We start from the raw sequence: 114,251 nt of genomic DNA on the forward strand, positions 1-114,251 counted from the left end.
TCGAAGGCCTTGACCTCCGGGCCCTGGGCAAGCATGCCGCTGCGCAGGACGCGGTCGACCGCCTCACGCTCCTCGTCGCCGACCAGCGGCTTGGCAGGGGGAATGAACTCGGTCATGGTGCGACGGCCTCCGTCAGGGTGTTGTCGTGCTCGGTGTAGTGGTCCCCGGTCTGCGGGCAGACCCAGGTGCCGGACTCGTCCTGCTCGAGGGGGACGCCCGCCTTGCCGACCCAGCGGATGCGCTTGGCCGGGACGCCCGCCACGAGGGCGAAGTCGGGGACGTCCTTGGTGACGACGGACCCGGCGGCCACGAGGGCCCACCGTCCGATGGTCACCGGGGCCACGCAGACGCTGCGGGCCCCGATCGACGCGCCGGTGCGGCAGGTGACCCCGACCGCCTCCCAGTCGTCGCCGGTCTTGATCGTGCCGTCGGGGCTGACGGCGCGCGGGAAGTGGTCGTTGGTGAAGACGACGGCCGGCCCCACGAAGACGCCGTCCTCGAGGACGGCGGGCTCGTAGACCAGGGCGTAGTTCTGCAGCTTGCAGTTGTCGCCCATCTGCACGCCGGTGCCGACGTAGGCGCCGCGCCCGACGACGCAGTTCTCGCCGAGGACGGCTCCCTCGCGCACCTGCGCGAGGTGCCAGATGGACGAGCCGTCACCGATGCTCGCGCCCTCGGCGACGTCGGCCGAGTCGACGATCCGGACCGCCATGCCTCAGCCGACCTTCTCGGCCTGGCCGACGACGAGGAAGCGCACGCCCTCGAAGCGGTCGGCGTCCAGGACGCGGCGACCGTCGACGACGACCTGCACGTCCGGGAAGTCCTTGGCGGACAGGTCGCGGTACTCCGCGTGGTCGGCCTGGACGACGACGACCTCGACCGGGTCACCGAGCGTGTAGGCGTCCCAGCCGAACTTCGCGAGCTCGTCCGCGGAGTACATCGGGTCGTGCACCACGACCTGCGCGCCGGCCTCGCGCAGCGCGTCGACCGTGGCGAAGACGCCGGAGAACGCGGTCTCCTTGACCCCGCCGCGGTAGGAGGCGCCGAGGACGGCGACCTTCTTGCCGGCGAGGCTGCCACCGGCCGCACCCACGGTCAGGCCCACGGTGTAGGCCGGCATCGCGGCGTTCGCTTCGCGGGCGGCGCGCACGACCGTCGCGTCCGGGTCGTTCCACAGGTACAGCCGCGGGTAGACCGGGATGCAGTGGCCGCCGACGGCGATGCCGGGGCGGTGGATGTGGCTGTAGGGCTGGGAGTTGCTGGCCTCGATGACCTGGAAGACGTCGATGCCGTTCTTCGCGGCGAACGCGCCGAACTGGTTGGCGAGGCCGATGTTGACGTCGCGGTAGGTGGTCTCGGCGAGCTTGGCCATCTCGGCGGCCTCCGCGCTGCCGAGGTCCCACACGCCGTTGCCGCGCTCGAGGTCGGGGCGGTCGTCGAACTGCAGCACCTGCTCGTAGAACTCGACGGCCTTGGCCGCACCGGCATCGGACAGGCCGCCGAGGAGCTTGGGGTACTTGCGAAGGTCCTCGAAGACACGACCCGTCAGCACGCGCTCGGGCGAGAACACGAGGTGGAAGTCGCTGCCCTCGGCCAGGCCGCTGCCCTGCTCCAGCTTCGGCTTCCACCGGAGGCGGGTGGTGCCGACCGGGAGGGTGGTCTCGTAGATGACGAGGGTGCCGGGCTTGAGGCCGCGGGCGATGTCGTCGGTGGCGGAGTCCATCCACCCGAAGTCGGGGCGGGCCTCCTCGTCGACGAACAGCGGCACCACGACCACGACGGCGTCGCTCTCGGCGACCGCGGCGGCGGTGTCGGTGGTGGCCTTCAGCTTGCCGGCGGGCACGACCTCGGCGAGGTACTCAGCCAGGTGCGCCTCCCCGGGGAACGGCTCGGTCCCGGCGTTGACCTGGTCCACGACGGGCTGGCTCACGTCAGCTCCGAGGACGTCGTGTCCAGACTTGGCGAACTGCACAGCCAGGGGCAGCCCGATCTTGCCGAGGCCGACGACGGTGATCTTCACGGTGTTCCTTCACGGTTGGGGTCCGCGGACGATCTTAGGGCCTGATCACCAGGCCCTGGCCCGGGCCTGCCGGCGGCCCGCTGCGGGCACGTCGCCGCCGACCGCGGCCACAGCGCCGCCCGCCGCGGCCTGCGCGCGGCTCCGGGCACGCACCGCCGACGAAGGTTGCGCCCTCGGGTGGACGTGTGATGCTGCCGGTATGACGCTGAAGCACCAGAACGACCCCGAGCTGGTCCGTGAGCTCCTGGCCGACCCCGGCACCTGGGTGGTGGTGGGCCTGTCGTCCAACCAGGACCGGCCGGCGTTCGACGTGTCGCGCTGGCTCAAGGTCGAGCTGGGCAAGGGCATCATCCCGGTCCACCCCGCTGCGGAGACCGTGCACGGGGAGAAGGGCTACGCCTCGCTCGCCGACATCCCCGACGGGACCGACATCAAGGTCGTCGACTGCTTCGTGAGCTCCGAGCACGTGGGTGCCGTGGTCGACGACGCCATCGCCAACAAGGACCGCCTCACCATCGACGCGGTCTGGATGCAGCTCGGCGTGGTGGACGAGGCCGCAGCGGAGCGGGCGCGCGCGGCGGGGCTCGGGGTCGTCATGGACACCTGCCCCAAGATCGAGTGGCGGGGAGTTCGGTCCGGCGGAATGGCCCGCTGAGGGCGCCGCGGCTGCCACACTGGGCCCGGCCCGGCACACGGGCGTTCGAGGGGAACGCCGGGGGGATCGCCGCGCCGTACCGTGAGGGGAACCCATGTCCGCCGTGCTCGCCACGTCCGTCCGCGCCCGCCTGGCCGCCGTCACCGCAGTGACCGCACTCGCTGCATCGGCGCTCGCCACCGCCGGCTCGAGTGCGGCGGCCCCCGCCCACGTGCCGGCCGCGGCTCCTGCGACGACGGCGGCGGTCTCGCCCAGCAGCCCGGGCTGCCGCCTCGAGGCCACCACGGTCGAACCGGATGCGAACCTCACGCAGCAGGTCTTCGACAGCACGGACTACAGCAAGGCGCCCTACGCCGAGCGGATCTACACCGCCCCGGCACACGTGACCGCCATGGCGGGGGCCAGCTCCCAGTGGGACAGCACCTACTCCCCGCCCCGCTACCTCTACACGAGGCAGTTCGCGATCCGCACCGACCGGCTCGTGTTCGGGACGACGCACTACAACACCGTCAAGCAGACCAAGGCCTACACCGAGAAGAAGTTCGGCACCGGCTGGGGCGCCGTCACGAAGATGGTCGACGCGTCGGACCGCAATCCCGAGTCGACCAAGAGCGGCTACCTCTACGCCGTCAGCGGGCGCACCGGCAACCTCGCCCGCTACAAGGTCTCCGAGAAGACCTGGGGATCACCGACCGTCGCCGCCGCGGGGGCCAAGGCCGGCTTCGGCGCTGTGACTGCGATGACGCTGGCCTACCAGTACCGGCCCTGGGACGACACCACGGCCGTCGACGCGCTGCTCATGACGACGAAGAAGGGCGCGCTCTACCTCGTCACCATGAAGCGCAGCGGCGCCTTCGCCCCCAGGCTGACGCTCCTGCGCGGTTCGACGTGGACCTTCGACGGCCTGGCGCTCGACAACTGCGGGCGCAACACCTGGGTCCTGCTGGCGACGAACAGCAGCACCGACGTCGCCCGGGTCTACGAGGTGTTCGGCTACCGCGGCACGTCGACGACGATCAAGCAGCTGAGCAAGGTCCCCGGCGCCTGGGACGCCAGGCTCACGGCGTCCTACTGGGAGTCGGACATCCCGACCCTCGAGCCCTGAGGTCAGCGGGTGCGGCGCTCCCGCAGCGCAGCGCCCTTGGCGTGGGCCTGGTCGCGCAGGTCGCCCTGGAACCGCGCCATGGCCTCGCGCAGCCCCGCTGCATACGGGCCCTCCCCCGCGGCCAGGACGCGCACGGCCAGCAGCCCGGCGTTGCGGGCCCCCCCGACCGAGACGGTGGCGACGGGCACGCCGGCCGGCATCTGCACGATCGACAGCAGTGAGTCCATGCCGTCGAGGTGCTTGAGCGGCACCGGCACGCCGACCACGGGCAGCGGCGTCACGGCGGCGAGCATGCCGGGCAGGTGCGCGGCGCCACCCGCGCCGGCGATGATGACGCGCAGGCCGCGGTCGGCAGCGCGCTGTCCGTAGGCGATCATCTCCTCGGGCATGCGGTGCGCCGAGACGACATCTGCCTCGTAGGGCACCCCGAACTCCTCGAGCGCCTGCGCCGCGAGCTCCATGACGGGCCAGTCGCTGTCGCTGCCCATGACGACCCCGACGAGGGGTGCCTGCTGGTCGCTCATTCGGTGATCACTCCTGCGAGGTAGTCGGCCGCGTGGCGGGCCCGCTCGCGCAGGTCCTCCAGGTCGGTGCCGCTGACGGTCACGTGCCCGATCTTGCGGCCCGGCCGGACGGACTTGCCGTACATGTGCACCTTGAGCCCGGGGTCCCTGGCCATGATGTGGCGGTAGGCGGGGTACAGGTCGGGGTAGTCGCCGCCGAGGACGTTGGCCATGACCGTGAACGGGGCGCGCGGCGTGGGCGCGCCCAGCGGGAGGTCGAGCACCGCCCGGAGGTGCTGCTCGAACTGGCCCGTCACCGCGCCGTCCATCGACCAGTGCCCGCTGTTGTGGGGGCGCATGGCGAGCTCGTTCACGACGTACGCTGCCGCGCCGGTCGCGGGGTCGCGCACCTCGAACATCTCCACCGCGAAGACACCGGTGACGCCGAGCTCCTCGGCGATCCGCAGGCCCGCCTCGGTGGCGACCGCGGCGAGGTCGGCGTCGAGGTCGGGGGCCGGGGCCAGGACCTCGGTGCAGATGCCGTCGGTCTGGACGGTCTCGACGACCGGCCAGGCGGCAGCCTGGTTGGACGGGCTGCGCGCGATGAGGACGGCCAGCTCGCGGACGAAGTCGACCTTCTCCTCCAGCAGCACGCCGTCGCGCAGCGCGCCCGGCGAGCCCACCTGCTCCAGCCAGTCGGCGACGTCGGCAGCGGAGTCGATGACACGCACGCCCTTGCCGTCGTAGCCACCGCGCGGCGTCTTGGCGACCACCGGCCAGCCCACCCGCTCGGCGAACGCTTCGACGTCCGAGGCCGTGCGGGCCCTGGCCCACTGGGGGCACGCGACCCCGATGGCGCCGAGGCGCTCGCGCATGGCCAGCTTGTCCTGGGCGAAGTGCAGCGCCTCGGGGGTCGGGTGCAGCGGCACCCTGGACGAGACCAGCGCCTCGAGGACGGCCGGCGGCACGTGCTCGTGGTCGAAGGTCACGACGTCGCAGTGCTTGGCGAAGTCGAGCACGTCGTCGACGTCGGTGTGGTCACCGACCGGCGAGTGCGGCACGACCTGCGCTGCTGCGGCGTCCGGCGCCTCCGCCAGGACGCTGAGGGTCACCGACAGCTCGGCCGCGGGGCCGGCGCACATCCGCGCCAGCTGCCCCCCGCCGATGACGCCGACGACCGGGAACCCTCCGGGAGCACGCTGCGGTGAGGTCACGCGGCGAGGATATCGGCCGCCGCCGGGACCCCTGCCGCCACCTCATCGGTCGGGACCGCGCGTGGCCGGCACGCAGCACACAGGGGCCGCCGATAGGCTCCACTGGTGTCAGCGAGCCCCTCCCTCGTCACGCGCCTGCGCGGGACCGTCGACGTCCTCTACCGCGAGATGATCAAGTTCGGGGTGGTGGGCGCGGTCGCGTTCGTCATCGACATCGGTGGGTTCAACCTCCTGCGCGCCACCGTGCTCCACGGCCAGGGCACCTGGGTCCTGTCGAGGGCCGTCATCGCGACCATCATCTCCGCCGCCGTCGCGACCGCCGCGGCGTGGATCGGCAACCGGATGTGGACGTTCCGCCACCGGCGCAACCGCCCGGTCCACCACGAGGCCATGCTGTTCGCGCTCACCAACGGCGTGGCACTGCTGATCCAGGCCGCCTGCGTCGGGCTCACCAACCAGATCGTGCCCGGCCACACGAGCCTCGCCGCGGAGAACGCCGCCAAGGTCGTCGGCATCGGGCTCGGCACGCTGTTCCGCTTCTGGGCCTACCGCCGCTTCGTCTTCAGCCACGAGCCCCTCGAGGACACCTCCCCGCTCGCCGACTGAGCCGAGCCCGGCGCTCTCCAATCCGCCGCGCCACCCTCACCCCGGCTAACTTTCGGCCCATGGGCCGAAAGTTCCCGGCGGGGTACCGCCCTTCCGTGCCCGCTCCCGGCCCATGGGCCGAAAGTTCCCGGCGGGGTACCGAGCCTCGTGCCCGCTCCCGGCCCATGGGCCGAAAGTTCCCGGACCGGGTACGCCGCCCCGCGCGCCCCGCGCGCCCCGTCCGCCCCGCCCGGCCGTGCCCTCCCCTGCCCTGCCTACGAAAATGCGCCTGGGCCACGGAGCTTCGTGGGCCAGGCGCACCTCGGCGGGCAGAGCGGGGTCAGCCGGCGTCGGACTCGCTGAGGAACAGGGCGAAGATCGCCGGCTGGGCCTGGATGAGCTCGAGCCGGCCACCGTTGGACTCGGCGAGGTCGCGGGCGAGCGCCAAGCCGAGGCCGGTGCCGCTGGTGGTGACCGAACGCTCGAAGATGTGCGGCGCGATGGTGGCCGGCACTCCCTCGCCCTGGTCGCTGACCTCGACGACGACCGAGGGGCCCGAGCGCCGCGCGTGCACGTCGACGGTGCCGCGGCCGTGCGCCAGGGAGTTCTCGAGCAGCGTGGAGAGGACCTGCGAGAGGGCCACGGGCGTGGCCTGCACGACCAGCCCGCGCTCGCCGTGGACGCGGACGCTGCGCCGGGCCTGCTCGAACGCCGGCTGCCACTCGCGCTGCAGTGCTGCGATGACCGAGTCGAGCGACACGGTCGCCTTGGGCTGGTCACCACCGCGGCGGGTGCGCGACATGAGGTCGTCGACGACGCGGGTGAGCCGCTCCACCTGGGCGATGGCGATGTTGGCCTCCTCCTGCACGACCTCGAGGTCGTCGGTGGCGGCGATCTCCTCGAGCCGCATGAGCAGCGCGGTGAGCGGCGTGCGCAGCTGGTGCGAGGCGTCGGCGGCGAAGTCGCGCTCGGACGCCAGCGACTTCGTGAGCGTCTGGGCGCTGCGCGAGAGGACCTGGCTCACCTGGTCGAGCTCGGCGATGCCGGTGTGCAGCGGCTGGATGCGTGACTCGCCCGCGCCGAGCCGCTCGGCCCTGTCGGCGAGCAGCGTCATGGGCCGCGAGAGCCGCTGCGCCTGCTGGATCGCGACATAGACGCCCGCGCCTAGGGCGAGCACGGCGAGGGCGATGACGACGCCGCCGAGGCGCATCGACGTCGAGGCCGGCGTGCCTGCGTCGAGCCACTGGGCCACGGCACCCCGTCCCCGCACCGTCGCCCGCCAGATCGCGAAACCCACGGGAGCCATCGTGATGAGGATGGCCAGGCTGACGGCGAGGACGGTCGAGCGGATCAGCTGTTGGCGCATGTCAGCGGGTCAGACCTCTTCGCCGCGCTCGAAGCGGAAACCGACACCGCGAACGGTGGCGATGTAGCGGGGCTGGGCGGCGTCGTCGCCGAGCTTCCGCCGAAGGACGGAGATGTGCATGTCGAGGGTCTTGGTGGACCCGAACCACGCGGTCTCCCAGATCTCGCGCATGAGCTGCTCGCGCGAGACGACCTTGCCCTGCTCGCGGACGAGCACGCGCAGCAGGTCGAACTCCTTGGCAGTGAGCTGCAGCTCCTCCTCGCGGAACCAGGCGCGCCGGCCCTCGGGGTCGATGCGGACCAGCTCGTTGGTCGAGGGCGCGTCGGTCGGGTTGCGGCGCAGCAGGGCCCGCACGCGGGCGAGCAGCTCGGCCAGCCGGAACGGCTTGGTGACGTAGTCGTCGGCGCCGGCGTCCAGGCCCACGACGGTGTCGACCTCGTCGGCGCGGGCCGTGAGGATCAGGACCGGGACCGTGCGTCCCTCGGCGCGGATGCGGCGGCAGACCTCGAGGCCGTCGACGTAGGGCAGGCCGAGGTCGAGCACCACGAGGTCGGGGTTCTCCGCGGAGGCCTCGAGGGCGGCGCGCCCGTCGGCACGGACGTCCACGTCGTACCCCTCACGGCGCAACGCCCGGGCCAGGGGCTCGGAGATCGCAGGGTCGTCCTCGGCCAGCAGCACTCGGGTCATGGGGGTGATCGTAGGCAACCGGGGGCCAGATCAGCGACCGGGCCACACCGGAGGACGCTTTTCGTTGAAAGCAGCCACACCCTCGGCGCGGTCGCCCGAGAAGGCCGTGGCCGCCCACCGCTCGTCCTCGATGTGCAGGCCGGCGTCGAGGTCGGTGTCGAACCCGAGCCGCATGGCCGCCTTGGCGTTGCGCACGCCCACCGGGGAGTTGCCCGCGATGGTGGTGGCCAGCTCCAGCGCCCGGTCGCGAGCGGTGCCGGCGGGCACCACCTCGTCGACCGCCCCGAGGGCGTGGGCGTCGGCGGCCGGGAAGCGCTCGGCGGTGAACACCATGCGAGCGGCCCTCGACCACCCGACGCGACGGGTCAGCAGCTGGGTGCCGCCGCCGCCGGGGATCACGCCCACGGACACCTCCGGCAGCCCGACGACGGCCGACTCGCCGCAGACGACCAGGTCGCAGGACAGCGCGATCTCGAACCCCCCGCCGAGCGCGTAGCCGTCGACGGCCGCCACCACCGGGACGGGCAGGTCGAGCACCCCTCGGTATGCCGCCCGCGCCAGCGGCCGCTGCGCGCGCAGCTCGTCGTCGGTGAAGGAGTTGCGCTCCTTGAGGTCGGCGCCCACGCAGAAGGCCTTCGGGTGGGTCGAGCTGACCACGACGGCGCGGACGGTGGGGTCCTCGGCGAGCTCCTTGGTCGCGCGGCCGAGGGCGTGGGCCATCTCGGTGGAGACGGCGTTCATCGCCTCGGGACGGTCGAGCACGATCTCGGCGACGTGGCCGCCCTCGCCGTGCCGCTCGACACGGACCAGTGCTGAGGTCATGGGATGTCCTTCCGGGGGTCGGTCAGGGTGGAGGCTGCGGAGGTGGCGGCGACGGTCTCGGGCGCCCGCCCGCCCAAGCGGCCGCCGGCCGCGCGACGGAGCTCGCTGGGGGTCACGGTCCCGATGCCACGCAGCGTCCGCCGCCGCAGGGCGGTGGTCTCGAACCCGGACACCGACGCGAGCGCCGAGGCGAGGGCGTCGTCGACGAGCACGCCGCCGCCGGGCGCGACGCTGGTGAGCCGGCTGGCGCGGTTGACGGTGGTGCCGAAGACGTCGCCGAGCCGCGACAGCACCGGCCCGACCGCCATGCCGACCCGCACGTCGGGGAGCAGGTCGTCCTCGGCCATGGTCTCCACGAGGTCGAGCGCGACGGCGGCGGCGGGCGCCGCGTCGAGGGTGACGAAGAGGATCTCGTCACCCACGGTCTTGATGACCCGGCCCCCGTGCGCGGTGACGATGTCGGTGGCCAGGGCCTCGAACCGCTGCACCATCACCGCGAGCTGCCGCTCGGTCATCCGCCGCACCAGCGAGGTGAAGCTGACGAGGTCCGCGAACCCGACCACGCGACGTACGCCTTGGGACGACTGCTGGGGGTCGGCGTCGGCGAGCATGCGCGAGATGGCGGCGGTGAGGTGGCGGCGCCAGGCGTAGATCAGGAGGGGCTCGAGGCTGTCGGCCATGTCGGCGAGCTTGCGGGCGGCCGCCTTGGCCGCGGCGAGGTCCGGTACGGCGCGCGCGTCGGCCTCGTCGAGCGCCGCCTCGAGGCCAGGTGCGGCGAGCGCCTCGGCCATGAGCTGGGTCTGCCAGACGGCGAGGCGGTCGGTGGTGCGGGCGAACGCGCGGGTCAGGGCCAGCGCGGTGGGCTCGTCGAGCTCCTCCTCGCGCACCAGCCGCGCGACGGCCATGAGGGCCATCTGGTCGGCCTCGGTGAACATGGCGTCGTCGTCGGCGACGATCGGGAACCCCAAGGCGTGCCAGAACTTGCGCGCCGACAGCAGCGACACCTCGGCCCCGCGGCTGACGTCGCGGCGGGCCATGGTCGCGGGCTTGCCGAGCAGGCGGGCCTCGAGGTTGTCCGGCCCGAGGGCGGCGAAGTCCTCGGGGCGCACGATCCGGTGTCGGCCGACCTCGGACACGGCTGACTCCTCCTCGGGCTCCTCGGGCAGGGTTCACGGCTGGGCTGCTCGGGGCGCACCGTCGCGCTCCCCTCACCCCGCATCATGCCGTGCGCGAGGGGGCCGCGCCGTCCGGGACCACCCGTGTCGGGCCCGGACCCCCTTCAGCCTGCGGGTCGCACGTGCACGACGTCGCCCGCGGCGACCGGGTACTCCGTGCCGCCCCCTGCGACCACGAGCCTGCCCTCCTCGTCGACACCGGTGGCGCGCACGCGGCGTACGTCGCCGGTCCCGACGTGGAGCTCGACGTCGCGGCCGATCGTGACGCAGGCGGCGCGGTACGCGGAGTGCACGCCGGCCCGCGCGTGCGCGTCGCCGCACAGCTCACCGTGCCAGCGCGCGAGGTGGGTGAGGATCGCAACGACGAGGTCCTCGCGGGAGACCCCGGGCGCGCCGGCGAGCCGCAGCGAGGTGGCGGTGTCCACCGGGAGCTCGTCACGCTCCTGGTCGACGTTGACCCCGATCCCGACGACGATGCCGCCGGGCTGGAGCTCGCAGAGGATGCCGCCGACCTTGCGCTCGCCGTCGGCCGGGAGCAGGACGTCGTTGGGCCACTTGAGGACAGCCTCGACCCCGGCCACGTCGCGCACCGCGTCGCGGACCGCGAGCCCGGCCACCAGCGGCATCCACTCCCGGCCGCTGTCCGGCGCGGGCAGGAGCACCGACAACGTCACCGAGGTGCCGCGAGGGGTCTCCCAGGTGCGGCCGAGGCGGCCCCGGCCCGCCTGCTGGTGGTCGGTCACGACGACGTGGAACGGCCGCGCGATGCGCGCCGCCTCCGCGTTGGTGGAGCCGAGCTCGCGGTGGACGTCGACGTCGGTCCACCGGGAACCCGACGTGACCAACGCCTCGTGCAATGCCTCACGCTGGAGCGGTTCGCGCATGGGGTCAAGGCTAGGCTCCCGGCCATGGCGCAGACCACCGATCCCGTCAGCGAGGACGCCGGCGCGCCGGTCTCCACCGGCGGCACCGACGTCCCTTCCGACATCGACATCCACTCCACCGCCGGCAAGCTCGCCGACCTCAAGCGCCGCGTGGCCGAGGTGGCCCACGCCGGGTCGGAGCGCGCAGTGGAGAAGCAGCACGCCCGCGGCAAGAAGACCGCCCGCGAACGCCTCGAGATGCTGCTCGACGAGGGCTCGTTCGTGGAGATGGACAAGTACGCGCGCCACCGCAGCACCGCGTTCGGCCAGGAGCAGAACCGCCCGTACGGCGACGGCGTCGTCACCGGGTACGGCACCGTCGACGGCCGCACCGTGGCCGTCTTCGCCCAGGACTTCACCGTGTTCGGCGGCTCCCTCGGCGAGGTCTTCGGCGAGAAGATCTGCAAGGTCATGGACTTCGCGATGAAGGTCGGCTGCCCCGTCGTCGGCCTCAACGACTCCGGCGGCGCCCGCATCCAGGAGGGCGTGGTCTCGCTCGGGCTCTACGGCGAGATCTTCCGCCGCAACGTGCACGCCAGCGGCGTGATCCCCCAGATCTCGCTCGTCATGGGCCCGTGCGCCGGCGGGGCCGTCTACTCCCCCGCAGTCACCGACTTCACCGTCATGGTCGACCAGACGTCGCACATGTTCATCACCGGTCCTGACGTCATCAAGACCGTGACCGGCGAGGTCGTCTCGTTCGAGGACCTCGGCGGCGCCCGCGCCCACAACACCAAGTCCGGTGTCGCGCACTACATGGGCGACGACGAGGCCGACGCGATCGAGTACGTCAAGGCACTGCTGTCCTACCTGCCCAGCAACAACCTCGAGGAGCCGCCGTCGTTCGCCGACGACGACGACCTGCCGTCACTCGAGGTCACCGACGACGACCTCGTCCTCGACACGCTGATCCCCGACAGCCCCCACCAGCCCTACGACATGCACACCGTCATCGGGGCCGTCGTCGACGACGGCGAGTTCCTCGAGGTGCACCCGCTGTTCGCGCCCAACATCATCTGCGGGTTCGGGCGTGTCGAGGGCCGTTCGGTCGGCGTCGTGGCCAACCAGCCGATGCAGTTCGCCGGGACCCTCGACATCGACGCCTCCGAGAAGGCCGCCCGCTTCGTGCGCACCTGCGACGCGTTCAACGTGCCGGTGCTGACCTTCGTCGACGTGCCCGGCTTCCTGCCCGGCACCGACCAGGAGTGGGACGGCATCATCCGCCGCGGCGCCAAGCTCATCTACGCCTACGCCGAGGCCACCGTCCCCCTCGTCACCGTCATCACCCGCAAGGCGTACGGCGGCGCGTACGACGTAATGGGCTCCAAGCACCTCGGCGCCGACATCAACCTCGCGTGGCCCACCGCGCAGATCGCGGTGATGGGCGCCCAGGGCGCGGTCAACATCCTCTACCGCCGCCAGCTCGCCGCCGCCGAGGCCGCCGGTGAGAACGTCGACGAGGCACGGGCCCGGTTCATCACCGAGTACGAGGACACCCTCGCCAACCCCTACATCGCCGCCGAGCGCGGCTACGTCGACACCGTCATCACGCCGTCCAACACCCGCATGAACGTCACCAAGGCCCTGCGGGCGCTGCGGAGCAAGCGCGAGACGCTGCCCCCCAAGAAGCACGGGAACATCCCACTCTGATGGGCGTCGACGACCGAACCGACCAGCCACCGCTTCGGCTGGTACGGGGCGCCGCCAGCCCCGAGGAGATCGCCGCGCTGCTCGCGGTGCTGTCCGCCGCGTCCGGCGGCGAGGAGCCGGCGGCCCCGCGCCGTACCTCGGTGTGGGCCTCGCGCGAGCGGCTGGTCCGCCGCCCCCTCACCCCGGGTCCCGGCGCCTGGCGCGCCTCCGCCTGGCGCTGAGGCCCACACAGCCCGGTCGCTCAGGAGCGCGCGGTACGGCGCTCCACCACCTCGCGCAGCTCGTCGGCGTCCGGACCGGTGAGGGCGTCGGCGTCGAGCACCCTGCGGGCCGCGTCGAGGTCGCCGGTGAAGGCCCGGAAGGCGACGACGACGTCGACGTCGTGGTCGGGTCGGGAGACGACCTCGATGGCGTCGCCGCTGCGTACGGTGCCACCGGTCACCACGGCCAGGTAGGCGCCGGAGCGGCCCACCTCGGTGAAGCGCCGCACCCACCCCTTCTCCCCCATCCGCGCCTGGAACGTCGCGCACGGGATCCGCGGACCGCAGACCTCGAGCACCACCTCGTGGCCCACGGCCCACCGCTCGCCGAGCAGGGCTCCGTCGACGTCGAGGCCGGCGGTGGTGAGGTTCTCGCCGAACAGCCCTGCGGCCAGGGGGCGCCCGAGGCGCTCCTCCCACCGGTCGAGCTCCTCGCGGGCGAACGCGTAGACCGCCTGCTGGTCACCGCCGTGGTGCCGGACGTCGCCGATGAAGTCGCCCTCGAGACCACTGCCGAGGCCGCCGTGCTTCGGGCCCGGGGCGCGCAGCACCGCGCTGTCGACCGGCGTCTTGCCGATGCCCGTGACCCCCACCTTCTTCGCGGCGTTGGGCTCGGCGCGGCCGATGTTGAGGGACAGGAGGCGAGCGCTCATGGCCCCACCCTAGGGACTGGAGCAACCGGGATCTCCCGCCAGGATTTCCGGTGACGTCGTCAGTGCGCTGGGGTACCTTCGCCCGGGTGAGCCCAGAGACCTCCAGCGCCCGCCCAGCCACCGCCATCGACCAGATCGCCGACGACTTCCTCGCGGCCCTCGTCGACCTCAGCCCGATCACGGCCACCAGCCTGGGGATCGCCGGTCACGAGGAGGACCTCGACGACTTCTCCCCCGCCGGGCTGGAGGCCTCCTCGCGGCTGCGTCGCGAGACCCTCGCCAAGCTGGAGTCCGCCGAGCCGGTCGACGACATCGACCGGGTGACGCTGGCCGCGATGCGTGAGCGGCTCGGGCTCGCCGAGGAGGTGCACGCCGCCGGGCTGGAGGAGATGTCCCTCAACGTCATCGCCTCCCCGCTGCAGGAGATCCGCGGCTGCTTCGACCTCATGGCGACCGCCACCGAGGAGGACTGGGGCGTCATCTCCCGACGCATGGCCAAGGTGCCCACGGCCCTGGACCAGTGGAAGCAGAGCCTGACCGCTGCTGCCGGGCGCGGGGACGTGGCACCTCGCCGCCAGGTCCAGGCGTGCATCCAGCAGTGCCGCGACCTCACCGCCGACGACGGCTACTTCGCGGGCCTGCTCTCGGGCGCGAAGGCCGACGACACCGAGCTCACCGACGGCACCCGCACCGAGCTCGCGTCCGCCGTCGGCACCGCCCGCGAGGCGTATGCCGACCTCGGCCGCTGGCTCGAGGCCGAGCTCCTCGACCGGGCCCCGGAGGCCGACGCCTGCGGCGGCGAGCGCTACGCGCTGTGGTCGCGGCTGTTCCTCGGCGCCGAGGTCGACCTCGAGGAGACCTACCGGTGGGGCCAGGACGAGGTCGCCCGCATCACCGCCGAGATGGCGGCCGTCGCCGACCAGGTCAAGCCCGGGGCGACCGTCAAGGAGGCCATCGCGGCCCTCGAGGACGACCCGCGATACCAGCTGCACGGCACCGACGAGCTGCGGGAGTGGATGCAGACCAAGGCCGACGAGGCCATCTCGGTCCTCGCCGACACCCACTTCGACATCCCCGACCCGGTGCGCCGGATCGAGTGCATGATCGCGCCCACCCAGACCGGCGGCATCTACTACACCGGCCCCAGCGAGGACTTCACCCGGCCGGGCCGCATGTGGTGGTCGGTGCCCAAGAGCGTCACCGAGTTCGGCACCTGGAAGGAGCTCACGACCGTCTACCACGAGGGCGTCCCGGGCCACCACCTCCAGGTCGCCCAGACGGTCTTCCGTTCCGAGCTGCTCAACCGCTGGCGCCGGATCCTGGCCTGGACGTCGGGCCACGGCGAGGGCTGGGCCCTCTACGCCGAGCTGCTCATGGCCGAGCTCGGCTACATGGACGACCCCGGCAACCGCATGGGCCTGCTCGACAGCCAGTCGCTGCGGGCGGCCCGCGTGGTCATCGACATCGGCGTGCACTGCGGGTTCGAGGCCCCCGAGGAGGTCGGCGGCGGCGAGTGGACCTACGACAAGGCCTGGGACTACCTCACCGCCCACGCCAACCAGGGCGAGGCGTGGCTGCGCTTCGAGCTCGACCGCTACCTCGGCTGGCCGGGCCAGGCACCGTCCTACAAGATCGGCGAGCGGCTCTGGCTGCAGCTGCGCGAGCAGGTCCGTCTGCGCGAGGGCGACGCCTTCAGCCTCAAGGACTTCCACCGCAAGGCCCTAGACATCGGCGGCGTCGGCCTCGACACCCTGCGACAGGCCGTGCTGGGAGAGCTCGCCGAGGGCTGATCCCGCGACCACCCAGGTCGTCCACCCGCTCGTCCCACCAGCTCGTCCCAGCCGGTCGTCCACCCCGGTCGTCCGCCCCCTGATGCGCCATCGGCGGGGTGGGCGCCGGGGTGCGAGGATGCCGACGTGGAACTCGCCCTGACCCTGGTGGTCCTCGTCGCCGCGGTCATCGCCATCGCCGGGCTCGCGAGCAAGCTGGCTGTTCCCCCGCCGCTGGCCCTCATCGTCTCGGGCATCGCCGCGTCCTTCGTGCCGTTCATCGCCGAACCGGTGCTCACGCCGCAGGTCGTCCTCTACGGCTTGCTGCCCCCGCTGCTGTACGCCGCGGCAGTCCGGACCTCGCTGGTCGACTTCCGCGCCAACACGTCCTCGATCATCGCGCTCTCGGTCGGCCTCGTGCTGTTCACCGCCGCGGGCGTGGGCCTCGTGACCTGGTGGCTGCTGCCCGTGCCGTTCGCCGTAGCCTTCGCCCTCGGCGCCGTCGTCGCGCCGCCCGACGCCGTGGCCGCCTCGGCGGTGGCCCGGCGCATAGGGCTCCCCCGGCGGGTGGTGACCATCCTCGAGGGCGAGTCCCTGGTCAACGACGCCACCGCGCTGGTCTCCCTGCGCACTGCGATCGCGGCGTTCACCACGGCTGGGACCGCCGAGGCCGTGACGTTGGGCTCGGTGGCGGGCGACTTCGCCTGGGCCGTCGTCGGCGGTGTCGGGTTCGGGGTCGTCGTGGCCCTCGTGGTGGGGTTGGTCCGCAGGTCGTTCACCGACCCCGCGATCGACACCTCGCTGTCGTTCATCGTACCGTTCCTCGCCTTCCTCCCCGCCGAGCACTACCACTCCTCCGGCGTGCTCAGCGTCGTGGTCGCGGGGCTGCTGCTGGGCCACAAGTCGCCGGTGGTCCAGAACGCCGCCTCCCGCCTGAGCGAGCGGATCAACTGGGCGTCGGTGCAGTTCCTGCTGGAGAACGCCGTCTTCCTCATGATCGGCCTGCAGATGCGCCGCATCGTCACCGACGTGTCGGGCTCAGGGCTCGGGTGGGGGCGCGTGGTCGTGCTGTCGGTGGTGGTCCTGCTCGCCGTGGTGGTGCTGCGGCCGCTCTACGTCTTCCCGACGCGTTGGTTCTTCGGCCGGTTCGACAAGGGCGTCAGCCCGACCGCGCGGCCCTACGCCCAGAGCGCGATCATCTCGTGGGCCGGTATGCGAGGGGTGGTCACGCTCGCCGCCGCGTTCACGCTGCCGCCGGACACCCACTACCGCGGCGTCTTCGTCTGGATCGCCATGGTCGTGACCGTGGGGACCCTGCTCCTGCAGGGCACCACGCTGCCGCTGCTCGCCCGCGCCCTGCGGGTGCGCGGGCCGGACCCGCGCGAGGACGCCCTCCAGGAGGCCACCATCCTTCAGGCCTCCGTGGCCGCCGGCCTGAAGGCGCTGGAGGACTGCGACGAGTCCGACCCCGAGGTCATCGAGACGCTGCGCACCCGCGCGGAGAACCGCACCAACATCGTCTGGGAACGCCTCGGCCAGGGCCGCGAGGGCGCCGAGACCCCCAGCGAGACCTACCGACGCATGCGCATGGTCATGCTCGTCGCCGAGCGCAGGGAGCTCCTGCGGATCCGTGACGAGGGGCTGGCCGACCAGGAGGTGCTCGCCCATGTCATGGACCAGCTCGACATCGAGGAGTCGATGCTCGACCGCATCGAGAGCCGCACGTCCGACCTGCGGGACGAGCCCATGCTCCCGGTGGAGCGCGCCGAGGACGAGTGCCAGCACCTCGCCGCCGCGCACGACCGGTTCGTGGCCCCCTCCAGCCCGCACGGGTGCGAGGAGTGCCTGCGCGACGGCACGACCTGGGTGCACCTGCGGCTGTGCCTGCAGTGCGGCCACGTGGGCTGCTGCGACTCCTCACCGCAGAAGCACGCCGACGCCCACTTCCACGAGTCACGCCACCCGGTCATGCGCAGCTTCGAGCCCGGCGAGTCGTGGCGCTGGTGCTTCGTCGACAACCAGCTCGGCTGAGGACGCTCCGGGTCGGGCTACAGTCCCGGTCGTGACCAACCCGACCGCCACCATCGTCCTGGCCTCCGCCTCCCCGGCCCGCAAGAAGCTGCTGCTGGCGGCCGGCATCGAGCCCAGCATCGTCGTGAGCGGGGTCGACGAGGACGCGGTCACGGCCGCGGCCCGGGAGACCTACGGCGAGCTGGCCCCGGAGGACGTCGCCCTCGTGCTGGCCCGCGCCAAGGCCGAGGACGTCGCCGGCCAGATCGAGCACGTGCTCGTCGTCGGCTGCGACTCCGTGCTCGAGCTCGACGGGGAGGTCCACGGCAAGCCTGCTGATGTGGCCGAGGCGGTCGAGCGGTGGACCCGCATGAGCGGCCGTTCCGGGGTCCTGCACACCGGGCACTGGGTCGTCGACACCCGCGAGTCGGGAGCCGGTGGCACCGGGGCGACGCTCGGGGCCACCGCCTCCACCACCGTGCACTTCGGGCGCCTGGACACCGCGGAGGTCGAGGCCTACGTGGCGACCGGCGAGCCGCTGCGCGTCGCCGGCGCCTTCACCCTTGACGGCCTCGGGTCGCCCTACGTGGCCGGGATCGAGGGCGACCCGAGCAACGTCGTCGGCCTCAGCCTGCCGCTGCTGCGTGAGCTGCTCGAGGAGATCGGCATCAGCTGGCGCTCGCTGCGCAGCGCCAGCTCGGCCCGCGGCAACTGACCCGCCGCCGCCTGCCCGCGTCAGACCGGGGGGACGTCGCGGCGCTTGGTCGCGAATTGGCGCTCGCGGTTCGACGAGTAGCGCAGCCGCAGCAGCAGCTCGGCCCGCAGCGCGTCGGCCTCGATGACCTGGTCGAGGACGAGGTCGGCGGCGAGCCGTTCGAGGTCGACGTCCTCCTCGTACTCGCGCCGCTTCTCCTGTACGAACGCCTCACGCTCGGCCTCGTCCTCGATGGCCGCGATCTTGTTCGCGTACACCGCGTTGACCGCTGCCTCGGGGCCCATCACGGCGATGCGTGCGGTCGGCAGGGCGATCGTCGCGTCGGGCGCGAAGCCGGGGCCGCCCATGGCGTAGAGCCCGGCGCCGTAGGCCTTGCGGACGACCACGCAGAACTGCGGCACGGTCGCCGAGGAGACGGCGTGCACCATCTTCGCCCCGTGGCGGATGATGCCGCCGCGCTCGACCTCGGAGCCGATCATGAAGCCCGGGACATCGGCGAGGTAGAGCAGCGGGATCGAGAACGCGTCGCACAGCCAGATGAACCGCGCGGCCTTGTCGGCGCTGTCGGTGAACAGCACGCCGCCCTTGACCATCGAGTTGTTGGCCACGATGCCTACCGTCTCGCCGGCCATGCGGCCGAAGCCGATGACGAGCTCGGGGGCGAACAGCGGCTTGACCTCGAAGAACGACTCGTCGTCGACGAGCCCGTCGATCACCTCGTGGATGTCGAACGGCTGGCTCTCGCGCTCGGGGACGGTGTGGCGGGTCAGCGGCTTCGAGGGCTCCTCCGGCGCATACGTCGGCAGGTCGGCCCGCCAGCTCGTCGGCATGTAGGAGAAGTAGAGCTTCGCGAGCTCGATCGCCTCGGTGTCGTCGGAGACCAGCAGGTCGCCGACGCCCGAGACGGTGCAGTGCATGCGCGCGCCGCCCATGTCCTCGAGCGACACCTTCTCCCCCACGACCATCTCGGCCATGCGCGGGCTGCCGAGGTACATCGACGCGTTGCCCTCGACCATGATGATGAGGTCGGTGAACGACGGGATGTAGGCGCCACCGGCGGCGCTCGGGCCGAACAGGCAGCAGATCTGCGGGACCTTGCCGGAGAGCGCGACCTGGTTGTGGAAGATCTTCCCCGCGCCGCGTCGGCCCGGGAACATCTCGACCTGGTCGGTGATGCGGGCGCCCGCGGAGTCGACGAACCAGAAGACCGGCAGCTCCTCGCGCAGCGCCATCTCCGTGGCGCGCACGATCTTCTCGACGGTGCGCGATCCCCACGAACCCGCCTTGACCGTCGGGTCGTTCGCGATGACGACCGCCGGGCGCCCGTCGACCGTGCCTCGACCGGTGACGACACCGTCGGCCGGCAGCCCGGTAGCCGTGGCGTTCGCGAACCGGCCGTCCTCGACGAAGCTCCCCTCGTCGAACAGCAGCGCGATGCGGTCGCGGACGTAGAGCTTGCCCTGTGCGTCGAGCTTGGCCTGCGCCTTCTCGGGCGCGGAGGCCGAGGCCTCGTACGCTGCCGCGAGCCGCCTGCGCACGTCCCCCACCTTGGGGTCGGCGCCGGCGTCCCCGGCCACGGCGAAGGCTGGACTGGCGTCGTCGGCTCGGCTCACCGGCATACCCTCTCGCACTGTCTCGGGACCGTCCGCACCCGGACGTTCGCTGGTGGTGGCGCTCACGCGGTCGGCAGGCCGAGGTGGCGGGCGATGACCATGCGCTGCACCTCGGAGGTGCCCTCGCCGATCTCGAGGATCTTGGCGTCGCGGTAGAAGCGGGCCACGGGGTACTCCTCCATGAACCCGTTGCCCCCGAACACCTGCGTGGCGATGCGGGTCGCGGTGACGGCGGCCTCGGTCGAGTAGAGCTTGCAGATCGCCGCGGCCTGCTTGACCTCCTTGACCGATCGGCGCCCGCGCTCGAGCTCGTCCTTGAGCCACGCGGCCTTGTAGGTGAGCTGCCGCGAGGCCTCGACCATGACGGCGAGGTCGGCGATCTGGAACGAGATGCCCTGGTTGACGCCGATGGGCTTGCCGAAGGCCTTGCGGGTCTTCGCGTACGCGGTCGTCTCCTCGAGCATCCGCTGGCTCATGCCGATGGCGAGCGCCGAGATGGCGATGCGGCCGTCGTCGAGGGTCTTGAGGAACTGCTTGAAGCCCTCCCCCTCGTTGCCGAGCAGGTTGCCGACCGGGACGCGGCAGTCCTCGAAGGTCAGGCCGTGCGTGTCGGAGGCGTGCCAGCCGAGCTTGTCGTAGGCCGGCTCGACGGTGAACCCCGGTGTGCCGGAAGGGATCATGATCGCGCTGAGGATGGCCGAGCCGTCCTCGTTGGTGCCGGTGCGGGCGGTCACGGTCACGACGGAGGTGATGTCGGTGCCCGAGTTGGTGATGAACGCCTTGGAGCCGTTGACGACCCACTCGTCACCGTCGCGGACGGCCTTGGTGCGGGTGGCACCGGCGTCGGAGCCGGCATCGGGCTCGGTCAAGCCGAAGCCGGCGAGGGCGCGACCGGCGACGAGGTCAGGCAGGAAGCGCTCCTTCTGCTCCTGCGAGCCGTACGTCAGGATCGGGTTGATGCCCAGGCCCACGCCGGCCGACAGGGTGATGCCGATGGACTGGTCGACCCGCCCCAGCTCCTCGATGGCCACGCACAGCGACGTGAAGTCGCCGTCGTCGCCCATGCCACCGAACTCCTCGGGCACGACGAGCCCGAACAGCCCCAGCTCGCCCATCTTGGGCACGAGGTCGGACGGGAAGTGGTGGTCCTTGTCCCACTGCGCGATGTGCGGCTCGACCTCGGCCTCGGCGAACTCCCGGACGACCTTGCGGAAGTCCTCGTGCTCCTTGGACAGCTCGAACATGCGTGCTCCTCGTGGGGTCAGGGGTGGTGCCGTGGGGGTGTTGCGCGCGTGCCGTGGGGTGTGCGGCGCGTCGCCGGTTCTTGACGTTGACGTCAACGTAAAGCAATACTCACCGGTATGCCAGCCCCCGACCTCGACCAGTCCGACCGGACGTCGTCGGCGTCGCCGCCCAGCTGGACGATCCGGGAGGTCGCGGACGAGTTCGGCGTCACCCACCGCACCGTGCGCCACTACGAGGACCTGGGCCTCATCTCCCCCGAGCGGCGCGGCACCACGCGGGTCTACCACCGCCGTGACCGCACGCGACTGGCCCTGATCCTGCGCGGCAAGCGCCTCGGGTTCCCGCTCGAGGAGATCCGCACGATCATCGACCTCTACGACCGGCCCCGCGGCAAGGCCAGCCAGCTCGAGTACGTCCTGGACCAGATCGACGAGCGCCGGACCGACCTCGAGCAGCGGCGGCGCGACCTCGAGGACGCCCTGGCCGAGCTCGGCGAGTTCGAGCGCCGCTGCCGCGCCGACCTCGCCCGCCTCACCTGACCCCGCCTGCCACCAGACCGATCGGCCGGGCGCGAGGGGTGGCAAACGGCTGCTGCGCAGCCAGGGGAACCAGCCGGTTCCCACCTCTCGCGACTGTCGGCGCGAGCTAGAGCAGCAACCGGACGACGCCGGAGGTGCCGCGAGGAGGCCCGGCCTAGGGTTGGGGGATGGCTCCCACCCGCGGCACCGGCTCCGCCCGCAGCGTCCTGTTCATCGGCGGGACGGGCGTCATCAGCACGGCGTGCGCCCGCGCGGCCGTGGCCGAGGGGTTCGCGGTCACCCTGCTCAACCGGGGCACGAGCAGCACCCACGAGCCGGCCGCCGGCGCCGAGGTCCTGACCGCCGACGTCCGCGACCTCGACGCTGTGCGTGGCGTCCTCGCAGGGCGCGCGTTCGACGTGGTCGTCGACTTCCTGACCTTCACCCCCGACCAGCTGACGACGAACCTCGACCTGCTCGAGGGACGGTTCGGCCAGTACGTCTTCATCAGCTCCGCCTCGGCATACCAGACCCCGCCCACCCACGGACCCGTCACCGAGTCGACGCCGCTGCGCAACCCGTTCTGGCAGTACTCCCGGGACAAGATCGCCTGCGAGGACCTGCTGGTCTCGCGCTACCGCGACCACGGCCTGCCGATGACGATCGTCCGCCCGTCGCACACCTACGACCACACCCTGCTGCCGTTCACCGGCGGCTGGACCGTGGTGCAGCGGATGCTCGAGGGTCGCGAGGTCGTCGTCCCCGGCGACGGCACCTCGTGGTGGACCCTGACGCACCACGAGGACTTCGCCCGGGCGTTCGTGCGCCTGCTCGACCGCCCCCAGGCGATCGGCGAGGCCTTCCACATCACCTCCGACGAGGCGCTGAACTGGGACCGGATCCACCAGGAGGTTGCCGCGGCAGCAGGCGTGGAGGCCCGGATCGTGCACGTGGCCTCGGACGCGATCGCCGCGCAGGACAAGGAGATCGGCGCCTCCCTGGTCGGCGACAAGTCCAACGCCATGGTGTTCGACAACACCAAGGTCCGGACGCTCGCGCCCGGCTGGCGCGCGCTGGTGCCGTTCCGTCGCGGGGCGGCCGAACTGGTCGCCTGGCACCTCGCCGACAAGAGCCGCCAGCGGGTCGACCGCGACCTCGACGCGATGTACGACCGGCTCCTCGAGGCCTACCGCCCCCGCGCGCTCTAGCCGTTCGCGAGAGCTGCCAGGAACGCGTCGATCTCTGCCGAGGTCGGCGCGGTGGCCGGTCCACGGCGTGTCACCTTGATGGCCCCGGCGGCGTTGGCACGCCGGGCTGCGGTGAGCCAGTCGGCGCCACTGGCCCGCTCGGCGAGGAGCACCCCGGTGTGGGTGTCGCCGGCGCCGTTGGTGTCCACCGCCTCCTGCGGGTGGCCGGGCAGGTACTGCGTGCGGCCGCCCTCGTGGACGTGGCACCCCTTCGCCCCGTCGCGGACGACCGCCACCGCCCCGGCGGGGAGCCGGGCAGCGACCGCCGCGGCCGAGTCGTCCTCCACGCGCACCCCGGTCAGCGTCAGCGCCTCGTCGGCGTTGCTCGTCCAGACCGTGGTCCGGGCCAGCACCCGGTCCTGCAGCGTGGCCTCGAGGCCACCGAACGCGTCACCCGGGTCGAGCACCACGACGACGCCCTCGGCGAGCCCGGACACCCACTCCAGCAACGGGTCCCGCGTGCGCCCGACGAGTGAGAACCCGCTCACGCAGACCAGGTCGCCCACCTGCGGCGAGGAGGTCTGCAGGCCCTCGACCGTGACGTGGCGCTCGGCACCCTGGGTCGTGACGAACGTGCGCTCGGCCGACGGCTCGACCATGACGACGCAGATGCCTGTGTCGATGCCCTCGACCGCGGGGCTGCTGATCGCGACCCTGTCCGCGGCGAGCGCCGCCCGCACGAGGTCGCCGTTGGAGCCGGTACCGACCGCCCCGGCGTGCACGCACTCCGCGCCCGAGCGCGCTGCGGCCACGAGGATGTTGACCGCTCCCCCGGCATACCGGCTGTAGGACGTCGCCACCGCGTTGCCGCCGCGCTCCGGCAGCGCCGCGACCTCGACGACCTCGTCGACGAGCGCCTGGGCGCTGTGGATGAGCCGCGGCCGTCGCGGCTGCCCGTCCTGGGTGGCCATGCCGAGGGAGTATGCCGCGTCGACCGTTCCGCTGCCGCCCGCGCCATACGACCGGCGCCCCACGACCGGCGCGCTCAGGCAGCCGGTGGCAAGGTGGGGAGCATGGCCACCGCACCCGGGACGACGTTGCTCATCCTCGGCGCAGGAGGTGACCTGACCCACCGGCTGCTGCTGCCCGGGCTCGCGAGCCTGCTCGCCGTCGAGCGCGAACGCCGGGTCCGCGTCGTCGGCGCCGACCGGGTCGACCTCTCCGCCGACCAGTGGCAGGCCCGGATCGAGGAATCTTTCTCCACCGTCGAGGCGCCCGCGGCGGTGACGCGCGAGGTCACCCGGCACGCGGAGTACCGCAAGACCGACCTGCTCGACCAGGACGCGCTGCAGGCCCTCGTGACCCACTGCGGTGACGGCCCCCTGGTGATCTTCTTCGCGCTGCCGCCCCAGGTGACGGTCAAGGTGTGCGAGCTGCTGCAGCACCTCGACCTGCCGGAGACCACCCGCCTGGCCCTGGAGAAGCCGTTCGGCACCGACCGCGCCAGCGCCGCCGACCTCAACGCGCTGCTGCACCGGATCGTCGGCGAGGAGGACATCTTCCGGATCGACCACTTCCTCGGCGTCGGGACGGTGTTCAACCTCGTGGGGCTGCGGTTCGCCAACCGCGTGCTGGCGCCGATCTGGAACGCCGAGCACATCGAGCGGGTCGAGATCGTCTACGACGAGGACCTGGCGCTGGAGGGCCGGGCCGGCTACTACGACGGCGCGGGTGCTCTCAAGGACATGCTGCAGAGCCACCTGCTGCAGATCATGTCGCTGTTCGCGATGGAGTCGATCGCCACCCTCGACGCCCAGGAGCTGCGCGACCAGAAGGTCCAGGTCCTGCGCGCCACCCGGGTCTGGGGCGGCTCCCCGAAGCGGTCCTCACGCCGCGCCCGGTACACCGCGGGCACGATCGGACAGCGCACGGTGCCGGACTACGTCGGAGAAGAGGGTGTCGACCCCGGCCGTGGCACCGAGACGCTCGCCCAGGTGACCCTCGAGGTGCGCAACAACCGGTGGGCCGGCGTGCCGTTCGTGCTGCGCAGCGGCAAGGCGCTGGGGGCGCCGCGCAAGCACGTCGTGGCCCATCTTCGGGACGTGCCCCACCTGCCCACCGGGTTCGCCGGCAGCTCCGGCAGCGACCGCCTCACCATCGACCTCAAGCCGGGTGCCGTGTCGCTCACGCTGACGATGAACGCCGAGGGCGACCCGCTCGACCTGGAGCAGAAGACCCTGACGGCCACGCTCGCGGCGCCCCGGATGCAGGCCTACGGCGAGGTGCTCGCCCAGGTCCTCGACGGCAGCCAGCTGCTCACGGTGCGGGGTGACGCGGCCGAGGAGTGCTGGCGGGTGATGGCGCCGGTCATCGAGGCCTGGGAGAAGGGCAACGTCCCGCTCGAGGAGTACGCCGCCGGGTCCACCGGCCCGGACGGCTGGCTCCCCGACCGGGACTGACCCGGCACCGGACCGCCCGACCCGGCCCAGAACTCAGCCGTCAGACGCGGGTGCGGACGGCGTACAGCTCGGGGAAGAAGGTCAGGTCCAGCGCCCGGCGTAGGAAGTCCACACCCGAGCTGCCCCCCGTGCCCTTCTTGTGCCCGATCGTGCGCGTCACCACCTGCAGGTGCCGGAACCGCCACTGCTGGAAGTTGTCCTCCACGTCGACGAGCTCCTCACAGGTCTCGTAGACGCCCCAGTGCTCCGACGGCGACGCGTACACGGCCGCGAACGTGTCGACCAGCCGCTCGTCGAGCCGGTAGGGCTGGCTGAAGTCGCGGTCGAGCAGCTCGGCGGGCACGGCGTACCCGTGGCGGGACAGGTAGCGCAGGAACTCGTCGTAGAGGCTGGGCTCGTCGAGCAGCTCGGCCAGCATCGCCCGGGCCGTCTCGTCGTGGTCGAACACCCGCACCATGTCGGCGTTCTTGTTGCCGAGCAGGAACTCCACCGCACGGTACTGCCAGGACTGGAAGCCCGAGCTCGTGGCGAGGAACGGGCGGATCTCGGCGTACTCGCTCGGGGTCAGCGTCGCGAGCACCGACCACTGCCCGGTGAGGGTCTGCTGGATGTGCTTGACGCGCGCGATCCGCTTGAGCGCAGGGGCGAGGTCATCGGTCGCGAGCAGCGCCCGCGCCGAGCGCAGCTCGTGCAGCATCAGCTTGAGCCAGAGCTCGGATGTCTGGTGCTGGATGATGAACAGCAGCTCGTCGTGCTGGGGCGGCTCGCTGCGTGGGTGCTGTGACGCCAGCAGCTGGTCGAGGCCGAGGTAGGAGCCATACGACATCGACTGGGAGAAGTCGCGCTGGACCCCCTCCTCGATCTGCCTGATCGACCTGCCGTCGTCCACGGCGCTGCCGGTCAGCTCGTCCCGGGTCCCGCTGGCGTGCTCGTCCGTGCTCATGCCGCTCACCCTAGGGCCCACCTCCCACGGGGTGTCGCCGAGGCCACACCAGGCAGGTGGGGGTGCCGCCGGGGAAACGGGCTAGGCTCCGCCGCATGGTGCCCTCTCCCGACTCGACGACGAAGCCGAGCCCCCGCCCCATCACGAAGGTCCTCATCGCCAACCGCGGCGAGATCGCCGTGCGCATCGCGCGGGCGTGCGCCGACAGCGGCCTCGGTTCGGTTGCCGTGTATGCCGATCCGGACCGCGACGCGTTGCACGTGCGGGTGGCGGACGAGGCCTGGGCGCTCGGCGGCACCACCCCGGGCGACTCCTACCTCGTGCAGGAGAAGCTCATCGAGGTGGCACGCAAGTCCGGCGCCGACGCCGTGCACCCCGGCTACGGGTTCCTCGCCGAGAACGCCTCCTTCGCCCAGGCCGTCATCGACGCCGGGCTGACGTGGATCGGCCCCTCCCCCGAGGCCATCGACTCCCTGGGCGACAAGGTCAAGGCGCGCCACATCGCGTCGCGGGCCAACGCCCCCCTCGTGGCCGGCACGCCCGACCCCGTCGAGGGTGCCGACGAGGTGGTCGAGTTCGCGAAGGAGCACGGCCTCCCCGTCGCGATCAAGGCGGCATACGGCGGCGGCGGACGCGGCCTCAAGGTGGCCCGCACGATCGAGGAGATCCCCGAGCTGTTCGAGTCGGCGACGCGCGAGGCGGTCGCCGCCTTCGGTCGCGGCGAGTGCTTCGTCGAGCAGTACCTCGACCGCCCGCGCCACGTCGAGACCCAGTGCCTGGCCGACCAGCACGGCAACGTCGTCGTCGTCTCGACCCGCGACTGCTCGCTGCAGCGCCGCCACCAGAAGCTCGTCGAGGAGGCGCCCGCGCCGTTCCTGTCGGACGAGCAGAACGCCGAGCTCGTCCGCGCGTCGAAGGCGATCCTCTCGGAGGCCGGCTACACCGGCGCCGGGACGTGCGAGTTCCTCGTCGCCCAGGACGGGCGGATCTCCTTCCTCGAGGTCAACACCCGCCTGCAGGTCGAGCACTGCGTCTCCGAGGAGGTCACCGGCATCGACCTCGTGCGCGAGCAGTTCCGCATCGCCAACGGTGAGGCCCTCGGCTACGACGACCCCGCCCCCGTCGGCCACTCGATCGAGTTCCGCATCAACGGTGAGGACGCCGGCCGCAACTTCCTACCCGCTCCCGGTGTCGTCGCCTCGTTCCAGCCGCCGTCGGGCCCCGGCGTCCGGCTCGACTCGGGTGTCGTCGAGGGCGACGTCATCGGCGGCGCGTTCGACTCGATGCTCGCCAAGCTCGTCATCACCGGCCGCGACCGCCACCAGGCGCTCGAGCGCTCGCGCCGCGCGCTGGCCGAGTTCGTCGTCGAGGGCATGCCGACGGTCCTGCCGTTCCACCGTGCCGTCGTGGCCGACCCCGCCTTCGCCCCCGAGGGCGACAAGCCGTTCACCGTGCACACCCGCTGGATCGAGACCGAGTTCGACAACCAGATCCCGGCGTGGTCGGGCACGGCTCCCGAGCTGCCCGAGGAGTCCGGGGAGCGGCAGAGCGTCGTCGTCGAGGTGGGTGGCAAGCGCCTCGAGGTCGTCCTGCCCGGCGGTCTCTCCTTCGGCGGTGGCGGTTCGACGGCGAAGAAGAAGGCTCCGCGCCGTTCGGGCGGCTCCAAGGCCGGCGCCGCGGCGTCCGGCGACTCCCTCACCGCGCCCATGCAGGGCACCATCGTCAAGATCGCCGTCGAGGAGGGCCAGCAGGTCGCCGAGGGCGAGCTGGTCGTCGTGCTCGAGGCGATGAAGATGGAGCAGCCCATCAATGCCCACAAGGCCGGCACCGTCACCGGGCTCGCCGCCGAGGTCGGCCAGACGGTCACCAACGGCGCCGTCATCGCCGAGATCAAGGACTGACGGACTGACGGGGCGCACAAGGCTCCGCCCACGCAGCACGAAGGCCCGGCCCCCGAGGGGACCGGGCCTTCGTCGTGCAGCCTTCGTCGTGCCTTCGTCGTGCGGGTACGGCGCGCACCGGTCGGTCAGCCCCGGCCGGGACCGCCGTCGTCAGGCTGCTTGCCACCGGGCACCGCGTCGCCGGTCTGCGGCTCGCCCTGCTGCGTCGTGCCACCCTGGGGCAGCCCGTCCCGGTGCTGCGACGGCTGGGTCGGCTCGACCCCCGCAGGGTCCATCGGGCCCCCGGGCTGGCCCACCCGGTCGGCGTCGCCCGGGACGAGCGCCCCCTCCTCGAGCGACCCCGGCTCCTGCGGGTCGTTGGTGTCCGGCTCCGGGACCGGCACCGAGCCCTCCACCGGCTGGGTGCTCCCGGCGTCCCGGTCGCCGCTGGAGGTCGGCCCGTCCGGTGACGGCGCCGGCTCCGGCGCGGGCTCGGGGATCGGGGACGGGCTCGGCTCGGGGACGGGCGCCGGACCGGGCTCAGTGATGGGCGACGGCCCCGGCTCGGGCACCGGTGAGGGCCCGGGCTCCGGCACGGTGCCGGGCACTGCGTCGGGAGTCGGCGGCGCGGGCATCACCTGTTCCTCGGAGACCTGGCCCGTCGGCGTCGAGGTGGGCTCGTGCTCGGCGGGCGACCCTGCCGGGCTGTCCACCGAGGGCGCCTGACCCGACTGCTCGACCGGTCCAGGACCGGCAGGCGTAGCGGGCGGCGTACCGGGCTGGGTAGCGGGCGGCGTACCGGGCTGGGCACCCGGCTGGTCCGCGGGCTGGTCGGCCTGCGGCGGGAGGCCCAGCTTGTCGCGCAGCACGTCGCCCCCCTTGTCGACCTTGTCGGCGTACTTCCCGCCCGTGCGCTGGTCGATGAGGTCCTCGACCTTCTCGATGGCAGACCCCGCCTGCTCGGGGTTGCCCTTGACGTAGTCCTTGAACTTGTCCATCCATCCGCCGGCCATGGCACTGCCTCTCGGGTCGGTGTCGTCGGGCGGCACGGGGGAACGTGCCGCTCCAGCACGCTACCGACCACGCGCGGCCCCGGCACCCCGGGCGGGGCCGCCTCAGTCGGTGGGGTGGAGCTGACGGGCCGCCTCGGCGACCGAGCCGCTGAGCGACGGGTACACGGTGAAGGTGCCGGCCAGCTGGTCGACGGTGAGGCCGTGCTGGACGGCGAGGGTGACAGGGTAGATCAGCTCGGAGGCCCGGGGAGCCACGATGACTCCACCGACGACGGTCCCGACCCCCTTGCGGGCGAACAGCTTCACGAAGCCGTCGGTGATGCCCTGCATCTTGGCGCGCGGGTTGGTGGCCAGCGGCAGCATCACGGACGTCGCGTCGATGGTGCCCTCGTCGACGTCCTTCTGCGAGAAGCCGACCGTGGCGATCTCGGGGTCGGTGAAGATGTTGGCGGAGACCGCGCGCAGGTTGAGCGGCGCGACCGCGTCGCCGAGCGCGTGGGCCATCGCGATCCGGCCCTGCATCGCGGCCACGGACGCCAGGGGCAGGACCCCCGTGCAGTCGCCGGCGGCGTACACCCCGCGCACGGACGTGCGCGAGACCCGGTCGACGGTGACGTGGCCGGACTCGCGCAGCGCGACGCCGACCTCCTCGAGTCCGACCCCACCGGTCTGCGGTATCGAGCCCACGGCGAGCAGCGCGTGCGTGCCGGTGACCTCGCGGCCGTCCTCGAGCCGGACGACGACACCGTCGCCCTGCCGCTCCACCGAGGCCATGCGCGAGCGCCCGAGGACCTCCATCCCGCGCTTGCGGAAGACGTCCTCGATGACGGTGGCGGCATCGGCGTCCTCGCCGGGCAGCACGCGGTCGCGCGAGGAGACCAGGGTGACCTTCGACCCGAGGCCGAGGTAGGCCTGGGCGAGCTCGGCACCGGTGACACCCGATCCCACGACGACGAGGTGCTCGGGCAGCTCGGGCAGGGCGTAGATCTGCTGCCAGGTGAGGATGCGCTCGCCGTCGGGCTGGGCGCTGGGCATGACGCGCGGCGTGGCACCGGTGGCGATGAGCACGACATCGGCCTCGAGCTCACGGGTCGAGCCGTCCGCGAGCGTCGCCTCGACCCGCGAGGGCGACAACAGGCGACCCGTGCCCTCGAGCACCACGACGCCGTCGGCGGCCAGCCGGCGGCCGATGTCGCGCGACTGCGCCGCGGCGAGGGCGAGCACGCGTCGGTTGACCGCGGTCAGCTCCGCCACGGAGTCGGCGACCTCGTCGCCCTCGTGGTCCTCGAGGTGGACGCCGAGGTCGGAGGCGGTCTCGAACTGCGACATGAAGTCGGCCGTGGAGATCAGCGTCTTGCTGGGCACGCAGTCGGTGAGGACCGCTGCGCCACCGAGGCCGTCGCGGTCGACGACGGTGACGGCCGCGCCGAGGTGGGCGGCGACCAGTGCCGCTTCGTAGCCACCCGGCCCGCCGCCGAGGATGACCACCGAGGACTGAGGCGCATTCACGCAGCCATCCAACCATCCCGGCCGCGTCGGCCGGTCTCCCCCTCGCCTCATGCCGTCGCGGTACGTCGCACCCCGTGGGCGTCGGTAGTCTGCCCCGGTGACTGAGCAGACCGGCCCCGCCACGGGCACCCCCTCCCGAGCGCCTGGCACCATCCCCGACCTGGCGGACCCCGCGACCGACCCCTTCGAGGTGGCCCGCGCGGCGGCCGCTGTCATCGCCGAGCGCAGCGGCGCCGAGCGCCACGACGTCGCCCTGGTGCTCGGGTCCGGCTGGGGCCAGACCGGCGACCGCATCGGCGAGACGCTCGCCACCATCGACAACGCCGACGTGCCCGGCTTCGGCAAGACAGCCGTGGCCGGTCACTCGGGCACCATGCGGTCGGTGGCGATCGCCGACACCGGTCGCCGCGCCCTCGTCTACGGCACCCGCACCCACTTCTACGAGGGCAAGGGCGTCCGCTCGGTCGTGCACGCCGTGCGCACGGCCGCGGCTGCAGGCTGCTCGACCATCGTGCTCACCAACGGCAGCGGCGGCCTCAACCCCGCCTGGGCGCCCGGCACCCCCGTGCTGATCAGCGACCACATCAACCTCACCGCGAGCTCCCCCATCGAGGGCGCGAACTTCGTCGACCTCACCGGCCTGTACTCCGCACGCCTGCGCGAGGTCGCCCGCAGCGTCGACCCCGAGCTCGACGAGGGCGTCTACGTCCAGTTCCGCGGCCCGCACTACGAGACCCCCGCCGAGGTCCGGATGGCCAAGGTGCTCGGTGGCGACCTGGTGGGCATGTCCACCACGTTGGAGGCCATCGCGGCCCGCCAGGCCGGGATGGAGGTGCTCGGCATCTCGCTGGTCACCAACCTCGCCGCCGGCATCAGCGACCAGCCGCTCTCCCACGACGAGGTCATCGAGGCCGGGCAGGCCGCCGCCGGGCGTTGCGGCCGCCTCCTCGCCGCCGTCGTCGCCTCCCTCTGAAAGGACCAGTGCCCATGACCCACGAGGCGAGCTACGAGGCCAGACACGGCAGCGAGGGCGGGTCCGCGGACAGCCGAGCGCAAGAGCTCATCGACGCGGCCCAGGAGTGGGTCGACGACGACCCGGACCACGAGACGCGGGTCGAGCTCGGGCAGGTGCTGGCCCGCGCCAAGGAGGGCGACGCAGCTGCCGTCGCGGACCTCGAGGACCGCTTCTCGGGGATGCTGGAGTTCGGCACGGCCGGCCTGCGCGGGGCCATCGGGGCGGGGCCCAACCGGATGAACCGCTCGGTGGTCATCCGTGCGGCAGCCGGCCTCGCTGCCTACCTGCGCCAGAGCAAGCCGGAGCCGTTCGTGGTCGTCGGCTACGACGCCCGCACCAACTCCGACGTCTTCGCCCGCGACACCGCGGCGGTCACGGTCGGCAGCGGCGGCCACGCGGCCGTGCTCCCCCACCCGCTGCCCACCCCCGTGCTGGCGTTCGCGATCCGGCACCTCGGCGCCGACGCCGGCGTCATGGTCACCGCGAGCCACAACCCGCCGCAGGACAACGGCTACAAGGTCTACCTCGGCGACGGCTCGCAGATCGTCCCGCCCTCCGACAGCGACATCGCCGGCCAGATCGCCCGCGTCCAGGCGGTCACCGACGTCCCCCTGGCCGACGACGGCTGGCAGACCCTCGGCAACGACGTCCTCGAGGACTATGTCGACGCCACCGCGTCGGTCGTCGCCCCGGACAGCCCGCGCGACATCGACGTCGTCCACACCGCGCTCCACGGGGTGGGCAGCGACACCCTGCTGCGCGTCTTCGAGCGGGCCGGCTTCCCCTCGCCGGTCCCCGTGGAGACCCAGCGCCAGCCCGACGCCGCCTTCCCCACCGTGTCGTTCCCGAACCCCGAGGAGCCCGGCGCGATCGACGCCGCCCTCGACCTCGCCCGCGAGATCGGGCCCGACATCGTGCTCGCCAACGACCCCGACGCCGACCGCTGCGCCGTCGCCGTGCCCTTCACGGTCCAGGGTGGGCCTGACGACGGCGGCACCGACTGGCGGATGCTCCGCGGCGACGAGGTGGGCGCCCTGCTCGGGCACCACATCCTCTCCCGCGGCGTCGAGCCGGACGCGGTGTTCGCCAACTCCATCGTCTCGTCGCGGCTGCTGGCCGCGATGGCCAGGAAGGCAGGGATCCGGCACGAGGAGACCCTCACCGGCTTCAAGTGGATCGCCCGGGTCGAGGGCCTGCGCTACGGCTACGAGGAGGCCCTCGGCTACTGCGTCGACCCCGGCCACGTCCGCGACAAGGACGGCGTCAGCGCCTGCCTGATGGTCGCCGAGCTGGCCGCCACGCTCAAGGCGCAGGGTCGGGTGCTCACCGACGTGCTGGACGACCTCGCCGTCGAGCACGGGGTGCACGCCACCGACTCGTTCTCGGTGCGCGTCGCCGACCTGTCCCTCATCGACGCCGTCATGGCCCGTCTGCGTGAGCAGCCGCCCGCCGAGGTGGCCGGTCTCGCGGTGGCCCGCACCGACGACCTGGCCCTCGGCAGCGACGCGCTTCCGCCCACCGACGGCCTGCGCTACCACCTCGAGGACGACTCTCGGGTCATCGTGCGGCCTTCGGGCACCGAGCCCAAGCTCAAGGTCTACCTCGAGGTCATCGAGCCCGTCGACGGTGCGGACGCCCTCGCCGCCGCGCGCGCCACCGCAGCCGAGCGCCTCGGCCGCATACGGGCCGCGATGAGCGACCTGACCACCGTCTGAGCACCGATAGACTCCCGTGGTGAGTACCACCAGCACGTCCGCACCCTCGGTCGACGCGACCGCCCGGGCCCGCGACCTCCTCGGCGTCTCCCGCCTCACCAACGCCGCCCTCACGAGCTGGCTGCACGGCCTCCCCGGGGTCGACCAGGTGGGCTGTGAAGGACGCGCGGCCGCCCTGGGCACGCGCTCGATCAAGACGACGTCGAAGGCCTGGGCCATCGACACCGCCATCTCGATGATCGACCTGACGACCCTCGAGGGCGCCGACACCCCCGGCAAGGTCCGCGGGCTCGCCGCCAAGGCGCTGCACCCCGACCCCACCGACCCGAGCACCCCGAGCCCGGCCGCGGTCTGCGTCTACGGCGACATGGTCGCCACCGCGCGAGAGGCCCTCGGCCAGGCACCGGTCAACGTCGCGGCCGTCGCCACGGCGTTCCCCTCCGGGCGCGCGTCGATGCCGGTCAAGCTCGCGGACACCCGCGACGCGATCGAGGCCGGCGCCGACGAGATCGACATGGTCATCGACCGCGGGGCGTTCCTCTCCGGCGACTACCTCGGCGTCTTCCAGGAGATCGCCCAGGTCGCCGAGGCCTGCACCCGCGCCGACGGCACCCGCGCCCGGCTCAAGGTCATCATGGAGACCGGCGAGCTCGTGACCTACGACAACGTGCGTCGCGCCTCCTGGCTGTCGATGCTCGCCGGTGGCGACTTCATCAAGACCTCGACCGGCAAGGTGTCGCCCGCGGCCACGCTCCCGGTGACGCTGGTCATGCTCGAGGCCGTCCGCGACTGGCGCGACCTCACCGGCGAGATGGTCGGCGTCAAGCCCGCCGGTGGCATCCGCACGAGCAAGGACGCGATCAAGTTCCTCGTCTCGGTGAGCGAGGTCGCCGGCGACGACTGGCTCGACCCGTTCTGGTTCCGGTTCGGGGCGTCCAGCCTGCTCAACGACCTGCTGCTGCAACGTCAGCGGATGCGGATCGGCGCCTACTCCGGTGCCGACTACGTCACCGACGACTCCCCCAGCCTCTACTGACACCGCCGAATCCGAGGACCTGAAGACATGGCCAAGTTCGAGTACGCACCGGCCCCGGAGTCGCGGGCGGTCGTCGACCTCGCCCCCTCCTACGGGCTGTTCATCAACGGTGAGTTCACCGAGAGCCAGGGCGGCTCCGCGTTCAAGACCGTCAACCCGGCGACCGAGGAGGTCCTCTCCGAGGTCACCGACGCGAGCGCGGCCGACGTCGATCGCGCCGTCGCCGCCGCCCGCCGCGCCTACAACGGTGCCTGGGGCCGGATGTCCGGCGCCGACCGCGGCAAGTACCTCTTCCGTATCGCGCGCATCCTGCAGGAGCGTGCGAGGGAGTTCGCGGTCCTGGAGACCCTCGACAACGGCAAGCCGATCAAGGAGAGCCGCGACGTCGACGTCCCCCTCGCCGCGGCGCACTTCTTCTACCACGCGGGCTGGGCCGACAAGCTCGAGTATGCCGGCCTCGGCACCAACCCCCGCGCGCACGGCGTCGTCGGCCAGGTCATCCCGTGGAACTTCCCGCTGCTCATGCTGGCGTGGAAGATCGCCCCGGCCCTGGCCACCGGCAACACCGTGGTCCTCAAGCCGGCCGAGACCACCCCGCTGACCGCGCTCCTGTTCGCGGACGTCGTCCAGCAGGCCGACCTCCCGCCGGGTGTCGTCAACATCGTCACCGGCGCCGGTGCCACCGGCCAGGCCATCGTCGACCACCCCGACATCGACAAGCTCGCGTTCACCGGGTCGACCGGCGTCGGCAAGATGATCGCCCGCTCGATCGCCGGCACCCGCAAGAAGGCCACCCTCGAGCTCGGTGGCAAGGCGGCCAACATCATCTTCGAGGACGCCGCCATCGACCAGGCCGTCGAGGGCATCGTCAACGGCATCTTCTTCAACCAGGGGCACGTCTGCTGCGCCGGGTCGCGCCTGCTCGTGCAGGAGAACATCGCCGCGGACGTCGAGCGCCGCCTCAAGCGCCGCCTCGAGACGCTCCGCGTGGGCGACCCGCTCGACAAGAACACCGACGTGGGCGCCATCAACTCCAAGGCCCAGCTGTCCCGCATCACCGAGCTCACCGACGCCGGCGAGGCCGAGGGCGCCGAGCGCTGGGACAACGGCTGCGAGCTGCCCGCCAAGGGCTTCTGGTTCCGCCCGACGGTGTTCACCGGCGTCAGCCAGACGCACCGCATCGCCCAGGAGGAGATCTTCGGGCCCGTCCTGTCGGTGCTGACCTTCCGCACGCCGCAGGAAGCCGTCGCCAAGGCCAACAACACGCCGTACGGCCTCTCCGCCGGCGTCTGGACCGAGAAGGGCTCGCGCATCCTCTGGATGGCCGACCAGCTCCGGGCCGGTGTGGTCTGGGCCAACACCTTCAACAAGTTCGACCCGACCAGCCCCTTCGGCGGCTACAAGGAGTCGGGCTACGGCCGCGAGGGTGGCCGCCACGGCCTGTCCGCCTACGTCACGACCGAAAGCAACGGGTGATCTCCGCGATGCCGACCAACCAGCGGACTGCCACCGACGCGCGCGTCGACGTGCGCAAGACCTACAAGCTCTACATCGGCGGGAAGTTCCCCCGCTCGGAGTCCGGGCGCTCCTACGAGGTCGTCGACGGCCGTGGGCGGTTCCTCGCCAACGCCTCGCAGGGCTCGCGCAAGGATGCCCGTGACGCCGTCGTCGCCGCCCGCGCGGCGTTCCCGAAGTGGGCCGGCGCGACCGCGTACAACCGCGGCCAGGTGCTCTACCGCGTCGCCGAGGTGATGGAGGGCCGCCGCGCCCAGTTCGTCGCCGAGGTGCGCGCGGGCGAGGGCCTGACCGAGCGCCGGGCCGAGGCGGTCGTCGACGCCGCGATCGACCGGTGGGTCTGGTACGCAGGGTGGACCGACAAGCTCGCACAGGTGCTCGGCGGGCTCAACCCCGTCGCCGGCCCCTACTTCGACATCTCGGCACCCGAGCCGACGGGGGTCGTGGGCGTCCTTGCGCCGCAACGCTCCTCGCTCCTGGGGCTCATCTCCGTCGTGGCGCCGGTCATCGCCTCCGGCAACACCGCCGTCGTCCTCGCGAGCGAGCTGCGGCCCCTGCCGGCCGTCACGCTCTCCGAGGCCCTGGCGACGTCCGACGTGCCCGGTGGTGTCGTCAACATCATCACCGGCCGCACCGCCGAGGTGGCCCCGTGGGTGGCCTCGCACCGCGACGTCAACGCCATCGACCTCGCGGGCGCGGCAGATGCGGACGGCGTGGTCTGGGGCGACCTCGAGCTCGCCGCGGCCGAGAACCTCAAGCGCGTGCTGCGGCCCGCCGGCGAGGGCGTCGAGGCGGTCGAGCCCGACTGGACCCGGACCCCCGACCTGTCGCGCATCACGGCGTTCCTCGAGACCAAGACCGTCTGGCACCCCAAGGGCCGCTGACCCTTGACGGCCGACCACCCCGGCGACCACACCTCCGCCCGGGTGGTCGTCCTCGCGGGGCCGAGCGGTGCGGGCAAGTCCCGCCTCGCCGAGCGCCTGCACGCCGCGCACGGCTGGCCGATCGTACGGCTCGACGACTTCTACCGCGACGAGGACGACCCGGCCATGCCGCGCAGCGAGGAGCTGGGCATCGTCGACTGGGACCACCCGGACTCGTGGAACCGCAGCCAGGCGGTGCAGGCGCTGGCCACCCTCGTCGGCACCGGGTCGGTCAGCACCCCCGTCTACGACATCTCGCTGAGCCGCGCGGTCTCCTCGACCACGGTCCAGGCCGGCCCCCACGACCTCGTGCTCGCCGAGGGCATCTTCGCCGCCGAGATCATCGGCGAGCTGCGCGAGTGCGGCCTGCTCGCGGCCGCGTACTGCGTGCACCACCGACCGTTCGTCACGTTCGTCCGGCGCCTGGCCCGTGACCTGAGGGAGCGGCGCAAGCCGCCGTGGACCCTCGTACGGCGCGGGCTCACCCTCATGCGCGCCGAGCCCACCGTCGTGGCCCGGCAGGAGGCGCTCGGCGCCACGCCGGCCCGCGCCAAGGACCTCGAGCCGCTGCTGTCGTCGCTCGCCCGCTGAGGCTCAGGCGGTGGGGGCCTTGAGGAGCGCGTCGTAGCCGGGCTTGACCACGCCGTCGATGATGGCGAGGCGCTCGTCGAACGGGATGAACGCCGACTTCATGGCGTTGATGGTGACCCAGCGAAGGTCGTCCATGGTCCAGCCCGCCTCGTCGACGAGCAGCCCCATCTCCCGCGACATCGACGTGCCGCTCATGAGGCGGTTGTCGGTGTTGACCGTGACCCGGAAGCGCAGCCGCTTCAGCAGCGTGATCGGGTGCAGCGCAACGGACTCCGCTGCACCGGTCTGGACGTTGCTGCTCGGGCACATCTCCAGCGGGATACGGGTGTCACGCACGTAGGCAGCGAGCAGGCCGAGGTAGATGTCCTCGCGGTCAGCGGCGAGGGCCTTGGCGGGGTCGGCCGCGAACGGCCGGTCGTTGACGAGGATGTCGTCGACGATGCGCACGCCGTGGCCGAGCCGGTCGGCGCCGCACCACTGGATCGCCTCCCAGATGCTCGGCAGCCCGAACGCCTCACCGGCGTGGATCGTGAAGTGGGCGTTCTCGCGGCGGAGGTACTCGAACGCGTCGAGGTGACGGGTGGGAGGGAAGCCAGCCTCCGCCCCGGCGATGTCGAACCCGGCGACGCCCTGGTCGCGGTAGCGGACGGCGAGCTCGGCGATCTCGGTGCTCTTGGCGGCGTGGCGCATGGCCGTCAGCAGGGCGGTGACCCGGATGGGCGTGCCGACGGCAGCCGCCTCCTTCTCGCCCTGGCGGAAACCCTCGTTGACGGCCTCGACGACGTCCTCGAGCGCCAGGCCGGCCTGCAGGTGCTGCTCGGGGGCGTAGCGGCTCTCGGCGTAGACGACGCCGTCGGCTGCCAGGTCGAGGACGCACTCCTTGGCGACGCGACGCAGCCCGTCGGCCGTCTGCATCACGGCGAGGGTGTGGTCGAACGTCTCGAGGTAGCGCTCCAGGGAGCCCGAGTCCGCGCTCTCGCGGAACCACGTGCCGAGGCTCTCCGCGTCGGTGGCCGGCAACCCGCCGTACCTGACCTCGTCGGCGATCTCGACGATCGTCTGCGGACGCAGCCCACCGTCGAGGTGGTCGTGCAGGAGCGCCTTGGGGGCGCGCAGGATCTGGTCCTCGACCGACCCCGGCTCGGGCGCGGTCGTCGAAGTGGTGTCGCTCTTGTCCTTGCGGCCGAAGATCATTCGTCCTCCTCCTCGCGCCCGACGGTCTCCGGGGAGAACGCCGGGAGGCACACCGCGACGTACTCGGCACCTTCGGACCCGGTCGAGTAGCGGATCCGCTCCCCCGCCCGGGTGACCACGCTCTGGCCGGCCTCGACGCGCAGCCGGCCGCCGTCGTGGTCGAGCAGGACCGCGCCGGCGAGGACGAGGGTGATCTCGTCGAACTGCGGCGTCTGGAACGGCTCGGTCCAGTCGGCCGGAGCCTTCATGTGGGCGACGGAGACCGCCTCGGAACCGGTGTTGACCCGGCCGACGTGCTCGTCGATGACCTTGCCCCCGGGGACGGGGATGGTCGTGGGCGTCGTGATCAGCTCTGGCACGGCCCCACCCTAGGAGATCTTCTCGATGACGAGGGGCAGCAGGTCCGGCCGGCTGCCCTCCGGGGCGATGGTGAACGCACCGTCGAGGGACTCCAGCGCCCGCTCGAACCGCTCGGGGGTGTCGGTGTGCAGGGTCAGCAGCTTCTCGCCGGCACGTACGGTGGCGCCGGGCTTGGCGTGCATCTCGACACCGGCGCCGGCCTGCACCGGGTCCTCCTTGCGTGCGCGACCCGCGCCGAGGCGCCAGGCGGCCACGCCGACCTTGAGGGCGTCGAGCTCGGTCAGCACCCCGTCGGCCGGGACCAGCACCTCGTGGGTCTCCTTGGCCACCGGCAGCTCGGCGTCCGGGTCACCGCCCTGCGCGCGGATCATCGACTTCCAAGCATCCATGGCCCGCCCGTCCTTGAGCGCGTCGGCAGGGTCGACGTCGTCGCGTCCGGCTGCGGCCAGCATCTCCCGGGCGAGGGCCAGGGTGAGCTCGACGACGTCCTCGGGCCCACCACCGGCGAGCACCTCGACCGACTCGCGCACCTCGAGGGCGTTGCCGGCAGTGAGGCCGAGCGGCACCTGCATGTTGGTCAGGAGGGCGACGGTGTTGACGCCGGCGTCGGTGCCCAGGTCGACCATGGTGCGGGCGAGCTCGCGGGCGTCCTCGACCGTCTTCATGAACGCGCCGCTGCCGACCTTCACGTCGAGCACCAGCGCGCCCGTGCCCTCGGCGATCTTCTTGCTCATGATCGAGGAGGCGATGAGTGGGATCGCCTCGACGGTGCCGGTGACGTCACGGAGGGCGTAGAGCTTCTTGTCGGCCGGGGCCAGCCCGTCGCCGGCGGCGCAGATGACCGCGCCGACGTCCTCGAGCTGGCGCATCATCTCGTCGTTGCTCAGGGCCGCGCGCCAGCCGGGCACCGACTCGAGCTTGTCGAGCGTGCCTCCGGTGTGGCCGAGGCCGCGGCCAGACAGCTGTGGCACCGCGACGCCGCAGGCGGCAACGAGCGGGGCCAGCGGCAGGGTGATCTTGTCGCCGACGCCCCCGGTCGAGTGCTTGTCGGCGGTCGGGCGCGACAGCGACGAGAAGTTCATGCGCTCACCGCTGGCGATCATGGCCGCGGTCCAGCGGGAGATCTCGCGACGGTCCATGCCGTTGAGCAGGATCGCCATGGCCAGGCTCGACATCTGCTCGTCGGCGACCGCACCACGGGTGTACGCGTCGATCACCCAGTCGATCTGGGCGTCGGACAGCTCCCCGCGCCCCCGCTTGGTGATGATGACGTCCACGGCATCGAAGCGCTCACTCATGCGCTCATCGTGTCAGATCCGGGCCTGTCCCCGGCACGGGGCGAGAACTGCTGCTTGCGGCTCAATTCGCCCCGATCCCAGCCCCCGCGGGGCGATTCCTGCACCTTCCGGCGCAACTCGCCCTCAGCCGCGGCCGAGGAAATGGAGCCGCCACTCGTCGCTGGTGACACGCGCCCGTACGCCGCGTGCCCGCAACGCGGCCACGACCCGGTCCAGGGTGCGCTCGGGCTCGCGGTAGACGCCCTTGGACAGGACGACGACGATGCGCCAGCCGTCGAGGTCGAGCTCCTCGCGCCGCTCCACGTCCCGCTCCCACTGCCGCTGCGACTCCGCGTGCTGGCGACCGTCGTACTCCACGGCGACTCGCAGCTCCGGCCACGACAGGTCGTACCGGCGCAACCACCGCCCCCACTCGTCGCACTCGATGTGGTTGACCGCCGGCTCCGGCAGCCCGGCGAGCACGAGCAGCATCCGCAGGCGCGACTCCATCGGCGAGTCCACCCCGGCCCGGACGAAACCCGCCGCCCGGCGAGCAAGGCGCGCGTGCCGGCCGCGCAGCCGCGCGGCAACGGCGACGAGGCGCTCCGGGGAGGTGCGGCCGCGCCGTACCAGGGAGTCGCCGAGGACCACGAGGTCGACCAGGTCGAGCTCCGCGGTGAGGTCCACGAAGGTGTCCTCCGCCGTCGTGACCGGTACGCCGCGCACCAGCGCGTGCGGCCGTCGCCCCCTTCGCACGCGCGCGTCCACGCCGGGCAGGCGCAGCTGGCCGGCCGGCATGCGCAGGTGCACGCGCGTGTCGTGGGGCACGACGGCACCGAGCAGGACCGCGGCCGTAGCGCGGGCGGCCACGGATCCCGTAGGGGCGAGGCGCAGGGCGGCCAGCGCTCGCACGCGGGCATCGAGCTCGACGCCAGCGCTGACGTAGGTGCCGCGCAGGACCCGCTGCACGCGAGGGCCGCGCAGGGCCTTGTCGGTCAACCCGGCCGCGAGCGCCTCGGACCGGGTGAAGACCAGTGGTAAGGACCCCCATACGCACAGCGTTCCCGACGCGACCGACCCGCCGGTGCCGCTGTAGGCGCGTTCGGCCCGCGGGCGGGGCGGGCGGCGCCAGGACCCGGGGGTCAGGTGGGTGGGGCGGCGATCGAGAGGTTGTCGGGGCCGAACGCCTGGGGCAGCACCTCGGTCATCGGCAGCACCCCTTCGGGCGTCAGCAGCAGGCAGGTGGGCCCACCGTGCTCCCACAGCAGCTGGCGGCAGCGACCGCACGGCATGAGGGGCTCGCCGTCGCGGCCGACGCAGGACACCGCGACGAGGCGCCCGCCGCCGGTGGCGACGAGCTCGGACACCATGCCGCACTCGGCGCACAGGGCCACGCCGTAGGCGGCGTTCTCCACGTTGCACCCCACGACGACGCGGCCGTCGTCGACGATGCCCGCGACGCCAACCGGGAAGCGGGAGTACGGCGCGTACGCCTTGCCCATCACCTCGACCGCCCGGGCGCGCAGGGCGTCCCAGTCGACCTCGGAGGTGTGGCGCGCGTCCTGCTCCGCGCTGTGCCCCTCCCCTGCTGCCACTAGTGGCCCTCGCCCTTGCGGTAGATCTGCCCGTCGGCGGCGGGCATGCGCAGGCGCTGGGAGGCGAAGGCGAGCACGAGCAGGGTGGTGACGTACGGCGTCGTGCCGGTGAGCTCTGCGGGCACGGCGTCGGCGGCGAGGTACCACCAGCCGACGAGCACCCCGACGACGACCGCGAGGACGCCTTGGACGGTGCGGTGGTTGCGCACGACCTGCCAGATCCCGATCGCCACGAGCAGCACCGCGAACAGCAGGAGGAAGGCGTGGACGTTGCCGCCACCGCGCAGCTGGACCGCGTCGGTGTAGCCGAAGAGGCCGGCGCCGGCGAGCAGGCCACCGGGTCGCCAGTTGCCGAAGATCATGGCGGCGAGGCCGATGTAGCCACGGCCGCCGGTCTGGCCGTCGCGGTAGATGTTGGCCGCGACGATGGCGAGGAAGCCACCGCCGAGACCCGCCAGGCCACCGGAGATGAGCACGGCGAGGAACTTGTAGCGCAGCACGTGGACGCCGAGCGACTCCGCGGCCACCGGGGACTCGCCGACCGAGCGCAGGCGCAGGCCGAACGACGTGCGCCACAGCACCCACCACGTGCCGACGAACAGCAGCACGGCGATGACCGTCAGCACCGACAGGTTGGTGCAGACGGCGCGCACGATCGCGGCGAGGTCGCTGACGAAGAACCAGTGCTTGCGCTCCAGGGTGCCGAGGCCGTCGGAGACGCCGGGCAGGGTGAAGTCGGGCAGCGGGTCGATGGTCGGCGACTGGGTGGGGCCGCCACCGGGCTTGCCGGTGAAGAACCGCACCGAGAGGTACTTGGCGATGCCGAGGCCGATGATGTTGATGGCGACACCCGAGACGATGTGGTCGACGCCGAACGTCACCGTGGCCACCGCGTGGATCAGGCCACCGAGCATGCCCATCACGATCGCGCCGACGACACCCGCCCACGGGCCCCACTGGTAGCCGCAGAAGCCCGCCCCCCAGGTGCCGAGGATCATCATGCCCTCGAGCCCGATGTTGACCACGCCCGCGCGCTCGGACCACAGGCCGCCGAGGCCGGCGAGGCCGATCGGCACCGCGAGCCCGATCGCGGCGGCGAGGGCGCCCGAGGAGGCGATGTCGCTGGCGCCGCTGACGACGCGCAGGATGGCGATGACGGCCACCGCACCGACGGCGACGACGGCCCACTCGCGCAGGCCCAGGCGTCGCCGCGTGCGCGGCCGGTCGGTCACGGTCGTGGTGCCGATCTCGAGTCCGGCGGCGCTCATGCCGGGGCTCCTTCCGTGGCGGCGGTCGAGTGTCGCTGGGCGGCCAGCTCCCGGGCCACCCGCTGCTGCTCGAGCCTGATGTCGGTGCGCCGGATCAGCTCGTAGGCGATGACGACCGCGAAGAGGATCACGCCCTGGATGATGAAGACGATCTCCTGGGCCACGCCGACGCCGATCTGCAGGGCGTTGGACTGGATGTCCAGGAAGGCCCAGAGCAGCGAGGCGACGGCGATGCCGATCGGGTTGTTGCGCCCGAGCAGGGCGATGCCGATGCCGGCGAAGCCGAGCCCCGACTGGATCGTGGTGCCGTAGTTGTGGTCCTGGCCGAACAGCTGCGGCATGCCCACGAGCCCCGCCAGCGCCCCGGACGCGACCATCGCGGTCATCACCATCCGGGGCACGTTGACGCCGCTGGCCACGGCTGCGGTCTCGGAGCGGCCGGTGGCGCGCAGGTCGAACCCGAACCGCGTCTTGCCCAGCACGAACCAGTAGAGCACCCCCACGATGACGGCGAGCACCACGAGCGTGAACACGCGGTTGGTGGCGCCGGGGATCAGCTTGAGGCCCTCGAGCTGCGAGGACTCGGGGATGGTCTTGGTCTCGGTGATGTTGCTGCCCTCGGAACGTTGGGCGACCTTCGCGAACAACCAGCTCACGACACCGGTGGCGATGGCGTTGAGCATGATCGTCGAGATCACCTCGGAGACGCCGCGCCTCACCTTGAGGTATGCCGCGATGCCGGCCCAGAGGCCGGCCGCCACCATCGCGACGACGATGGCGACGAGCACGTTGAACACGCCCGGCAGCCAGGCCTGGCCCGCGAACACGGCGGCGGCAAAGACGCCGACGCGGTACTGGCCGTCGACGCCGATGTTGAACAGGTTCATCCGGAAGCCGACCGCCACCGCGACCGCCGACAGGTAGAACACCGTCGCGGCGTTGACGATCTGCACCGTCTGGCGCGGCTTCGGGACGTGCAGGATCGTCTTCCACACCTCCAGGACCGGGTCACCGAACAGGGTGAGCACCAACGAGGTGATGACGAACGCCACCAGGAGGGCGAGCACCGGGGCCGCCAGGGCGAGGCCGATCCGGCGCGGGCTGAGGCGGTTCATCGGGTCTGCTCCTTCTCGCCGGCGCCCGTCATGGCGGCGCCGAGGTCCTCGGCGGTCACCTGGTCGGGGTCGAAGTCGCCGGACAGCTGGCCGCGCAGGATGACGCGGATGGTGTCGGACAGGCCGATGAGCTCCTCGAGGTCGGCCGAGATCAACAGCACCGCGAGTCCCTCCCGCCGGGCTGCACGGATGTGGTCCCAGATCGAGGCCTGGGCGCCGACGTCGACGCCACGCGTCGGGTGGGCCGCGACGAGCACCTTCGGCGAGTGGCTCATCTCGCGCCCGATGATGAGCTTCTGCTGGTTGCCACCGGACAGCGATCCGGCGGTGACGAAGATCGACGGGGTGCGGACGTCGTACTCCTTGACGATCCGCTCCGTGTCGGCCTTGGCCGAGGCGGCGTCGATGAGCTGGCCCTTGACGTTGGGCTTCTCGGTCTGGTGGCCGAGGATGCGGTTCTCCCACAGCGGCGCCTCGAGCAGCAGGCCGTGGCGGTGCCGGTCCTCGGGGATGTAGCCGACGCCGGCCTCGCGGATGTCGCGGGTGCCCCAGTCGGAGATGTCGCGGTCGCCGAGGAACACGCGCCCCGAGGTGGGCTCACGCATCCCCATGATGACCTCGACGAGCTCGGCCTGGCCGTTGCCCTCGACGCCGGCGATGCCGAGCACCTCCCCGGCGTGGATGGTCAGGGAGATGCCGTCGAGGACCGGCCGGCCGCCTCCTCCCCCGCCGAGGACGAGGTCCTCGACGCGCAGCAGGACACGGTCGGTGACCGTGGACTCCTCGGTGGTGGGCGAGGGCAGCTCGGACCCGACCATGAGCTCGGCGAGCTGCCGGGCGTTGACGGTGGACGGGTCGACCGTGTCGATCGTGGTGCCGCGCCGGATGACGGTGATCGAGTCGGCGACCTTGAGGACCTCGTCGAGCTTGTGGGAGATGAACAGGACGGTCACGCCCTCGTCCTTGAGGTCCGCGAGCTGGCCGAACAGCTCGTCGACCTCCTGCGGCACGAGGACTGCGGTGGGCTCGTCGAGGATGAGGGTCCTGGCGCCGCGGTAGAGGACCTTGAGGATCTCGATGCGCTGGCGCGCGCCCACGCCCAGGTCGCCCACGAGGGCGTCGGGGTCGATGCCGAGCTTGTAGGTGTCGGAGATCCGCTGGATCTCGTGGCGGGCGGCGTCACCGATGCCGTGGAGCTTCTCGGCGCCGAGGACGACGTTCTCGAGGACGGAGAAGTTGTCGGCGAGCATGAAGTGCTGGAACACCATGCCGATGCCGGCGGCGATGGCGTCCGACGGCGAGTGCAGGTTGACGACGTTGCCGTCGACCTTGATCGTCCCCTCGTCGGGGCGCTGCACGCCGTACAGGATCTTCATGAGGGTCGACTTGCCGGCGCCGTTCTCCCCGACGATCGCGTGGACGGTCCCCCGGCGCACCGAGAAGGTGACGTCCTTGTTGGCGACCACGCCGGGGAAGCGCTTGGTGATGCCCTCGAGCTCGACGGCCGGGGTTCCCGAGGCGGTGGTCTGCGTCAGCGGTGGGGAGGCAGTGATGGCGACACTCCTGGTCCGGGCCCGCGTCGGTGCGGGCGGTTCGGCGCATGGGCGGGCATACCGGGCGCGCGGGTCGGGGACGGCTGGGCCGTGGTGCGGCAGACGCACACGGCCCGGGTCAGACGCTACCGCGCCGCCCGGGCCGTGAACGACCACCATGTGGTTGATCGGGGTTGATCAGGGGGTGGTGGGCACCTTGATCTTGCCGTCGATGATCTGCTGCTTGTAGTCGTCGAGCTTGGTCTTGATGTCGTCGACCTGGCCACCGGTGGTGGCGTAGTCCACGCCGCCGGCCTTGAGGTCGTAGACGTTGTTGCCCGTCAGCTCCTTGCCGTCCGCAGCCGACTTGATGAAGTCGTAGACCGCGACGTCGACCTTCTTGATCATCGAGGTCATGATGACGGGGCGGACGTCCGCGGGCGCCGTGAGCGCCTGGTCGGAGTCGACACCGATGGCGAGCTTGCCGGCCGCCTTGGCCGCCGTGAAGACGCCGCCGCCGGAGCCACCAGCAGCGTGGTAGACGATGTCCGCCCCGCCCTGGTACATGCCCTCGGCCGCGGTCTTGCCCTTGGCCGGGTCACCGAAGCCACCGAAGTCCGGCGGCTGGGTGAGGTACTGGCTGTCGACCTTGATGTTGGGGTTGACGGCCTTGGCGCCCGCGATGTAGCCGGCCTCGAACTTCTTGATGAGCGGCACGTTGACGCCACCGACGAAGCCGATGTGGCCCGCCTTGGACTTCAGCGCGGCAGCTGCACCGACGAGGAAGGAGCCCTCGTTCTCGGCGAAGGTGATCTGGTCGACGTTGGCGCCCTTGGAGTCGGGGGACGCGTCGTCGACGATCGCGAAGTGGACGTCGGGGTTGTCCTTGGCGGCCTTGCCCACGGAGGCGGCGTAGGCGAAGCCCACCGCGACGACGTGGGTGTAGCCCGCGTCGATCAGCTGCTGGAGGCGCTCCTCGCGAGCGGCCTCGTTCTCGCCGTTGACGGCTGCGGCTTCCTTGATCTGCACGCCCAGCTCGGACTTCGCCTTGTCGAGGCCGGCGGCGGCGGAGTCGTTGAACGACTGGTCACCGCGTCCACCCACGTCGTAGGCCATGCCGACCTTGATGTCGCTCTTCTTGCTCGAGCTCGAGCTGGAGCTCGAGCCGCTGGAGCTGGGCTTGTCCGAGCCCGAGTCACCGCACGCGGCGAGCGTCAGTGCTGCCACCGACACGACCGCTGCAACCTTCATCGTGTGACGCAAGGCTGTCTCCTGTTCTTTGGTCTGCGAGGCGCAGTGCTGCGCCACTAGGGCGTGAGGATAGCCGCAAGAACTGCGCGGATTTAGGGCCTTCGGTCACACATCTTGCAAACCGTTACCGATCCGCGACTGTCCGTTCTGCCACGGCTTTGACCACTCCGGCCACCACCGCACCGGCCAGCAGCCGGGCGCCCTGGACGACCGAGCCCTCGTCGACGACGAGGTCACCCTGGTGCAGGTCGTAGGTGTGCCCGCCGGGGCTGCGGGTCCCGAGCCGGGCCATCGCACCGGGCACCTCGCGCAGGTACCAGGCGAAGTCCTCGCCCCCGAGCGACTGTGGCGTCCCCACGGGGCTGAGCCCCATACCCTCCGCCGCGTGGCGCAGGACCTCGATCGCCTCCGCGTCGTTGACCACCGGGGGCACGCCCTGGATGTGCTCGAGGACGGCCGTGACCGCGTACGGCGCCACAACGTGGTCGACCGCCTCGGCGAGCAGGGGGCCCACGGTGCTCCACGCGGTGGCGTCGAGCATGCGCAGCGTGCCGGAGGCGGTGCCGCTGGAGGGGATGACGTTGGCTGCCTGGCCCGCGTGCACCTCTCCCCAGACCAGCGCGAAGGCCGTCCGCGGGTCGAGGCGTCGGGACAGGACGGCGGGGAGCTCGGTGACGACCTTGGCGAGCGCGAAGGTGAGGTCCTCGGTCAGGTGGGGGCGGCTGGTGTGGCCGCCGCGCCCGCTCAGGTGGACCACGACCCGGTCGGCCGCCGCGGTGATGGCGCCGTCGCGGAGGCCGACGCTGCCCACGTCGAGGCTGGGGTCGCAGTGGACCGCGAAGACGGCGTCGACACCGTCGAGGGCGCCCGCGGCGACGAGCTCCACGGCCCCACCCGGGATGACCTCCTCCGCGGGCTGGAACAGCAGCCGCACCGCGACGCCGCGCTCGCGCAGCCGGTCCTCGTGGGCCTTGAGGGCCAGCGCCGCACCGACCGCGGCACTGACGTGCACGTCGTGGCCGCAGGCGTGGCAGATGCCCTCGGTCGTCGAGGCCCAGGCGAGCCCGGTGCGCTCGCCGACGGGCAGGGCGTCGAGGTCGGCGCGCAGGGCGACGCGGTAGGCGGGCTGCTCCGCACCGAGGTCGGCGACGAGCCCGGTCACCGGCAGGCGCTGGGTGCGGATCCCGGCCGCCTGCAGCCTCGCGTCGACGAGCGCGGTGGTCCGGACCTCGCCGCGGGACAGCTCGGGGTGGGCGTGCAGGTCCCGCTGCAGGTCCTGGAGCTCGGGGGCGAGGGCGTCGATGGTGAGGCCGAGGTCGGAAAGCAGCAGGTGGTCGCTCATGTCACGGCGCACTCTACTCGCGCGCCCCCGTCCGACCCCGCCGGTCGCCGCCCGGCGTCAGAAGGTCTCGCGCGGGACGTAGAGGCCCCAGACGTCGCGCAGCGCGTGGCTGATCTCGCCGCCCGTGGCGCGCAGGCGCAGGGCCTCCTTCATCGCGTAGAGCACGTTGTCGGTGCCGCGCGCCGCCTCACGGACCGCCTCGAGGGCGCGCTCCACGGCCTCGTTGTCGCGCTCGGCCCGGAGCGCGGCGAGGCGCTCGCGCTGGTCGTGCTCGATCTGGGGGTCGACGCGCAGGGGCTCGTAGGGCTCCTCCTCGTCGAGGGCGAACCGGTTGAGGCCCACGACGGTGCGCTCCTTGCTGTCGATCTCGAGGGCGATGCGGTAGGCGGAGCGCTCGATCTCGGACTTCTGGAACCCCTGCTCGATCGCGGCGACCGCTCCCCCGCGGTCCTCGACGGCCTGGATGAGCTCGAGCGCGGCTGCCTCGACGTCGTCGGTCATCGACTCGACGACGTAGGAGCCGGCGAACGGGTCGACGGTCTTGGTCACATCCGTCTCGTAGGCGATGACCTGCTGGGTGCGCAGGGCGAGGCGGGCGGCCTTCTGGGTCGGCAGCGCGATGGCCTCGTCGAAGGAGTTGGTGTGCAGCGACTGGGTGCCGCCGAGGACGGCGCCGAGCCCCTGGAGCGCGACTCGCACGAGGTTGACCTCGGGCTGCTGGGCGGTGAGCTGGACCCCGGCGGTCTGGGTGTGGAACCGCAGCATCTCGCTCTTGGGGTTCTTCGCGCCGAACTCCTCGCGCATGATCCGGGCCCAGATGCGCCGGGCCGCCCGGAACTTCGCGACCTCCTCGAGCAGGGTCGTCCGCGCGACGAAGAAGAAGGACAGCCGCGGCGCGAAGTCGTCGACGTCGAGCCCTGCAGCGAGGGCGGCGCGCACGTACTCCTTCGCGTTGGCGAGGGTGAAGGCGATCTCCTGCGCGGGCGTCGCTCCGGCCTCTGCCATGTGGTAGCCGCTGATGGAGATGGTATTCCAGCGCGGCATCTCCTTGGCGCAGTAGGCGAAGATGTCGCTGATGAGCCGCAGCGACTCCTTCGGCGGGTAGATGTAGGTGCCGCGGGCGATGTACTCCTTGAGCACGTCGTTCTGGATCGTGCCGGCGAGCGCGGCCGGGTCGGCGCCGTTCTCCTCGGCGACGAGCTGGTACATGAGCAGCAGCGTGGAGGCCGGGGCGTTGATCGTCATCGAGGTCGACAGCTCGCCGAGCGGCAGGCCGCCGAACAGCGTCCGCATGTCGTCGATGGAGTCAATCGCGACACCGACCTTGCCGACCTCGCCGCTGGCGATGGCCTCGTCGGAGTCGTAGCCCATCTGGGTCGGCAGGTCGAAGGCGACGGACAGTCCGCCGGTGCCGTTGGCGACGAGCTCGTGGTAGCGCTCGTTGCTCTCCTTGGCGGTGCCGAACCCGGCGTACTGGCGCATCGTCCACGGGCGCCCGGTGTACATGTTCGGGTAGACGCCGCGGGTGTACGGGTACTGTCCCGGGGCGCCGAGCTGCTCGGCCGGGTCGAAGCCCCGGAGGTCGTCCGCGCCGTAAACGGCCTTGATCGGGAGGTCGGACTCGGAGCGTGCTTCGGGGACGTCAGCGGGCATGGGGGCCACGATAGTGAGCCGGTACGCCGCGCGAGCACCGTGCGTGGCCGACCTCACCGTGGGGTGGGTCACGCGGTCAGTGGCCGAGCTCCGCGCGACGCCGGTCCCACCGCTCCGAGAGCTGCTGCATCTCCTCGGTGACGAACTCGAGGAACGCCACGCTCAACGCCAGCCGCGCACCGGCGCCCGACCCGGCTCCCCCGACCTGCTCGACCCCCTCGCGCAGGGTCTGCGTCAGCGGCGCGTAGGTGGACGAGGAGCTCATCATCACGTCGTGCCAGGCGTCGTCGGCCACGACGTAGACGTCGCGACGGCTGCCGGGCTCGCGCTCCCGGTGGATCATCCGCATCTGCTGCAGCGCGCGCACCGCTCCGGAGACCGAGGCCGGGCTCACCGCGAGCGCCTCCCCGATCTCGGCCGCGGTCATGCGTCCGTCCTCGTCGGCGAGCAGGCAGGCGAACACGCGCGAGGGGAGCCGCTGCATACCGGCTGCGGTGAGCTCGGAGCCGAACCGCTCCACGAACCGCTCCCGCCCGGTGCGGCTCTCGTCCTCCGGCTGCCGCGCGCTCACCATGACGATTACTTTAGACCATTCAGAATCTTCTGAAGACTGCGTACACTCGAGGCCATGGCAGCTGTCCTCGAGGCCACCGGCCTGCGCAAGACCTTCGGCTCCACCGTCGCGCTCGACGGACTCGACCTCACCGTCCACGAGGGTGAGGTGCACGGCTTCCTCGGGCCCAACGGGTCGGGCAAGTCGACCACCATCCGCATCCTGCTCGGGCTGCTGCGCGCGGACGCCGGCACGGTGACCCTGCTCGGCCGCGACCCGTGGCGCGACGCCACCGAGCTGCACCGGCAGCTGGCCTACGTGCCGGGCGACGTCGTGCTGTGGCCCAACCTCACCGGCGGCGAGGTCATCGACCTGCTCGGCCGGCTGCGCGGCGGCGTCGACACCGGACGCCGCGACGAGCTGCTCCGGCTCTTCGAGCTCGACCCGACGAAGAAGGGCCGGTCCTACTCCAAGGGCAACCGGCAGAAGGTCGCCCTCGTGGCCGCCCTCGCGAGCAACGTCCCGCTGCTCGTCCTCGACGAGCCGACCTCGGGGCTCGACCCCCTCATGGAGAAGGTGTTCGAGGGGCAGGTCGCTCAGGCCCGGGCCCAGGGGCGCACGGTGCTGCTCTCGAGCCACATCCTGTCGGAGGTCGAGGCCACCGCCGACCGGGTCAGCATCGTGCGCGCCGGGCGGATCGTCGACTCCGGGACCCTCGCCGACCTGCGCCACCTCACCCGCACGAGCGTCACCGCGACCTTGGGACACACCCCCGACCTCGCCGACGCCCGCGCCTGGCCGGGGGTCTCCAGCGCCCGGCTCGACCGCGACCGCCTCGTGCTGTCGGTCGAGTCGAGCTCCGTGGGCGACGTGGTCGGGCGGCTCGGCGGCCACGGCATCCTCGCCCTGACGTGCCAGCCCCCGACGCTGGAGGAGCTGTTCCTCTCGCAGTACCGCGACGACCTCGCCACCCCGTCCCCCGTGGGCGAGGAGGTCAGGGCGTGAGCACCTTCGCGGGCACCTGGCCGCTGCTGCGCCTGGCCTGGCGACGCGACCGGTGGGTGGTCATCGCCAGCGTGGCGGCCCTGGTGCTCACGGCCTACTCGTCGATGGCGGCCACCCTGGAGCTCTACCCCACCGACGCCGAGGCGGCCGCCGGGGCGCGGGTCATGGCCGACAACCCCTCGATCACGGCGCTCTACGGACCGCTCCCCTCACTCACCGCGGCCGCGGTCGGGGTGCTCAAGACGATCATGCTGGGCAGCCTCTTCACCGCCTTCCTGGCCTTCGCGCTGGTGCGCCGGCACACCCGCACGGAGGAGGAAGAGGGACGGTTCGAGCTCGTCGCCGGCGGCGTGGTCGGGCGACGCGCCCCGCTCGCGGCCGCCGTGCTGCTCGCCACGGCAGCAGTGCTGGCCACCGGCGGGCTGTCGGCCCTGAGCCTCGTCGGGACCGGCGTCGACGCCACCGGTTCGGTGGCCCTCGGGGTCGTGGAGGTCGTCGCCGGCCTGGTCATGGTGGGGATCACCGCGGTCGCCTGCCAGCTCACCTCGACCGCGCGAGGAGCCGGCGGCATCGCCCTCACGACCCTGCTGCTGGCCTTCGTCGTCCGGGCCGTCGCCGACACCTCCGGCGGCACCACGAACCCCTCCGGCGGAGCCGACCTGGCCTACGCGTCGTTCCTCGGCTGGGCCGAGCGGGTGAGCCCGTTCGGGGAGAACCGGCTGTGGCTGGTGCTCCCGGCCGTGGCGACGATGGCGGCCCTGCTCGTCGTCGCCGACCTCCTGCTGCAGCGCCGCGACCTCGGCTCGGGGTTGTGGGCCGCGCGCCCCGGGCCCTCCCGCGCGTCCTCCGCGCTCGGGTCGCCACTGGGACTGGCGTGGCGGCTGCACCGCGGCGCCCTCCTCGGCTGGACCACCGGCTACGCCGTGCTCGGCCTGGTCATCGGCAGCATCGCCCGGTCCGTGGACGAGATCGCCAGCAGCCCGGGCATCGAGGAGATGTTCCGCAAGATGAGCGGGGGGCACGGCAGCCTGCTCGAGGTCTTCTTCGGCACGGAGATCCGGTTCCTCGCCGTCGGCGCCGCCGCCTTCGGGATCGCGACCGCGCTGCGGCTGCGCTCGGAGGAGGCCGGCGGACGCGCAGAGGTCGCGCTCGCGACCAGGGTCAGCCGCTGGCGCTGGCTGACCAGCCACGTGCTCGTCGCCGTCCTGGGGTCCCTCTGGCTGCTCGTCGTCATGGGCCTCAGCGCAGGCCTGTCCGGCGGGGCGGTGAGCGAGGTGGGCGTCGCCGAGGTGCTCCCTGCAGCGGTGGCCACCGCCCCTGCCGTGCTGGTCTGCGTCGCCCTGACGGTGCTGTTGTTCGGCCTCGTCCCCCTGTGGACGCCGGCGGCCTGGGGCCTGCTCGCGGCGTTCGTCCTCATCGGCGAGCTGGGTCCGCTCGTCAGCCTGCCGGGCTGGGCGATGGGCCTGTCGCCGTTCGACCACCTGGGCAGCCTCCCCGGCGGGGACGCCGACGCCGCGGGACTCGCGGGGCTCCTCCTGGTGACCCTGCTCGCCGGCGCGGCCGGGTATGCCGCGTTCCGGCACCGCGACCTCGTGACCTGACCGAGCTCACCACCCCACCGAAGTCCGGGACCTCGGCGCATGACGTCGCCCTTCCCCCGAAGTCCGGGACCTCGGCGCATGACGGTGCCCTTCCCCCGAAGTCCGGGACCTCGGCGGGGCGGCTGGGCTCAGGTGAGGTCGGTGCGGCGCTGGACGTGGAGCTGCTCGACGACGCCCTTGACGTCCTGCGCGCGCTCCCTGGACATGACCAGCAGCGCGTCGGGGGTGTCGACGACGACGACGTCCTCCACCCCGACCAGGGCGACCAGCCTCCCGCTCGCGGGGACGACGACACCCGTGGAGTCGACGAGCCGCACCTGGGAGGCGTCCCCGAGGACCTGCACCCCCGGCATACCGACCGCGTCCTCGAGCAGCGACCCAAGGGAGGCGAAGTCGCCCACGTCGTCCCAGCCGAACCCGCCGGGCACGACCGCGACGCGGCCCTGCGCAGCCGCAGGCTCGGCGACCGCGTGGTCGATGGCGATCTTCTCGAGCCCGGGCCACACCTGCTCCAGCCGCGTGGGGTCGGCCGCGAGCGCGCGCAGACCGGCCGCGAGCTCGGGGTGCCACTCGGCGAGCAGGTCGAGCAGGACCCGTGCCCTGACGACGAACATGCCTGCGTTCCAACGGAACCGGCCGGTGGCGAGGTAGGTCCGCGCCCGCTCGCGGTCCGGCTTCTCCACGAACTGGCTGACTGCGTGGGCCGGACCGGCGCCCAGGGGTTCACCCAGCTCGATGTAGCCGAAACCCGTTGCGGGATGGGTGGGCTCGATCCCGATGGTGACCACGTGGCCGTCGGCCGCGGCAGCCACCGCGGCGGTGACGCACTCGCGGAACGCCTCCTCGTCGCCGATGACGTGGTCGGCCGCGAAGGACCCGAGGACAGCCTCGGGGTCGCGCGCCTCAAGGACGGCCGCGGCCCAGCCGATCGCGGCCATCGAGTCGCGCGGCGAGGGCTCTGCGAGGAGCTGGTCGGCGGGCAGGCCGGGGAGCTGCTCACGGACCGCGTCCACGTGAGCGGCCCCGGTGACCACGAGCACCTGCGAACCCGTCAGCGGCGTGAGCCGGTCCCAGGTGGCCTGCAGCAGCGAACGGCCCGAGCCGGTGAGGTCGTGCAGGAACTTCGGCGAGCGCTGCCGCGACAGCGGCCACAACCGGGTCCCCGCTCCACCGGCCGGGATGACTGCCCAGAAGTGCTCGTGCGCGCTGGTCCCGGACGTGGTCGGGGCCGCACCCTCGGGGCGCGTGGCAGGACTCGACATGGCGCGAACGCTAGCCGACGCACCTCGTGGTCACGTCCCGCTCACCTGACACACCCCGCGACGTCACGGCCTCCACACCGGGTCCGCACAGGCTGGTCCCGTGCGCGTCGCCATGGTCACCGAGTCCTTCCTCCCCAGCGTCAACGGCGTCACCACCAGCGTGTGCCGGGTGCTGGAGTGCCTGCGCGACCGCGGTCACGACGCGGTGGTCCTCGCCCCCCGACCGGCTCCGGAGCAGTGGGCCGGGTACCCGGTGCTTGGCCTCACGTCCGTCCCCGTGCGCCAGTTCGCGGTGGGGCTGCCCAGCGGCGAGGTGGAGGCGGCGCTCACCGCCTTCCACCCCGACGTCGTCCACGTCGCCTCGCCGTTCGTCCTCGGCGCCGCCGCGCTCACGGCGACGGCCAGGCGGGGGATCCCGTCGGTCGCGGTCTACCAGACCGACGTACCCAGCTACCTGGCCCAGCACGCGCCCGGACCGGTCGGGCGCGGGGCCGCCCGTGCGGCGTGGCGGTGGGTACGGCACGTGCACGGCCTCGCCGACCGCACGCTGGCCCCCTCCTCCGCAGCCCTGGCCGAGCTCGCGCTGCACGACGTGCCCCGTACGGCGCTGTGGACCCGCGGCGTGGACGCCGCCGCGTTCCACCCGTCGTGGCGGGCGGACGCAGGCACCCGCGCGCTGCGGCGCGCGCTCGCGCCCGACGGCCAGGTCCTGGTCGGCTACGTGGGACGGCTGGCACCCGAGAAGGAGCTGCACCGGCTCGCCGCCCTCCGCACGGTGCCGGGGACCCGGGTCGTGGTCGTGGGCGACGGACCCAGCCGCGCCGACGACCGGGCCCTGCTCACGGCGGCAGGGCTCGACGTCGTGTTCCTCGGCCGGCGTGACGGCGACGACCTCGCGCGGGCGTATGCGGCGCTCGACGTGTTCGTCCACACCGGGACCCGTGAGACGTTCGGCCAGACCCTGCAGGAGGCCGCCGCGTCGGGGCTCCCCGTCGTCGCACCGGCACGCGGCGGGCCGCTCGACCTGGTCGACCACAGCCGCACCGGACTGCTCTTCGATCCGGACTCGCCCGACGGCCTGCGCGACGCCGTGGCGCACCTCGCCGGCGACCGGGCCAAGCGCGAGGCTCTCGGTCGCGCGGGACGGGAGCAGGTGGAGCACCGCTCGTGGTCCGGCGTCACCGACGAGCTCCTCGACCACTACGACTCGGTCCGCACGACGCGCGCCGCCGCCCGCTGAGGTCGCCGGCGGCGCTGGGTACCCGCCGGTAACCCGGCTTGTCTGGTTTCTCACAGGAGGCCCGCGCGCGGCCGACCTGCGGCGACAGATAACCTGACGGACGAAGAACGGCCATCGACGCTCTGCGCGACTCGCCGTGACCGAACTCCTGCTTCGAAAGGGACGCGCAGTGGCGCAGGCAGCCAACGGGACCCTCTACCGCGGCCGCGAAGGCATGTGGACGTGGGTGGCCCACCGCATCAGCGGCGTACTGATCTTCCTCTTCCTCTTCGCGCACGTGCTCGACACGGCGCTGGTGCGGGTCTCCCCCGACGCCTACAACGAGGTCATGAGCGCCTACAAGAACCCAGTGGTCGGGCTCGCGGAGGCCGGCCTCGTCGCTGCCGTGATCTTCCACGCGCTCAACGGCCTTCGCATCATCGCGGTCGACTTCTGGGCCAAGGGCCCGAGGTACCAGCGCCAGATGTTCTGGGCCGTGGCCATCGGCTTCGTGGTGCTCTTCGCGCCGTTCGCGATCCGCCACCTGACCGTCGTCTTCACGCACTGAGAGGCTGATGATGAGCGCCACCACCAGCGAGACCAACTACCACGCCGGTCCGGACGCGGTCTCCGCGAAGACCTCGCGCTACCGCCGGGTCTCCAAGGGCCGCGGCAACTTCGAGCTCTGGTCCTGGGTCTTCATGCGCGGCAGCGGTGTCCTGCTGCTCGTGCTGGTCTTCGGCCACCTGTTCGTCAACCTCATGCTCGGCGAGGGCATCCACGGCGTCGACTTCGCCTTCGTCGCCGGCAAGTGGGCCAGCCCGTTCTGGCAGACCTGGGACCTGCTGATGCTGTGGCTCGCCGAGGTCCACGGCTTCAACGGCGTCCGCACGATCATCAACGACTACACCGAGAAGGACAGCACGCGCTGGGTGCTCAAGGGCCTGCTCGTCGCGAGCGCCGTCCTGGTGCTGGTGCTCGGCACGCTGGTCATCTTCACCTTCGACCCGTGCGTCGACCCCTCGTCCACGCTCTCCGTGTGCACCGGACGATGACCTCCCTGCAAAACCGAAGGAACCAACCCTGATGCAGACGCACAAGTACGACGTCGTCATCGTCGGAGCCGGCGGCGCCGGCATGCGCGCGGCGCTCGAGTCCTCGACCCGCACGCGTACCGCGGTGCTCACCAAGCTCTACCCCACCCGGTCCCACACCGGCGCGGCCCAGGGCGGCATGTGCGCAGCCCTCGCCAACGTCGAGGAGGACAACTGGGAGTGGCACACCTTCGACACCGTCAAGGGTGGCGACTACCTCGTCGACCAGGACGCTGCGGAGATCATGTGCCGTGAGGCGATCGACGCCGTGATCGACCTCGAGAAGATGGGCCTGCCGTTCAACCGCACGCCCGAGGGCAAGATCGACCAGCGCCGCTTCGGTGGGCACACGCGCAACCACGGTGAGGCCGCGGTCCGCCGCTCGTGCTTCGCCGCGGACCGCACCGGCCACATGATCCTGCAGACGCTCTACCAGAACTGCGTGAAGCAGGGCGTGGAGTTCTTCAACGAGTTCTACGTCCTCGACCTGCTCATGAACACCGGCGCCGACGGCGTCGAGCACGCGGCCGGCGTCGTCGCCTACGAGCTCGCGACCGGCGAGATCCACGTGTTCCAGGCCAAGTCCGTGGTCTTCGCGACCGGTGGCACCGGCAAGGTCTTCAAGACGACGTCCAACGCCCACACCCTCACCGGTGACGGCATGGGTGTCGCCTTCCGCCGCGGCATCCCGCTGGAGGACATGGAGTTCTTCCAGTTCCACCCGACAGGCCTCGCCGGGCTCGGCATCCTGCTGTCCGAGGCAGCCCGTGGTGAGGGCGGCATCCTGCGCAATGCCGACGGTGAGCGCTTCATGGAGCGCTACGCTCCCACCATCAAGGACCTCGCACCGCGCGACATCGTCGCCCGCTCGATGGCCAACGAGGTGCGCGAGGGCCGCGGCGCGGGTCCCAACAAGGACTACGTGCTGCTCGACCTGACCCACCTCGAGCCGGCGCACATCGACGCCAAGCTCCCCGACATCACCGAGTTCGCGCGCACCTACCTCGGCGTCGAGCCCTACACCGAGCCGGTGCCGGTCTACCCGACCGCCCACTACGCCATGGGTGGCGTGCCGACCAACGTCGAGACCGAGGTGCTGCGCAACAACACCGACGTCGTCCCCGGCCTCTACGCCGCCGGCGAGGTCGCCTGCGTGTCGGTGCACGGCTCCAACCGCCTGGGCACCAACAGCCTGCTCGACATCAACGTGTTCGGCCGCCGCGCCGGCATCGCCGCCGCGGAGTACGCCGCGAACGCCGCCTGGGTGGAGCTGCCCTCCAACCCCGCCTCGCTGGTCGACGGCATGGTCGAGGGCATCCGCGGCCGCGAGAGCGGCGAGCGCGTGGCGGACCTGCGCCGCGAGCTGCAGGAGACCATGGACCGCAACGTCCAGGTGTTCCGCACCGAGGGCTCCATGAAGGAGGCGCTCGGCGTCATCGACGAGCTCAAGGAGCGCTACGCCAACGTCGTGGTGCAGGACAAGGGCCGTCGCTACAACACCGACCTGCTCGAGGCGGTCGAGCTCGGGTTCCTCATCGAGCTCGCCGAGGTCATCACCCTCGGCGCCCTGGCGCGCAAGGAGTCGCGTGGCGGCCACTTCCGCGAGGACTACGAGGCCCGCGACGACGTGAACTTCATGCGGCACACCATGGCCTACCGCGCCCCGCTCGCCGGTGAGGGTTTCGGGGCCGAGTCGGCGCTGTTCGCCGACGAGGTGCGCCTCGACTACAAGCCCGTGACCGTGACCCGCTACCAGCCGATGGAGCGCAAGTACTGATGACCGCCACCGTGGAAGCCAAGACCGAGGGGACCGAGGGCAAGGTCGGCGCCGTCCCGACGTTCACCGTGACCCTCCGCATCGCGCGCTACGACCCCGAGGTCGACAGCGAGCAGCACTGGGAGAGCTACCAGGTCACCGCGCACGCCACCGACCGCGTGCTCGACGCCCTGCACCAGATCAAGTGGGAGCAGGACGGCTCGTTGTCGTTCCGTCGCTCCTGCGCCCACGGCGTCTGCGGCTCGGACGCCATGCGCATCAACGGCAAGAACCGGCTCGCCTGCAAGACGCTCATCAAGGACGTCAACCCGGACAAGCCCATCACCGTCGAGCCGATCAAGGGCCTTCCCGTCGAGAAGGACCTCATCGTCGACATGGAGCCGTTCTTCGACGCCTACCGCGAGGTGATGCCGTTCCTCATCACCACGGGCAACGAGCCCACCCGCGAGCGGATCCAGAGCCAGCAGGACCGCGACCGCTTCGACGACACGACCAAGTGCATCCTGTGCGCCGCGTGCACCACGAGCTGCCCGGTGTTCTGGAACGACGGCCAGTACTTCGGCCCGGCCGCGATCGTCAACGCGCACCGCTTCATCTTCGACAGCCGTGACGAGGGTGGCAGCCAGCGCCTCGAGGTGCTCAACGACAAGGAAGGCGTGTGGCGCTGCCGCACCACCTTCAACTGCACCGACGCCTGCCCGCGTGGCATCCAGGTGACGCAGGCGATCCAAGAGGTCAAGAGAGCCCTCCTGACCAGCCGCTTCTGAGGCACACTTCTCCGCGTGCCCCGACGACGTACCCCCGCCGCCGCTGCCAGCCTCGTGCTGGCGGTCGGCGGCGTCGTCGTCCTCGGACCCGGCGCGCAGGCGGCCGGTCCCCCCTCCGCCGTCGCCGCGCCCGCAGCTGTCGCACCAGCCGCTGTCGCCCCAGCAGCCGTCGCGCCCGTACGGGTGACGGCGGCCAAGCCGAAGCCGACGACGACGCCGTTGCCCGTCCCCCGTGACACAGTGCGGCCCGAGCTGTCCGTCGGCGGTCCCCGCCTCGCCTCCACCGGACTGGTCGCCGACCTGCCACCGGGGGTCCCGCGGCCGCCCGCGCTGCGCGACGTCTCCTGGCTGCTGGCCGACCTCGACACGGGCCAGGTCATCGCGGCCAAGGCGCCCCACGCGCGGCTGAGGCCGGCGAGCACGCTCAAGACCCTGACCGCCCTGACGCTCATCCCGAAGGTGTCCCCCGACCGCGTGGTCGTCGCGACCAACACCGACGCCGACGCCGACGGCACCAGGGTCGGCCTCGTGCCCGGCCTCGGCTACACCGGGCGCCAGCTGTTCCAGGCGCTGTTGATGTCGTCGGGCAACGACGCGGCCTACGCCCTGGCTGCCGCGGCCGGTGGCCGGATGGCCACCATCGCCGCCATGAACGCCATGGCCGACCAGCTCGGCGCCCACGACACCGTCGCTGTCGACCCCTCCGGCCTGGACGCCAAGGGCCAGACGTCGAGTGCCTACGACCTCGCCCTGATCGGCCGGGCAGCGTTGAAGCTGCAGGACTTCCGCACCTACGTCACCACGAAGCAGGCGCCGTTCCCGGGTCGACGCGACCCCAGGACCCACAAGCGCGCCTCCTACGTCATCAACAACCACAACAAGCTGCTGTACAACTACGAGGGCACGATCGGCGTCAAGAACGGCTACACCGAGGCGGCGCACCGCACCTACATCTCGGCGGTCACCCGCGGCGGCAGGACCTACCTGCTCACCGAGATGTACGGGCTGGACTCCTCGTGGCGACCCCAGGCGGCGATGTACGACTGGGCGTTCCGTTACGCCGCGAAGGCCCGGCCCGTGGGCACCTTGGTGGCTCCCGGCACCGTGACGACGCCGCCCGCCCCGGCGCCCTCCCCCGCCGCGGTAGCCGGAGCTGCTGGGTCCACGCCGGAGCCCGATGAGTCCCGGGCGACCGCAGCAGCCGCGGCGCTGCCGGGCATCGGCCTGGCCCCTCGCGAGCAGGCCCCGTGGCTCGGCGTCGGGGTGCTGGCAGCCATCACCGCCCTGCTGGGCGTCCTGGGCTCGCGCGCTGCCGCCAGGCGTCGGGCCGCCCGCCACTGACGGCACCGCTCCGCCGGGAATGGCGCCGGCTGCTCGAGCGCTCCGGCTCTGCGGCTAGGGTCGCTGCGTGCTGCACCTGCGCCTGGCCGTCCCGCCCGACCTGTCCGACGAGGTGCTCGCGCTGCTCGAGCCCAACCACGCCGTGGCCAACCTCGCACTCACCCGCGGCGGCAGTCTCAAGCCGGCCGGTGACCTCGTGGAGGCGGATGTGGCCCGGGAGGCCACCGACGACCTGCTGAGGGCTCTGGACCGGCTGGGGCTGCACGACCGCGGGGGCATCACCATCCTCGCCGTCGAGGCGTCGCCGTCACGCAACGCCGTCGCCGCAGAGAAGCACGCACCCGGCGCCCCCGACGACGCCGTGGTCTGGGACGCGGTGCGTGACACCGCCGAGGGCCAGTCGCACGGCTCGTGGTCCTACTACGCGTTCCTGTGCCTGGCCACGCTCATCGCGTCGGTCGCCGTGGTGACGGACTCGGCGATCCTCGTGGTCGGGGCGATGGTCGTGGGGCCGGAGTTCAGCGCCGTCGCCTCACTGTCCGTGGGACTGGCGCTCGGCCGTCGGCGCCTCGCCGCCCGAGCCCTCGGGCTGCTGGTGCGCGGGTTCGTCATCGCCATCGCCCTCACCACCCTCATCGCGCTGGCCGCCGTCGCCGCCGGGTGGATCGACGCGTCGACGGTCGCCTCCCCACGGCCGCTGACCGGGTTCATCTGGCGGCCGGACCGCTGGTCGCTGGTGGTCGCGGTCCTCGCCGGGGCCGCGGGCGTGCTGTCGACCACGGCGGGTCGCAGCAACGCCCTGGTCGGCGTCTTCATCTCGGTGACGACGGTGCCCGCAGCCGGGGACTTCTCCGTCGCGCTCGCCTCCGGGGCGTGGAGCCAGCTCGGGGGCGCCGCGGCCCAGCTCGGCGTCAACATCGTCGGCATGACGGTGGCCGGGGTCCTCACGCTGCTGCTGCAACGGGCGCTCTGGGACCGGCTCCGACGCCGTACGGCGGTGCCTGCCTGATCCCTCCCTCCGGAGGGACCCTCAGCGGCGGCGCAGGAGGCGGCGCACGCCACCGGCGAGCGAGCCCACGGCCACCGTGCCCACGGCGCCGAGCACCGCCCCGGCGGCCACGGAGGTGCGGTCGGCGGCGCGCTGCCCGAACGTCGGCAGCCCCGCGTCGGTGCGGTCGCGGATGCTGTCCAGGGGCTCGGGTGCCGGACCCTCTACGAGCTTGTCCTTCTGCGCCCCGGTGAGCCGCGCCGCGTCCTTGGCTGCCGCGTCCTGCGCCGCCACGTCGTTGGCCGCCCAGGCCGCAGCCACGAGCATCACCCGGGAGATCAGGTTGAGCCAGACGAGCAACCCCACGACCACGGCGATGGAGGCGAAGAGGGGGTTGCCGGTGGTGCCGGCCACGAGCCGCGAGCCACCGACCTTGAGGACGGTGAGCGCCACGCCGCCGAAGACGGCACCGTTGCGCAGTGCGGTCCACGGCATGTGCACGCCGCTGAGGACACGCAGCATCAGCGCCGTCAACCCGGTGTCGAGCACGACCCCGATCGCGAAGCCGACCACGCCGACGACCCAGGACTGTGAGCCCAGGCCGACCAATTCGGCGACCTTGGTGGCCACCCCGCCCGCGGCCACCGTCACGACGGCCGAGACGAGCACGCCGAAGCCGAGCACGACCATGACGCCGAGGTCGCGCAGCTTGAGCATGACCGCGTTGCCGGGCTGGCCGGGAGCCTCGAACACCGCGCGGATGCCGTCACGCAGGGCCCCGAGCCAGCCCAGGCCGGCGAGCACGAGGCCGACGAGGCCCACCAGACCGGTGATGGTCAGGGCGTTCTTCTGCGGGATGGCGATGGGGATGACCCCGGTCTTGTGCTGCTCGTCGCGCACGAACCCCGGCAGCGTCTGGTCGACGTACTGGCGGACCTCGGTCAGCAGCTCGGGGTGCCCGCGCAGGACGATGCCGCCGATGGTGAAGGCGAGCGCCACCGCGGGGAAGATGGAGAAGAAGGCGAAGTAGCCGACGCCGCCGGCGAGCACGTTGCCGCGGTGGTCGCCATAGCGCTTCCAGGCCTGCCACGCGTGGGTGGCCTGGAGGCGGGCCCACCACCTCTTGAGGGTCTGCACGTGTCAGCCGCCGAGGGCGAACGAGCGGACCGGTCGCCACACACCGTCGTCGCCGTGCTCGTAGAGGTGGAACTCCTCGACCTCGAACGCGCACTCGAAGCCCGAGAGCTCGGTGAACGCGCGGTCGAGGTTGGGGTCCGGCACGTGGTGGGCGACGGTGACGTGCGGGTGGTAGTTGAAGTCCAGCCGCCGGTCGAGCGGCCCCTGGCGCACAGCCTTCTCGAGCAGCTCGCAGTCGGCGATGCCGCCGGACACCTGGACGAAGACGACGGGCGAGGTGGGGCGGAACGTGCCGGTGCCCCTCAGCACCATCGGGAAGGGGTGGCCCTGGGCAGCGACCTCCTCGAGGTGCTTCACCGCGGCCTCGAGCTCCTCCTGCGGCACCTCGGTCGGCGGGAGCAGCGTGACGTGGGTCGGGATGCACTCCGCGAGGGGGTCACCGAAGGACGCGCGCTTCGCCTGGAGCATCTCCGCATGGGGCGACGGGATCGCGATCGAGACGCCGATGGTGGGCACGGTTCGACCCTATCGAAGACTGGGGAGCAGCCCGACGCGGTCACGCACGCGCGCCATGGTGGCCCGGGCGACCTCGCGGGCCCGGTCGGCCCCGTCGGCGAGGATGCGATCGAGCTCGGCCGGGTCGTCGAGCAGTTCGGACATGCGGGCCTGGAACGGCGTCAGCCGCTCGACCACCACCTCGGCGACCTCCTTCTTGAGGTCGCCGTAGCCCTTGCCCTCGAACGACAGCGCCACCTGCTCGACCGGGGTCCCGGACAGCACCGAGTGGATCACCAGGAGGTTGGAGACGCCCGGCTTCGCGACGGGGTCGTAGCGGACCTCGGCCTCGGTGTCGGTGACCGCCGAGCGGATGTTCTTGGCGATCTTGGCGGGGTCCTCCATGAGGTCGATGAGGCCCTTGGGGGACGAACCCGTCTTGCTCATCTTCGACGTCGGGTCCTGCAGGTCCATGATCTTCGCGGCGCCCTTGACGATGTAGGCGTCGGGCACGACGAGCCCGCCGCCGAACCGGGTGTTGAAGCGCTCGGCGAGGTCGCGGGTGATCTCGAGGTGCTGGCGCTGGTCCTCGCCCACGGGCACGTAGGCCGCGTCGTACATGAGGATGTCGGCCGCCATGAGCATGGGGTAGGTGAGCAGCCCGACGTTGGCGTTCTGGCCCTTGGCCACCTTGTCCTTGAACTGCGTCATGCGCCGGGCCTCACCGTCGGCGGTGAGGCAGTTCATGACCCAGCCGAGCTCGGCGTGCTCGGTGACGTGGCTCTGGCAGAACACCGCCGACCGCTTCGGGTCGACCCCGCCGGCGATGAACTGGGCAGCGGTGACCCGCGTGCGGTGGCGCAGCATCGCAGGGTTGGTCGGCACGGTCAGCGCGTGCAGGTCGGCGACGAAGTAGTAGGCGTCGAAGGTGTCCTGCAGCGCCACCCAGTTGACCAGCGCCCCGAGGTAGTTGCCGAGGTGCAGGGAGTCGCTGGTGGGCTGCATGCCGGACAGGATCCGGGGCAGCACCGCGGGGGCGGGCGTTTCAGGCATGCCCGTCATTGTGTCAGGTGGGCTGCAGCGTCAGGTGAGGTGGAGCAGCAGCCCCTGGGCGGGGGCGAGCACCGGCATGGGCAGGCCGACCCGCCCGAGCAGCGCCCCGCTCACGCGGACGCCGTCGGCGAGAGCCTCGTCCCACCACCGCGGGCCCCGCTTCTGCACCGTCGCCGGAAGCCCTGCCTGCGGGCGCACCCGCACCGTGTACGTGCGCTCGGGGTCAAGCCCCGGGAACACGACCAGACCGGCTACGGCGGCCGGCCCCGTGTGGACCTGGAGGACGGTGTACGCCGCCTCGGCGCGGTCCGCGGCCACCGTGCCCGTCACGAGCAGCCCCTGCTCCTCGGCGAGGTCGGCTCGTACGAGGTCGCCCGTGTGCAGCAGCGGGCGCAGCTCGCGGTAGAGGGCGGACCACTCCCGCAGGGCGTCGAGCTCCTCCGGCGTGCAGGTCTCGATGTCCCACTCGAGGCCGGCGTGGCCCTGCAGGGCGACGAGCATCCGGAAGGGCAGGTCGAGGGTCCGGTGCGTCGTGTGGGCCGTCGCCGGGCCGATGTGGGTGCCCATGAGCTCGACCGGCACGAGCAGGGAGGTCCAGCGCTGGATGGAGGCCCGCTCGAGGGCGTCGTTGCAGTCACTGGTCCAGATGCGGTCCGTGCGCGCGAGCACGCCGAGGTCGACCCGGCCGCCGCCGCTGGCGCACGACTCGATCTCGAGGTCCGGGTGGGCGGCGCGCAGCCGGTCGAGCAGCGCGTAGAAGGCGACGGTCTGCTCGTGCACCGCGGCGCGGTCGACTCCGCGGTCGTCGGACCGGACCGCCTCGTGGAGGTCGCGGTTGTGGTCCCACTTGACGAAGTCGATGCCGAGCTCGCCCACGAGGGCACTGATCTGGCCCTCGACGTGAGCCGCGGCCTTGGGGTTGGCGAGATCGAGGACGTGCTGCTGACGCGATGGCCGCGGCAGGCCGGAGCGCGGGCCCAGCACCCAGTCCGGGTGGGCGCGCACGAGGTCGGAGTCGGCGTTGACCATCTCGGGCTCGAACCAGAGCCCGAACTCCATCCCCAGGCGCTTGACGTGCTCGACGAGCGGCTGCAGGCCACGGGGCCAGGCGTCGGTGGACACCACCCAGTCGCCGAGCCCCTTGGTGTCGTCGCGCCGGCTGCCGAACCACCCGTCGTCGAGGACGAACCGCTCGACGCCGATCGAGGCCGCGGTGTTGGCCAGCGCGGTGAGCCGGTCGAGGTCGTGGTCGAAGTAGACGGCCTCCCACGTGTTGAGCACGAGGGGGCGCGGGTCGTTGCTGTGCGCGGCGGTCGCGCGCTGGCTGCGGTGCAGCCGTCGCGAGAGGCCGTCGAGCCCATCGGTCGAGTGGAGGAAGACGACGTCGGGAGCGGCGTAGGTCTCCCCCGGCGCCAGCCGCACCTCACCGGCCTCGAGGAGCTCACCGCCACCCAGGACCGCCGAGTGGGCACCAGCCCCCTCGGGCAGCCGCTCGACGAGGTGCTCGTGGTTGCCGCTCCACGCGACGTGGACCGACCACACCTCGCCCGAGCGGAAGCCGAAGCCCTCCGTGCCGACGGTGAGCAGCAGCGTCGCGTCGTGACCCGTCCGCCCCCGGCGCGAGGCCCGCAGGTGGGTGCCGTCACGCAGGCGGGAGCGCTGCGGTGCCCGCTCGCGGCACCAGCGCCCGGTGAGGTCGAGCACCTCCGTGGCGCGCGTGGGCAGCGGCAGCACCGCACGCAGCGCCGCGAGGTCGAGGGCCGTGGCGTCGCCCTCCGGACCCAGGTTGGTGACCGACTGGCTCACGCGGAGCACGCCGTGGTCGTCGAGGCGGTGGCGCACGACCAGCTGCGTCGCACCGGCCTCGGCGGTGGTCACGAGCTCGCGCTCGCCCGGCTGCTCCGTGGTGGCCACCCAGCGGGGCGCCGCGGCGCCGCCGTCGCGGTGGGCGGCGAATGCCGGGGTGCCGAGCCAGCCGTCGCCGCCGGTGGGCAGCACGGTGAGCGGCCACGGCTCGTCGAGGGCGTTGTGCGGCACCGGGCCGTCGAGCAGGCCCGGCAGCTCGGCGACGGCCGCGTCGGGCAGGTCGGCGCCCCAGTGGAGCACCCTCGGCAGCCCCTCGTCGGGGACCTCCACGACCAGGCAGGTGCCCGCGGACCGCACGGTCATGGTGGAGGTGGCGGTCGAGGTCATCCCTTGGTGGCTCCCAGCGTCAGGCCTGCGACGAACTGCTTCTGCAGGAGGAAGAAGATGACCAGGGTCGGCAGGGCGATGACGACCGAGCCGGCCGCGACCAGGTTGTTGTCGGTGAAGAACTGGCCACGGAGGTTGTTGATCGAGCTCGTGACCGGGAACTTGTCACCGGACTGCAGCAGCACGGTCGCCCAGAAGAACTCGTTGTAGATCCACGTGACCTCGAGGGTCGCCAGGGCCGCGAGCGGCGGCCGGCACAGCGGCAGGGTCAGCTGGAAGAACTGCCGCAGGACACCGGCACCGTCGACCACGGCCGACTCGTAGAGCTCGCGCGGCAGGGCCTTCATGTAGTTGGAGAGCACGAAGGCGCAGAACCCCGTCTGGAAGGCGACGTTGACCGCGATCAGGCCCCAGTAGCTGTTGAGCAGCGTGCCGGAGTCGCTGAACCAGAACGGCACCTCGATGGCCCGGAACATCCGGTAGACCGGGATGAGCAGCGCCTGCGGGGGCAGCAGGTTGGCCGCCGTGAAGAGACCGAGCAGGGCCAGGTTGAAGCGCCACGAGAACCGGGCCACCACGAACGCGACGCAGCAGGACAGGAACAGCGTGAGCAGCACGGCCGGGACGGTGATGATGGCCGAGTTGAGCATCGTGTGCGTGAAGTTCGCCTGCTGCCACGCGTCCTTGTAGTTGGCGAGCGTGAACCCGCCGAGGGAGAAGTACCCGTGCTTGCTCGTGTAGTCGTAGTCACGGAAGCTGCCCAGAACGGCATACGCCACCGGGAAGATCCAGATCAGCGCCACGACGGCGAGGAAGATCTGGGTCGCCAGCCGCCCTCGACCACCGCCCACGGGCTTGGGCCGACCACCCTGGCCCAGCAGCGCCTTGGTCGTGGCGTTGGGCTCGACGACGGCACTCATCGTTGCTCCTTGAAGGTGTAGCGGAGGTAGATGGCGACGAAGACGCTCGAGATCAGCAGCATCATCGTGGCCATGGCCGACCCGAACCCGATCCGGCTCGCCTCGCCGACGATGTTGCTGGTGACCAGCGTCGAGATGAGCTCCAGCCCGTTGCGGCCCTTGTTGATGACCCAGACGAGGTCGAACGCGCGCAGCGACTCGATCACCGTCACGACGAGCACGATCGCGTTGATGGGCGCCATGACGGGGAAGACGACGCGGAAGAACGTCGTGCGCTCGTTGGCGCCGTCCACCTTGGCCGCTTCGCGCAGCGTCGGGTCGACGCCCTTGAGGCCCGCCAGGTAGAGCAGCATGATGTAGCCCACGTGGCGCCAGCTGGCCGCCAGGAGCGCTGCCCAGAGGTTGTAGCGCTGGTCGCCGTACCAGTCGATCGTCCCGCCGGTCACCTGGTTGATCAGGCCCTGGTCACGGCTGTAGATGAGCTGCCAGATGAAGCCGACCAGGGCCAGGGACAACACGACCGGGAGGTAGATGGCGGTCTGGTAGACCCGCGAGCCCCGCAGCTCGCGGTCGAGCAGGACGGCGAGGAAGAGCCCGAAGGGCGTCGCGACGAGGAACAGCACCCCCAGCCAGATGAGGTTGTGCTGCACCGCCGGCCAGAACGGTGGGTAGATCGTCACCACGTCGTGGTAGTTCTTCAGCCCGATGACCTTGGCTGAGGAGATGGGCCCGATCCCGTCCCAGTTGGTGAAGGACAGCAGGACCGACCCGACTGCCGGCAACCAGACCAGCCAGAGGACCAGCAGGGTGGGCACCACGACCATCAGGGCGACCACGACCCGGTCGACGGAACTGAGGTGGTCGATGCCCTTGTACTTGCGTCTCGCCACGAGAACCTCCTCGGTGGGGGCGGCGACGGGTCTGGGCAGGATGCCGGGGCGTCCTGCCCAGACCCAGGTCTCAGGAACTGAAGATGCTCTTCTTCTGGTTCTCGATGCTGTTGCAGAGGCCGTCGATGTCCTTGGGGTTCTTCAGGAAGGACTGAATGGCCGGGATCATCACCGTGGAGGCGAAGTCGGGCCGGGTGTCGCGGTCCATGAACTGGGCGATGGACTTGGCCTGCGAGACGAACTCCACCGACTTCTTCTGGAGGGCGGTGTAGGAGGCCTGGTCGGCCTTGTCGTTCGTCGCGATGACGCTCGGGTCGGCCTTGACGACGATGTTCTGGGCGTCCGCCGAACCGACGTAGCCGAGGAGCTTCTTGGCGCCCGCCTCGTTCTTCGGGCGCTTGGCCATCATGTAGCCGTCGATGGGCGCCTCGATCGCGTCGGCGCCGATGGTCGAGTCGATCTCGGGGAAGTTGAAGAACGTCAGGTCGTCCTGCTCGGCACCCTTGCTGAACTGCTGGGCGACGAACGAGCCGAGCAGGTAGGTGCCGGCCTTCTTCTGCTGGAGCGTCTGGGCGGCCTCCTGCCAGGTGCGGCCGAGGGCGTCGGGCTGGTGCAGGTCGAGCAGGCCGGCCCAGGTGTCGAAGACCTTCTTGACCTTGTCGCCGTTCCAGGCCTCCTTGCCGGCCATGAGGTCGACGTGGAACTGGTAGCCGTTGACGCGCAGGTTGAGCTGGTCGAAGGTGCCCATCGCGGGCCAGCCGTCCTTGTCGCCGAAGGCGATCGGGACGAGGCCGTCCTTCTTCATCTGGGTGCCGAGGGTCTTGAACTCGTCGAGCGTCTTGGGCTCGGTGTAGCCGAACTTCTCGAAGACGCTCTTGCGGTAGAACATCGCCCACGGGTAGTAGGTCGAGGGCACGAAGTACTGCTTGCCGTCGTCGCCGGTCGACGCCTTCTTCAGCGCGTCGGACATGCCCGCGAGGTCCTTCCAGACGTCGGAGACATCACCGGCGAGTCCCTTGGAGGCGAAGAACCGCATGCGGTAGCCGGAGAACCACATCCACACGTCGTCGGGCGAGCCCTGCAGGTAGTTGTTGATGTTCTCCTGGAAGGAGTTGTGGTCGATCGTGTTGATCTTGGTGGTCAGGCCGGAGTTCGCCTTCTGGAAGGCGTCCATCACGGCCTGGATGGCGGCCTTCGGCACGGCGTCGGACTGGTTCGAGCCGATCGTGACGGTGCCGGTGGCCTTGCCGCCGGTCGAGGTGCTGCCGCCACCACCACAGGCTGCGAGCAGGGACGGGGCGGCGAGGAGGGTGCCGGCGCCCAGGGCGCCGCGCAGGAGGGTCCGACGGCTGACACCGCGGACGGAGGCGGGGACGAGGCTGGCGAGGTACTCGGCCTCAGAGGTCGGGCGGGTCATTTCGGGTCTCCTTTGACACGGTTGCACCGGTGCGATGGCTGACTCCGTCATCCGACAGATTCGATCAAAAACCATCAACAAGTTCCGAGGATGGCGCTGCCGACCAGCGCCTGTCAAGGGTTTGCCCATCACGATGTGGCGCCGCGCCCGACGAGGCCGCCGACGACGGTCGGCATGGGCTCGATACCGCCGAATATGGCTCAACCACGGGAGAACAAGCCTGCAGCAATGGTGCAGAACGGGCAGGGGTCGCTCGGGCGCCACCGCCCCGCCGACCGCCGCTGGTCAAGGCCTTCCGCGGCCGGGGACGCACATGTTGGTTTTTGTTGACATCGCCCTGTGGGCGGGACGAGACTGTGCCGCATGCGTTCATGGCCGAACCGTCAGGTCGCCCTCGGCGGCGACTACAACCCGGAGCAGTGGCCGCGCGAGGTCTGGTCCGAGGACATGGAGCTCATGCGCGAGGCAGGCGTCTCCTTCGTCACCCTGGGAGTCTTCTCGTGGTCGTGGCTCGAGCCCGCGAAGGGCGAGTACGACTTCGCCTGGCTCGACGACATCATGGAGATGCTGCACGCCAACGACATCGCGGTCGACCTCGCCACCGCCACGGCCACCCCTCCCCCGTGGCTGTCGGCGGCGCACCCGGAGATCCTCCCCGTCGACCACGAGGGGCACACGCTGTGGCCCGGCAGCCGGCAGGCCTGGTGCCCGAGCTCGCCCGTCTACCGCGACTTCGCCCTGGCCCTGACCACGCAGCTCGCCCAGCGCTACCACGACCACCCGGCGCTGGCGATGTGGCACGTCTCCAACGAGTACGCCTGCCACAACATCCCCTGCTACTGCGACACCTGCGCCGCCGGCTTCCGGGTCTGGCTGCAGCGGCGGCACGAGACGCTCGAGCGGCTCAACGACGCGTGGGGCACGGCCTTCTGGAGCCAGCGCTACACCGACTGGGGGCAGGTCCTCCCGCCGCGGCTGACGACGACCTTCGCCAACCCCACGCACGTGCTCGACTACAAGCGGTTCCAGTCGGACACCCTGCTCGACTTCTACCGCAGCGAGAAGGCGGTGCTGAACGAGCTGTCGCCCGGCGTCCCGGTGACGACGAACTTCATGACGCTGGCCCACTTCGACCACCTCGACTACCACCAGTGGGCGGGCGAGCAGGACGTCGTCAGCACCGACCACTACGTCGTCGCCGCGCTCGAGGACCCCAGGGCCGAGCTGGCCTTCAGCGGTGACCTCACCCGCGGGCTCGCCGGCGGCCGGCCGTGGATGCTCATGGAGCACTCGACCAGCGCGGTCAACTGGCAGCCGGTCAACCCGGCGAAGGTCCCCGGCGGCACGCTGCGCGACAGCCTGGCCCACGTGGCCCGCGGAGCCGACACCCTCGGCTTCTTCCAGTGGCGGCAGTCGCGCTCCGGGTCGGAGAAGTTCCACTCCGCCCTCGTGCCCCACGCGGGTCGGGACAGCGCGCGGTTCCGCGAGGTCGTCGAGCTCGGCCGGGTCGCCCAGCGGCTCGGTGAGGCCCTCGGCTCCCGCGTGGAGGCCGAGGTCGCGATCCTCTGGGACTACCAGGCGCAGTGGGCCGCCTCCGGTCCGGCGATGCCGTCGAGCGCCCTCGGCTACGCCACGACCCCGCACGCCGTCCACCGGCTGCTGCGTGAGCGGGGCATCACGGCCGACGTGGTCCACCCCAGCGCCGACCTCACGGCCTACAAGGTCGTCGTCGTGCCCACCCTCTACCTCGTCAGCGACGAGCACGCCGCCGCGGTCGGTGCCGCGGCCGAGGCGGGCGCCCAGGTGCTGGTGACCTTCTTCTCCGGGATCAGCGACGAGGACGACCACGTGCGCCTCGGCGGCTACCCCGGGGCCTTCCGCGACCTGCTCGGCGTCCGCGTCGAGGAGTTCTTCCCCCTCCTCGTCGGCGAGGAGGTCGCCCTCGACGCGGGCACGGGCAGGCTCTGGTCCGAGGACGTGACCGCCGTCGACGCCGAGGTGCTGCAGCGCTACACCTCCGGGCCCCTCGCCGGCCGCCCCGCGCTCACGCGCCGCGGCACCGGCACCGGAGCCGCGTGGTACCTGAGCACGCTGCTCGACGACGCCTCGCTCGGGGCGCTGCTCGAGCAGGTCACGGCGGCCGGTAGCGTCACGCCGGTGGTCGAGGTCCCCGCAGGCGTGGAGGCAGTGCGCCGCCGCAGCGAGAGCGGCTCCTGGGTCTTCCTCGTCAACGACACCGGCACCGAGCAGCACGTCCCGGTCAAGGGCCACGACCTCGTGGCCGACCGCGAGTTCACCTCGACCACCGGTCTCGCGCCCGGCGCCGTCGCGGTGGTCAGGGAGGCCTAGTGCTCGCCAGCCAGCGTCGCGCGACCATCCTCGGCCTCGTCGAGGACAGCGGTGCTGTGCGCGTGTCCGAGCTCGTGGAGCAGCTCGGCGTCTCCGACATGACCGTCCGTCGCGACATCGAGCAGCTCGCCACCGAGGGGCTCGTCGAGCGCGTCCACGGCGGGGCGCTCGCCGTCGGCGGCCGCTCGAGCGAGGAGCCCGGCTTCACGGCGAAGTCCGCCCTCATGCAGGCCCAGAAGAACGCCATCGCCATGGCAGCCGCACAGCTCGTCGAGCCCGGGGCCGCCATCGGCATCTCCGCTGGCACGACCACCTACGAGTTCGCCCGGGCCGTGCGCACGGTGCCGGACCTCACGGTGGTCACCAACTCGGTGCCCGTCGCGCAGCTGCTCCACGAGTCCGGCGCGCCGGGGCAGACCGTCGTCCTCACCGGCGGTGTCCGCACCCCGTCCGACGCCCTCGTGGGGCCGGTCGCCGTGGCCGCCCTCCGCATGCTGCACGTCGACCGGCTGTTCCTCGGCGTCCACGGCATGGACGCCCGCGCCGGCCTCACCACCCCCAACCTCGTCGAGGCGGAGACCAACCAGGCCCTCGTCCAGACGGCCCGCCAGGTGTGCGTCCTCGCCGACCACAGCAAGTGGGGCACGGTGGGGCTCAGCACCATCATCCCGCTGGGTTCGGTCGACCTGCTGGTCACCGACCCGGGCCTCGGCCCGCGGGCCCAGCAGGCGCTCACCGACGCCGGGGTCGAGATCGTCCTCGCCGCCCCCACGACCGCCCGAGCGGCCAGGACCACCAGGAGCCAGGCATGACGCTGCGACGCACCAGCCGGCGGCTCGCCGACGGCCGCGAGATCATCTACTTCGACGACACCCCGGGTGCGCCCGGACGGACCGCCGAGGACACCCGCCCCCTCGGCGAGCGCGCCGCCTCCGGCGAGATCCGCTACGACGCCCTGGTCGGCGACTGGGTGGCCGTCGCCGGTCACCGCAGCAACCGGACCTTCCTGCCGCCCAAGGACGAGTGCCCCCTGTGCCCCACCGGCACGGGAAGCGTGCCCTCGGAGGTGCCTGAGTCGACGTACGACGTCGTGGTCTTCGAGAACCGCTTCCCCTCCTACGCCCCGGTCTCCGCGCACTCGGCCGGCGAGGTGCGCGACGGCGACCTCATCCAGAGCCGCCCCGCGCTGGGCCGGTGCGAGGTCGTCTGCTTCACCAGCGACCACGAGTCGACGTTCGCCGACCTCACCCCCGAGCGGGCTCGCACTGTCATCGACGCCTGGGCCGACCGGACCGCCGAGCTCGGGGCGGTCGACGAGGTGCAGCAGGTCTTCTGCTTCGAGAACCGAGGACAGGAGATCGGCGTCACCCTGCACCACCCGCACGGCCAGATCTACGCCTACCCCTACCTGCCCGAGCGCAGCGGCACGATCCTGGCGCAGGCCACCGAGCACCACGCCCGCACCGGACGGCTCCTCGGGGCCGACATCCTCGCGGCGGAGCTGCACGCCAAGGAGCGGGTGGTCATCGACACCGAGCACTGGACCGCCTACGTCCCGTATGCAGCCCGCTGGCCGGTGGAGGTGCACCTCGCCCCCCGACGCGATGTGCCGGACCTCGTCGCCCTCACCGACGACGAGCGCGACGACCTCGCCCGGGTCTACCTCGACCTGCTCGGGCGCCTCGACCGCTACTACGTCGCCAAGGACGGGTCGCCGATCCGGCTGCCCTACATCGCCGGCTGGCACCAGGCACCGGCCAAGCAGGGCCGCGACGTCTCGCGCCTGCACCTGCAGGTGATGTCGGTGCTGCGCTCCCCCAAGAAGCTCAAGTACCTGGCGGGCTCGGAGTCCGGCGTCGGTGGCTGGGTCAACGACATCCCGCCGGAGCGCATCGCCGCCCGGCTGCGCGAGGTCGCCCCGTGACGGCCCAGCGCGCGGCCGAGCTGTTCCGCGAGACCTTCGGCGAGGAGCCGGAGGGTGTGTGGTCGGCGCCGGGGCGGGTCAACCTCATCGGCGAGCACACCGACTACAACGGCGGCCTCTGCCTGCCCATCGCCCTGCCCCACCGCACGTATGCCGCCCTGCGCCGCCGCGACGACGGCCGGCTTCGCATGGTGTCGGCGCAGGGGGACGGGCTGGTCGAGACCTCGCTCGACGAGGTCGGACCCGGCGCACCCCAGGGTTGGGCCGCGTACGTGGCCGGGGTGCCGTGGGCCCTCGCCCGTGCCGGCCACGAGGTGGGCGGGTTCGACGTCGCCGTGGACGGCGGGGTGCCCCTGGGCGCCGGTCTGTCGAGCTCGGCGGCGCTGGAGTGCGCGGTCGCCGCGGCGGTCAGCGACACCGGTGGGCTCGGGCTCCTCGACTCGACGCGGGGCCGCGCCGACCTGGCCGCTGCGTGCGTGGAGGCCGAGAACACCGTCGCCCAGGCGCCCACCGGGGGCATGGACCAGTCGGCCGCGCTCCTCGCGTCCGCCGGCCACGCGCTGCTGCTCGACTGCCGCGACCACTCCACCGAGCAGGTGCCCTTCGACCTCGACGCCCACGGCCTGGCCCTGCTCGTCGTCGACACCCGCGCCGAGCACGCGCTGGTCGACGGGCAGTACGCCGAGCGACGCGACTCCTGCGAGCGGGCGGCCCGCGAGCTGGGGGTCTCGACGCTGCGCGAGGTCCCGCTCGAGGGCCTGGACGAGGCGCTGTCCTCGCTGTCCGGCGACCTGCTCCGGCGTCGCGCCCGTCACGTCGTCACCGAGATCGCGCGCGTCGAGGCTGCCCGAGAGGCGTTGCGGGCCGACGACTTCGAGCGGCTCGGTGAGCTCTTCCTCGAGTCGCACGCCTCCATGCGCGACGACTTCGAGATCTCCGTCCCCGAGCTCGACACCGCCGTCACGGCGGCGACCGGTGCCGGCGCCCTGGGAGCCCGGATGACCGGCGGCGGATTCGGCGGTTCCGCCATCGCCCTGGTCCGCCGCGAGGACGCCGACGCGGCCCGGGCCGCCGTCGAGAAGGCCTTCGCCGACCGGGGGTTCACCGCCCCCGAGTGCTTCGTGGTGTCTGCCTCCGACCCGGCCGGTCGCGACCTCTGAACCATCCTGACCGCGGGTCGCGTCCGGATGCCCCTGGCTCGGACGCGACCCGCCCCCAGCGGGGGTCTCGGTGGACCGAACCGCTGTCGGGGGTCGGTGGCAGGGTGCGGGCATGACGACGACAGCCGAGGGCCTGCTCCCCCACTTCCGGTCGGCGTGGGGCCCTGACACCTGCTACCCCGACAGCCGGGACGAGTGGAGCCCGGACAACCCGTCCCGCGACCAGTGCGGCATGACGGCGCTGGTCGTGCAGGACGTGCTGGGCGGCGACCTGGTCCTCGCCGAGGTCCACGTGGACGGTGTCAAGGTGGGCCACCACTACTGGAACGTGCTGCCGGACGGGTCGAAGCTCGACCTCACCGGCGACCAGTTCCTCCCCGAGGAGGAGGTCGTCGGCGGCACGGTGGTCGTCCGGCCGCCCGAGGGCCCTCGCCGCCACCGCGAGCAGTACGAGCTCCTGCGCGAGCGCGTGCTGGCATCACTCGCCGCGCCCCCCCTCGAGGACGGGCCGGGTCAGGCGAGGTCGTAGTCGACCGTCACGGCCGCGTGGTCGGACCAGCGCTGGTCGTATGCCGCCGCGCGGCCGACCGAGGCGCGCACCGCCCGGTCCGCGAGGGGCCGGCTGGCGAGCTGGTAGTCGATCCGCCAGCCCGCGTCGTTGTCGAAGGCCTTCCCCCGCCACGACCACCACGTGTACGGACCGGGACCGGGTCCGTGCAGGGTCCGGTGCACGTCGGCCCACTCGCCGTCGGCGAACCACCGGTCGAGGTAGGCCCGCTCGTCGGGCAGGAACCCTGACTTCTTGAGGTTGCCCTTCCAGTTCTTGAGGTCGTGCTCCGCGTGGGCGACGTTGAGGTCACCGGTGACCACGGCGAGGGCCCCATCCGCGGCCCACCGCCGCAGCCGAGCGTCGACGGCATCGAGGAAGCGCAGCTTCTCCTCCTGCCGTGGGGTGCCTGCCTCGCCGGTGTGCACGTAGGTCGAGACCACCGTGACCGGGCCGGCCGGGGTGGCGAGGTCGACCTCCAGCCAGCGGCCCAGGCCGTCGAACTCCTGCGGCCCGACCGACGTCCCGACGCGCAGGTGCGGGTCACGGGAGACCACCGCGACGCCCGCGCGGCCCTTCGACGCTGCCTCGGTGTGCGCCACGTGCCACCCGGCGAACCCGTCCGCGTCGAGCGCGGCACCGAGCTGGTCGTCGTCGGCCCGCACCTCCTGCAGGCACAGCACGTCGGCGCCCTGCGCTGCCAGCCAGGCGACGCCTCCCCTGCGGGCCGCGGCGCGAATGCCGTTGACGTTGGCGGCGATCAGGCGCATCCGACCATTCTGGCGCGGGCCACCCGGTACCTCGTGACCGGCCCCCTGTGGCCGCTCCCGCGCACTAGGGTGACGCGCATGCCCGAGGACTCCTCCGCCCAGCCGTCCGCCACCACGCCCGGTACCGGCCCCGGCACGGCCGCCGAGCCCGGTGCCACGGTGACGACGACCACCGACACGACGACCCCCGCCCCGCCGGAGGACGACCTCGTCGAGACCCACCACACGCTCGCGGTGGGACGACGTCGCCTGCGCTACACCGCCACGACCGGTCGGGTGGTCCTGCGCGAGGAGGTCTTCGAGGACTCCGTGTTCAAGGGCCACCACGCCAAGGCGGAGCTGAGCATCACGTCCTACGTCGTCGACACCCCGGGGACCACGCAGCGACCGGTCACGTTCGCGTTCAACGGCGGTCCCGGCTCGAGCTCGGTGTGGCTGCACCTCGGGCTGCTCGGTCCCCGTCGGGTCGACTCCGGCGACGCCGGGTCCCCGACCCCGCCGCCGTACGGCCTGCTCGACAACCCCGACTCCCTGCTCGCCGTGTCGGACCTCGTCTTCATCGACCCGGTCTCGACCGGCTACTCCCGAGCCGTCGAGGGCGGCAAGGCCAAGGACTACCACGACTTCACGGCCGACATCGAGAGCGTCGGCGAGCTCATCCGGCTGTGGACCACGCGCCACAACCGTTGGCTGTCACCGAAGTTCATCGCCGGCGAGTCCTACGGCACCATCCGTGCTGCCGCGCTCGCCGAGCACCTGCAGGCGCGCCACGGCCTCTACCTCAACGGGCTCATGCTCATCAGCTCGGTGCTCGACCTGGCCACGGTGGAGTTCGAGTTCAGGAACGACCGCGCGCACGTCGACTACCTGCCGACGTACGCCGCCACCGCGCACCACCACGGCAAGCACGGCCGGAGGTCGCTGCGCACCGTGCTCGCCGAGGCCGAGGAGTATGCAGCGCGCGACTACCCGTGGGCCCTGTCCCGCGGGTCGCGGCTGACCGCGGCCGAGCGCGCGGAGCACGTCGCGAAGCTCGCTGCGCTGACCGGCTTGTCCCCGACCTACGTGGACCGCGCCGACCTGCGGATCGAGCACGTGCGGTTCTTCACCGAGCTGCTGCGCGCCCAGGGCCTGGCCACCGGTCGCCTCGACAGCCGCTTCACCGGCCCCCTGGCGTCGGGCAACGCCGAGACCTGGGACGCCGACCCGTCCATGGACGCGATCCTCGGGCCCTACTCCGCGGCATGGAACCACTACGTGCGCGACGAGCTCGGCTACCGCAACGAGCTGCCGTACGCCGTCTTCTCCCGGCAGGCGGCCACGGACTGGTCCTACAAGGAGTTCGAGGGCAAGCCGGTCGACGTCTCGGACAAGCTCGCCCGGGCGATGCGTGGCAACCCCCACCTCAAGGTGCACATCGCCTACGGGTACCACGACGGCGCCACCCCGTACTACGGGGCGCAGGACGTCGTCGCGCACCTGCAGGTGCCGGCAGCCCTGCAGGACAACATCGAGCACGCCTACTACGAGGCGGGGCACATGATGTACGTCCACGAGCCGTCGCGCCTGCAGCAGAGCCGCGACCTCGCCGACTTCGTCACCCGCGCCAGCGGGCGCTGAGCGGACCACCGCAGACGCCACGAGGGGCGGTGCCGTCGCCGCTGCGACGCCACCGCCCCTCGTGCCCTGCGAGACCGGGCCGGGCGGCACCACGTCGGGCGCCGCCCGGCCCGGACCCACGCACACCCCCATGTGCGGAGCCAGATCCCAAAGTCCATGGCTCCCGAGCTCTCCCCCAAGAAAGCCCGGGAGCCATGACAGAAAGGTAAAGCGCGCGCGTCGGCTTCACCAGCACTCGGTAAAGACGCCCGGAGCCCCTCGTCACGTTCGTGCTGTTTTCGCCCGACTGGTCCGGACCAACGGCCGACCCCGGCCTCGACCGTTCGGACGAGGCGCGCCCCCTGCAGGCGCCACAGCGCGCCGCTCTTGTGGGCGCCTGCCGTCCCCACCACCATGGACCCAAGCGGGGGCCGACGGGGGTCCCTCCACCGTCAGGAGACCGTGATGCGCACTCCCCCTCTGTCCTCGCGCCTGGGCGCCGAGGCGCTCGGCACCTTCTGGCTGGTGTTCGGCGGCTGCGGCAGCGCGGTCTTCGCCGCCAAGTTCCTGGCCCCCAACGTCGTCGCCGGCCAGAGCGTCCAGCTCGGGATCGGCTTCCTCGGCGTGGCCCTGGCGTTCGGCCTGACCGTGATGACGATGGCGTACGCCGTGGGCCACGTCTCGGGGGCGCACTTCAACCCGGCGGTGACGCTCGGCGTCGCGGTGGCCAAGCGCTTCCCGTGGCGTGACGTCCCCGCCTACGTCGTGTCCCAGGTGCTCGGCGGCCTGCTGGCCGGGCTCGCCCTGTGGGGGATCGCGCGCGGGGTGCGCGGGTTCGACGTCACCGGCAACCTCGCCGCCAACGGGTACGGCGACCACTCCCCGGGCGGCTACACCCTCGTCGCGGTGCTGGTCGCCGAGGCGATCCTGACGGCCTTCTTCCTCTACATCATCCTGGGCGCCACGGACGACCGTGCCCCGGTGGGCTTCGCACCCATCGCCATCGGCCTCGGCCTGACGCTGATCCACCTCGTCTCCATCCCCATCAGCAACACCTCCGTCAACCCCGCCCGCTCGACCGCCGTGGCGTTCTTCAACGGCAACGGCGCCCCCGGCCAGCTGTGGGCGTTCTGGGTGGCGCCGCTGGTCGGCGCCGCGATCGCCGGCGCGACGTACCACCTGGTCACCGGCGTCGACCGCCGCGACGAGGACATCGTCGGCATGGTCGACCCCGAGGACCTCACGCCCGCGACCTGACCCGTCGCGGCGCGGAGGCCGTTCGATAGCCTGAGCAGGCCTCGCCCGCACGGTGCGGGCGCCCACGAGCCCAGGGAGCGAGCCGCCGACATGGCCAAGATCATCTACACCCTCACCGACGAGGCGCCCATGCTGGCGACCTACTCCTTCCTGCCGGTGATCGAGGCCTTCGCGTCCACCGCCGGGGTGGAGGTGGAGACGCGTGACATCTCGCTCGGTGGCCGCATCATCGCCGCGTTCGACGACCTGCTCCCCGAGGACCAGCGCGTCGGCGACGCCCTCGGTGAGCTCGGGCAGCTGGCGACCACGCCCGAGGCCAACATCATCAAGCTCCCCAACATCTCGGCGTCCGTGCCGCAGCTCAAGGCCGCCATCGCCGAGCTGCAGGCGCAGGGCTACGCCCTCCCGGCCTACCCCGACGAGCCCCGCACCGACGAGGAGAAGGACGCCCGCGCACGGTACGACAGCGTCAAGGGCAGCGCCGTGAACCCCGTGCTGCGCGAAGGGAACTCGGACCGTCGGGCCCCTGCCGCCGTCAAGAACTACGCGCGCAAGCACCCGCACTCCATGGGCGCCTGGAGCCGCGACTCCAGGACGCAGGTCGCCACCATGGGCAAGGACGACTTCCGCTCCAACGAGCAGTCCGTGGTCCTCCCCGCCGCCGACACCCTGACGATCCAGCTCGTCACCGACGCCGGCACCACCGTCCTCAAGGACGGCCTGAAGGTGCTCGAGGGCGAGGTCGTCGACGCCACGGTCATGCGTGCCGCCGCCCTCGACGCGTTCCTCACCGAGCAGGTCGCCCGCGCCAAGGCCGACGGCGTGCTCTTCTCGGTGCACCTCAAGGCCACGATGATGAAGGTCTCCGACCCGATCATCTTCGGCCACGTCGTGCGCGCGTTCCTCCCCGACGTGTTCTCCCGGTACGGCGCCGAGCTCGCCGCCGCGGGCCTGTCCGCCAACAACGGCCTCGGCTCCATCCTCGACGGGCTCGACGCCCTCCCCGAGGGCACCCGCGACGAGGTCCGCGCCGCCATCGAGCAGGGCCTCGCCGACGGCCCCGAGCTCGCGATGGTCAACTCCGACAAGGGGATCACCAACCTGCACGTCCCGAGCGACGTCATCGTCGACGCCTCGATGCCGGCCATGATCCGCACCTCCGGCCACATGTGGGGCCCGGACGGCGAGGAGGCCGACACCCTGGCCGTCATCCCGGACAGCTCCTACGCCGGCGTCTACCAGGCCGTCATCGACGACTGCCGCGAGCACGGCGCCTACGACCCCACCACCATGGGCTCGGTGCCGAACGTCGGCCTCATGGCGCAGAAGGCCGAGGAGTACGGCAGCCACGACAAGACGTTCGAGATCGCCGAGGCGGGGCGCGTCCAGGTCGTCAACGCTGCCGGTGACGTGCTGATGGAGCACGAGGTCGCGCCGGGCGACATCTGGCGCGCCTGCCAGACCAAGGACGCCCCGATCCGCGACTGGGTCAAGCTGGCCGTCACCCGCGCCCGTGCGTCGAAGACGCCCGCGGTGTTCTGGCTCGACAGCGAGCGCGCCCACGACCGCAACCTCATCGCCAAGGTCGAGGCCTACCTGCCCGAGCACGACACCGAGGGCCTCGACCTGCAGGTCCTGTCCCCGGTCGAGGCGGCCAAGCTGTCGGTCGAGCGCATCCGCAAGGGCGAGGACACCATCTCGGTGACCGGCAACGTGCTGCGTGACTACAACACCGACCTCTTCCCGATCCTCGAGCTCGGCACCAGCGCCAAGATGCTGTCGGTCGTGCCGCTGATGAACGGCGGCGGGCTCTTCGAGACGGGGGCCGGTGGTTCGGCGCCCAAGCACGTGCAGCAGCTGGTGCAGGAGAACTACCTGCGCTGGGACAGCCTCGGCGAGTTCCTCGCCCTGGCCGAGAGCCTGCGCCACATGGCCACCACGACCGACAACGCCCGTGCGGCACTGCTCGGTGAGACCCTCGACAAGGCGACCGAGCGGCTGCTCAACGAGAACAAGGGCCCGGCCCGCAAGGTCGGCCAGATCGACAACCGCGGCAGCCACTTCTACCTTGCGCTGTTCTGGGCGCAGGAGCTGGCGCAGCAGACGCAGGACGCGGCCCTCGCCGAGGCGTTCGCGCAGGTGTCGCAGACGCTGACCGAGCAGGAGGACACCATCAACGGCGAGCTGCTCGGCGTGCAGGGGCACCCGGCCGACATCGGCGGCTACTACCGTCCCGACGAGGCCAAGGCCTCGGCCGTGATGCGTCCGTCGCAGACCTTCAACGAGGCGCTGGCCGCCCTGCGCTGAGCCACGCAGCACCGGAACGGGTCAGGGGGCAGCTGCTCCCCTGGCCCGTTCCTGCTCCACGGCCGCGTCGAGGTCGGCGAGGCGGTGGCGCTGCTGGAGCGGACGCGCCATGCGTGGGTTGCCCTCGAGGCGGTCGGCGGTGCGGTCGAGGTAGGCCCAGTAGCCGGCGGTGAAGGGGCAGGCGTCCTCGCCGACACGGACCGTCGGGCGGTAGCGGCAGCCGCCGCAGTAGTCCGACATCTTGTTGATGTAGGCGCCCCCCGACACGTAGGGCTTGGTCGTCATCGCGCCCCCGTCGGCGTACTGGCTCATGCCGACGACGTTGGCCGGCATGACCCAGTCGTACCCGTCGACGAACCTGGTCTGGAACCACTCGGTGAGCGCGTCGGGGTCGTAGCCGCGCTCGGCGGCCCAGTTGCCCAGCACCATGAGCCGCGGGATGTGGTGCACCCAGCCGCGGTCGCGGACGCCGGCGAGGACGTCCCTCAGGCAGGCGGCCTCGACCGCATCGGCGTCGAGGTCGGCGAACCACTGCGGAAGGCGCTCGCGGGCGCCGAGCCCGTTGCGGCTGCGGTAGGTCGGGCCGAAGTGCCAGTAGAGATGCCAGACGTACTCGCGCCACCCCACGACCTGGCGCACGAAGCCCTCGACGGACGCGAGCGGGGCGTCGCCGTCGTGGTAGGCCCGTACCGCGCGCTCCGCCACCTCGACCGGGTCGAGCAGCCCGAGGTTCAGCGACGGCGACAGCAGGCTGTGGGCCATCGCCCAGTCGCCGCGCAGCATCGCGTCCTCGTGGGGCCCGAACGCCCCGAGCCGCTGGGTGACGAACCGCTCGAGCGCCGCGAGCGCCTCACGCCGGGTGACCGCGAACAGCCGCGGCCCGTCGCGCCCGACGGTCTCCAGGCCCTCGTCGCGCTCCCAGCGGTCGAGGTCCTCCCTCACCTGCGCGTCGATGTCGTCCTCGCGGGGCCGGTACGGCGCGGGCACGTCGAGGCGCGACGCACCCTTGGGCGGGGGTTCGCGATTGTCCTCGTCGAAGGACCAACGTCCACCGACCGGGTGCCCGTCACCCTCGACGAGCAGGTCGAGGCGCTGGCGCTGGAACCGGTAGAAGTCCTCCATGCGCAGCCGTCGCCGGTCGCCTGCCCAGCGCTGGAAGTCGTTGCGGGACAATGAGAACCCAGGCGTCGCGTCGACCGCCTCGATGGCACCGACCTCGAGCTGGCGGGAGACGAAGTCGGCAGCCGAGCGCGACGTGGGCTCGTAGACGCGCACCGGCTCCCCGAGCTCCCGCAGCGCCTCACCGTAGGTGGCGGTCCTCAGCAGGACGGCGGAGTCGCCGAGCTCGGCTGCCCGGTGGCGCAGCGCCGAGAGGACGAGGTGGAGCTTCTGGCGGTGGTAACGGCGACGGCCGAGGGCCTCCCGGCTCTCGACGAGCAGCACCCCGTCGCGCCCCACATCGAAGTGCGGTCCGAGCTGGTCGGCGAACAGCCACCGCCGCGTCATGCGTGCACCTCCGGAAGCCCTGTCACCCGACCCAGTCTGGGCGACCCACCCGGCGGCGGCGAGCCGAGCGGTCCGCCGTCCGGCCGCCTACCGTGGACCGGGTGGACACGGTCATCGGTGGCACACGCAGCTCGCACGTCGACGCGCCCGTCGCAGTCCTGTGGGACGTCGTGACCTCGGTCGGCGGAGACACCGGATGGTTCACCCCTGAGCTCGTGTGGCAGGCGCGCTGCGGGGTGGACCGGCTCATCGGTGGCCCGGGGCGTCGCCGCGGGCGCCCCGACCGGTCCCTGCGGGTCGGCGACCGGGTGGACTTCTGGACCGTCACGGCCGTGGAGGCCGGCCACCGCATGGTGCTGAAGCCCGACACGCGCCTGCCAGGCCACATGGACCTCGAGCTGGAGGTCACTCCCGAGGACCACGGGTCCCGCCTGACGCTGAGCCACGCGTTCAGGCCGGAAGGGACGGCGGGCCGCCTCTACGGTGAGGCGACCCGGCTCGGCGACGTGGCCCTGTACGCGTGGATGCACCGCAGCATGGTCCTGAGAGCCGAGGAGCACGCGCGACGCTGACGCTCCGGCTCAGAGCGCGCGCATCCGGTTGTTGCGGGGCAGGTGCTCGACCTCGGCCAGGCCGAGCTCCTCGAGAAGTGGCGGCAGGTACATCCCGACGCGACCGCGGTACCCCTTGCGCAGCCCGTACCACCCGCCGATCGGGTTGTCGCCGGACCGTGCCCACGCCTCGACCGTCCCCTCCTTGGCGGGCTTCTGCTCGTCGGCAGATCCGAGGGACACCCAGTCGCCCTGCTCACGGAGCCAGACGTGCAGGTCCTCGACGACGCGCGCGTCGTACGTCAGTCGTGTCGACCCGACCTGGCAGACCAGCTGCGCGGGGTCGGCGTCGTCGTCTCGGTACATCGTGTAGTCAGCCGTGCCCGGCGGGGTCTTGAGCACCCACGGGTCGTCCTTGGTTCCGCTGCCCATCGCACCCACCTGTCCGTGCCAGCCGTCAGGACAGTTCTACTCCCCCAGCCGCCCGCTTGGGGGCGGTCGAGCCCCGGGCGTTAGCCGCGCGTCTCGACCCGGCAGCCGAGGGCCGTCAGGATCGGGGGCCAGCTGCGTCGAAGCGGTCCACCGGACCCCAGCGACGCTGCGGCGTCGGCCGCCTCACCGAGCGCCGAGAGGCCGGCGAGCGCGTCGAGCAACCCGTCACCGCCGCCGCCCGACATGCCTCCAGCGAGCCCCGGCACGGGCATCCCCGCCGCCTCGAGCTCCTCGACCTGCCGCGTCGTGAAGTTCGGCGACCAGTTGGCACCGTGGCGCTGCAGCGGGAGGCGGCGGCCCGCGTGGGACAGGTGCATCAGTCCGAACCGGCTGAACCGCGCCGACACCTCCTGCGCCGGCGCGTCGAGGTGCACCCGGTCCTTGTGGTCGACGAGGCGCAGCCGGCCCTCGGCGACCGTGAGGATGACCGGCCACAGCACCAGGTGGTTGCGATACCTCGGCCGGAGGTAGAAGCCCTGCTTGACGACCATGTCCCCCACATCGCTCATGGCGCCAACCTAGGGGGCAGCGACCTCCGCGGGCGCAGCGGGGCGGGCGTCCACCAGGCTGAGCTTGTAGCCCTCGTGCGAGCGCACGAAGCCGAGCCGCTCGTAGAACCGGTGCGCGTCGGTGCGGGACGTGTTCGTGGTGAGCTGCACCACCGCACAGCCGCGCCGACGGCTCTCCTGCGCGACCCACTCCATCAGCCGTCCACCCAGACCGCTGCCGCGACGGTCCGAGGCGACACGCACCCCTTCCACCTGGGCTCGCCAGGCGCCGCCGTGCGAGATGCCGGGGATGAAGGTCAGCTGCAGCGTGCCGACGACCTCGCCGCCGTCGTCGAGGACCACCAGGAGCTGGTGCGGGTCGGCGTCGACCGCCGCGAGCCCGTGCCGGTACGGGGTCAGGTCGCCCTCGTCCTCGCGGGTCGCCCCGAGCCGGTCGTCGGCGAGCAGCCGCACGACGGCGGGCAGGTCGGACTCACGGGCGCGGCGGACCACCACCTCGCGGTCGCCGTCGCGCAGGGTGGCGAGGGCGGCACCGCGGGCCGGCCCGGCGGCATACGCCTCCGGCCCGTCCGGGCCGGGAACGGACTCTCCGGCTGCATCCGCGGCGAACCAGGTCCGGCCGGTGTGGGCGAGCGCGCGGTCGATCCGGGTGCGCGACCGCTCCGGCATCGGCGGCAGGGCGTCGACGGCGAACCAGCCGACCTCGAGGGACTCGTCGTCGTTCACGCGCGCGTCGCCGGAGACGTGGGTCGCCTGGAAGCAGAGGTCGAGGTACTGCGCGACGTCACCGTTGGGGTACTCGATCGGCGGCAGGGTCCAGACCCCGGTCAGTGCGTCGATCGTCACGACGACGCCCGTCTCCTCCTCGACCTCGCGACGCAGGCCCTCGGCGGGTTGCTCCCCCGGTTCGAGGATGCCGCTGACCAGCGCCCACTGGCCGTTGTCGGCTCGCCGGACGAGCAGCACCTCGCCGCGCTCGTTGCGGACGACGGCGCTCACGCCGGTGAGCCACAGCAGGTCGGTGCCGACCTTGTCGCGCAGGGCCAGGATGAAGTCCGGAGTGGGCATGCCACGACCCTAGCCACGGGGTCCCGAGCCCTGCGCCCCGTGCGTGCTCCCGGCGGGCGCACCACCGCGAACGCACCACGCCGCCCCTGCTAGCGTCGGGACAGCTGTCCCACCCCACCGACGTGAAGGGCCCACCGTGAGCACTACCCCCGTCAAGGTCGCCGTCACCGGCGCCGCCGGCCAGATCGGCTACAGCCTCCTCTTCCGGATCGCGAGCGGTTCGCTCTTCGGCCCGGACGTCCCCGTGGAGCTGCGGCTCCTCGAGATCACCCCGGCGCTCAAGGCGCTCGAGGGCGTCGTCATGGAGCTCGACGACTGCGCGTTCCCGACGCTGGCCAAGGTCGAGATCGGCGACGACGCCGAGAAGGTCTTCGACGGCGTTAACCACGCCCTGCTCGTCGGCGCGCGCCCCCGCGGCCCTGGTATGGAGCGCGGTGACCTCCTCGAGGCCAACGGCGGCATCTTCGCCCCCCAGGGCAAGGCCCTCAACAAGGTCGCGGCCGACGACATCCAGGTCACCGTGACCGGCAACCCGGCCAACACCAACGCGCTCATCGCCATGAGCAACGCCCCCGACATCCCGCGCGAGCGCTTCGCGGCGCTGACCCGCCTGGACCACAACCGCGCGATCTCCCAGCTCGCCGCCAAGCTCGGCGTGCCGGTCACCGAGATCCGCAAGATGACGATCTGGGGCAACCACTCCGCCACGCAGTACCCCGACCTGTTCCACGCCGAGGTCTCGGGCAAGAACGCCGCCGAGACCGTGGGCGACCAGGACTGGCTGGCCGGCACCTTCATCCCCACCGTCGCCAAGCGCGGTGCGGCGATCATCGAGGCGCGTGGCGCCTCCTCGGCCGCCTCGGCCGCCAGCGCCACCGTCGACCACGCCCGCGACTGGGCGCTCGGCACCCCCGACGGCGACTGGGTGTCGATGTCGGTCTGCTCCGACGGCTCGTACGGCGTGCCGGAGGGCCTGATCTCCTCCTTCCCCGTCACGGTGAAGGACCGCCAGTGGTCGATCGTGCAGGGCCTGGACATCGACGACTTCTCGCGCGGCAAGATCGACGCCTCCGTCAAGGAGCTCGAGGAGGAGCGCGACGCGGTCAAGGGCCTGGGCCTCATCTGAGGCGCGTCCACCCCGTACGCAGCGACGGCCGGTCCCGGGTCACCCGGGCCGGCCGTCACGCGTCTGCCGTCAGGCCTCTGCCGTCAGCGGCGCGGGTGGAGGTCCAGGCTGTAGGTGATGACGGCCAGGACGAGGCCGAACACGGCCATGGTGAACACGTCCACGAGCCGGGACCGCACCACGAGGCCCCCGCTCAGGGCGTTGGGGAGCACGAGGCGCAGCACCGCTGCGAAGCCGAGGCCGGCGGCGAGGGTGAAGCCGGCGAAGCGGACGTGCCCGAGCTGGAAGGCGATGATCCCCACGAGCAGCACCGGGGCGGCGACCCACCACCAGCCCAGGCGCGGCGCGGTCACGGTGTCAGGCCGTGGCCGCGGCGAGCTGCCGTTCGGCGGCGACGACGATGTTGGTCAGCAGGAGCGCGCGCGTCATCGGCCCGACACCGCCGGGGTTGGGGCTGACCCAGCCGGCGACCTCGGCGACGTCCGGGGCCACGTCACCGGCGATCTTGCCGTCGACCCGGCTGACGCCCACGTCGAGCACCGCCGCCCCCGGCTTGACCATGTCCTTGGTGACGATGCCGGGCACCCCGGCCGCGGCGATGACGATGTCGGCCCGTCGCACCTCGGCGCCGAGGTCCTTGGTGCCGGTGTGGCACAGCGTGACCGTGGCGTTCTCGCTCTTGCGGGTCAGGATGAGACCAAGGGGACGGCCGACGGTGAGGCCGCGGCCGATGACGACGACGTTGGCGCCGGCGATCTGCACGTCGTGGCGGCGCAGCAGCTCGATGCAGCCCATCGGGGTGCATGGCAGCGGGGCCGGCTTCCCGAGCGCCAGCCACCCGAGGTTCGTGGGGTGCAGGCCGTCGACGTCCTTGTCCGGCGAGACCCGTGACAGCAGGGCCATCTCGTCGAGGCCGGTGGGCTGCTGCACCAGGAAGCCGGTGCAGGCCGGGTCGGCGTTCAGCTCGTCGATGACGGCTTCGACCTCAGCCTGGGTCGCCGTGGCCGGCAGGTCGCGGCGGATGCTCGTGACGCCGATCTCGGCGCAGTCCTTGTGCTTGGCGTTGACGTACCAGTGGCTGCCGGGGTCGTCACCGACCAGCACCGTGCCGAGCCCGGGGACGACGCCGTGCTCGCGCAGCGCGTCGACCCTGCCGCGCAGCTCCCCCTTGATGGTCGCGAGGACTGCCTTGCCGTCGAGGATGCGCGCTGTCACGGTCCCGTATCCTGCCACGCCCGCCCGAGCGCCATACCGCCGCCGCGGGCCCTCAGGCCTCGGGCTGCTCGGCGAGCGCCTCGAGGGCCGCGGTGAAGCACTCCGCGGGCGGGTTCACCAGCCCGGCCCCGACCTGGCCCGTCCCCGCGACCCGGCCGGCCATGCCGGTGTTGATCTGCGGCAGGATGCCGGTCCGGACCACCGCGGCGACGTCGATGCCGGTGGGCGTGCCCCGGAACTCGAGGATCGGCACCTGGTAGGCCGTGTGCTCGCCGACGGTGATCTCGTACATCGTCTGTGTGGCCTGCAGCGCGAACGGGACGTCGCCACCGACGAACTTCACGATGGCCGGGGCCGCAGCCATGGCGAACCCGCCGATGCCCGCGGTCTCGGTGATGGCGCTGTCGCCGATGTCGGGGTTGGCGTCGTCGGGGCCGTACGAGCCGAGGAACAGGCCCTCCGGGGTGTTGGCCGGGCCGGTGAACCAGCGGTCGCCCGTGCCGGCCGTCCGGATGCCGAAGTCGGTGCCGTTGCGGGCCATGGTCGTCACCACGGTCGAGCCGGGGATGGCCTCGGCGGCCATGGTCGACAGCTTGCACGCAGGCATCCCGAGGTTGAGGAAGAAGTGCTCGTTGGCCCCGGAGAACCGCACCGCCTCGGCGATGTCGGCCGAGGAGCCGTCGGCGGTGATCAGGGTCGGGAGCAGCTCGCGCAGGAGCATGAGGGAGCCGGCGCGGTTGCGGTTGTGGCCCTCGTCGCCCATCTGGAGCATCTGGGCGATGACCGCCTTGATGTCGACCGGTCCCCGCGCCCGCACGGCCTGCTGGAGCAGGGGTCCGAGCACGGTGTTCATCCAGTGCAGCCGCTCGATGACCTCCGGGCCGTAGGCGCCGTAGCGAAGCACCTTGCCGAGGCCCTCGTTGAGCGAGCACCAGGACGTGTGGTCGTGCACCTCGTCGCGCAGCTCGTAGACCCACATCGACGGCGAGACGACGCCGGCCATCGGGCCCACGGCGTCGCGGTGGTGGCAGGGCTCGAGCGCGTGCACGCCGGCCGCGAGCTGCTGCTCCGCCTCCTCCGGGGTGTCGGCCAGCCCCTCGAACAGGACCGCGCCGACGAGCGCCCCCCGCAGGGGCCCGGACGCGCGCTCCCACGCGATCGGCGGCCCGGCGTGCAGGAACGTCCCTCGCTCCAGGCCGAGCGCCTCTCGCGCGGGACGCACGTCGACCAGGTCGGCACCGGCCGCGGTCATGCGTTGCAGCGCAAGGGTGTTCGCCTCGGCCCTGCGCCGGTCTGCCAGGACCCGACCCAGTGCCTCGACGGACTCCTCCGGCGGCGGGCGCCAGTCGGCCTCGCTGACCACGACCGCCTGCTCCCTCAGGGCCTCTGCGAACATCCCCGCCCCGGCCGTGGCGACGACCGGGTCCTGCTCGAGGAGCCCGTGCAACGGCGTGGTCATGGCTGCTCCTCACGGCCGGCGGCCAGCAGGGCCAGTGCCTCCCGCGTCGCGGCGGCGTTGGAGAGGTGGACGACGGCGCCGGCGGCCGCCAGCGCATCAGCCGTCTTGTCCAGCCCCTGGGGGTCGCCGCGGGTGCCGGTCAGCGAGACCACGACGGGCAGGTCGCGCCCGCCGGCCCGCGCGGTCGCACGCGCCCTGCTCACCGCCGCAGCCAGCTGGGGGCCGGGGTCGGGGTGCGCGCCGTACCCGAGCACCAGGTCGAGCAGCAGCACCCCGCAGGACGGGTCGAGGGCCTCGGCGGCGATGCGTTCGAGGCGCAGCGAGGGGTCGATCATCGGGTGGGCACGGCCCCGCGTCAGCGTGTCGTCGCCGAAGTCGACCACGGTGTGGCCGTCCGCGGCCAGGTCGGGTCCCAGCGCCAGCTCGGGCGACAGCGGGATGTTGGACCGGATGCCGCCGAGCTCGCTCGAGGCGACCAGCATCGCCTCGTCGGCCAGCGTGCCGCCGCAGAAGAGCCCGCGCAGGTGGCGTCCTCGCGGCAGCGCGGCGCTTGGGCCAGGGCCGTGTCCGTCGACCGGCGGCGCCCAGCGCGGCCACCCCGGTACGGCGTTGCCCGTGGCCACGAGCAGCGCCTCCACGGCCTCGGTGAGGTCGGGGCGCCCGGCGCCGAGGGTGGCCCAGTGGACCGGAGTGGCCAACCCCGCGGCATACCCCTCGAGGGCGGTGAGGACCTCCGGAGCCGGCGGTTTGGAGACCACGAGGACGGCCTTCGTGCCCGGGTCGGCGTCGAGGGCGGCCAGGGCCTGGCGGGTCGACCGGCCCGCCACAGCCGCTGACAGGTCGCGGCCGCCGACGCCGAGGCAGTGGCTGGTGCCGACGCCGGCCGCGTCGAGCAGGGCCATGACCTGCTGGGCGCCCGTGCCCGAGGCGGCGACGATGCCCACAGGGCCGCGGGCGACCACGTTCGCGAACCCGAGGGCCACCCCGCCGACCACCGCCGTGCCGCAGTCGGGACCCATGACGAGCACGTCGCGGGCAGCGGCCGCGTCCTTGAGGCGCACCTCGTCCTCGACGGGGACGTTGTCGGAGAACACCATCACGCTCACGCCCCGGTCGACCGCGTCGAACGCCTCGACCGCGGCGTGGCGCCCGGGGACCGACACCAGCGCGAGGTTGGCGTCGACGGCGGCGACCGCCCGCCCCAGGGTGCGCGGTGAAGGCACCTGCCCGAACGTCGCTCCCGCGCCGCCTGCGCCGCCGGCCCTTCCGTCGGCCGGACGGAGGGCAGCGAACGCCGCCTCCACGGCGGCCAGGCCCGCAGCGAGGCCCTCCTCGCCGTCGGCGCGCAGCGCCACGAGGAGGTCGTTGGGGGTCGCGTGCCCGGGCACGGTGAAACTCATGCCGGTGAGCACCTCGACGTTGAGGTCGGTCGCCATCGCAACCTGCGCGGCCTGCACGCCGGGCGTCGTGGCGACCTGCCGCGAGACCTGCATGAGGCCGACGGAGTCGACGTAGACGCCCGAGCGCAGCTCGACGTGGTCGCTCATGCGGGCACCCCCACGGCGGCGGGGGGATACCGTCGCACGAGCTCGGCGAGGGCCCGGAGGGCCGCGGCGAGCCCGGCGAGCAGGTCGGCGCCGGACGAGTGCCCGATGGCCACGACCTCCCGGACGGCGCGACGCACCTGCGCGTCGTCGGTGTACCCGGCCGAGCCACCCACCAGCGCCGAGCCGAGCCGCAGGACGGCCGGCACGGCATACCCGGCCGCGGACTCGCCGAGGAGTGCGGCGGACAGGCTCGTCGTGGCGCCGAGCCGCAGCGCGACAGCCGCCCACACGCGGTCCCGGGCGGGGGTCACGGGCTGCAGGCCGAGCAGGAGGCCACACAGCACGTCGTCGCCGCTCGGGGTCAGGCCAGGGCCGTTCCCCACGAGGCCGGCAACAGCCTGCGTGACGTCGTCACCACGCAGGGCCATGCGGGCGAGCGACAGGGCCACGCCCTGCCACTGCCCGCTCGCGCCGTCGGCGACCAGGGACACCGCCTCGGGCGGGGCCAGGGCCGCGCCGAAGGGCACCGGCGCCCAGGTCCGCACGGCACGCACCGTCGCCCGGGGCAGCCGGACCTCGCCGTCCCCCACCCACACGGGGTCGCCGGGTTGGACGTCCCAGCCGTGCGGCGACTCCGGCGAGGCGAGCACGAGGGCGGTCGGCAGGCGAAGGCCCGAGCCCGTGACCACCGGGAGCACCGAGCCGTCGTGGCACCGCAGGTACAGCGCGTGTGGCAGCGCGACGAGCACCGTGGCGGCCATGCGTGGACCGGCGAGCGCGGAAGTGGCTCGCGACGAGGCAGCCGCCGGCCACGACCGCTCGCGCTGCGCCACAGGACCTCCGGTGCAAGAGTCTGGCTCGGGCTGGTGGGACCGACGGTGCGACGCTACCCAGTGCGGTTACAGTCCCCTCATGGTGAATGTTGCCAACGATGCGGGCGTCCGTGACGCGGAGTTGACAGCCGCCGCAAGCCCTCCGTCGAGCGCGCTCAAGGCCCGCGAGCTCGTGACCGGGCTGCCCCTCGAGCGGCTGCTCGAGCTGCCCTCGCTGCGCGACGGCGCCCTGCACCCCGTAGACACGGCGGACTCCATCACAGGGTCCTCGGCCAGTGCGGCTCGGGTCGTCACCCGTGCGCGCCTGCTCGACGCCTCGCCCACCAACGCGGCACCCGTGCAGGACCTCCGCCTCGACCACCAGCTCCTGTGCGTGGACCCCTCCGCGGTCACCCCACGGGACCTCGGCTCCTCCGCCGCGGTGGCTGCGCTGCGTACCGCGGCTGCGCTCGTCGTCACTCGCTCTGGCGGCGCCGACGCGCGGGGGTGGCAGGCGCTCGGGGAGCAGGTCGGCACCCCGGTCGTGCTGACCGCAGCCCCGAGCGCCGAGCGTGTCGTGACCGAGGTCCTCGGCGCGCTGCTCGACCAGCAGGCCGAGATCCTCGAGCGCGTCGACGAGGCGCACCAGATCCTCGTCGGGGTGGTGCTCGCGGGCGGCGGCCTCCAGGACCTCTGCCAGCGGCTCGCCGGCTTCCTCGGGGGCGCCACCATGGTGACGACCACCGACGGGCGGCTCGTCGCGAGCGCCGGCGCCGAGGACGACCTGGCGGCCGCGCTGGCCCTCGACTGCTTCGACCGCACCGGGCGCCTCATCACCGAGCACGAGCCCGTGGGCATCCGCGACCCCCGGACCGGCAACGCAGGACGCGCCCTCGTCCGGATCGTCGCGGGCCAGCTCGACCACGGGCTGCTCGTCGCGTTCGTCGACCGCGACCTCACGTCCGACGACGTGCACCTGCTCGAGCGCGCGGCGACGGTGGCCGCACTGGCCATCACCAAGGAGCAGGCCGTGTCGGCGGTGGAGGGCAAGTACCGCGCGGAGTTCCTCCGGGACGCCCTCTCCGGCCGCGCCGGGACGCCCACGGACGCCGTCGCCCACGCCAGCGCGCTCGGGTGGGACCTCGACCGGCGGCTCGTGGTCGTGGTCGCCGAGACCGACGAGGACGACAGCCGCACCACGCGGGCGCCCGAGGAGGTGGCGTCCCTCCAGCAGCGGTTCGCGCGCGCGTGGATCCAGGCCGTCGGCGTCCGGGACCCGCGGGCGGCGGTCGTGGGGTTCAGCCAGGAGGTCGTCGCCCTGCACGCCGTACCTGCCGACTGGGACACCGACGAGGTCATGCGGTCGGTCGGCGACGTCGTACGCGTCGTGCGCGGCGACGGAGGCGGCGGCCGGCGGACGTTCTCCACCGGCGTCTCGCGACCCATCGACTCCGTCGCGGACCTGCCCGCCGCCTACGGGGAGGCCCTCAGCGCCGTCAGCGTGGGGCGGCAGCTGCACGGCGCCTCGGCCCTGACCCACTTCGACGGGCTGGGCATCTTCCGGCTGCTCTCGCTCATCCCCGACAGCGCGGACCTGCGCCGCTTCGTCGAGGAGTCGCTGGGCCCGCTCGCCACCGACGACGTCCCCGATCACGCCGACCTGCGCCAGACGCTCAGCGTGCTCCTCGACACCAACCTCAACGTCGCCGAGACCGCGCGCATCCTGTTCTTCCACTACAACACGCTGCGCTACCGGATCGCCAAGCTCGAACGGATGCTCGGGCCGTTCACCTCCGACCCGCAGCTGCGACTCAAGCTGGCCCTCGCCCTCAAGGTCCACCAGATGCGTGGCATCTGACAGCAGCTCGGTGGGTGCGGTGACGGCTGGTCACTGTGAACACTCCCGTCCCTGGGACCGTGTCGCCAACAGCCCCGATTGATCACAGTGAGCAGTGCAGGAGCCGTCCGCGCCCCCGCACCAGCCCCAACTGATCACAGTGAGCAGCCCCAGGGCCTGTGGACAACGGCGACGGGCCTGTCCCACCTGGTCCACCCTCGGGTGGTGGCTCCCGCGACCCCAGAGGCGACACCGTTCGAGACGTCACGGTCTCCGGTGCCGCGGAGCACCCTCCGCGGACCACGGTTCCGGCGCGTGCTCCGCGGCGTCCACGTCCAGGACTGCGTGGACGACACCCTGCGTATGCGGTGCGCGGCCGCGCTCCTCGTCCTGCCGCAGGGCGCGGTGTTCAGCCACGAGACCGCCGCACGGCTGTGGGGTGGCGTCGTCCCGTCGCGGTCCCGGGTGCAGGTCACCGTGCCCTACGCCCGCCCGATACGCCGTCCCGAGCTCGAGGCGCGCAGGGCGCGACGCATGCCGCCGGCCCTGAGGCTGCGGGGGCTCCCGGTCACCGGGCCGGAGCGCACGTTCCTGGACCTGGCGACGAGGTTGGACCTGGTCGACCTCGTGGTCCTCGGTGACTCGCTCGTGCGCGCCCGACGCACCACTCCAGAACTGTTGGTCGAGCAGGCGCGGCAGCACCGTGGACCGCGGGCAGCCCTGGCCCGTCGCGCGGCGGCTCTCGTGCGCAGCGGTGTGGACTCGCCGATGGAGACCCGGTTGCGACTGCTCGTGGTCCTCGCCGGTCTCCCCGAACCCGTGGTCAACCACGTCCTCCGCGACGAGAACGGCGGCTGGACCTACCGCTTCGACCTGAGCTGGCCGCAGGTGAAGCTCGCGCTCGAGTACGACGGACGCCAGCACTCCGAGGACTCACGACAGTGGGTCAGGGACGTGCGGAGGCGGGAGGACCTGGACGGGCGCGGGTGGCGCCTGCTCGTCGCCCTGTCAGTGGATGTCTTCGGCACACCAGGCGCCACGGTCGACCGGGTCGCGGTCGCCCTGCGGCAGCGCGGCCTGGTCGTCCGGACCAGCGACGGCTGGCGCGGGCACTTCCCCAGCCGCGGCTGAGCCGGCCCACGGCGCGACGGCACCGGTCACTGTGATCACTGGGGGCTGGCGTGACGCGGCGCAGGGGTCCCTGCAGGTCACTGTGATCACTCGGCGCGGGTGCTGAGGCTGCGGAGGAGTCCCGAGCGCTCACTGTGATCACTGGGCGCGGGTGCGACGCCCCGACGCCGCCACGCCTCGACGCCCCGTGAGCCGCCACGCCATCGCCATCGAGGTCCACCAGATGCGTGGCATCTGATAGCAACAATTGCCCAACGCGGGACCTGCCGGTCCCAGTAGTTTGCGCCTATCCCCGGCGACGGGGGTCCGGAAGGATCTGAAGGGTTCGCAAGGGTCTCGCCGCCGCGCGGCTGTCGACAAGGAGTCCTCATGGCACTGGGCTGGAAGCTGCACGGCGACGGCAACCTCGCCGGACCGGACGACGTCGTCGCCCCGGACGAACGCCTGAGCTGGGGCAAGACGGTCGGGCTCGGCGCCCAGCACGTCGTGGCGATGTTCGGGGCCACCTTCGTCTTCCCGATCGTCATGGGCCTCAACCCGCAGCTCGCGATCATGATGAGCGGCATCGCGACGATCGTGTTCCTGCTCATCGTCTCCGGACGGGTGCCGAGCTACCTCGGCACGTCTGCGTCGTTCGTCGGCGGTGTCGCGGCGATCCGCGCCCAGGGCGGCGACTCCAAGGAGGTCACCGGGGCGATCCTCGTCGCCGGCCTGGTGCTCGCTGTGGTCGGCATCCTCATCCACTTCCTGGGCTCGGGCCTGCTCCACCGGGTGCTGCCGGCCTCGGTGACCGGCGCGGTCGTCATGCTCATCGGCTTCAACCTCGCGCCCGTCGTCGCCGGGATCTACTGGCCGCAGGACCAGTGGGTCGCGCTGCTCGTCATGGTCTTCACCATCGTCTGCGCGGTCGCCTTCCGCGGGTTCATCGGCCGCATCGCCGTCTTCCTCGCGCTCATCTTCGGCACGGTCCTGTCGTGGGTCCTCGACAAGACCGCGGGCCAGCTCACCAGCGCCCTGCCCGGGCAGAACCTCCTCGACGGTGCCGGCAAGGCGTGCCAGACGGCCGGCACGTACTGCGTCGCCACACCGTTCGAGCACTTCCGCACGAGCTTCGGGGCCGTCAAGGAGGCCGCGTGGTTCGGCTTCCCGTCGCAGACGACGATCGCCGCCGACGGCAAGGAGGTCGTCGGGTGGCACACGCCGTCGTTCTCGATGACGGCGATCCTGCTGGTGCTCCCCGCCGTCATCGCGCTGATCGCCGAGAACACCGGGCACGTCAAGGCCGTCGCCGAGATGACCGGCCACAACCTCGACCCCTACATGGGCCGCGCCATCGCCGCCGACGGCATCGGCACCGCCCTCGCCTCCTCGGTCGGCGGTTCCCCGACCACGACCTACGCCGAGAACATCGGAGTCATGGCGGCCACACGCGTCTACTCGACAGCCGCCTACTACGTCGCCGCACTCGTGGCCGTCCTGTTCGGCCTCTCCCCCAAGTTCGGTGCGCTGGTCGCCTCGGTGCCGGGCGGCGTCCTCGGCGGGATCACCGTGGTCCTCTACGGCATGATCGGCCTGCTCGGCGCCAAGATCTGGAAGGAGAACGGGGTCGACTTCGGCAACCCGATCAACCTCGTGCCCCTGGCCGCCGGCATCATCATGGGCATCGGCAACGTCGCCATCAAGTTCACCGACAACTTCTCCCTGAGCGGCATCGCCCTCGGCACCATCGTCGCGGTGGGCGGCTACCACCTGGCCAAGGCGGTGGCCCCGCGCGAGCTGCGCGACCGTGCGAACCGCCCCGGCGGCGCCGGCATCGTGCTCGGGCGCGACACCTACGGCGAGAGCGACGTCGACGACCTCTACCAGGCCGGAGACCGGGTCGGAGACCGGGACGCGTCGCGCACGGAGGGGACGCGGGACGGCCGCTCGTGAAGCCGGCACCGTTCGTGCACCACGCGCCTCGCACCGTCGAGGAGGCCGTGGAGGTGCTTGCGCGGGTCGGGCACGACGGCAAGGTGCTTGCGGGCGGTCAGAGCCTGATCCCCATCCTCAACATGCGGCTCGCGTCGCCGGCCCACCTCGTCGACGTCAACGCCGTCAGCGGGCTCGACGACCTGACGGTGACCGCGGACGCGGTACGGGTGGGTGCCCTGGTCCGGCACGCACGGCTCGAGCACGACCAGGTGGTGTACGGCGCGTCGCCGCTGCTGCGCCGCGTGGTGCGGCACGTGGCCCACCCCGTGATCCGCAACCGCGGCACGACGGTCGGCTCCATCGTCCACGCCGACCCGGCCGGGGAGATGCCGGCGGTCCTCGCCCTCACCGGTGGCGTGGTGGAGGTGGCAAGTGCCCGGGGAGCGCGCGAGATCCCTTGCCACGACTTCTTCCTCGGCCCCCTGGAGACCGCGTTGGAGCCGGACGAGCTGGTGGTCGGCGTCCGCTTCCCCCTGTTCGGCGCCACCACGGGGACGGCCTTTGCCGAGCGCGCTCGTCGCCACGGCGACTACGCGCTCGCCGGGGTGGCCGCCGCGGTCGCCGTCGAGGACGGTGTCGTGTCCTCGGCCCGGCTGTCGTTCGTCTCCGTCACCGACGTGCCCGGCATCCTCGACGTGACGGAGGCGTGCCGCGGGCAGGCGCCAGGAGAAATCGACTGGTCGGCCTGCGACGACCTCGTCCGCGAGCACCTCGCGCCGGAGGACGACATCCATGCGACGGCCGAGTACCGCGCGATGCTGGCCACGCAGCTCGCCCACCTCGTGCTCGCCGAGGCCGCCACGGATGCCGTTGCCGCACAGGGAGACTCAGCCGCATGAGCGAACCGGTGCCCGAGGTGCTGCTCGACGTGACGGTCACGGTCAACGACGTCCCCCGCCACGCCCGGGTGCCGGCGCGCCGGCTGCTGTCGGACTTCCTCCGCCACGACGTCGGGCTCACCGGAACCCATGTCGGGTGCGAGCACGGTGTCTGCGGAGCGTGCACGGTGCTCGTCGACGGCGCCCCCGTGCGGTCCTGCCTGATGTTCGCCGTGACGGCCCAGGCCCACCGGGTCACCACCGTCGAGGGGCTCGGGACGGTCGAGGCCATGGGACCGGTGCAGCAGGCGTTCACCGAGTGCCACGGGCTCCAGTGCGGCTTCTGCACCCCGGGCTTCGTCACCACGGTGACCGCCTACCTCGAGGACCACCCTGACCCGACGGCCGACGAGGCGCGCGAGGCGATCTCGGGCAACCTGTGCCGCTGCACCGGCTACCAGAACATCGTCAAGTCTGTCCTGCGCGCCGCCGAGATCAAGGCAGAAGCATCCGCATCCGAGGGCCCAGCGGCCGGGAGCACCGCGTGACCACCCAGATGTTCGGGGCGCCCATCCGTCGCCGCGAGGACCCGCGCCTGGTGACCGGCGGCGGCCGCTACCTCGACGACCTGGGTCGTGGCGCCCTGGCTGCAGCCTTTGTCCGCAGCCCCCACGCCCACGCCAAGGTCGTCGACATCGACGTCACGGACGCCCTCGACGTCGACGGGCTCGTCGCGATCTACACCCACGAGGACCTCCCTGGCCGCGTCGGTGAGCCCCTCCCCCTGCTGATCCCGCACCCCACCCTGACCCACGGCCGCACCCAGTACGCCCTGGCCAAGGACGAGGTCAACCACGTCGGCGAGCCCGTGGTCATGGTGGTGGCCCGAGACCGCTACCTCGCCGAGGACGCCTGTGCCCGCATCCGCGTCGACTACCAGCAGCTGCGGCCCGTCGTCGGCCTCGAGGCCGCCCGCACGGGCGACCTCCTCGTGCACGAGGACGTCCCCGGCAACGTCGCCGCCCACATGCTCCAGGAGGTCGGTGACGTCGAGGCCGCGCTGGCGGCGTCCCCGCACGTCCTCGACCTCGACCTCGCCATCGAGCGCAGCGCCTGCATGCCGTTGGAGGGCAAGGGCGTCTACGCGCGGTGGGACGCCGACCGCGACGAGCTGCGCATCTACTCCTCGACGCAGACCTCCACCGGCGTGCGCGCCGCGGTGGCTGCCAAGCTCGGTATGCCGCTGGCGAAGGTCGAGTGCATCGCCCCCGACGTCGGCGGCGGGTTCGGGGTGAAGATCAACCACCCGTGGCCCGAGGAGGTGCTCGTCCCCTGGGTCGCCAAGACGCTCGGCACGGAGGTCAAGTGGGTCGAGGACCGTCGCGAGCACTTCATCTCCTCGGCGCACGAGCGCGGGCAGCTCCAGCAGGTGCGGGTCGGCTTCGACGACGACGGGCGGCTCTTGGCCCTCGACGTGAGGTTCTGGCACGACAACGGCGCCTACACGCCGTACGGGATCATCGTCCCGATCATCACCTCCACACAGCTGCTCGGGCCCTACAAGCCGGGGGCCTACCGCTGCGAGTTCTGGTCGCTCTACACCAACACCGTCCTCGTCACGCCGTACCGCGGCGCCGGCCGGCCGCAGGGCTGCTTCGCGATGGAGCGGACGATGGACGCCATCGCCGACGAGCTCGGGCTCGACCGCACCGAGGTGCGTGCGCGCAACTTCATCCTCCCGGCGGACATGCCCTACGACCACGGGCTGCTGTTCCAGGACGGGCGACCGCTGAAGTACGACTCGGGGGACTTCCCCGCGACGCTCGAGAAGCTCAAGGCCCTCGTGGGCTGGGACGACTTCGCGCAGTACCGCGAGGAGGCCGAGGCTGCCGGGCGCAGGGTGGGGCTCGGGATCGGGTGCTACGTCGAGGGCACCGGGGTGGGCCCGTACGAGGGCGGCCACATCCAGGTCGAGACCAGCGGCCGCGTCAACGTCTCCACTGGGCTCACGTCGCAGGGCCAGGGCCACGAGACGGCCTTCGCCCAGGTGGTCGCGCAGGAGCTGGGCGTCCCCCTCGAGGACGTCTTCGTCACCACCGGTGACACCCGCCGGATGCCCTACGCCGTGGGCACTTTCGCGTCGCGAGCGGCGGTGATGAGTGGCAACGCGATCGCCCTCGCCGCACGACAGGTGAGAGCCAAGGCGCTGCGCATCGCCGCCGACGCTCTGGAGGTGGCTGCCGACGACCTCGAGATCGTCGACGGCGTCGTCCGCGTCAAGGGCGCCCCCGACACCCAGATGTCGCTCGGCACCGTGTCGGTCATGTCCAACCCGCTGCGCTACGCGTTCGACGAGGCGGCCCAGGCGGCCACGCAGTTCGCCCACGGCAACGACCCCGACCGCCCCCCGGTCGCCGAGGACGACGAGCCGGGGCTGGAGGGCCGCGACTTCTACTCCCCCACGCAGGCGACGTTCGCCAACGGGATGCACGCAGCGGTCGTCGAGACCGACCCGGTGACCGCGGAGATCCGCATCCTGCGCTACTGCGTGGTCCACGACTGCGGCCCCATGATCAACCCGATGATCGTCGAGGGCCAGGTGCACGGCGGGGTCGCGCAGGGAGTCGGCGGCGCGCTGTACGAGCGGATGGTCTACGACGAGTCGGGCCAGCTGCTCAACGCCTCGTTCATGGACTTCCTGATGCCCTACGCCTCCGAGGTCCCACACATCGAGACCGACCACCTCGAGACGCCGTCGCCGCTGAACCCCTTGGGGATCAAGGGCGCCGGCGAAGCGGGCTGCATACCGGTGAGCGCGGTCATCGCCTCGGCCATCTCCGACGCCGAGGGCTTCGCGATCACCTCGATGCCCATCTCCCCCGTGGAGCTGTGGGAGCTGCGCCGACGCCACGAGGCCGGCGAGATCCCTTCCCTGCGCAACCACGACGCGACGACGAGGAAGCCCCGATGAAGATCTCCGGCACGGCCACCCTGACCTCCACGCCCGAGCAGGTCTGGGACGCGTTCCACGACCCCGCCGTCCTCGCTCGGTGCCTGCCGGGGTGCGAGTCCCTCACGCAGGTGGGCCAGGACGAGTACGCCATGACCGTCACTGCCGGGGTCGCGGCGATCAAGGGCACGTACGACGGCAAGGTCGCGCTGCAGGACCCCCGACCGCCGGGCCAGTTCACCATGAAGGCCACCGGCTCCGGGGCGCCGGGCACGGTGGACGCGGACGTGGTCGTACGCCTCAGCCCGGCTGCGGCGGGGGGCACCGACCTCGCCTACGACGCCGACGCGGCCGTCGGTGGCGTGCTCGGCGGGGTCGGCCAGCGCATGTTGGCGGGAGCCACCCGCAAGATGGCAGCCCAGTTCTTCGCGTCCGTGGACGCGGACATCGCCGGCGTGCGCCCCGTACCCATCGAGTCGCCCGTGCTCACCCGAGCACCCGGCGCCCCCGCAGGGGCACCCGTCTATGCGGGAGTGGCCGCGACGCCCGCTGCCCAGCTGGGCAGGGCCGGGGCCGGGCGCGGTCCGGACCGCAGCTGGGCGTACGGCGTGCTCACCGGTGGGGCCGTGGCCCTCGCCGGGGTTATCGTCGGGTGGAACCTAGGGAGGCGACGCTGATGCGCGCATTCACCGCGGCGGCCGTGCAGCTGGCGCCGGTCCAGGGACCGCTGTCACCGGAGGTCGTCCGCAAGAACCTCGACAAGTGCGTCGACCTCACCCGACGGTGCGTCGACGCCACCGGGACCGAGCTCGTGGTCCTGCCGGAGACGGCGACGACCGGGTTCACGCCCGACTGCTCGACCGAGGAGCTCTGGGACCTGGTCTCGGAGATCCCGGGCCCCGTCACCGAGCCCGTGCAGCAGGTCGCCCGTGACCTCGGTGTCCATGTCTGCCTCGGCACGTACGAGCGCGGCCCCGAGCGCGGCGTCGTCCACAACGCCTCGGTGCTCATCGACCCCCGCGGCGAGGTGGTCGGCGTCTACCGCAAGACCCACCCGTTCTGCACCGAGCACGTCGACGGCGGCGGCTGGGTGACCCCCGGCGACACGGTGACCGTGGTCGACACCGACCTCGGGCGCATCGGCATGATCATCTGCTTCGACGGCGACTACCCCGAGCTCTCCAGGATCCAGGCGGTCCAGGGCGCCGAGGTGATCCTGCGGCCGTCGGCGCTGCTGCGCTCGGCCGACATCTGGGAGCTGACCTCTCGCGCGCGGGCCTACGACAACCACGTGTTCGTCGTCGGCGCCAACGCCACCGGGGTCGATGCGGCTGGGGTCCTCTACTTCGGCAACTCCCACATCGTCACACCCGTCGGCCACATCGTCGCCAAGGCCGCGTCGCACGAGGGATGGGTCTCGGCCCGGCTCGACCCCGCAACGGCGCTCGCGTCCCTGACGCCGGGATCCAACATCGGGCAGGGGTTCGACCACCTGCGCGACCGCAACCTCGACCTCATCCGCAACCACCGCGACGACCTCGAACGCCCCGCCCGGACGTCGTTCCCCCACTAGACGGGCCGGGCCGGACCGGTCGCGGCCTGGTGTCGTCAGACAGCGCGCGGCGCGTGGAGCTGCCAGTGGATGCGGACCGGCACGTCGCTCCCGGACGTGACCTCCTCCAGGCGGCGCACCAGCTCGAGGCCGGGTCTGCGTGCCTCGACCTCCACCACGCAGCGGTAGGGGTCGAAGCCCAGGCCGGAGATGCGGCTGCCCCACAGCCCGCTCCCCTGGATGAGGTCGCGGACCGCGTCGGCGTCCGCGCGGCTGACGGACCGCGCCTCCAGCCGGACAGCCGACGACACCCCCGCATCGGTCAGCGCACGCCGAGCGGTTGCCTGGTCGACGCCGACGTAGGTCGCCACGAGGCTGTGGCCGTCGGCGAACGACCCTGCCCAGTGAGAGGGGTCCGCCTCGACCAGCTGGTCGACGAGGAAACCGTCACGGAGCGGCCCGACCGGTGCGCCGCTCGGCCCGGGCAGCTCGAACAGCTCGATGCGCACGCGTGACCCCGGCGGGAACCCCGCGGACGACGCCAGCATGCCGAGGGCGGCGACCGCCATGAGGGCGGCCAGGGTTGCGACCACCCGCTTGCGCCTCATGCCGCCTCCCCCAGGGCCGGACTGCTCGACTCCTCTGTGACGGAGAGGAGACACGGTCAGGTTCCCATGCGACGCGCCTGCGGGTGGCGGGTTCGCTCGGGTCCGCTCACTCATGCCAGCGCAAGCGCGGGCCTTGGGGCTCAGAGGACGCGGATGAGTCCGCGGTCGGGGTTGGCGGGGTCGTCGAGCCAGGAGACGAACTCGGGTTCGGGTTCCGTAGGCGCCGCGGGCACCACTTGAAACTTGCGATGACGGCTGGGCAGCTCGTGGTCGGGTGGGAGCTCGACGTCGTTCCAATGAACTGGTCCGCCGGATGGTGGCTGGTAGGTGCCAGGCGGTGGTTGGGGGTCGCCGCCGGGTGGGGGTGCGGTGTCGGCCGGTCTCGGTGGTCGGATGGTCAGGCCGTGGCGGTTGGTGACGACGAGTCCGTCGGGTCCGGTGGGGTCGCCGGTGATGGTGTGGTCGCCGCGGTCGATGCCGTCGTGGTGGGCGGTGCACAAGGAGATCTGGTTGTGCAGGTCGGTGGTGCCGCCGTCGGCCCACGCGTGCAGGTGGTGGACCTCGGTGAAGCCGGTGCTGGTGCAGCCGGGGAACCGGCACCCACGGTCGCGGTCGATGATGAGGTGTCGGGTGCGTTCGGGCAGGATCCGCATCGCCCGCCCGACGGACACGGGGGTGCCGTCGGTCTCCCAGACGGGCTGGACCACCCCGTCGCTGATGAACCGGCCGAGCAGCCGCAGCGGGATCGCGTGCCCACCAGTCACCCAGGCGCCTTCGGTGTCCAGGTGCAGGTAGACCCGGTAGTGCGCGGCACGGGAGGTGGACTCGACCGTCGCGAGGGAGCGGTTGGCCATCTCCTCCAACGCATCGGCGTACGTCGGCAGGCCGGCGTGCCGCTCTTCCACACGCGTGACTGCGGCATCATCGCGGCGACGGGTGAACAGGGCGTCTTTGGCTTCCTTGACCGCCTGCTCGACCAGGGCGCCGATGGTGGCCGGGGCGGAGTACCGCAGCTGGAACCGGCCGTCCGCGTCGTAGCTCATCGACAGCTCCGGTTTCGCGCACGCCCGCTGCTCGACCACCGACCGCCGCGCAGCCTCTTCCGCCCGCTCCACCTCCACGCGCGGGTCGACACCCGAGTCCTCGGTCGAGTCGTCGGGCGAGGACTCGGCCGCCTCGGCAGCCGCGCCCCCACCTGCCTCCTCGGCGACGGCGGCGGCGGCGGCGGGGAACGCGTGCCGGGACACGGCCCGGCGCAGCTGCGGCACCGTGGCCTCGCGGGCGAGGGCGGTGACCGAGGCCTGGTAGCCGGCCGGGACGCCGTGGGCGATGACCGCGACCTGGTCCAGCGACAGCTCACCCGCACCCAACGCCGAAGACGCCTCGACCAGCTCGGCCCGGCGGCGCGCGACCGCCACCACGTCCTTGGCATGGGCCGGCGACAACCCCGCCCGCACCACCAGGTAGTGCTCGGGGGTCTTGAACCCACCGTCGCCCCAGTGCCGGTCGGTGATGAGCTCGGCGGCGATGTCGACCAGCTCGGCCTGCGCCCGGTTCAACCGCCCCGCGACGGCGGCAGTGCGTGCCCACAGCTCCTGCTGCCGGCGGTGCCGGGACTGCGCGAGCGGGGCGGTGGACATGCCTCAATCGTACAGGTGTTCGAACCGGATCGGAAGGGGTAGACAGTGCGAATCCAGTTGCAGCCGGACCGGATTCGCCGGCCTCTGGCGCGCCACGCACCATACCGGAAGACTCCAGACCATGGACTGGACCTTGGAAGTCGTCATCCTGCCCGTGAGCGACCTCGAGTCCGCGGTGGAGTTCTACCGCGACAAGGTCGGGTTCGAGCTCGACCACCGCACGACGAACGACCAGATGGACGTCGCCCAGCTCACCCCGCGGGGCTCAGGCTGCTCCATCGTCGTCGGCACCCTCCCCGCCCAGCAGGAGATGGCCCCGGGCTCGATGCGCGGCCTCCAGCTCGTCGTCGCAGACGCCGCAGCTGCCCGCGACGAGCTCGTCGGGCGGGGCGTCGAGTGCAGCGAGGTCACCGTGTTCGACGAGCGCGACGGGGGGACGTTCTTCGGGTTCGCCGACCCCGACGGCAACACCTGGGCGGTGCAGCAGCTCAAGGTGCGCGGCGACAAGCCCCTCATCCCGCTAGAGCACCGGGGCCGCTTCGGCGCATCCTGACGGCAGCCGCCTGGACGCGGCCGTCGGGCCGCGCCGTCGGGCCGCCGCCGTCTGGCCGCGGCCGCCTCACCGCTGCGTCAGCCGGCGTACACGCGGACGTAGTCGAGCTCGCCCGTGTACGGGTCGGCGCCGGTCGGCTTGGCACCGATCGCCAGCGGGTCCTTGGTCGTGACGCTGCCGATCACGATGGCGCGCTTGGCCACCTCCACGCCGTCGACGACGACGCTCACCGAGGTGTCGGTCTTCACGCACCGCACGACGTGCCACGCCCCGTCCGCCAGGTGTGGACCACCGGTGAGCAGCAGCTTCGCCTTCGACCCCGCGTACCCGCACGCCGCGACCGCGATCGTCCGCTTCTTGCGGGCCACGATCTCGAGGCGCCAGCCACCTCCCGGGGTGCCGCGGAGGATGTCGTAGTCGCCAACCGTCGCGTTCGGCACCTTGGAGAACCGCAGGCGCGTCTCCATCGTGAACGGCTGGGAGCCCAGCGCCAGCTTGCTGCTCCCGGTGGCCGTCACGACGCCGTTGCCCGAGAACGCCAGGGTGCTGCCGGTGGTCTTGACGCCACCCTTGAGGATGCCCGTCAGGTGGGAGGGCCCGGAGTCGGCCACCGTCGTGGAGCCGGCGGGGTCGTTCATCTCCCACCCGGCCACCAGGGCGGGCGAGGACGTGAGCGCCGAGGCCGCGACCATGGCAGCGGTGAGCAGGCTGGGTACGAGCATGGGTTCCCCCTGGTGTCGTGAATGTCCTGGTGAGTGAACCGCTCCGCCGCCCGGCCGCCCATCGACAAATGTCGTAGACGGCATCCAACCGGCGCGGGAGATCCGGGCTCGTGCGTTCGCCGGGTCCTGCGGTCACCCCGGAGTGGAAGCGTTGCCGTCGCGGCGGTCCTTCGACCGTCCCGCGTCGATCCGGTGCCGTCACCAGAGGGGGTGCAGATGCTGTCGTTCGTGCTGGGAAGTGGCCGGTGTGGCTCCACGCTGGTCACGGAGCTGGTGGCCCGCCACCCGGATGTCGGCTTCGTGTCGAACGTCGACGACAAGTTCGCCCGTCTCAACCTCAAGGGCCAGTGGAACAGTGCCCTGTTCGCCCGCTCCGCGGAGCGTGACCCGTCGCTGCGGCCCTTCCGTGACCGGCGGCGCCCGCTCGAGCGTGGACGCCTGCGCGTCGCGCCCTCCGAGGGGTGGACGGTGCTGGAGCGGCAGATCTCCAACATCTTCCCGCAGCCCTGTCGCGACCTCACCGCCCTGGACGCCACCCCGTGGCTCACGGGGCGCATCACGGACTTCTTCGAAAGCCGGATGGAGGCGCAGGGCAAGCCGCACTTCGTGCACCACCTCACCGGCTGGCCCCGCTCCGGGCTGCTGCGCAGCGCCTACCCCGACGCGCGCTTCGTGCACGTCATCCGGGACGGCCGGGCGGTGTGCAGCTCCTGGCTGCAGATGGGGTGGTGGGACGGCTACCGCGGCCCGGACAGCTGGTACCTGGGACCGCTGTCCCCCGGCGACCAGGCCGAGTGGGAGTCGTCAGGTCGCTCCTTCGTCGCCCTGGCCGGGATCGGGTGGCGCCTGCTCATGGACGCCCTCGACCAGGCCCGCCGGCTCGTGCCCGCCGACCAGTGGCTCGACGTCCGGCTGGAGGACCTGATGGAGAGCCCGCGCGAGACGCTCGAGCAGGTCATGGACTTCCTCGGCCTCGACTGGACGCCGGAGTTCGAGGCCGGCTTCCGCCTCCACACCTTCCAGGCCAGCCGGGGCGTGGCCTGGAAGCGCGACCTCGGCGACGAGCAGGCCGCCCTGCTCGAGAGCATCATCGCCCGCCCCCTGACCACGTACGGCTACCCGCTCCTGCACAGCACGGTCCACTGAGGAGGGCCCACCATGACCCAGAACACCACCATCTCCCGCTCGGGCACCGATGCGCGGGAGCCCTCGGCGCAGGCCTGCTCCCTCTACGTCGTCCGGCACGGCACGACGACGATGAACGTCGAGAACCGCTACCGCGGACGCTGCGACGTCCCGCTCGACGCGCAGGGCTACCAGGACGCGGTGGACGCTGCTCGCCAGCTGTCGCCGATCGGTCTGTCCGCGGTCTACGCCGGCGGTCTCCGGCGCACCATCTCGACGGCGCAGATCATCGCCGACGAGGCCCGGATCCCCGACATCCGCATCATGCACGGGCTCATCAACGTCGACTACGGCGCCTGGGAGGGCCTGACCTCCCAGGAGGCCCAGATGTACGACCCTGAGGCGTTCCACCGCTACAAGACCTCCCCGTCGACGGCGGTGTGCCCCAACGGTGAGCGCCTGCGCGACGCCCAGAAGCGCATGCTGGAGGCCCTGGCGCTCATCGGTTCGCGGCACCCCGGCGAGAAGGTCGCCGTCGTGACGCACGCGGTGATGATCCGCCTGGCCGTGGCGGCCATCGAGGGCACCGAGGGTGAGCAGTGGCGCATCCCCGTGGGGCGCGGCTCCTACACGTCGATGGGCGCCGAGGACGGCACCATCTGGCTCAAGGAGCTCCCGGCCGGGGACGACGTCGACTGACCACCACCGCGCCACCCGTTGGCAGGTTGTGCCAACGAAACGGCGGCCTGGGGTCGGTTGAATCGTCCGCGTGACGAGTCAGCCGCAGCCCCGGGCCACCCAGCCGCGGCGTCGGATCCGGATCGGCATCGACACCGGTGGCACGTTCACCGACGTGGTGGCCCTCGACGAGGACTCCGGCGAGCTCGTCACGACCAAGACGCCGTCGACCCCTGCCGACCCCGCGGACGGGTTCATCGACGGTGTCCACAAGGTCCTCGACCTCATGGGCGCCACGGGGAACGACATCACCGCGGTCTGCCACGGCACGACCGTGGCCACCAACCAGCTCCTCGAGGGCAAGGTGGAGTCGGTGGGCTTCATCACCACGGAGGGCTACGAGTTCATCCTCGAGATCGCGCGGCAAGCCGTCCCCGACGGCTACGGCAACTCCTACTTCTGGGTGAAGCCACCACGCATCGTGCCGGTCGACCTCGTCCGCACCGTCGGGGGACGGGTCGACTTCGAGGGCAACGAGATCCGGCCCTTCGACGAGGAGTCGGCCGTGGCTGCCGCACGGTGGTTCCGCGACCGCGGCACACGGTCGGTCGGGGTGTGCCTGCTGCACTCCTACGCCGACGACAGCCACGAACGAGCGGTCCGCGAGGTGCTCCGCAGGGAACACCCCGATGCCGTGGTCTCGCTCTCCAGCGAGGTGCTGCGTGAGTACCGAGAGTACGAGCGCTCGATGACCACCCTCGTCGACGCGGCGGTGAAGCCCAAGGTCGCCCGCTACGTCGCCAACATCCACGACCGCCTCGACGCGCTGGCGCCGGGGGTGGCGTTCTCGATCATGAAGTCCAACGGCGGCGTGCTCTCCGCCGACGAGGTCGTCAAGCAGCCGGTCACCACGGTGCTCTCGGGGCCGGCCGCCGGCGCCCTCGGGGCCGGGCTGGTCGCCCACCGCGCGGGGTACCCGAAGGTGCTCACGTGCGACGGCGGCGGCACCTCGACGGACGTCAGCGTCGTCCTCGACGGCGAGCCCACCCTCACGACGGAGGGGACGGTCGGCGCCTACCCGAGCAAGATCCCCATGATCGACGTCGTGACGGTGGGCGCGGGCGGCGGTTCGGTCGCCTGGGTCACCCCCGAGGGCACCCTCAAGGTGGGGCCCCGGTCGGCCGGCGCCGACCCCGGCCCGCTCTGCTACGGCAAGGGCGGCACCGAGCCCACGATCACCGACGCCCACGTCGTCCTCGGGCGCATCCCCCCGCACCTGCTCGGGGGTGAGATCCCGCTCGACGTCGATGCCGCGCGCCGGGGCGTCGACGAGCTCGCCGACCGGCTCGGCCTCGACCCCGTGCGCTGCGCCACCGGCATCCTGGAGATCTCCGCGTGGAACCAGGCGAACGCGCTGCGCCAGGTGAGCGTCAAGCGGGGCCTCGACGTGCGCGACTTCATGCTGACGACCTTCGGCGGCTCCGGCTCCCTGCTCGCCTGCCGCCTCGTCGACGTCCTCGACCTCGCCGGGGTCGTCGTGCCCCAGAACCCGGGCAACCTCTCGGCGTTCGGCCTGCTCACCGTCGACGTCAGGAACGACTACGTGCAGACCGCCGTCGCCCGGCACGACGCGCTCGACCACGGGGCCGTCCAGAAGGTCTTCGACGAGCTCACGGACAGGGCCGCGAGAGCCCTTGACGCAGAGGGCTTCCCGCGGAGCGCCCACCGCTACGTGCGCACGGCCGACCTGCGCTACTTCGGCCAGGCGTTCGAGGTCCGGGTGCCCGCTCCGGACGGCCCGGTGGACGCCGCGTACGCAGCCTCGGTCGCCGACGCGTTCCACGCGGAGCACCGCGCGCTCTACGGCTACGACTTCCGTGGCGACGCCTCCCAGCAGGTCGAGTGGGTGAACCTGAGGGTCACCGGCGTCGGCCCGATCACCCGTCCCGAGCTGCGCGAGCTCCCCGGCCGCGACCCCGGCTCCCCCGGGTCTTTGAGCGATCCGCCCGGTCAGGACCGGGCAGATCGCTCAAAGACTGTGGCCGGTCGACGAGCAGTCTGCTTCGACGCCGACGACGGCTTCGTCGACACGCCCATCCACTGGCGACCGGACCTGCGGGCCGGTGACACCTTCAGCGGGCCGGCGGTCGTGGAGGAGTTCGGCTCGACCGTCCCGGTGCACCCCGGGTTCGCCGTGCGCGTGGACACGCTCGGCAACCTCGTCATCACCCGCGAAGCCCTCCACCCCACCACCGCCGGGGGCGACCGATGAACCCCGCCGGCCTGCCCACGGCATACGAACACGGGAAGCGGCTCACCCCCGAGGGCGCCGACGTCGACCCGATCCTCGTCGAGATCGTGCAGGGCACCCTCGCCAGTGTCGAGATGGAGGTCGAGACCTCGATCGCGCGCACCAGTCGCTCACCCATGATCCGCGACGCCCACGACTTCCGCGCCGGCATCCACGACCGGCAGCTGCGCAAGCTCACCGGGCGCTCGTACTCCGCGCTGGTGCACCCGATCGTGCGCGACTTCCCGCTGGCCGAGATGGCCGAGGGCGACGTCTTCTTCCACAACGACGTCTACGAGTCCGAGGGCGGCATCGGGCACCTGCCCGACCTGTGCGTCACCGTTCCGGTGTTCCACGACGGCGAGGTCGTGGCGTTCGTCCAGGCGTTCGGGCACCACGACGACATCGGCGGCGCGGTGCCGGGCTCGATGCCCAGCAACGCGACCAGCGTCCACGAGGAGGGGCTCGCCGTCCCGCCGATCAAGCTGTGGGACAGGGGAGTTCCCAACAAGGCGGCCCTGCGGATCATGACCCGCAACTCGCGCATGCCCGACTCGCTCGCCGCCGACCTCGACGCCGAGTGCTCGGCCTGCCTCATGGGGGCGCGGCGTCTCGGTGAGCTGTTCGCCCGCTACGGCCGCGCCGACGTCGAGGCGGCGTTCGACACGATCCTCGACCGGACGACCGAGACCTACCGCCGCGAGATCCTGTCGCAGATCCCCGACGGCACCTACGTCTGGGAGGACTACGCCGAGCACGACGGTGTCGACGACCCCAGGCTGCACACCCAGCGGATCACGCTGACCAAGGTGAGCGACGCCCCCGCCGACCCCGAGAACGGCCGTCCGGCCGGGCCCCGGCTCATCATCGACTTCACCGGCACGGCGCCCCAGGCGAAGGGCCCGATCAACCACTGCGGTGACTACGTCGGCGGCAACTTCCTCAAGAAGTGGCTCGCGCCGATCCTACGCAACCTCGCCGAGTCGCCCGAGCGGATGGCCGAGCTCGACGTCAACGAGGGTGTCGTGCCGCTGATCGAGATGCGCTTCCCCGACAAGGGCACGCTGCTCACGCCGATCTTCCCCGCGCCCACCAACGCCCGGACGTTCGTCATCCTGCGACTTCTCGGCGTGCTGGCCGGAGTCGTCGCCAAGGCGGTCGACGGCCGGATGCCCGCCGACCAGGAGACCATCCGCTACACCGGGGTCTACGGCAAGGACCGCGACGGCGCCGACTACCTCATGCGCGAGGTGCTCGGCGGCGGGTCGGGCGGGCGCTACTACGCCGACGGGGAGGACACCATCCACGTCGTGCCCGACTCTCGGAACCTGCCGACCGAGTTCACCGAGAGCCGGTTCCCGTTCGTCGTCGAGCGGCTCGGGCTCGCCGTCGACTCCGGCGGGCCTGGCCGGTTCCGCGGGGGCCTCGGCTACGAGAAGCAGATCCGGATGCTCAAGGACGCCCACTTCATGTCCATCGCCGACCGCTCGATCCTCGCCTGCTGGGGGGTCAGGGGCGGCAGGGCCGGTATGCCGTTCGCCGTCACCATCGACCCGGGCGGCACGGACGAGCGCGAGGTCGACGCCCTGGCCGACGCCGAGCCGGTCAGGGCCGGGCAGGTGATCCGCATCCGCACGACCGGCGGTGGTGGCTGGGGCGACCCGCTGACGCGCCCCTACGACGACGTCGAGCGCGACCTGCGCTGGGGCAAGGTGTCGTTCGAGGGGGCCCGACGGGACTACGGCGTGGTGGCCTCGGGCACCAGGGACGAACCCGCGATCGACGTCGAGGCCTCGGACCGGCTTCGGGCCGAGCTGCGCGCCGCCCGGCCCGACCGGGAGCCGTTCTTCGACCGCGGCCCGGGCTACGCTCGCCTCGCCGACGGGCGCCCGAGCGCCGACGTCGACTGGCTCTGAGGAGGACCCGTGCCCGGACCGTTGGGCGACATCACCGTCATCGACCTGTCCCGCGCCCTGGCGGGACCGCACGCGGGAATGATGTTGGGGGACATGGGTGCCCGCGTCATCAAGGTCGAGACGCCGGGCACGGGCGACGAGTCCCGTGGCTGGGGGCCGCCGTTCGTCGGACCCGAGGACGACCCGGTCTCCACCTACTTCCTGTCCTGCAACCGCAACAAGGAGTCGATCACCCTCGACCTCAAGTCCGACGACGGCCGCGAGGTCCTGACCCGGCTGGTGCGCCATGGCGACGTCCTCATCGAGAACTTCCGTCCCGGCGTCCTCGACCGGCTCGGCTTCACCGTCGAGCGCCTGCACGAGCTCAACCCCCGGCTCGTCGTGCTGTCGATCAGCGGGTTCGGCCACGACGGTCCGCAGGGCGGCCGCGCCGGGTACGACCAGATCGCCCAGGGCGAGGGCGGCCTCATGTCACTCACCGGCCCGGACGCCCAGACACCCATGCGCGTCGGCGTCCCCATCGGCGACCTGCTCGCCGGCATGTACGGCGCGTACGGCGTCGTCGCCGCCCTGCACGAGCGCGCCACGACGGGGGTCGGGCGCGTCGTGCGCACCTCCCTGCTCGCCGCCATCGTGGGCGTCCATGCTTTCCAGGGCACGCGGTACACGGTTGCGCACGAGGTCGGCCACGGCCAGGGCAACCACCACCCCTCCATCTGCCCCTACGGGTTGTTCACCTGTGGCGACGGCATGGTCCAGATCGCCTGCGGCAGCGAGGCGTTGTGGGCCCGGCTCGCGACGGCGTTCGGCATCGACCCGAAGGCGCCGGGCCTCGCGACCAACCGCGAGCGGGTGGCGCACCGCGAGGAGGTGACCCGGCTCCTCGACCGGGCGTTCGCCCCCTACGGGCGCGTCGAGCTGCTCGCACGCCTCGACGAGCTGGGCGTCCCCGCCGGGGAGGTGCGGACGCTCGACCGCGTCTACGACTGGGACCAGACGCGGTCGCAGGGCCTGGTCATCGAGGTCGACCACCCGGTGCTCGGCACGATCGAGGTGCCCGGGCCCCCGATCCGCTTCGACGCCAACACCTTCGCCGGTGGTCGCGAGGTGCACGAGGCGCCCCCGGCGCTGGGGCAGCACGACGAATCCATCCGGAAGTGGCTCGACACCCTCGACTGACAACGACTGACCGGCAGGGGCTACCCCGGTCGTACCATCGATGTCATGGCGACCCAGCCACCCGTGCCGCGGCAGGAGATCAGGTTCTGCCGCGCCCCGGACGGCGTGCGCATCGCGTATGCCGTGCACGGGTCAGGGCCGCCGCTGGTCGCCGACTCCTGCTGGCTGAGCCACCTGCAGTACGACTGGCAGTCGCCGGTCTGGCGGCACTACCTCGACGAGTGGGGGCGCGAGCACACCGTCATCCGGTTCGACGAGCGCGGCCACGGCCTGTCCGACCGCGGGGTCACCGACCACTCGCTCGAGGCGCGCCTGGGCGACCTCGAGGCGGTCATCGAGGACGCGGGCCTCGACTCGTTCGCGCTGCTGGCCATGGCGCAGGGCGGCCCGGTCGCCATCACCTACACCCACCGTCACCCCGAGCGTGTCTCCCGGCTGGTCTTCTACGGCAGCTATTCCGGCCAGCCGGACAAGGACCCGGTCGAGGCGGAGATGAACGACACCCTCGACCAGCTCATCAAGGTCGGGTGGGCCCGGCCCGACTCGGCGTTCCGGCGAGTGTTCACCTCGCTGATGATCCCCGACGCCACCGAGGAGCAGCACGTGTGGCTCGACGAGCTCCAGCGCGTGGCCACCGACGCCGACACGGCTCGGGCGTCGCGCCGCCAGCGCCTCGCCGCCGACGCCTCGGCCCTGCTCGGCGAGCTCGACGTGCCGACGCTGGTGCTGCACTCCCGCGGTGACCGCATGAACGACTTCGAGGAGGCGCGGCGCCTCGCGTCGGGCATCGACGGCGCCCGGCTCGTCGCCCTCGAGAGCGACAACCACATCGTGCTCGAGACCGAACCCGCCTGGGACGTCTTCCGCGCCGAGATGCGGGCGTTCCTGCGGGAGGGCCGCGCATCCCCGACCACCGACCAAGTCACCCTCGACGTGCTGTCGCCCCGCGAGCTCGAGATCCTGCGCCACGCAGCCCGGGGCCTGGACAACGACGAGATCGCCGCGGCGCTGCACCTGAGCACCCGCACCGTGGAGCGGCACCTGAGCAACGCCTACGCGAAGCTCGACCTGCACGGGAAGTCGGCCCGCACCGCGGCGGTGGCACGACTGCTGACGCGCGCCTAGCCCTACGCGTACCCCGTCACGACCCGCGCGCCGGACAGCCCACGGCTGCGTGCACGCGCCGATGTGCGACGAGGCTCCCCACTCCTACCGTCGCTCCTGCAGGGGACACGCCACACCATCGAGCACGGGGAGACGACGATGAGCACGACCAGCACGACACCTGTCACCGACACCGCCGAGGACCACGCCCTCAAGGCGAAGCACGCCGCCATGTGGGCGCTGGGTGACTACCACGCGGTCGCCCGGGAGGTCATCGCCCCGCTGGGCCCAATCCTGGTGCAGGCGGCCGGTATCGGGCCGGGCCAGCGGGTCCACGACGTCGCCGCCGGGACGGGCAACGTCGCCCTGCCCGCGGCTCGCACCGGTGCGACCGTCGTCGCCA

Annotated in this window: 102 protein-coding genes and 1 pseudogene (1 of these 103 running past the window's edge); 53 read left to right on the forward strand and 50 right to left on the reverse strand. The window is 72.2% G+C overall.

From position 1 onward, the window contains the following. From AB4Z02_RS06300 to AB4Z02_RS06310, 3 genes and pseudogenes are all read right to left on the reverse strand, one after another. A pseudogene (locus AB4Z02_RS06300) lies at positions 1 to 116 on the reverse strand (aminotransferase DegT); the annotation flags it as partial. Continuing rightward, positions 113 to 712, reverse strand: coding sequence for an acyltransferase (locus AB4Z02_RS06305; RefSeq protein WP_056882514.1), 600 nt, complete (start codon positions 710 to 712; stop codon positions 113 to 115). The pseudogene AB4Z02_RS06300 and the gene AB4Z02_RS06305, both read right to left, overlap by 4 nt. Before the next feature lie 3 nt (positions 713 to 715). After that, positions 716 to 2,020, reverse strand: coding sequence for a nucleotide sugar dehydrogenase (locus AB4Z02_RS06310; RefSeq protein ID WP_056882513.1), 1,305 nt, complete (start codon positions 2,018 to 2,020; stop codon positions 716 to 718). 199 nt (positions 2,021 to 2,219) lie between these two features. On the opposite strand from AB4Z02_RS06310, the gene AB4Z02_RS06315 reads away from it, so the two are divergent. Next, the gene (locus AB4Z02_RS06315) at positions 2,220 to 2,675 is read left to right on the forward strand and encodes a CoA-binding protein (RefSeq protein WP_056882512.1); all 456 of its coding nucleotides are present in this window, start codon (positions 2,220 to 2,222) and stop codon (positions 2,673 to 2,675) included. A gap of 94 nt (positions 2,676 to 2,769) precedes the next feature. Further along, positions 2,770 to 3,780: a hypothetical protein gene (locus tag AB4Z02_RS06320; RefSeq protein WP_056882511.1), complete on the forward strand. Its 1,011-nt coding sequence runs from the start codon at positions 2,770 to 2,772 to the stop codon at positions 3,778 to 3,780. A 2-nt stretch (positions 3,781 to 3,782) separates the two neighbouring features. On the opposite strand, the gene purE is transcribed toward AB4Z02_RS06320, so the two are convergent. Continuing rightward, the gene (purE, locus tag AB4Z02_RS06325; RefSeq protein WP_056882510.1) at positions 3,783 to 4,304 is read right to left on the reverse strand and encodes a 5-(carboxyamino)imidazole ribonucleotide mutase; all 522 of its coding nucleotides are present in this window, start codon (positions 4,302 to 4,304) and stop codon (positions 3,783 to 3,785) included. Then, positions 4,301 to 5,497 carry a 5-(carboxyamino)imidazole ribonucleotide synthase gene (locus tag AB4Z02_RS06330; protein WP_056882509.1) on the reverse strand — a complete coding sequence of 399 codons (1,197 nt, stop codon included), beginning with the start codon at positions 5,495 to 5,497 and terminating at the stop codon, positions 4,301 to 4,303. Before AB4Z02_RS06330 ends, purE begins: the two co-directional genes overlap by 4 nt. A 105-nt stretch (positions 5,498 to 5,602) precedes the next feature. On the opposite strand from AB4Z02_RS06330, the gene AB4Z02_RS06335 reads away from it, so the two are divergent. Beyond that, complete coding sequence (locus AB4Z02_RS06335) at positions 5,603 to 6,103, forward strand: GtrA family protein (protein ID WP_235531325.1); 501 nt, start codon at positions 5,603 to 5,605, stop codon at positions 6,101 to 6,103. Positions 6,104 to 6,422: 319 nt separating this feature from the next. Here the strand turns inward: AB4Z02_RS06335 and AB4Z02_RS06340 are convergent, their stop codons facing one another. The 5 genes from AB4Z02_RS06340 to AB4Z02_RS06360 all read right to left on the reverse strand — a co-directional run bounded on the left by AB4Z02_RS06340 (position 6,423) and on the right by AB4Z02_RS06360 (position 11,016). Continuing rightward, entirely contained in the window at positions 6,423 to 7,448 is a 1,026-nt protein-coding gene (locus AB4Z02_RS06340; RefSeq protein WP_441970055.1) for a sensor histidine kinase, read from the reverse strand. Positions 7,449 to 7,457: 9 nt separating this feature from the next. Then, positions 7,458 to 8,135, reverse strand: a complete 678-nt coding sequence (locus AB4Z02_RS06345) for a response regulator transcription factor (protein WP_056882506.1) — start codon at positions 8,133 to 8,135, stop codon at positions 7,458 to 7,460. Between the two features lie 30 nt (positions 8,136 to 8,165). Beyond that, on the reverse strand, positions 8,166 to 8,957 hold the full coding sequence (locus AB4Z02_RS06350; protein ID WP_441970056.1) for an enoyl-CoA hydratase/isomerase family protein: 792 nt from the start codon (positions 8,955 to 8,957) through the stop codon (positions 8,166 to 8,168). Beyond that, positions 8,954 to 10,093, reverse strand: coding sequence for an adenylate/guanylate cyclase domain-containing protein (locus AB4Z02_RS06355; protein ID WP_441970057.1), 1,140 nt, complete (start codon positions 10,091 to 10,093; stop codon positions 8,954 to 8,956). Before AB4Z02_RS06355 ends, AB4Z02_RS06350 begins: the two co-directional genes overlap by 4 nt. Positions 10,094 to 10,236: 143 nt before the next feature. Then, a complete protein-coding gene (locus tag AB4Z02_RS06360) occupies positions 10,237 to 11,016 on the reverse strand; it encodes a biotin--[acetyl-CoA-carboxylase] ligase (RefSeq protein WP_441970058.1) in 780 nt (259 codons plus the stop codon). A 24-nt stretch (positions 11,017 to 11,040) separates the two neighbouring features. On the opposite strand from AB4Z02_RS06360, the gene AB4Z02_RS06365 reads away from it, so the two are divergent. Together AB4Z02_RS06365 and AB4Z02_RS06370 are read left to right on the forward strand one after the other, a co-directional pair. After that, complete coding sequence (locus AB4Z02_RS06365) at positions 11,041 to 12,705, forward strand: acyl-CoA carboxylase subunit beta (protein WP_441970059.1); 1,665 nt, start codon at positions 11,041 to 11,043, stop codon at positions 12,703 to 12,705. Further along, positions 12,705 to 12,926, forward strand: coding sequence for an acyl-CoA carboxylase subunit epsilon (locus tag AB4Z02_RS06370; protein ID WP_441970060.1), 222 nt, complete (start codon positions 12,705 to 12,707; stop codon positions 12,924 to 12,926). Before AB4Z02_RS06365 ends, AB4Z02_RS06370 begins: the two co-directional genes overlap by 1 nt. Before the next feature lie 20 nt (positions 12,927 to 12,946). On the opposite strand, the gene AB4Z02_RS06375 is transcribed toward AB4Z02_RS06370, so the two are convergent. Then, on the reverse strand, positions 12,947 to 13,618 hold the full coding sequence (locus tag AB4Z02_RS06375; protein WP_441970061.1) for an MOSC domain-containing protein: 672 nt from the start codon (positions 13,616 to 13,618) through the stop codon (positions 12,947 to 12,949). Between the two features lie 86 nt (positions 13,619 to 13,704). On the opposite strand from AB4Z02_RS06375, the gene AB4Z02_RS06380 reads away from it, so the two are divergent. From AB4Z02_RS06380 to AB4Z02_RS06390, 3 genes are all read left to right on the forward strand, one after another. Beyond that, entirely contained in the window at positions 13,705 to 15,408 is a 1,704-nt protein-coding gene (locus AB4Z02_RS06380; RefSeq protein WP_441970062.1) for a DUF885 domain-containing protein, read from the forward strand. Between the two features lie 126 nt (positions 15,409 to 15,534). After that, positions 15,535 to 17,418 (forward strand): Na+/H+ antiporter, encoded by a 1,884-nt coding sequence (locus AB4Z02_RS06385; RefSeq protein WP_441970063.1) that lies wholly within the window; start codon positions 15,535 to 15,537, stop codon positions 17,416 to 17,418. A gap of 31 nt (positions 17,419 to 17,449) precedes the next feature. Continuing rightward, entirely contained in the window at positions 17,450 to 18,112 is a 663-nt protein-coding gene (locus tag AB4Z02_RS06390) for a Maf family protein (RefSeq protein WP_441970064.1), read from the forward strand. A gap of 20 nt (positions 18,113 to 18,132) precedes the next feature. Here AB4Z02_RS06390 and AB4Z02_RS06395 read toward each other — a convergent pair whose 3' ends face one another. After that, on the reverse strand, positions 18,133 to 19,731 hold the full coding sequence (locus tag AB4Z02_RS06395) for an acyl-CoA carboxylase subunit beta (protein ID WP_441970065.1): 1,599 nt from the start codon (positions 19,729 to 19,731) through the stop codon (positions 18,133 to 18,135). 56 nt (positions 19,732 to 19,787) lie between these two features. Then, positions 19,788 to 20,969: an acyl-CoA dehydrogenase family protein gene (locus AB4Z02_RS06400; protein ID WP_441970066.1), complete on the reverse strand. Its 1,182-nt coding sequence runs from the start codon at positions 20,967 to 20,969 to the stop codon at positions 19,788 to 19,790. Positions 20,970 to 21,086: 117 nt separating this feature from the next. Between AB4Z02_RS06400 and AB4Z02_RS06405 the strand changes: the two genes are divergently transcribed. Both AB4Z02_RS06405 and AB4Z02_RS06410 read left to right on the forward strand, forming a co-directional pair. Beyond that, complete coding sequence (locus tag AB4Z02_RS06405) at positions 21,087 to 21,509, forward strand: MerR family transcriptional regulator (RefSeq protein ID WP_056882498.1); 423 nt, start codon at positions 21,087 to 21,089, stop codon at positions 21,507 to 21,509. Positions 21,510 to 21,676: 167 nt separating this feature from the next. Further along, positions 21,677 to 22,696 carry an NAD-dependent epimerase/dehydratase family protein gene (locus tag AB4Z02_RS06410; RefSeq protein ID WP_441970067.1) on the forward strand — a complete coding sequence of 340 codons (1,020 nt, stop codon included), beginning with the start codon at positions 21,677 to 21,679 and terminating at the stop codon, positions 22,694 to 22,696. Here the strand turns inward: AB4Z02_RS06410 and AB4Z02_RS06415 are convergent. Next, on the reverse strand, positions 22,693 to 23,646 hold the full coding sequence (locus tag AB4Z02_RS06415) for a PfkB family carbohydrate kinase (RefSeq protein ID WP_441970068.1): 954 nt from the start codon (positions 23,644 to 23,646) through the stop codon (positions 22,693 to 22,695). The genes AB4Z02_RS06410 and AB4Z02_RS06415 overlap by 4 nt on opposite strands. A 102-nt stretch (positions 23,647 to 23,748) precedes the next feature. Between AB4Z02_RS06415 and AB4Z02_RS06420 the strand changes: the two genes are divergently transcribed. After that, positions 23,749 to 25,134 carry a glucose-6-phosphate dehydrogenase gene (locus tag AB4Z02_RS06420; RefSeq protein ID WP_056882494.1) on the forward strand — a complete coding sequence of 462 codons (1,386 nt, stop codon included), beginning with the start codon at positions 23,749 to 23,751 and terminating at the stop codon, positions 25,132 to 25,134. Positions 25,135 to 25,174: 40 nt separating this feature from the next. Here the strand turns inward: AB4Z02_RS06420 and AB4Z02_RS06425 are convergent, their stop codons facing one another. After that, entirely contained in the window at positions 25,175 to 25,960 is a 786-nt protein-coding gene (locus tag AB4Z02_RS06425; RefSeq protein WP_369818871.1) for a tryptophan 2,3-dioxygenase, read from the reverse strand. 212 nt (positions 25,961 to 26,172) lie between these two features. On the opposite strand from AB4Z02_RS06425, the gene AB4Z02_RS06430 reads away from it, so the two are divergent. Continuing rightward, complete coding sequence (locus tag AB4Z02_RS06430; RefSeq protein WP_441970069.1) at positions 26,173 to 27,978, forward strand: acetyl/propionyl/methylcrotonyl-CoA carboxylase subunit alpha; 1,806 nt, start codon at positions 26,173 to 26,175, stop codon at positions 27,976 to 27,978. Positions 27,979 to 28,103: 125 nt separating this feature from the next. Here AB4Z02_RS06430 and AB4Z02_RS06435 read toward each other — a convergent pair whose 3' ends face one another. Both AB4Z02_RS06435 and AB4Z02_RS06440 read right to left on the reverse strand, forming a co-directional pair. Next, positions 28,104 to 28,970, reverse strand: a complete 867-nt coding sequence (locus tag AB4Z02_RS06435; RefSeq protein WP_441970070.1) for an Rv0909 family putative TA system antitoxin — start codon at positions 28,968 to 28,970, stop codon at positions 28,104 to 28,106. 102 nt (positions 28,971 to 29,072) lie between these two features. Then, positions 29,073 to 30,479: an NAD(P)H-quinone dehydrogenase gene (locus tag AB4Z02_RS06440; RefSeq protein WP_056882491.1), complete on the reverse strand. Its 1,407-nt coding sequence runs from the start codon at positions 30,477 to 30,479 to the stop codon at positions 29,073 to 29,075. 97 nt (positions 30,480 to 30,576) lie between these two features. Here AB4Z02_RS06440 and AB4Z02_RS06445 point away from each other — a divergent pair, with 97 nt between their 5' ends. From AB4Z02_RS06445 to AB4Z02_RS06470, 6 genes are read left to right on the forward strand one after another with little or no spacing between them, the layout of a single operon-like run. Next, positions 30,577 to 31,452 (forward strand): purine-nucleoside phosphorylase, encoded by an 876-nt coding sequence (locus AB4Z02_RS06445; protein ID WP_441970071.1) that lies wholly within the window; start codon positions 30,577 to 30,579, stop codon positions 31,450 to 31,452. A gap of 14 nt (positions 31,453 to 31,466) precedes the next feature. Beyond that, a complete protein-coding gene (locus tag AB4Z02_RS06450; protein WP_441970072.1) occupies positions 31,467 to 33,209 on the forward strand; it encodes a phospho-sugar mutase in 1,743 nt (580 codons plus the stop codon). Between the two features lie 19 nt (positions 33,210 to 33,228). Next, complete coding sequence (deoC, locus tag AB4Z02_RS06455; RefSeq protein WP_441970073.1) at positions 33,229 to 34,245, forward strand: deoxyribose-phosphate aldolase; 1,017 nt, start codon at positions 33,229 to 33,231, stop codon at positions 34,243 to 34,245. Between the two features lie 27 nt (positions 34,246 to 34,272). Next, complete coding sequence (locus AB4Z02_RS06460) at positions 34,273 to 35,721, forward strand: aldehyde dehydrogenase family protein (protein WP_056882490.1); 1,449 nt, start codon at positions 34,273 to 34,275, stop codon at positions 35,719 to 35,721. Positions 35,722 to 35,729: 8 nt separating this feature from the next. Beyond that, the gene (locus AB4Z02_RS06465; protein WP_056882726.1) at positions 35,730 to 36,644 is read left to right on the forward strand and encodes an aldehyde dehydrogenase family protein; all 915 of its coding nucleotides are present in this window, start codon (positions 35,730 to 35,732) and stop codon (positions 36,642 to 36,644) included. Positions 36,645 to 36,647: 3 nt separating this feature from the next. Then, complete coding sequence (locus AB4Z02_RS06470; RefSeq protein ID WP_441970074.1) at positions 36,648 to 37,274, forward strand: uridine kinase family protein; 627 nt, start codon at positions 36,648 to 36,650, stop codon at positions 37,272 to 37,274. A 3-nt stretch (positions 37,275 to 37,277) separates the two neighbouring features. Here the strand turns inward: AB4Z02_RS06470 and AB4Z02_RS06475 are convergent, their stop codons facing one another. The 12 genes from AB4Z02_RS06475 to AB4Z02_RS06530 form a co-directional block, all read right to left on the reverse strand. Further along, the gene (locus AB4Z02_RS06475) at positions 37,278 to 38,468 is read right to left on the reverse strand and encodes an adenosine deaminase (RefSeq protein ID WP_441970075.1); all 1,191 of its coding nucleotides are present in this window, start codon (positions 38,466 to 38,468) and stop codon (positions 37,278 to 37,280) included. Beyond that, positions 38,465 to 38,827, reverse strand: coding sequence for a cupin domain-containing protein (locus AB4Z02_RS06480; protein WP_056882487.1), 363 nt, complete (start codon positions 38,825 to 38,827; stop codon positions 38,465 to 38,467). Before AB4Z02_RS06480 ends, AB4Z02_RS06475 begins: the two co-directional genes overlap by 4 nt. A 9-nt stretch (positions 38,828 to 38,836) precedes the next feature. Next, positions 38,837 to 40,126, reverse strand: coding sequence for a thymidine phosphorylase (locus tag AB4Z02_RS06485; RefSeq protein ID WP_441970076.1), 1,290 nt, complete (start codon positions 40,124 to 40,126; stop codon positions 38,837 to 38,839). A 123-nt stretch (positions 40,127 to 40,249) separates the two neighbouring features. Then, the gene (locus AB4Z02_RS06490; RefSeq protein ID WP_441970077.1) at positions 40,250 to 41,104 is read right to left on the reverse strand and encodes a DUF559 domain-containing protein; all 855 of its coding nucleotides are present in this window, start codon (positions 41,102 to 41,104) and stop codon (positions 40,250 to 40,252) included. Between the two features lie 143 nt (positions 41,105 to 41,247). Further along, complete coding sequence (locus AB4Z02_RS06495; protein ID WP_082590051.1) at positions 41,248 to 41,700, reverse strand: cytidine deaminase; 453 nt, start codon at positions 41,698 to 41,700, stop codon at positions 41,248 to 41,250. Next, positions 41,700 to 42,968 carry an ABC transporter permease gene (locus AB4Z02_RS06500; protein WP_441970078.1) on the reverse strand — a complete coding sequence of 423 codons (1,269 nt, stop codon included), beginning with the start codon at positions 42,966 to 42,968 and terminating at the stop codon, positions 41,700 to 41,702. The genes AB4Z02_RS06495 and AB4Z02_RS06500 overlap by 1 nt, the downstream gene beginning before the upstream one ends. Continuing rightward, a complete protein-coding gene (locus AB4Z02_RS06505; protein WP_056882483.1) occupies positions 42,965 to 44,083 on the reverse strand; it encodes an ABC transporter permease in 1,119 nt (372 codons plus the stop codon). Before AB4Z02_RS06505 ends, AB4Z02_RS06500 begins: the two co-directional genes overlap by 4 nt. Further along, on the reverse strand, positions 44,080 to 45,744 hold the full coding sequence (locus tag AB4Z02_RS06510) for an ABC transporter ATP-binding protein (RefSeq protein WP_235531323.1): 1,665 nt from the start codon (positions 45,742 to 45,744) through the stop codon (positions 44,080 to 44,082). The genes AB4Z02_RS06505 and AB4Z02_RS06510 overlap by 4 nt, the downstream gene beginning before the upstream one ends. Positions 45,745 to 45,813: 69 nt before the next feature. Next, complete coding sequence (locus AB4Z02_RS06515; protein WP_235531322.1) at positions 45,814 to 46,866, reverse strand: BMP family lipoprotein; 1,053 nt, start codon at positions 46,864 to 46,866, stop codon at positions 45,814 to 45,816. A 124-nt stretch (positions 46,867 to 46,990) separates the two neighbouring features. Next, the gene (locus AB4Z02_RS06520; protein ID WP_056882481.1) at positions 46,991 to 48,208 is read right to left on the reverse strand and encodes an amidohydrolase; all 1,218 of its coding nucleotides are present in this window, start codon (positions 48,206 to 48,208) and stop codon (positions 46,991 to 46,993) included. Positions 48,209 to 48,265: 57 nt separating this feature from the next. Continuing rightward, entirely contained in the window at positions 48,266 to 49,861 is a 1,596-nt protein-coding gene (locus AB4Z02_RS06525; RefSeq protein WP_056882480.1) for an acyl-CoA mutase large subunit family protein, read from the reverse strand. 76 nt (positions 49,862 to 49,937) lie between these two features. Then, positions 49,938 to 50,435, reverse strand: coding sequence for a GbsR/MarR family transcriptional regulator (locus tag AB4Z02_RS06530; protein ID WP_056882479.1), 498 nt, complete (start codon positions 50,433 to 50,435; stop codon positions 49,938 to 49,940). 54 nt (positions 50,436 to 50,489) lie between these two features. Between AB4Z02_RS06530 and AB4Z02_RS06535 the strand changes: the two genes are divergently transcribed. Beyond that, complete coding sequence (locus AB4Z02_RS06535; RefSeq protein ID WP_441970079.1) at positions 50,490 to 51,419, forward strand: ATP-binding cassette domain-containing protein; 930 nt, start codon at positions 50,490 to 50,492, stop codon at positions 51,417 to 51,419. Further along, positions 51,416 to 53,020: an ABC transporter permease gene (locus AB4Z02_RS06540; RefSeq protein ID WP_056882477.1), complete on the forward strand. Its 1,605-nt coding sequence runs from the start codon at positions 51,416 to 51,418 to the stop codon at positions 53,018 to 53,020. The genes AB4Z02_RS06535 and AB4Z02_RS06540 overlap by 4 nt, the downstream gene beginning before the upstream one ends. A 128-nt stretch (positions 53,021 to 53,148) precedes the next feature. Here the strand turns inward: AB4Z02_RS06540 and AB4Z02_RS06545 are convergent, their stop codons facing one another. Further along, positions 53,149 to 54,282, reverse strand: coding sequence for a mannose-1-phosphate guanylyltransferase (locus AB4Z02_RS06545; RefSeq protein WP_056882476.1), 1,134 nt, complete (start codon positions 54,280 to 54,282; stop codon positions 53,149 to 53,151). A 100-nt stretch (positions 54,283 to 54,382) separates the two neighbouring features. Between AB4Z02_RS06545 and AB4Z02_RS06550 the strand changes: the two genes are divergently transcribed. From AB4Z02_RS06550 to AB4Z02_RS06580, 7 genes are all read left to right on the forward strand, one after another. Continuing rightward, positions 54,383 to 55,522: a glycosyltransferase family 4 protein gene (locus AB4Z02_RS06550; protein ID WP_441970080.1), complete on the forward strand. Its 1,140-nt coding sequence runs from the start codon at positions 54,383 to 54,385 to the stop codon at positions 55,520 to 55,522. Positions 55,523 to 55,691: 169 nt separating this feature from the next. Then, positions 55,692 to 56,069, forward strand: coding sequence for a succinate dehydrogenase, cytochrome b556 subunit (sdhC, locus tag AB4Z02_RS06555; protein WP_082590045.1), 378 nt, complete (start codon positions 55,692 to 55,694; stop codon positions 56,067 to 56,069). Positions 56,070 to 56,079: 10 nt separating this feature from the next. After that, a complete protein-coding gene (locus AB4Z02_RS06560) occupies positions 56,080 to 56,556 on the forward strand; it encodes a succinate dehydrogenase hydrophobic membrane anchor subunit (protein ID WP_082590116.1) in 477 nt (158 codons plus the stop codon). A 31-nt stretch (positions 56,557 to 56,587) separates the two neighbouring features. Then, positions 56,588 to 58,372, forward strand: coding sequence for a succinate dehydrogenase flavoprotein subunit (sdhA, locus tag AB4Z02_RS06565; RefSeq protein WP_056882475.1), 1,785 nt, complete (start codon positions 56,588 to 56,590; stop codon positions 58,370 to 58,372). Next, positions 58,372 to 59,139 carry a succinate dehydrogenase iron-sulfur subunit gene (locus AB4Z02_RS06570; protein WP_056882474.1) on the forward strand — a complete coding sequence of 256 codons (768 nt, stop codon included), beginning with the start codon at positions 58,372 to 58,374 and terminating at the stop codon, positions 59,137 to 59,139. The genes sdhA and AB4Z02_RS06570 overlap by 1 nt, the downstream gene beginning before the upstream one ends. Positions 59,140 to 59,154: 15 nt before the next feature. Continuing rightward, positions 59,155 to 60,480 (forward strand): D-alanyl-D-alanine carboxypeptidase family protein, encoded by a 1,326-nt coding sequence (locus AB4Z02_RS06575; RefSeq protein WP_441970081.1) that lies wholly within the window; start codon positions 59,155 to 59,157, stop codon positions 60,478 to 60,480. 67 nt (positions 60,481 to 60,547) lie between these two features. After that, positions 60,548 to 61,489, forward strand: a complete 942-nt coding sequence (locus AB4Z02_RS06580) for a DUF389 domain-containing protein (RefSeq protein WP_441970082.1) — start codon at positions 60,548 to 60,550, stop codon at positions 61,487 to 61,489. Between the two features lie 21 nt (positions 61,490 to 61,510). Here AB4Z02_RS06580 and AB4Z02_RS06585 read toward each other — a convergent pair whose 3' ends face one another. From AB4Z02_RS06585 to AB4Z02_RS06615, 7 genes are all read right to left on the reverse strand, one after another. After that, complete coding sequence (locus tag AB4Z02_RS06585; RefSeq protein ID WP_441970083.1) at positions 61,511 to 62,605, reverse strand: YihY/virulence factor BrkB family protein; 1,095 nt, start codon at positions 62,603 to 62,605, stop codon at positions 61,511 to 61,513. 3 nt (positions 62,606 to 62,608) lie between these two features. Further along, complete coding sequence (locus AB4Z02_RS06590; protein WP_441970084.1) at positions 62,609 to 63,121, reverse strand: 2'-5' RNA ligase family protein; 513 nt, start codon at positions 63,119 to 63,121, stop codon at positions 62,609 to 62,611. A gap of 9 nt (positions 63,122 to 63,130) precedes the next feature. Next, positions 63,131 to 64,162 carry a tryptophan--tRNA ligase gene (gene trpS / locus AB4Z02_RS06595; RefSeq protein ID WP_441970085.1) on the reverse strand — a complete coding sequence of 344 codons (1,032 nt, stop codon included), beginning with the start codon at positions 64,160 to 64,162 and terminating at the stop codon, positions 63,131 to 63,133. Between the two features lie 21 nt (positions 64,163 to 64,183). After that, the gene (locus tag AB4Z02_RS06600) at positions 64,184 to 66,346 is read right to left on the reverse strand and encodes an alpha-galactosidase (RefSeq protein ID WP_441970086.1); all 2,163 of its coding nucleotides are present in this window, start codon (positions 66,344 to 66,346) and stop codon (positions 64,184 to 64,186) included. Further along, positions 66,343 to 67,266, reverse strand: coding sequence for a carbohydrate ABC transporter permease (locus tag AB4Z02_RS06605; RefSeq protein ID WP_441970087.1), 924 nt, complete (start codon positions 67,264 to 67,266; stop codon positions 66,343 to 66,345). Before AB4Z02_RS06605 ends, AB4Z02_RS06600 begins: the two co-directional genes overlap by 4 nt. Beyond that, positions 67,263 to 68,156, reverse strand: a complete 894-nt coding sequence (locus AB4Z02_RS06610) for a carbohydrate ABC transporter permease (protein ID WP_235531321.1) — start codon at positions 68,154 to 68,156, stop codon at positions 67,263 to 67,265. Before AB4Z02_RS06610 ends, AB4Z02_RS06605 begins: the two co-directional genes overlap by 4 nt. A 70-nt stretch (positions 68,157 to 68,226) precedes the next feature. Beyond that, complete coding sequence (locus tag AB4Z02_RS06615) at positions 68,227 to 69,573, reverse strand: ABC transporter substrate-binding protein (RefSeq protein WP_441970088.1); 1,347 nt, start codon at positions 69,571 to 69,573, stop codon at positions 68,227 to 68,229. A 363-nt stretch (positions 69,574 to 69,936) separates the two neighbouring features. Here AB4Z02_RS06615 and AB4Z02_RS06620 point away from each other — a divergent pair, with 363 nt between their 5' ends. The 5 genes from AB4Z02_RS06620 (at position 69,937) to AB4Z02_RS06640 (ending at position 75,535) form a co-directional block, all read left to right on the forward strand. Continuing rightward, on the forward strand, positions 69,937 to 71,922 hold the full coding sequence (locus tag AB4Z02_RS06620; RefSeq protein ID WP_441970089.1) for a beta-galactosidase: 1,986 nt from the start codon (positions 69,937 to 69,939) through the stop codon (positions 71,920 to 71,922). Continuing rightward, positions 71,922 to 72,734 (forward strand): DeoR/GlpR family DNA-binding transcription regulator, encoded by an 813-nt coding sequence (locus AB4Z02_RS06625; protein WP_441970090.1) that lies wholly within the window; start codon positions 71,922 to 71,924, stop codon positions 72,732 to 72,734. Before AB4Z02_RS06620 ends, AB4Z02_RS06625 begins: the two co-directional genes overlap by 1 nt. Further along, complete coding sequence (gene galT / locus AB4Z02_RS06630; RefSeq protein WP_441970091.1) at positions 72,731 to 73,846, forward strand: galactose-1-phosphate uridylyltransferase; 1,116 nt, start codon at positions 72,731 to 72,733, stop codon at positions 73,844 to 73,846. Before AB4Z02_RS06625 ends, galT begins: the two co-directional genes overlap by 4 nt. Beyond that, the gene (gene galK, locus AB4Z02_RS06635) at positions 73,843 to 75,006 is read left to right on the forward strand and encodes a galactokinase (protein WP_441970092.1); all 1,164 of its coding nucleotides are present in this window, start codon (positions 73,843 to 73,845) and stop codon (positions 75,004 to 75,006) included. The genes galT and galK overlap by 4 nt, the downstream gene beginning before the upstream one ends. A gap of 112 nt (positions 75,007 to 75,118) precedes the next feature. Then, entirely contained in the window at positions 75,119 to 75,535 is a 417-nt protein-coding gene (locus AB4Z02_RS06640) for a YunG family protein (RefSeq protein ID WP_441970093.1), read from the forward strand. On the opposite strand, the gene AB4Z02_RS06645 is transcribed toward AB4Z02_RS06640, so the two are convergent. Next, a complete protein-coding gene (locus AB4Z02_RS06645) occupies positions 75,520 to 76,323 on the reverse strand; it encodes an exodeoxyribonuclease III (protein ID WP_441970094.1) in 804 nt (267 codons plus the stop codon). The two genes, AB4Z02_RS06640 and AB4Z02_RS06645, sit on opposite strands and share 16 nt — an antisense overlap. A gap of 78 nt (positions 76,324 to 76,401) precedes the next feature. On the opposite strand from AB4Z02_RS06645, the gene AB4Z02_RS06650 reads away from it, so the two are divergent. From AB4Z02_RS06650 to AB4Z02_RS06660, 3 genes are all read left to right on the forward strand, one after another. Further along, positions 76,402 to 77,943 carry a S10 family peptidase gene (locus tag AB4Z02_RS06650; RefSeq protein WP_441970095.1) on the forward strand — a complete coding sequence of 514 codons (1,542 nt, stop codon included), beginning with the start codon at positions 76,402 to 76,404 and terminating at the stop codon, positions 77,941 to 77,943. Between the two features lie 444 nt (positions 77,944 to 78,387). Further along, positions 78,388 to 79,179, forward strand: coding sequence for an aquaporin Z (aqpZ, locus tag AB4Z02_RS06655; protein WP_056882458.1), 792 nt, complete (start codon positions 78,388 to 78,390; stop codon positions 79,177 to 79,179). Between the two features lie 90 nt (positions 79,180 to 79,269). Continuing rightward, positions 79,270 to 81,486 carry an NADP-dependent isocitrate dehydrogenase gene (locus AB4Z02_RS06660; protein ID WP_441970096.1) on the forward strand — a complete coding sequence of 739 codons (2,217 nt, stop codon included), beginning with the start codon at positions 79,270 to 79,272 and terminating at the stop codon, positions 81,484 to 81,486. A 21-nt stretch (positions 81,487 to 81,507) separates the two neighbouring features. On the opposite strand, the gene AB4Z02_RS06665 is transcribed toward AB4Z02_RS06660, so the two are convergent. After that, positions 81,508 to 82,992, reverse strand: coding sequence for a cryptochrome/photolyase family protein (locus AB4Z02_RS06665; protein WP_056882456.1), 1,485 nt, complete (start codon positions 82,990 to 82,992; stop codon positions 81,508 to 81,510). Between the two features lie 101 nt (positions 82,993 to 83,093). On the opposite strand from AB4Z02_RS06665, the gene AB4Z02_RS06670 reads away from it, so the two are divergent. Continuing rightward, entirely contained in the window at positions 83,094 to 83,564 is a 471-nt protein-coding gene (locus AB4Z02_RS06670; protein WP_441970097.1) for a DUF2867 domain-containing protein, read from the forward strand. Between the two features lie 9 nt (positions 83,565 to 83,573). Here the strand turns inward: AB4Z02_RS06670 and AB4Z02_RS06675 are convergent, their stop codons facing one another. The 3 genes from AB4Z02_RS06675 to AB4Z02_RS06685 all read right to left on the reverse strand — a co-directional run bounded on the left by AB4Z02_RS06675 (position 83,574) and on the right by AB4Z02_RS06685 (position 85,612). Then, complete coding sequence (locus AB4Z02_RS06675) at positions 83,574 to 83,975, reverse strand: DUF6855 family protein (protein ID WP_441970098.1); 402 nt, start codon at positions 83,973 to 83,975, stop codon at positions 83,574 to 83,576. 80 nt (positions 83,976 to 84,055) lie between these two features. Beyond that, complete coding sequence (locus AB4Z02_RS06680; protein ID WP_441970099.1) at positions 84,056 to 84,544, reverse strand: hypothetical protein; 489 nt, start codon at positions 84,542 to 84,544, stop codon at positions 84,056 to 84,058. 9 nt (positions 84,545 to 84,553) lie between these two features. After that, the gene (locus tag AB4Z02_RS06685) at positions 84,554 to 85,612 is read right to left on the reverse strand and encodes a GNAT family N-acetyltransferase (protein ID WP_441970100.1); all 1,059 of its coding nucleotides are present in this window, start codon (positions 85,610 to 85,612) and stop codon (positions 84,554 to 84,556) included. A gap of 136 nt (positions 85,613 to 85,748) precedes the next feature. Between AB4Z02_RS06685 and AB4Z02_RS06690 the strand changes: the two genes are divergently transcribed. Further along, entirely contained in the window at positions 85,749 to 86,738 is a 990-nt protein-coding gene (locus AB4Z02_RS06690) for a malate dehydrogenase (protein ID WP_056882452.1), read from the forward strand. A gap of 83 nt (positions 86,739 to 86,821) precedes the next feature. On the opposite strand, the gene AB4Z02_RS06695 is transcribed toward AB4Z02_RS06690, so the two are convergent. Genes AB4Z02_RS06695 through AB4Z02_RS06715 form a run of 5 tightly spaced genes read right to left on the reverse strand, consistent with a single transcriptional unit; the run spans position 86,822 to position 91,720 of the window. Beyond that, entirely contained in the window at positions 86,822 to 87,091 is a 270-nt protein-coding gene (locus AB4Z02_RS06695; RefSeq protein WP_056882451.1) for a DUF3017 domain-containing protein, read from the reverse strand. 4 nt (positions 87,092 to 87,095) lie between these two features. Beyond that, positions 87,096 to 87,953 carry a bifunctional methylenetetrahydrofolate dehydrogenase/methenyltetrahydrofolate cyclohydrolase gene (locus AB4Z02_RS06700; RefSeq protein ID WP_056882450.1) on the reverse strand — a complete coding sequence of 286 codons (858 nt, stop codon included), beginning with the start codon at positions 87,951 to 87,953 and terminating at the stop codon, positions 87,096 to 87,098. A gap of 52 nt (positions 87,954 to 88,005) precedes the next feature. Beyond that, the gene (locus AB4Z02_RS06705; RefSeq protein ID WP_441970101.1) at positions 88,006 to 89,412 is read right to left on the reverse strand and encodes a DUF1116 domain-containing protein; all 1,407 of its coding nucleotides are present in this window, start codon (positions 89,410 to 89,412) and stop codon (positions 88,006 to 88,008) included. Then, positions 89,409 to 90,959: an FdrA family protein gene (locus AB4Z02_RS06710; protein WP_441970102.1), complete on the reverse strand. Its 1,551-nt coding sequence runs from the start codon at positions 90,957 to 90,959 to the stop codon at positions 89,409 to 89,411. Before AB4Z02_RS06710 ends, AB4Z02_RS06705 begins: the two co-directional genes overlap by 4 nt. Next, positions 90,956 to 91,720 (reverse strand): oxamate carbamoyltransferase subunit AllH family protein, encoded by a 765-nt coding sequence (locus AB4Z02_RS06715; protein WP_441970103.1) that lies wholly within the window; start codon positions 91,718 to 91,720, stop codon positions 90,956 to 90,958. Before AB4Z02_RS06715 ends, AB4Z02_RS06710 begins: the two co-directional genes overlap by 4 nt. A gap of 151 nt (positions 91,721 to 91,871) precedes the next feature. Here AB4Z02_RS06715 and AB4Z02_RS06720 point away from each other — a divergent pair, with 151 nt between their 5' ends. From AB4Z02_RS06720 to AB4Z02_RS06755, 8 genes are all read left to right on the forward strand, one after another. Then, positions 91,872 to 93,629, forward strand: coding sequence for a PucR family transcriptional regulator (locus tag AB4Z02_RS06720; protein ID WP_441970104.1), 1,758 nt, complete (start codon positions 91,872 to 91,874; stop codon positions 93,627 to 93,629). 294 nt (positions 93,630 to 93,923) lie between these two features. Then, positions 93,924 to 94,739: a hypothetical protein gene (locus tag AB4Z02_RS06725; RefSeq protein WP_441970105.1), complete on the forward strand. Its 816-nt coding sequence runs from the start codon at positions 93,924 to 93,926 to the stop codon at positions 94,737 to 94,739. Positions 94,740 to 95,108: 369 nt separating this feature from the next. Continuing rightward, a complete protein-coding gene (locus AB4Z02_RS06730; RefSeq protein WP_441970106.1) occupies positions 95,109 to 96,671 on the forward strand; it encodes a uracil-xanthine permease family protein in 1,563 nt (520 codons plus the stop codon). Continuing rightward, positions 96,668 to 97,552 (forward strand): FAD binding domain-containing protein, encoded by an 885-nt coding sequence (locus tag AB4Z02_RS06735; protein WP_441970107.1) that lies wholly within the window; start codon positions 96,668 to 96,670, stop codon positions 97,550 to 97,552. The genes AB4Z02_RS06730 and AB4Z02_RS06735 overlap by 4 nt, the downstream gene beginning before the upstream one ends. Beyond that, on the forward strand, positions 97,549 to 98,079 hold the full coding sequence (locus tag AB4Z02_RS06740) for a (2Fe-2S)-binding protein (RefSeq protein ID WP_441970108.1): 531 nt from the start codon (positions 97,549 to 97,551) through the stop codon (positions 98,077 to 98,079). The genes AB4Z02_RS06735 and AB4Z02_RS06740 overlap by 4 nt, the downstream gene beginning before the upstream one ends. After that, positions 98,076 to 100,502, forward strand: a complete 2,427-nt coding sequence (gene cutA / locus AB4Z02_RS06745; protein ID WP_441970109.1) for an aerobic carbon-monoxide dehydrogenase large subunit — start codon at positions 98,076 to 98,078, stop codon at positions 100,500 to 100,502. The genes AB4Z02_RS06740 and cutA overlap by 4 nt, the downstream gene beginning before the upstream one ends. Next, positions 100,499 to 101,158, forward strand: coding sequence for an SRPBCC family protein (locus AB4Z02_RS06750; RefSeq protein WP_441970110.1), 660 nt, complete (start codon positions 100,499 to 100,501; stop codon positions 101,156 to 101,158). The genes cutA and AB4Z02_RS06750 overlap by 4 nt, the downstream gene beginning before the upstream one ends. Further along, positions 101,158 to 102,054 carry a carbon-nitrogen hydrolase family protein gene (locus AB4Z02_RS06755; RefSeq protein WP_441970111.1) on the forward strand — a complete coding sequence of 299 codons (897 nt, stop codon included), beginning with the start codon at positions 101,158 to 101,160 and terminating at the stop codon, positions 102,052 to 102,054. Before AB4Z02_RS06750 ends, AB4Z02_RS06755 begins: the two co-directional genes overlap by 1 nt. A 35-nt stretch (positions 102,055 to 102,089) precedes the next feature. Here the strand turns inward: AB4Z02_RS06755 and AB4Z02_RS06760 are convergent, their stop codons facing one another. After that, positions 102,090 to 102,641, reverse strand: a complete 552-nt coding sequence (locus tag AB4Z02_RS06760) for a hypothetical protein (RefSeq protein WP_441970112.1) — start codon at positions 102,639 to 102,641, stop codon at positions 102,090 to 102,092. Positions 102,642 to 102,781: 140 nt separating this feature from the next. Beyond that, entirely contained in the window at positions 102,782 to 104,281 is a 1,500-nt protein-coding gene (locus tag AB4Z02_RS06765; protein ID WP_441970113.1) for an HNH endonuclease signature motif containing protein, read from the reverse strand. Positions 104,282 to 104,402: 121 nt separating this feature from the next. Between AB4Z02_RS06765 and AB4Z02_RS06770 the strand changes: the two genes are divergently transcribed. Beyond that, the gene (locus AB4Z02_RS06770; protein ID WP_056882438.1) at positions 104,403 to 104,834 is read left to right on the forward strand and encodes a VOC family protein; all 432 of its coding nucleotides are present in this window, start codon (positions 104,403 to 104,405) and stop codon (positions 104,832 to 104,834) included. Positions 104,835 to 104,911: 77 nt separating this feature from the next. On the opposite strand, the gene AB4Z02_RS06775 is transcribed toward AB4Z02_RS06770, so the two are convergent. Next, complete coding sequence (locus tag AB4Z02_RS06775; RefSeq protein ID WP_056882437.1) at positions 104,912 to 105,556, reverse strand: LamG-like jellyroll fold domain-containing protein; 645 nt, start codon at positions 105,554 to 105,556, stop codon at positions 104,912 to 104,914. A 216-nt stretch (positions 105,557 to 105,772) separates the two neighbouring features. Between AB4Z02_RS06775 and AB4Z02_RS06780 the strand changes: the two genes are divergently transcribed. From AB4Z02_RS06780 to AB4Z02_RS06810, 7 genes are all read left to right on the forward strand, one after another. Continuing rightward, positions 105,773 to 106,702, forward strand: a complete 930-nt coding sequence (locus AB4Z02_RS06780; RefSeq protein WP_441970114.1) for a sulfotransferase family protein — start codon at positions 105,773 to 105,775, stop codon at positions 106,700 to 106,702. Positions 106,703 to 106,714: 12 nt separating this feature from the next. Further along, on the forward strand, positions 106,715 to 107,380 hold the full coding sequence (locus AB4Z02_RS06785) for a histidine phosphatase family protein (RefSeq protein WP_056882435.1): 666 nt from the start codon (positions 106,715 to 106,717) through the stop codon (positions 107,378 to 107,380). Positions 107,381 to 107,450: 70 nt separating this feature from the next. Next, positions 107,451 to 109,631, forward strand: coding sequence for a hydantoinase/oxoprolinase family protein (locus AB4Z02_RS06790; RefSeq protein WP_441970115.1), 2,181 nt, complete (start codon positions 107,451 to 107,453; stop codon positions 109,629 to 109,631). Next, entirely contained in the window at positions 109,628 to 111,565 is a 1,938-nt protein-coding gene (locus AB4Z02_RS06795) for a hydantoinase B/oxoprolinase family protein (RefSeq protein WP_056882433.1), read from the forward strand. The genes AB4Z02_RS06790 and AB4Z02_RS06795 overlap by 4 nt, the downstream gene beginning before the upstream one ends. A gap of 9 nt (positions 111,566 to 111,574) precedes the next feature. Beyond that, positions 111,575 to 112,744 carry a CaiB/BaiF CoA transferase family protein gene (locus AB4Z02_RS06800; RefSeq protein ID WP_441970116.1) on the forward strand — a complete coding sequence of 390 codons (1,170 nt, stop codon included), beginning with the start codon at positions 111,575 to 111,577 and terminating at the stop codon, positions 112,742 to 112,744. 45 nt (positions 112,745 to 112,789) lie between these two features. Beyond that, a complete protein-coding gene (locus tag AB4Z02_RS06805) occupies positions 112,790 to 113,869 on the forward strand; it encodes an alpha/beta fold hydrolase (protein ID WP_441970117.1) in 1,080 nt (359 codons plus the stop codon). A gap of 138 nt (positions 113,870 to 114,007) precedes the next feature. Further along, positions 114,008 to 114,251, forward strand: the beginning of a protein-coding gene (locus AB4Z02_RS06810) for a class I SAM-dependent methyltransferase (RefSeq protein ID WP_441970118.1). 605 nt of this gene lie beyond the right edge of the window; only the first 244 of its 849 coding nucleotides appear in the window; it begins with the start codon at positions 114,008 to 114,010; its stop codon lies off the right edge, out of view.

The organism is Pedococcus sp. 2YAF34, from assembly GCF_052114585.1.
In the GTDB taxonomy this organism is placed as follows: Bacteria; Actinomycetota; Actinomycetes; order Actinomycetales; family Dermatophilaceae; genus Pedococcus.

Coding starts and splice junctions, on each gene's coding strand:
- AB4Z02_RS06305 (WP_056882514.1), bottom strand. CDS start 712: ATGGCGGTCCGGATCGTCGACTCGGCCGACGTCGCCGAGGGCGCGAGC.
- AB4Z02_RS06315 (WP_056882512.1), top strand. CDS start 2,220: ATGACGCTGAAGCACCAGAACGACCCCGAGCTGGTCCGTGAGCTCCTG.
- AB4Z02_RS06320 (WP_056882511.1), top strand. CDS start 2,770: ATGTCCGCCGTGCTCGCCACGTCCGTCCGCGCCCGCCTGGCCGCCGTC.
- purE (WP_056882510.1), bottom strand. CDS start 4,304: ATGAGCGACCAGCAGGCACCCCTCGTCGGGGTCGTCATGGGCAGCGAC.
- AB4Z02_RS06340 (WP_441970055.1), bottom strand. CDS start 7,448: ATGCGCCAACAGCTGATCCGCTCGACCGTCCTCGCCGTCAGCCTGGCC.
- AB4Z02_RS06345 (WP_056882506.1), bottom strand. CDS start 8,135: ATGACCCGAGTGCTGCTGGCCGAGGACGACCCTGCGATCTCCGAGCCC.
- AB4Z02_RS06350 (WP_441970056.1), bottom strand. CDS start 8,957: ATGACCTCAGCACTGGTCCGTGTCGAGCGGCACGGCGAGGGCGGCCAC.
- AB4Z02_RS06360 (WP_441970058.1), bottom strand. CDS start 11,016: ATGCGCGAACCGCTCCAGCGTGAGGCATTGCACGAGGCGTTGGTCACG.
- AB4Z02_RS06365 (WP_441970059.1), top strand. CDS start 11,041: ATGGCGCAGACCACCGATCCCGTCAGCGAGGACGCCGGCGCGCCGGTC.
- AB4Z02_RS06370 (WP_441970060.1), top strand. CDS start 12,705: ATGGGCGTCGACGACCGAACCGACCAGCCACCGCTTCGGCTGGTACGG.
- AB4Z02_RS06375 (WP_441970061.1), bottom strand. CDS start 13,618: ATGAGCGCTCGCCTCCTGTCCCTCAACATCGGCCGCGCCGAGCCCAAC.
- AB4Z02_RS06395 (WP_441970065.1), bottom strand. CDS start 19,731: ATGCCGGTGAGCCGAGCCGACGACGCCAGTCCAGCCTTCGCCGTGGCC.
- AB4Z02_RS06400 (WP_441970066.1), bottom strand. CDS start 20,969: ATGTTCGAGCTGTCCAAGGAGCACGAGGACTTCCGCAAGGTCGTCCGG.
- AB4Z02_RS06405 (WP_056882498.1), top strand. CDS start 21,087: ATGCCAGCCCCCGACCTCGACCAGTCCGACCGGACGTCGTCGGCGTCG.
- AB4Z02_RS06410 (WP_441970067.1), top strand. CDS start 21,677: ATGGCTCCCACCCGCGGCACCGGCTCCGCCCGCAGCGTCCTGTTCATC.
- AB4Z02_RS06415 (WP_441970068.1), bottom strand. CDS start 23,646: ATGGCCACCCAGGACGGGCAGCCGCGACGGCCGCGGCTCATCCACAGC.
- AB4Z02_RS06420 (WP_056882494.1), top strand. CDS start 23,749: ATGGCCACCGCACCCGGGACGACGTTGCTCATCCTCGGCGCAGGAGGT.
- AB4Z02_RS06425 (WP_369818871.1), bottom strand. CDS start 25,960: ATGTCGTATGGCTCCTACCTCGGCCTCGACCAGCTGCTGGCGTCACAG.
- AB4Z02_RS06430 (WP_441970069.1), top strand. CDS start 26,173: ATGGTGCCCTCTCCCGACTCGACGACGAAGCCGAGCCCCCGCCCCATC.
- AB4Z02_RS06435 (WP_441970070.1), bottom strand. CDS start 28,970: ATGGCCGGCGGATGGATGGACAAGTTCAAGGACTACGTCAAGGGCAAC.
- AB4Z02_RS06450 (WP_441970072.1), top strand. CDS start 31,467: ATGACCCACGAGGCGAGCTACGAGGCCAGACACGGCAGCGAGGGCGGG.
- AB4Z02_RS06460 (WP_056882490.1), top strand. CDS start 34,273: ATGGCCAAGTTCGAGTACGCACCGGCCCCGGAGTCGCGGGCGGTCGTC.
- AB4Z02_RS06465 (WP_056882726.1), top strand. CDS start 35,730: ATGCCGACCAACCAGCGGACTGCCACCGACGCGCGCGTCGACGTGCGC.
- AB4Z02_RS06475 (WP_441970075.1), bottom strand. CDS start 38,468: ATGATCTTCGGCCGCAAGGACAAGAGCGACACCACTTCGACGACCGCG.
- AB4Z02_RS06485 (WP_441970076.1), bottom strand. CDS start 40,126: ATGAGTGAGCGCTTCGATGCCGTGGACGTCATCATCACCAAGCGGGGG.
- AB4Z02_RS06500 (WP_441970078.1), bottom strand. CDS start 42,968: ATGAGCGCCGCCGGACTCGAGATCGGCACCACGACCGTGACCGACCGG.
- AB4Z02_RS06505 (WP_056882483.1), bottom strand. CDS start 44,083: ATGAACCGCCTCAGCCCGCGCCGGATCGGCCTCGCCCTGGCGGCCCCG.
- AB4Z02_RS06515 (WP_235531322.1), bottom strand. CDS start 46,866: ATGAAGGTTGCAGCGGTCGTGTCGGTGGCAGCACTGACGCTCGCCGCG.
- AB4Z02_RS06520 (WP_056882481.1), bottom strand. CDS start 48,208: ATGAGCGACCACCTGCTGCTTTCCGACCTCGGCCTCACCATCGACGCC.
- AB4Z02_RS06525 (WP_056882480.1), bottom strand. CDS start 49,861: ATGCCCGCTGACGTCCCCGAAGCACGCTCCGAGTCCGACCTCCCGATC.
- AB4Z02_RS06530 (WP_056882479.1), bottom strand. CDS start 50,435: ATGGTGAGCGCGCGGCAGCCGGAGGACGAGAGCCGCACCGGGCGGGAG.
- AB4Z02_RS06535 (WP_441970079.1), top strand. CDS start 50,490: ATGGCAGCTGTCCTCGAGGCCACCGGCCTGCGCAAGACCTTCGGCTCC.
- AB4Z02_RS06545 (WP_056882476.1), bottom strand. CDS start 54,282: ATGTCGAGTCCTGCCACGCGCCCCGAGGGTGCGGCCCCGACCACGTCC.
- AB4Z02_RS06560 (WP_082590116.1), top strand. CDS start 56,080: ATGAGCGCCACCACCAGCGAGACCAACTACCACGCCGGTCCGGACGCG.
- sdhA (WP_056882475.1), top strand. CDS start 56,588: ATGCAGACGCACAAGTACGACGTCGTCATCGTCGGAGCCGGCGGCGCC.
- AB4Z02_RS06570 (WP_056882474.1), top strand. CDS start 58,372: ATGACCGCCACCGTGGAAGCCAAGACCGAGGGGACCGAGGGCAAGGTC.
- trpS (WP_441970085.1), bottom strand. CDS start 64,162: ATGACGGGCATGCCTGAAACGCCCGCCCCCGCGGTGCTGCCCCGGATC.
- AB4Z02_RS06600 (WP_441970086.1), bottom strand. CDS start 66,346: ATGACCTCGACCGCCACCTCCACCATGACCGTGCGGTCCGCGGGCACC.
- AB4Z02_RS06605 (WP_441970087.1), bottom strand. CDS start 67,266: ATGAGTGCCGTCGTCGAGCCCAACGCCACGACCAAGGCGCTGCTGGGC.
- AB4Z02_RS06615 (WP_441970088.1), bottom strand. CDS start 69,573: ATGACCCGCCCGACCTCTGAGGCCGAGTACCTCGCCAGCCTCGTCCCC.
- AB4Z02_RS06620 (WP_441970089.1), top strand. CDS start 69,937: ATGCGTTCATGGCCGAACCGTCAGGTCGCCCTCGGCGGCGACTACAAC.
- galT (WP_441970091.1), top strand. CDS start 72,731: ATGACGCTGCGACGCACCAGCCGGCGGCTCGCCGACGGCCGCGAGATC.
- AB4Z02_RS06640 (WP_441970093.1), top strand. CDS start 75,119: ATGACGACGACAGCCGAGGGCCTGCTCCCCCACTTCCGGTCGGCGTGG.
- AB4Z02_RS06645 (WP_441970094.1), bottom strand. CDS start 76,323: ATGCGCCTGATCGCCGCCAACGTCAACGGCATTCGCGCCGCGGCCCGC.
- AB4Z02_RS06650 (WP_441970095.1), top strand. CDS start 76,402: ATGCCCGAGGACTCCTCCGCCCAGCCGTCCGCCACCACGCCCGGTACC.
- aqpZ (WP_056882458.1), top strand. CDS start 78,388: ATGCGCACTCCCCCTCTGTCCTCGCGCCTGGGCGCCGAGGCGCTCGGC.
- AB4Z02_RS06660 (WP_441970096.1), top strand. CDS start 79,270: ATGGCCAAGATCATCTACACCCTCACCGACGAGGCGCCCATGCTGGCG.
- AB4Z02_RS06665 (WP_056882456.1), bottom strand. CDS start 82,992: ATGACGCGGCGGTGGCTGTTCGCCGACCAGCTCGGACCGCACTTCGAT.
- AB4Z02_RS06675 (WP_441970098.1), bottom strand. CDS start 83,975: ATGGGCAGCGGAACCAAGGACGACCCGTGGGTGCTCAAGACCCCGCCG.
- AB4Z02_RS06680 (WP_441970099.1), bottom strand. CDS start 84,544: ATGAGCGATGTGGGGGACATGGTCGTCAAGCAGGGCTTCTACCTCCGG.
- AB4Z02_RS06685 (WP_441970100.1), bottom strand. CDS start 85,612: ATGCCCACTCCGGACTTCATCCTGGCCCTGCGCGACAAGGTCGGCACC.
- AB4Z02_RS06705 (WP_441970101.1), bottom strand. CDS start 89,412: ATGACCACGCCGTTGCACGGGCTCCTCGAGCAGGACCCGGTCGTCGCC.
- AB4Z02_RS06710 (WP_441970102.1), bottom strand. CDS start 90,959: ATGAGCGACCACGTCGAGCTGCGCTCGGGCGTCTACGTCGACTCCGTC.
- AB4Z02_RS06715 (WP_441970103.1), bottom strand. CDS start 91,720: ATGGCCGCCACGGTGCTCGTCGCGCTGCCACACGCGCTGTACCTGCGG.
- AB4Z02_RS06720 (WP_441970104.1), top strand. CDS start 91,872: ATGGTGAATGTTGCCAACGATGCGGGCGTCCGTGACGCGGAGTTGACA.
- AB4Z02_RS06730 (WP_441970106.1), top strand. CDS start 95,109: ATGGCACTGGGCTGGAAGCTGCACGGCGACGGCAACCTCGCCGGACCG.
- AB4Z02_RS06740 (WP_441970108.1), top strand. CDS start 97,549: ATGAGCGAACCGGTGCCCGAGGTGCTGCTCGACGTGACGGTCACGGTC.
- AB4Z02_RS06750 (WP_441970110.1), top strand. CDS start 100,499: ATGAAGATCTCCGGCACGGCCACCCTGACCTCCACGCCCGAGCAGGTC.
- AB4Z02_RS06755 (WP_441970111.1), top strand. CDS start 101,158: ATGCGCGCATTCACCGCGGCGGCCGTGCAGCTGGCGCCGGTCCAGGGA.
- AB4Z02_RS06760 (WP_441970112.1), bottom strand. CDS start 102,641: ATGAGGCGCAAGCGGGTGGTCGCAACCCTGGCCGCCCTCATGGCGGTC.
- AB4Z02_RS06765 (WP_441970113.1), bottom strand. CDS start 104,281: ATGTCCACCGCCCCGCTCGCGCAGTCCCGGCACCGCCGGCAGCAGGAG.
- AB4Z02_RS06770 (WP_056882438.1), top strand. CDS start 104,403: ATGGACTGGACCTTGGAAGTCGTCATCCTGCCCGTGAGCGACCTCGAG.
- AB4Z02_RS06775 (WP_056882437.1), bottom strand. CDS start 105,556: ATGCTCGTACCCAGCCTGCTCACCGCTGCCATGGTCGCGGCCTCGGCG.
- AB4Z02_RS06780 (WP_441970114.1), top strand. CDS start 105,773: ATGCTGTCGTTCGTGCTGGGAAGTGGCCGGTGTGGCTCCACGCTGGTC.
- AB4Z02_RS06785 (WP_056882435.1), top strand. CDS start 106,715: ATGACCCAGAACACCACCATCTCCCGCTCGGGCACCGATGCGCGGGAG.
- AB4Z02_RS06795 (WP_056882433.1), top strand. CDS start 109,628: ATGAACCCCGCCGGCCTGCCCACGGCATACGAACACGGGAAGCGGCTC.
- AB4Z02_RS06805 (WP_441970117.1), top strand. CDS start 112,790: ATGGCGACCCAGCCACCCGTGCCGCGGCAGGAGATCAGGTTCTGCCGC.